Source organism: Micromonospora polyrhachis, assembly GCF_014203835.1.
Classification (GTDB): domain Bacteria; phylum Actinomycetota; class Actinomycetes; order Mycobacteriales; family Micromonosporaceae; genus Micromonospora_H; species Micromonospora_H polyrhachis.
In genome coordinates, this window is the sequence record NZ_JACHJW010000001.1 from 4,173,044 (window position 1) to 4,288,386 (window position 115,343).

The following is a 115,343-nucleotide window of genomic DNA, read 5'->3' on the forward strand; positions in this document are numbered from 1 at the left end:
TGCTGCATCTTGAGGCTTGTGGCTTCCGTGTCGACCGTGATCAAATGGCGGTGCGGACCAAGGGGTGAGAGATGCCTACCTCAAAGACTCAACAGATCATCAACGACTTGACTGGGAAGATCGAGTCAGGAGAGCTGGCGCCTGGTGCCCAGTTGCCGAGTACCGCTGAGCTTCGGGCCCAGTACGGGGTCTCGATCACGGTCGTCCGTGGGGCGATCAACTGGCTGAAAGCCAAGGGAATGGTCGAGGGCATGTCCGGGGTCGGGGTGTTCGTGGCTGAGCGGAACGACTAGCCCCCTTGCTCTCCCCAGCAGGGGCAGGGCGAGGGTGTGGGTGGACCAGGGGGAGGCCCGGGTCAGCGCAACAGTGTGGCCGGGTCGAGGTTGAGCCGGAACGGCTCAGCGATCTGAAGTGTCTCGCCAGACTTGGCGACAGCGTGTTCTACGTAGTGCTCACCATCGAGGCGAAACATCCGCAGCGTGAGTGTCGAAGCATCCTGTTCGACCAGGAGGTACCACGGGATGCGGGCGATCGCGTAGAGCTGCATCTTGACGACGCGATCAGCAGCGGCATTGCCGGGGGAAACGATCTCGCCGACCAGGCGTACCTCGGCTGCCTCTACCACCGCACCTTCGTCGTCTGTCTCGGCGACGACCAGGTCCGGGATGGCGATCCGACCAGAGCGTAGGCGGACGTTGACGGCTTCATAGACCGAGAGTTGCCCAGACAGGGTTGCCATCTCGATGGAGTTGGCCAGCCGCCGCGACAGGTGCTGGTGTCGCTTGCTCAGCGCTGGACTCACGATCAGGCTTCCGTCGAGGAGTTCGATTCGGTTGGGGGTCTCGTCGAAGGCGAAATAGTCCGGCTCAGTCCATGGGCCGAGGTGCGGTTCAAGAGCTGCGGAGGTCATCGCCCACCCCCTACTCCGTTCGCCATGCCCCGAGTCTCGCACGACGAGCGTCATCGTGGTGGTGGGCGAGCTTGCCCGGGTGGGTTAGGCTCGCGGCCCATGTTGTCGTTTGACGGGCTCACCGACCTCTGGGACCGGCTCTTCGGGGCACAGCCGGACCCGCCACCGCTGCTCGTCCTGATCACCGGGCTGCTCGCGCTCGTCGTGGTGCTGACCCGGCTGCCATGGCGGATCGGCCGCAATGCGATCACCATCGCCCACGAGGGCGGCCACGCACTCGCCGCACTGCTGACCGGTCGCCGGCTGCACGGCATCCGGCTGCACTCGGACACCTCCGGGCTGACCCTGTCGGCCGGGCGGCCGACCGGCTTCGGCATGGTGCTGACGCTGCTCGCCGGCTACATCGCGCCTTCGCTCGTCGGCCTGGCCGGTGCCTGGCTGCTCGGCGGCAACCGGATCACCCTGCTGCTCTGGGGCGCGGTCGTACTGCTGCTCGCCATGCTGGTGATGATCCGCAACGTCTTCGGCATCGTGTCGATCGTGGTCACCACCGCGGTTGTACTGGGTGTCTCCTGGTACGCCTCGCCGGACGTGCAGGCCGCGTTCGCGTACGCGGGGGTGTGGTTCCTGCTGATCGGCGGGGTACGACCGGTCGGCGAGTTGCAGTCCCTGCGCAGTCGGGGCCGGATGCCCCAGTCGGACGCGGACCAACTCGCCGGGGTGACCCCGCTACCGGCGCTGTTCTGGGTGGGCCTCTTCGGCGTCATCAACCTGATCGCGTTGCTGGTCGGCGCAACCCTGCTTGCTGGCCCGATACTTACCGAGTTCGGCCTGTTCGCAGAGTAGCGGTAACAGCGAGTCCGGCAACGAGCTGGATCCTGTCGTGGGCACAGCTGATGGGCTCGCCTCAGATCCTTGGCCTTTGAGTTACCCCTTATGGCGTCGGCCCGTTGGGAGTGTCGGCGATCTGAGCGACGAGAAAATCGAGTCGTTCGTCCTGGCCGTCCGGGGGGATGCGGTTGCTGTCCGACAGGACGGCCAGGCCGTGCAACGCGCTCCAGATGATTTCGGCGGACAGCCCCCGTCGCGCGTTGTCCGGGCGGAAGCAGTTGACGAACTCGCCGAAAGCAGCCCGCAGTGGAGGTGGTGTCTCGGCGCTCGCGAACTTCACGTCGGTGGGCAGGACGAACATGGCCTGGTACAGGGCAGGCCGGTCGGTCGCGAATTCCAGGTAGGCGTGGCAGACGGCGCGCAGGGCCTGCCCCGGTTCGAGGGCGGCCAGCCGTGCGCGACGCAGGTGGGCGGCGAGTTCGCTGAAGCCGTCGATGGCGACGGCGCTCACGATGGCGTTCTTGCCGTTGAAGTGGCTGTACAGCACCGGCTGGCTGTATTCGACGCGTTCAGATAGCCGTCGTGTCGTCACCGCCTCCCAGCCTTCGGCTTCCGCGAGTTCGCGCGCGGCCGTGACGATCAGTTGATGGCGGTGGGCGCGTTCACGTTCGCGGCGCTCGTTGATGGCGGACATGACGGCATCCTAGCAATGCTTGACATTCTATCGAGGCTAGATTTATGGTCGCTACCATTGCTAGCGCCGCTAGGAATTCTTGTAGCGCTGCCGTCTAGAGGGGAAGCAACCCATGCTCACCAACGTCGCCACCGTGCTAGCCGGACTGATCGGAGCAGGCATCATCTTCATGGGCGCGCGCGCCTTCTGGGCACCGCAGGCCGCAGTCGGCTTCGGCATTCCCGGCACGCCGGTCAAGGACCCCAACTTCCAGGCCTGGCTATCCGTCAAGGCCGTGCGCGACATAGCCTCGGGGCTCTTCATCCTCATCCTGCTGGCCGGAGCGACACCCCACCTACTGGGCTGGTTCATGCTGGCCGCCACCGGTATACCCGCCGGCGACGCACTGATCGTGTGGCGCAGCAACGGGCCCAAGGCGGCCGTTTACGGCATCCACGGGGCCACCGCCGTGGTGATGCTGGCGATCAGTGTCCTCCTGTTCGTCGGGTAACCGATTGCCACGCCGCTCCGGCTGGATATTGGGGCCACTGACGGATGGAGCTGACGACGACAGGTGCCGTCAAGGGGCGTACCCGGTGAAACACGGCGGCGAAGCAGGGCAGGCATCGAGGTTCTACATTGGCGCGTTATCGTGCGATCCTGGGCGCTGTGCAGACGATGTCGCCTCGATTTCACTTCTCCGTCGGGTTCACGCACGCCCGATCGATGCGGATCGCGACGGAGGTGTTCCTCGGTGTCCTGATCACCGCCTCCGCTGCCTTTGTCGGATACATGATCGGGCAACTGGTGATGTGGGGAACCGCCGACTCCATCGCTGATGAGCAGAAGTGGTTGCCCCCGTTGGTGGCTGTGATCCTGATGGTGCCGGCAGCACTCTGTTCGGTGCTGATGGTTGCCGCCGTCGTCCGAAGGGGAGCTTGGTTGAGCGGCACCCAACTGACCGTACGGGTGCTGCGGCGGCGGACCGTTGATCTGGCGACCGCCCGGTCGGTGGCACTGGACATGGTTCCCAGGCCGAGGAAGCTCGCTCCGCCGCTGCCCCAGTTGTCGGTGGTCGGTGCCGACGGTCGAACGCTGCGGCTGCGGCTGGCCAGCCGAGAAGGGCATCCACTGCCACAGGAGCAGCTACTCGGACTCGCCACCGTATTGTCGACCGCACGTTACCCGGGTGCGGCAGAAACGGTGTCGTGGCTGCGGGATGCCGCCGCACAGGCCATTCCCACGGTTCGTAGGCTGAGTAAATGACTGTGCCGACTCGATGGAACTGACGTCGGAGTTCGAGCAGCACCGGCCGTACCTGATGGCGGTCGCGTACCGGATGCTGGGCAGCCGCACCGAGGCGGAGGACGTCGTACAGGAGGCGTGGCTGCGCTACCAGGCCGCCGACCGAGACGGTATCCAGGAGCTTCGGGGCTGGCTCACCACCGTCACCGGCCGGCTCTGCCTCGACACGTTGCGCTCGGCCCGGGTACGCCGAGAGGCGTACGTCGGGCCGTGGCTGCCCGAGCCGATCGTGTCCCGGCTACCGACCGGCCCGGAGCAGGGCGAAGCCGTCGACCCGGCCGACCGGGCGGTACGCCGGGACGAGGTCAGCTACGCCCTGCTGGTGGTGATGGAACGGCTGACCCCGGAGCAGCGGGTCGCCTTCGTCCTGCACGACGTGTTCGCGGTCCCGTTTCCCGAGATCGCCAGCCTGCTCGGCAGCACCGACGTGGCGGTCCGCCAACTCGCTTCCCGGGCCCGGCGGGTCGTGGCCGCCGAGGACGGTTCAGCGCGTCACCGGCCGGACCCGGCCGAGCAGCGTCGGGTGGTCGACGCCTTCGTCCGGGCTGTGGAGGCCGGTGACCTGGACGCGCTGCTGGGCGTGCTCGCGCCGACCGTCACCGCGACCGGCGACGGCGGCGGTGTGGTCAACGCCGGCCGGCGCTCGATCGTGGGTGCGGAGAAGGTGGCGCGGTTCCTGCTGGGCATATTGCGTCGGGCGGTGGACGAAAGCGGCACGCTGCTGGTCGAGCCGATCCTGGTCAACGGCGACCTGGGTCTGCTGGTGGACCTGACCCGGCCCCAAGGTCCGGCACTGCGGTTCAGCATGGCGTTCGCGTTCGACGAATCGGGTCGGATCGCGCACATCTACGACCAGCTCAACCCGGCCAAGCTCACCGGGCTGCCACCACGGCTGACACCGGGGCTGCCAGCACAGCTCAGCTCTGCGGAGCAGCCTCGCTGATCTGCGTCGCCCAGGGCACCGGGCAGGCGTCCCCGCTGGTGTAGCCCTGGGCGGTTAGGCCGAGCGCGTGGTTGGTCCGGGCCCGCATGTTCTCCAGGCTGATCGCGTACGTCAGCTCGACCAACTGTGCCTCGTCCAGGTGTTCGCGAAGCGCGGTGACCAGTTCGTCGGTGACGTCCATCGGCAGGTCGGTCATCGCGTCGGCGAACCGGAGGGCGAGCTTCTCCAGCTCGGTGAAGGCGTCCGAGGTCTGGTAGCGGCTCAGCTCCCGGTGCCGCTCCACCGAGAAGCCGGCCTTGAGCGTGAGCATGGTGCCGAAGTCGACGCACCAGGAGCAGCCGACTCTCGTGGCCACCCGGTGCACCACCAGGTCCCGTAGCGCTGCGTCGAGGCGGCCTACCGCCTTCCCGTACGTCATCTCGTGCACCGCCGACGTCCACATCAGCGCGGGGTGGTGGGCGGCGGCTCGGAACGGTTCCGGTACCTCGCCGTACATGCGTCGGGCGACCCGGAACGCGAGCCGAGTCAGCCAGCTTGCCTGCTTGTCAGCAACGAGTGCGATACGTGTCATGCGGAGAGGACGGGCCGGGTCGGTGCGGTGTGACCGGCTGAGAGCTGGGTCACGGACCCGACCCGCCCGTCAACGCACTACAGCGGGATGTTGCCGTGCTTCTTCGGCGGCAGGGTCTCCCGCTTGGTACGCAGCACCCGCAGCCCCCGGACGATCTGCCCCCGGGTCTCGTGCGGGGCGATCACCGCGTCGACGTACCCCCGCTCGGCGGCGATGTACGGGTTGGCCAGGGTGTCCTCGTACTCGGCGATCTTCTCGGCCCGGACAGCGGCCGGGTCCTCGGTGGCGGCCAGCTCCGACCGGTAGAGGATGTTGACCGCCCCCTGCGCCCCCATCACCGCGATCTGGGCGGTGGGCCAGGCGAAGTTGAGGTCGGCCCCGAGGTGCTTGGAGCCCATCACGTCGTACGCCCCGCCGTATGCCTTGCGGGTGATCACCGTGATCTTCGGGACGGTGGCCTCGGCGTACGCGTAGATCAGCTTGGCGCCCCGGCGGATGATGCCGTCCCACTCCTGGCCGGTGCCGGGCAGGAAGCCGGGTACGTCCACAAAGGTGAGTACCGGGATGTTGAACGCGTCGCAGGTACGGACGAACCGGGCCGCCTTCTCCGAGGCGGCGATGTCCAGCGTCCCGGCGAAGTGCATCGGCTGGTTGGCGACCACGCCAACCGGGCGGCCCTCGACCCGGCCGAAGCCGACCACGATGTTCTGCGCGTAGAGCGGGTGGACCTCCAGGAACTCCCCGTCGTCCAGGACGTGCTCGATCACCTGGTGGATGTCGTACGGCTGGTTGGCCGAGTCGGGCACCAGGGTGTCCAGCTCCCGGTCGGAGTCGGTGACGTCGAGGACCGCCTCGGCCGGGTACGCCGGCGGGTCGTCCAGGTTGTTGGCCGGCAGGTACGACAGCAGCGCCTTGACGTAGTCGATGGCGTCTTCTTCGTCGGTGGCGAGGTAGTGCGCGTTGCCGCTCTTGGTGTTGTGGGTACGCGCCCCGCCCAGCTCCTCCATGGCCACGTCCTCACCGGTGACCGTCTTGATCACGTCCGGTCCGGTGATGAACATGTGCGAGGTCTGGTCGACCATGACGGTGAAGTCGGTGACCGCGGGGGAGTAGACCGCGCCGCCCGCGCACGGCCCCATCACCAGCGAGATCTGCGGGATCACCCCGGAGGCGCGGACGTTGCGGAAGAAGATCTCGCCGTAGAGGCCGAGGCTGACCACACCCTCCTGGATGCGGGCGCCACCGGAGTCGTTGATGCCGACGACCGGGCAGCCGATCTTCATGGCCAGGTCCATCACCTTGACGATCTTCTGGCCGAAGACCTCGCCGAGCGAGCCGCCGAAGACCGTGAAGTCCTGGGCGAAGACACACACCTGCCGGCCGTCGACGGTGCCGTAGCCGGTCACCACACCGTCCCCGTACGGGCGGGTCCTCTCCAGCCCGAAGTTGATGGACCGGTGCCGGGCCAGCTCGTCCAGTTCGACGAAGGAGCCCTCGTCGAGCAGCATCTCGATTCGTTCCCGAGCGGTCTTCTTGCCCCGCGCGTGCTGCTTCTCCACAGCCCGCGCCGACCCGGCGTGCACCGCCTCGCCGGTACGTCGTTCCAGGTCCGCCAGTTTGCCCGCGGTGGTGTGGATGTCGACCTCGGTCGCACTCTGCTGCCCAGTCACGCCAGCGATCGTAACGATGGTTAAGCCCGTTGGCGCTGTGCACTTCCCCTCAATCGCCGCTGGGCACCTCCATGCGTGGCCCACCGGCGGCGTCGCAGACCGACCGGCGAGCGGCGAGCGGCGGCGTCGCAGACCGACCGGCGAGCGGCGAGCGGCGGCGTCGCAGACCGACCGGTGACCGACGTTGCCGGGCGTAGGCTGACCGGATGCCTGGCTCGCCGTACACGGATCTGGACCGCCCGCCGCTGGACGAACGTCGGCTGCGTCGGGCGCTGGTCACCCCGTACGGGCCGTGGAACCGGTTGGAGCTACGCGCCGAGACCGGCTCGACCAACGAGGACGTGGCCACCGCCGCCCGAACCGGCGAACCGGAAGGGCTGGTGATCGTCGCCGAGCGGCAGACCGCCGGTCGGGGGCGGCGCGGTCGGGTCTGGCAGTCGCCGGCCCGCGCGGGCCTCGCGACCAGCGTGCTGCTCCGGCCCGGCGAGGCGGACGCGCATCACGGTTGGGAACCCGCACCCCCCTCCCGGTACGGCTGGCTGCCGTTGTTGGCCGGCGTCGCGCTGGTCGAGGCGGTGTCCCAGCTGACCGAGCTGGAGGCGGCCCTGAAATGGCCGAACGACCTGCTGATCGGCGGGGCGAAGTGCGGCGGGATCCTGGCCGAGGCGTTGCCGGCGGCCGACCCCGGTCAGCCGCCCGCCATTGTGCTCGGTATCGGGCTCAACGTGACGCTGCGCGCCGACGAGCTGCCGTCGAACCCCACCGGGTTGCCCGCCACTTCCCTGCGGCTGGCCGGTGCCCCGGTCACCGACCGCGATCCGCTGTTGCGTGCCCTGCTCCGCGCGCTGGCCGCCTGGTACGGCCGTTGGCGGGCGGTGGACGGGGACGCGGAGGCGTGCGGCCTACGTGACGTCTATCTCGACTCCTGCGACACCATCAGCCGTCAGGTGCGGGTGCTGTTGCCGACGGGCGTCGATCTGATCGGCGAGGCGACGAGTGTCGACCCGGACGGTCAGCTGGTGGTCCGGTCTGCCGACGGCGAGCACCGGGTGGCCGCCGGGGACATTCTTCACCTCCGCTGAGGAGCGGGCCAGAGCAGTCTGGGCGGGCGGCGCAAAAAGTCCCGACCGTCAGGTACGCCATCTCGTGGACCGGAGCCGCTACGGTCAGCGCGGACATTCGCGTACACGAGGAGGTTGGCGTGGCATTCCCCGAAGACGTGCTCACTGAGGACGAGCATGTCGTACTGCACCTGCATCCGCACTGGAAGGCACTGATCCGGCCGGTGCTGGTGCTGGTGCTCGCCATCGCCGCAGTGGTGGTCGGCTCCGTGTTCCTGCCCGAGGGCGGCGCCGGCACGATCGGGCTCTACGTCATCGCCGGGCTCGGCCTGGCGCTGGTGGGGTGGCTCAGCCTGTGGCCGTTCCTGGTCTGGCGTACTACCCACTATCTGTTCACGAACGAGCGGGTGCTGCTCCAGCACGGTGTGCTCGCCCGGGAGCGTCGGGACATCCCGCTGGGCCGGATAAACGACCATTCGATGAGCCAGCGGTTCATCGAGCGGCTGCTTGGTTGCGGCACGTTGACCATTGAGTCGGCCGGTGAGCGGGGCCAGTCGGTGCTGGTCGACATCCCGGGAGTGGAGCAGGTGCAGACCAAGCTCTACGAGTTGGTGGAGGACCATCACGACAAGCATTCGCTCGGTGACGGCGAGATGCGGAACATCCTCGCCGACATGAACGAGGGCAAGCCGCTGCGCGAGCAGCCGCAGTAGTTCAACGAGGCCGGGTACCGGTCAGCGAGGTGGGGCAGTAGTCAACGAGGCCGGGGAGGCTGCGGGCCGGCTCCTGGTGGAGCCGGTTGGTCGGCCCCGGCCTGCGTGGCGAGGTCTAAGCCCCGGCCTGCCTGGCTTGGTCGCCCCCGGTCCGCATGACGAACCAACCTCGGAAGCGGGTCCGCAGTACCTCGCGTTCGGGCTGGCCGTCGGCGTCCAGCCGGATCATCGTGCCGATCAGGGTGACGGTGCCGAGCCCGGGGCGGGCGGTCGACGGCTTGCTCCCCACCACGTCGAGTCGTACGGCGAGCCGATCGTCGGCGCGTACCGGGGCCAGCCAGCGGAGCTCCTCCAGACCGGGGGACGCGTCGGCGGCGGCCCGGGACAGCAGGCTGTCCACATAGGCGCGCATGAAGAGGCTCACCGTGTAGAAGCCGCTTGCGATCAACCCGCCGTGGTGGCTCTGTCCGGCCATCGCCGCGTCGATGTGGTACCACTGCGGGTCGAATCGACGCGCGAAGGCCAACATCTCGGTCTCGTCGATGTCGACGACTCCGAGGTCGAAGCTCTGCCCGGGGGTCAGATCCTCGAAGAAGAGTTCAGCGGGGGCACCCGTGCCGGACCACACGGCGGAGGTGGTCAGCGGCCCGAGGGCCGCTGGCTGGCGGCGTGCAGCTCGGCGGCGAGCTCGGCCTCCAGTTCGGCGTCGATCGAGTCGGCGAGTTTGCGGTCGGCTGCCGTGAGGTCCCGGTCGGCCGCCGTGAGGTCCTGGTCGACTGCGGTGAGGTCCCGCTCGGCCCTGGCGGGGTCCCGGTCCACCGGGACGAGCCGGCCGAGGGCGGCGTCGAGGTCCGAGTTGGTGGTCGGTGCCGACCGGGCCTGGGGCACCGTAACGGCACCGGCGGGGGCCTCGTCCGGAGTCGTCTCCTCCAGTTCGGCCACCGCCTCGGCGAACTCCGCGACCGGGTCCAGCTCGGCCAGGATCTCGCCGGGGTGCTCGTCGCGGGCGGCGGCGTCGACGTCGGGGGTGCCATCGGTGACCGGTGGTGCGGTGTCGACGTGGGTGGGGCCGAAGACGAACGTGCGGTAGGACCAGAACCGGAAGGCGGTTCCCAGGACCAGGCCGGCGGTCTTGGCAACGTTGATCGCCAGCAGGCTGGTCATGCCCAGCCCGTACTTCGCCAGCGCCAGGACGCCCAACTCGATGACCAGCCCGGTGGCGTTGAACAGGAAGAACAGGGCGTATTCCCGGCGCATGGCCGACTTTGGTCGGTCCCGGTAGGTCCAGTGCCGATTCATCAGGTAGGACGTGATGGTGGCCACGACGGTCGCGATGACCGTTGCCTTCAGCTGACCATCGGCAAACACCGTCAGTGCGAGCGCATTGAACACTGCGTAGTTGATGATCGTGTTCGCGCCACCTACGATGCCGAACTTCAGCGCCTCGTGGACGAACTTCTGCCAGCGGTCGGGCAGTAGGCGGACAAGACGCATGTAGACACCTTAAAGCAGCGAGAGGGACGGACCGGAGAGCCCGGTGGGAGATGGGGGGAGAAACACTGATTAGTCACTCTTCGTAATCACATCGGGCGCATCCTGTGCTGCGGGTCCAACGAAGACGAAGCGTCGATAGGACCAGAAGCGGAACAGGGTGCCGAGGGCGGCGCCGACCAGGTTGGCGGAGATGTTGTCGGCCAGGAGTGACTTGAACACGGAGGGCCAGATGGCGCCCAGTCCGTAGTGGCTGATGCCGAGGCAGGCCACGGCGATGCCGAGCCCGACGGCGTTGAAGAAGAAGTAGAGGGAGTATTCGCGGGCCATGCCGGACCGTTCTCGGTGTCGCCAGGTCCAGAACCGGTTGCCGACGAAGGCGATCGTCGCCGCGACCACCGTGGAGAAGGTCTTGGCGGTCAGTCGTTCCATGCCGAGTCGGGTGACCGCATAGTTGAACAGCGCAAGGTCTACGAAGAAGGCAAAACCGCCCACAACGCCAAATTTGCCCAACTCGCGGACGAGATGGCCAAACCGGTCGAGGAGTAGGTAGCGGAGGCCTCGACGGGTGCCCGATGGGCTCGGCTGGCCGCCGGTAACGGTCGATGGCACGGGTTCGAGCCTACCGGCTGCGGCCCCCGCTCACCGGTAGCAACGTCGATCCGGGATGTCGGTGGAGCAGGCGGAAAAGCGGAAGTGTTGTCTGTGAGACAGAGGTTACCCTCTGTCAATTGTGGGGAAGTGGGATGGAATGAACGGCCAACCACCCGGACACCGCCCCGAGAACGAACCGTCAGCCGTCTCGCCTCTCGCGAACCGCCAACTGTCCTAGAGGGAACTGGCGAAGATCAGAGATGGAGTTCGAAGGATTTGCGCGAAACTGCGCGTAGCAGCGACGAATAGTTCGCGTTGCGGCAGCTTGCCCAAAGCTTGTGCAGTTCTTCACAACCAGTCCCGCTGCCCCGGGCCTTCCCCCGGTTTACGCTGATTGGAATCCCAGGTATCACGAAGGCGAAGCGGTTCCCGCCCGTCAGAGTCGTGCATCCCAATACCGGTCAATGTCGACCACAAGGAGATGTGTCATGGTTGCTCCGGCCACTGTTCGGGGTATCGATCAGGCCCCGACCTCCCACCCCAAACTGCTTGCCTGGGTCCGTGAAGTCGCCGAATTGACCACCCCTGAGCGGGTCGTTTGGGTCGACGGCTCGGACGAGGAGTGGCAACAGCTCACCGACGAACTGGTAGAGGCCGGCACGCTGGTCCGATTGAACCCAGAGCGCAAGCCGAACTCGTTCTGGGCACGTACCGACCCATCAGACGTGGCGCGGGTGGAGGAGCGCACCTTCATCTGCTCGGTCGACGAGGCCGATGCCGGGCCCACCAACAACTGGATGGCGCCGGCCGAGATGAAGCGGACGATGACGGAGCTCTACCGCGGTTGCATGCGCGGTCGCACGATGTACGTCATCCCGTTCTGCATGGGCCCGCTGGAGGCCGAACAGCCCATGTTCGGCGTCGAGATCACCGACAGCCCGTACGTGGTCGCCTCCATGCGCATCATGACCCGGATGGGTAGCAAGGTGCTGGCCGGAATGGGCGACAACGCGGACTTCGTGCAAGCGCTGCACTCGGTCGGTGCCCCGCTGGCCGCCGGCGAGCAGGACGAGATCTGGCCGTGCAACCAGACCAAGTACATCTCCCACTTCCCGGAGAGCCGGGAGATCTGGTCCTACGGCTCGGGCTACGGTGGGAACTCGCTGCTGGGCAAGAAGTGCTACTCGCTGCGGATCGCCAGCGTGATGGGTCGGGACGAGGGCTGGCTCGCCGAGCACATGCTGATCCTCAAGATGACCTCGCCAGAGGGCAAGGTCTACCACATCGCCGGTGCGTTCCCGTCCGCCTGCGGCAAGACCAACCTGGCCATGGTCGAGCCGACCATCCCGGGCTGGAAGGTCGAGACCATCGGTGACGACATCGCCTGGATGCGGTTCGGCGAGGATGGCCGCCTCTACGCGCTCAACCCCGAGTACGGACTCTTCGGCGTGGCACCGGGCACCGACTGGAAGACCAACGCCAACGCCATGCGGACGCTGGACCGGGGTAACTCGATCTTCACCAACGTCGCCCTCACCGACGACGGGGACATCTGGTGGGAGGGGATGGGCGAGCCGCCGGCCCACCTCGTCGACTGGAAGGGCAAGGATTGGACGCCGGAAAGCGGGGAACTCTCCTCCCACGCGAACAGCCGGTTCTGCACCCCGATCAAGCAGTGCCCGATCCTGGCCGACGAGTACGAGGACCCGCGCGGCGTACCGATCGACGCGATCCTCTTCGGTGGCCGGCGTAGGGACACCGTCCCGTTGGTGACCGAGGCCCGCGACTGGGTGCACGGTGTCTACATGGGAGCGACCCTCTCCTCGGAGACCACCGCTGCCGCCTCCGGGCAGGTCGGCGTCGTACGCCGCGACCCGATGGCGATGCTGCCGTTCATCGGCTACCACGCGGGTGACTACTTCCGGCACTGGATCGAGATGGGCAAGGGCGTCGACGGTGACGCCGAGAAGCTGCCGAAGGTCTACTACGTCAACTGGTTCCGCAAGGACGCCGACGGCAAGTTCCTGTGGCCCGGCTTCGGCGAGAACTCCCGGGTGCTCAAGTGGATCGTCGAGCGGATCGAGGGCAAGGCAGAGGCGGTCGAGACGCCGATCGGTATGGTGCCGACCATTGACGCGCTCGACGTCGACGGCCTCGGCCTCACCCGCGAGGACATTCGGATCGCCCTCAAGGTCGACGTCGACGAGTGGCGCGACGAACTGCCGCTGATCACCGAGTGGTTCGAGAAGTTCGGCGACAAGCTGCCCGGCGTGCTCTGGGCGGAGTTGGACGCGCTGCGCGCCCGCCTCGACGCCGAGCAGGCGGTCGAGGAGCGTCGGGCGTAGGACTGGCCCGCACCGGGCATCATCATCAACATGACGACGACGGCCGCCGCGACGAAGGTCCGGCGGCCGTCGGCTGTCCGCGTTCTGACCGCACTGCTGGTCGTCACCGCGTTGACCACCGTCGTGGTCGAGCTTCTCAACTGGCGGTACGCCCCGGAGTCCGGCTTCGGACTGGCGGTCCGTACCGGTTGGGCGCTGCTGCGTTCACTGGGCTTCCTCGTCCTGATCCGTCAGGTGCGCCGGGGTCGCAGCGCGGCCCGCCCGTTCGGGCTCATCCTGGCCGTGACCACCGTCTTCGCGGTGGGTCGGCTGGTCGTGCCCCGCGCCGGCGTTCCGCCCCTACCCGGGGTGCTCGGCTTCGCCACGCTGACCCTTCTCTGCGGGGCGGTGGTGTGGCTGCTCTACCGCTCGCCTGCGGTGCGGGAGTTCATGGTCCGGCATCCGGGTCGACTCGTCATCGATCGGCAGGGCATCTCCTGGCGGGAGGTGCCACCCCGGCGTCCGCCGATCGCCGGCTGGTTGCTTACCGTACGGGCAGCGGTGTTCACGTACAGCCCGTTGATGCTGGTGCCCTGCCTGGTGGCGGTCGGCGAGGTCGTCACCGGGCGGATCCTCGCCGGGCCGATCGTGGTGTTGTGGCTGGTCGCCGCCTTCGGCGTCAGCTACGTGGTGCTCTTCGGCACATTCTTCCTCCTGCGAGGGCGACGGTGGGCAGCCGGGCTGCTGGTCGTGGTCACGCTGGTCGTACTCCTGGTGGACCTGCCGTTGTGCTGGTTCCTGCTCGGTGTCGACGGGCTGGTCCGCGACGGTGGCCCGCTGGTGGTGGCGGCCGGGATCGCGCTGTACGGCCTGTGGCGGGCAGCGATCACGGAGCGTCCGGTGGGCACCGAACCCGCGGCGGCCGACGTCGTGATGTGACCAGCGATACCCTGGTGGGGGCCGGTGCGGGTCGGTAGTCGACACACCGCCGGACGCAGTCGCTACTCTCAAGGTGATGACTCTGCGGGACCTTATCTACTCCGTGTACGAGCGGCGACTGACGGCGAAGCTCGCCGGACGGCCGGTGCCCCGGCATGTCGGGGTGATGTGTGACGGAAACCGGAGATGGGCCAAGGAGATGGGGTACGTCGACCCCAACGATGGGCACCGGGTCGGCGCGGCCAAGATCAAACATGTCCTCAACTGGTGTGACCAGGCTGGTATCGGGCACGTCACCCTCTACCTGCTCGCCACCGACAACCTGCGCCGCCCGGCCAAGGAACTCGACCCCCTCGTGAAGATCATCGAGGACCTGGTCGTCGAGTTGGCTGAGGAGGGCAACCCCTGGCGGCTGCGCATGGTCGGGGCGCTCGACCTGCTGCCGACCCAGACGAGCGGGACGTTGAAGGCCGCCGAGGAGCACACCCGGGACCGGGACGCCGGGGCGCAGGTCAACATCGCCGTCGGGTACGGCGGCCGGCAGGAGATCGCCGACGCCGTACGGTCCCTGCTCCAGGAGCACGCGGCGGCCGGCGGCACCATCGAGGAACTGGCCGAGGTGCTCGACGTGGAGCACATCGCGGAACACCTCTACACCCGGGGACAGCCCGATCCCGACCTGGTCATCCGGACCAGCGGTGAGCAGCGCCTCTCCGGGTTCCTGCTCTGGCAGTCGGCCCATTCGGAGTTCTACTTCTGCGACGTGAACTGGCCGGACTTCCGGCATGTCGACTTCCTCCGGGCGCTGCGCTCGTATGCCAGCCGGCAACGCCGCTACGGTGCCTGACGCCGCGATCCACGATGCGCTCACCGGTCCTCGTGCCGGCCTCTCGTTCCGTCAGCTGAGCCGGTGTACGGCCTCGGTGAGGAAGTCGCCGAGTGCCTCGGGGGACTCGATGGTCAGGTCGGCCGCCGTGGAGACCTCCTGACCGGTCTCCGGGTTGGCCACGGCCACGCAGATCCCGAAGAAGGAGGGGTCTGCGGCTTCCCTGGCCCGTAGGGCGGCGAATGCCTTGATGTCGGAGACGTCGTCACCGAAGTACCAGGCGCAGCCGGCCGATGGGACGGCTTCTCCGATCACCATGCCCTTGTCCCGATCGACCGGCGGCTTCAGCTCGATGACCATACGCCCACACTGCACCCGCAGGCCGAGTCGTCCAGCCTGCGCCTGGCCCCACGATTCGACGGCTGCGGCCAGTTCGGGGGCGGTGCGATAGTGCAGGGCCACGGAGAGCCGCTTGTATTCCACCAGCGTCCCCTCGGGCAGCTCGGCCCGGGCGCGCTCAGCCAGCTCGACCATGGTCGGCACCCAGGGCAGGGCAGCCGGCTCGGTCACCGTCTCGGCGGACCCGTGGCTGTGCTCCAGGCCGTAGAGGCCGTAGAGGTCGACGTCGGTGAGCGAGGCGAACCGGTCGCGCAGGAACTCGACCGGACGGGCCGAGACGATGGCCACCCGCTGCACCACCTCGGTGAGGGCTTCGATCGCCGCGAGGACCTTGGGTGCCGGCTGCACGGCGGTGGGATCGTCCTCGACCGGGGCGAGTGTGCCGTCGAAGTCGAAGAACAACACACATTGCCCGGCTCGGTCGACGGTGGCGTTCCACGCCTGGTCGACGGAGAAGGGGCGGGTCAGCTGATGGTTTCCAGAGTTGTACGGCCGCACGGGCGTCAGCGTACCCCGGCAGCTGTCCGTTCGGACGACCTGTTACTGAACGTTCAGTCGTCGCCTCCGATCATTGCGCGTCGTCCGTGCAGTCGCGGACCGATGGGCACCACGGCCGCGTCCGGGTTGTGGCTGAGCAGATAGCCCTCGACGAAGCCGGCGTTGTGGTCGCCCGCGCGGCTCTCGATCTCGTTCAGCCGGGCGACGAGGAACTCGGTGAGGGCGGTGATCCGCCCGATGAGCCGGTCGTGCAGGTCGGCGACCACGGCCAGCACGGTGGCGCTGGCGGCGGCGGTGATGGCGAGCACGTTCAGGACCACCGGAACCTGCTGACCGTTGACCGTGCCGATTACGACGTTGGCGGTCACACACAATGTCACTGACACTGCGGCCACCACTACTGCCATCCATTTCAGGGTCATGGGCTTGACCCCTCCTTCTGTCCCGCAGGGCTGGGTTCGGCCTTGTCCCGTCCCCCCGCCGACGACGAGCCCAAGCAGTACGAAGAGGCACGCTAGCGCGCCCGTTCAGCCCGGAACAGGGTGCAGATGGCGCAGAGTATGCAGTTTTTCGCCATCTGAGGAACTAGCCTGCTTGTTTGCCCCGTTTTCCGGCATTAGGCGGCATTATTGGGCGATAAGCGAGGTAGCGGATGGTTTCCCGAATATGAAACTTCTCTGCGTCGGAGACGTTCGGGTCCACGAGTCGCCGGAGCAGTGCCTCCACGTCCGGGTCCATCGGTGGCGCGTTGGGCGTTGGGCGTGCGGGGGTGCCCCGGTCCCAACCGAGCACCCCGAAGGCGATGGTCGGGCTGATGCCGAGCCCTTCGCAGAACGCGACGACCCGCTCGGCTTCCGGGTCGCTGGCCCACTCGCCGCGTACCCAACGGTTGAGGGTCTGACGGGAGACCCCGGTGCGGCGGGACACCTCGGAGCCGGTCCATGCGCGGGTGGCACGGGCATCGGCCAGCGCCTTGCGAATGAAGGCGGCGAAGGCGATTTTTCGCCCATGGGCACGGTCCGACACCTGGTGACGGTACGGCCAGCTTGCCGGCCGCGCAGCTGCCCCCGCAGCAATGTATTGCATGCGTGACAGATTCTCACGCTTTCCAGTTTCGGGCGTACTGCCGTTGTCGAGGGGCGTCACGTCGGCAGGGTAGGTGTATTAAGGGGTGACGGTAATCATACGAAAAGCTGATACTGTCACGCGCATGGGACGCCCTACCGTGTGTCACGTGCTTGAGACGATCTGCGTTCAGGCGGGTCACGTACTCGTGACAGGAGTGGTTCGGTGATCGAACTCGCGACCCGCGCCCAGGCATTTGGTCTGATCGCTGAGGGTGTGGCCGCCGGACTCAGTGCTCCCTGGCGTCTCTACCTTGCTCGCGGTTCCCGCTATCTCGCGCTCAACGTGGGTGATCGTGCCGAGTGGGACTCCTGGCGTACCCACCTCGGCTGCCCGGAACTCAGCGTGCGGGTCTACGACGCCGGTGGCGAGATCAGACGGGCCTCGGTCGCCGAGGTGATTCTCGATGGCTGCCGGATCAGTGTCGAACTGGTCGAGGAGGTCGGCACCGACGACCTCGACCGCCTGCCCGTCACCGGCGGACACCCGTCCAGCGCTGGCGATCAGCCGTCCGGCACCGACCGGACCATGCGGGACGGGGAGGAATGATGAGCCCCTTCTTCCTGGTCTTCCTCGTGCTGCTGCTCTGCTCGTCGAGTTACGCGGCCGGGCGCCTACACGGGCAGCTCAGCTACCGGATCGGCTATCGGTTCGGGTACCGGCAGGGTTACTTCGACGGCGACCGGGGGGCATGGAACCGCCGACGCCGGGAGGCGCAGGCCGCCATCGCCTCGGTGCTGGCGGTGCCATCACCCACGACAACTGACAGCGCCCGCACCGTCGTACGTCAGGGAACGACGTACACGGGCGCCTCCTTCGCGGGGACCGCGACCAACGGCGGACGGCACTCCACCGACATCTTCGCCGGCCGCAACGCGTGACCGGCGGCGACGGTGGGGTGAGCGGTCGCCCGCGAACACGGTGCGCCGTCCGTGGCGGACGCGCACCGTCCGGGGTCACCTCAGACCGGTGACGGTGATCCCACCGGCCGGGATGCGCGCAGGGGGCATGCATCCCGGCCGGTCCCAGCTCCGGGCGGTTCCAAGGTCGCACGCTCAGAAGATCAGCGGGATGTGGCTAGCCCAAGCGGTTCTGCCCGGCTAGCGTCTAGGCATGGCGCGGGGTCGTCCCGAGCCAACCGGACGGCCCGGACTCTGCAAGATGCTGTGTGCACGGGGCCACACCCGACCTCGTGCTCCGGGCACCGGACGAGGCGGACTGCGGGTGGACGGGTGCACACCCGCCGGAGCAGGCCTGTGACGACTCGTCGTACCAACCACCGGGCTGAGCAGAGCCCGGCCGCCACTACCACCGGTCGCCGGACCGGTGCCGCCATCGCCGACCGGATCAGCGGCCGTCGCCGTAGCTCAGGCAAGTCGGCTGCCGAGCCAGCGGAGCCCGAACCGGCTCGCCACGTATACGTCCTGGACACCTCGGTCCTGCTCTCCGACCCGGCGGCCTTCCACCGGTTCGCCGCACACGAGGTGGTCCTACCGCTCGTGGTCATCACCGAGTTGGAGGGCAAGCGTCACCACCCCGAACTCGGCTGGTTCGCCCGGCAGGCCCTGCGGGCGCTCGACGAGATCCGGGTCCGGCATGGGCGACTCGACCAGCCAGTACCGGCCAACGAGGCCGGCGGCACCCTACGGGTGGAGTTGAACCACGCCGACAGCGGATCGCTGCCGGTGGGCTTCCGTACCGAGTCCAACGACACCCGGATCCTCTCCGTCGCCCTCAACCTCGCCGCCGAGGGGCGCGACGTCACCCTGGTGAGCAAGGACATGCCGCTGCGGGTCAAGGCGGCGGCGGTCGGGCTCGCCGCCGACGAGTACCGGCACGGCCAGGCCAGCGATCCGACCTGGACCGGGATGTCCGAGCTGGGACTGGGGACGGAGCAGGTCGGCCAGTTGTACGCCGGTGAGGCGGTGGACCTGGACGAGGCGGCCGGACTGCCCTGTCACACCGGACTGGTGTTGCAGTCTCCGCGCGGCTCTGCCCTGGGGCGGGTACTGCCCGACAAGACGGTACGGCTGGTCCGCGGGGACCGGGAGGCGTTCGGGTTGCGGGGCCGGTCGGCGGAGCAGCGGATCGCGCTGGACCTGCTGCTCGACGAGTCGATCGGAATCGTCTCCCTGGGGGGCCGGGCGGGCACCGGGAAGTCCGCGCTGGCGCTCTGCGCCGGCCTGGAGGCGGTGATGGAACGGGGTCGGCACAAGAAGGTCATCGTCTTCCGTCCGCTGTACGCCGTCGGCGGGCAGGAGTTGGGCTATCTGCCCGGCTCGGAGTCCGAGAAGATGTCGCCCTGGGCCCAGGCCGTCTTCGACACCCTCGGAGCGGTGGTGCACGAGAACGTCATGGACGAGGTGCTGGCTCGCGGGATGCTCGAAGTACTTCCGTTGACCCACATCCGGGGTCGCAGCCTGCATGACGCCTTCGTCATCGTCGACGAGGCCCAGTCACTGGAGCGAGGCGTACTGCTCACCGTGCTGTCCCGGGTCGGGCAGGGGTCCCGGGTGGTGCTCACCCATGACGTGGCCCAGCGGGACAACCTGCGGGTCGGGCGGCACGACGGTGTGACCGCCGTGATCGAGGCGCTCAAGGGCCACCCGATTTTCGCCCATGTGACCCTGACCCGTTCGGAGCGCTCACCCATCGCCGAGGTGGTGACCGATCTACTGGAGGACATCCCCGGTTGAGCCGCTGATACGTCCGACTTTGACGCTAATTAGCGGGGAAATTTGGCGTGACCCAAGTCACATTTGAGACGCTTGGTTTCCCATCCGCCTCACCGTGCGCAATCGTGTCCGGTGAGCGCCGCCGGCCGGGGAAGATCGTCGAGGATGATTCACCCCGGCGGTGGACGGGCTCGACGATCATCAGTCGGGTCGGCCACGACTCCCCGGGGTCAGGCGCTTGCGGCACCGGCGTACCGGCCTCACAGGTTCGGCCACCACGATGTGCCGCGTCCTTGCCCCCGACGAAGGGACCACTTCGTGAGTCGGCTGTGGAGCCGGTACGGTGTCCGGACGCTCGCCGTCGCCCTGCTCGCTGTGGGCGTTGCTGGCGGGTACTACCTGGGCGAAGACCGGGAGACCCAGCAACAAGGGATCGAGGCCCAACTCGCCGCGAACGTCGACGAGGCCGAGCTGGCGTTCCAGCGGGAACGGCAGGCGGTCCACCAGTCGGCCACCGCCCGGAAGCGGGCCGCCGAGTACCAGGCCGGCGTCAAGGCGGCCGAGGAGGCCAAGGCGGCGGCCGAGCGGGCCCGTAAGGCCCAGGCAGCGGCAGCGAGCCGCAAGAAGGCGCGCGAAGAGGCGGAGGCCGCCACCAAGCCCTTCACCGGGCCGATCCCCGCCTCGTGCAACGAGTACAGCGGCAACCGGCAGATCGGCTGCGCGCTCCTGTTGCAGAGCGGGTTCGGGCTCGACCAGATGCCGTGCCTGGACAAGCTCTGGACCAAGGAGAGCGGCTGGAACCACAAGGCCAGCAACCCGTCCAGCGGGGCGTACGGCATCCCGCAGGCGTACCCGGGCAGCAAGATGGGCTCGGTGGCCTCGGACTGGAAGACCAACCCCGCGACGCAGATCAAGTGGGGACTGGGCTACATCAAGGGTCGCTACGACACCCCGTGCGGCGCCTGGTCGTACTTCCAGGCCAACGGTAGCTACTGACCGGCGGCACACCCTCTGCGTCAACTGAAGAAACCGCAAAAGGGGTACGGATCTGGGGTCCGTACCCCTTTGGGGTTTTTCCAGGGGGCCCTTGTGGGGCCGCTGGCTTCGCCGATCGGTCGAGTACGGGTGGCCTGGTTCGCCAGCACTGCGCACCCGACTGAGTGAACTTCACGAAGGGTCCAGTGGCGGTAGCTCACGATAGCTGATAGCTACTTGTTGGTGATATCCGAGATGCGTGGTCAGGGCGGCGACCCGTCCCAGTTCGGCAGCGAGGCGTTCTACGCCGCGCTCGGCCGAGCCTTCGTGGCCATGTGCGCGGTCGTACCGGTGCTGTTCGTGATCGAGGCGCTGGACATCTGGCTCGGTGCCGGCTTCGACACCCTCGGCGGCATCATCCCCCAGCGGATCGAGGGGCTCGACGGCATCTTCTTCGGTCCGTTCCTGCACCACGGCTTCGACCACCTCTACAGCAACAGCGTGCCACTGATCCTGCTCGGCACCTTCGTGCTCGCCGCCGGAGTCCGCCGTTTCCTCTACTCCACGCTGGTGATCGTCCTCATCAGCGGGCTGGGCGTGTGGATCACCGGCTCACCGAACTCGATCGTGGTCGGTGCCAGCGGAGTCGTCTTCGGCTACCTGGGTCTGCTGTTGGCCCGGGGCATCGTGGAACGCAGCTGGTGGAACCTGGCCGTGGTGCTGCTGGTGGGCATGCTCTACGGCGGGCAGTTGATCGGGGTGTTCCCCACCAACGAACAGATCTCCTGGCAGGGGCACCTGTTCGGGCTGCTGGGCGGAATCGTCGCGGCGGTGCTCTTCCGCCGCCGGCGGCCGCGCAACGACGACGACCCGTATCGGACCGAGTCGACCCTGACCCTGCCCTGACCGGCCTGACCCTGCCCTGACCGGCCCTGCCCTGCCCTGCCCTGCCCGGTCCCGGCCTGGCAATTGGTGCCAGATCGGCGTCTTGCCGGGCCACACCACCGCCCCCTACCGTCGAACCAGCAGACGACGCTCCCCGGGAAGTGACGCCCGGTAGCCGGAAGCGACGGTGAGCACATGCGCGAGGTCGATGTCGCCATCATCGGAGCCGGGCCGGCCGGCCTCTTCGCGGCGTACTACGCCGGCTTCCGGGGACTCTCCGTCACGGTCGTGGACGCGTTACCCGAGGCCGGTGGTCAGGTCACCGCGATGTATCCCGAGAAGGTCATCTTCGACGTCGCCGGATTTCCCTCGATCAAGGGGCGGGACCTGGTCGCCAACCTGGTCGCCCAGGCCGCGCCGTTCGCGCCGGAATACCTGCTCGGCATCCGGGCGGAGCACCTGTCGTACCTGGCCGACCGGCCGGTGGTCACCCTTTCCGACGGTGCACGACTGCACTGCGGCTCGGTGCTGATCACAGGTGGGCTGGGCAGCTTCACCCCCCGACCGCTCCCGGCGGCCAGCCACTTCACCGGCGACGGTCTGGTCTTCTTCGTACCGCACCTGGCCGATCTCGCCGGTCAGGACGTGCTGATCGTGGGCGGCGGCGACTCGGCCTTCGACTGGGCGTTGGCCCTGCAACCACTGGCCCGTTCCGTCACCCTGGTCCACCGGCGCGACCGGTTCCGGGCACACGCCGCGACGGTGGCGCGGGTACGTCAACTCCCGGTCCGGATCGTCGTCAACGCCGAGGTGACGAAGGTCCACGGGGACGGCGCGATCGTCGGCGTCGACCTGCGGGTCAAGGGTGGCGACGCCCAGACCGTACCGGTGGACACCCTGGTCGCGGCGCTGGGCTTCACCGCCGACCTCGGGCCGTTGGCCGACTGGGGACTGACCCTGGACAGGCGGCACATCCTGGTCGACAGCACGATGGCGACCAACCTGCCCCGGATCTTCGCCGCCGGGGACATCACCGAATACCCCGGCAAGGTTCGGCTGATCGCCACCGGCTTCGGTGAGGCGGCGACGGCGGTCAACAACGCCGCCGTGGTCATCGACCCGGCCGCCCACCTCTTCCCAGGGCATTCCTCCGACGTCGGGTGAGTGTCAGGAGGTGCCGACTCCTACCGCCTTCTGTCGTGGAAGGGACCCTTCCCAACCGCAAAGCGGGGGAGTGAGGACGCGACGGCCACCGCCGCCAGGGTCAGCAGTGCGCCCAGCACGGTGTCGATCCCCGGCCGGAGTTCGGCGGTCGTGGGAGCCACCAGATCGATCAGGACCGCCCCGACGACCTGCCCGGCGATGGTCGACAGGCCGAGCAACAGCACACCGGTGAACCGGACCACCGCGGCGGCGATCGCGATGAAGACGATGCCGATCGGCCCGCCCAGATAGAGCCACGGCTCGGTGGGCCACTGGCCGGCCGGCCAGCCCCGTAGCGCGACGTCCACGGCGAGGGCGACGAGTAGCGCGGCCGTACCGACGAGGAAGTTGACCCCGGTGGCGGTCAGGGCACTGCCGGCGGCGACCCGTACCCGGCCGTTGACCGCCTGCTGCCAGGCGATGCCCATCCCGGCGAGCGCCGGCAAGACCGCGAACCCCAACGCCGTCGAATCGTCCAGCCGGTCGCCCACCGAGAGCAACACCGCGAGTACGGTGAGCACGGCGCCGGCGAGTCGGGCCGCCGTGACCGGTTGCCGCCCGAGCGGGCCGATCCCGGCCCGGTCCACGGCCAGGCTGCTGGCCGACTGACCGGCGACCACGGCCACGGTGAACACCGCCACCCCCAGCGTCCCGACGGTCAGCCCCTGGGTGACCACCAGGAACGCACCACAGATGCCACCCAGACACTGCCACGGCCGCAGCGTGCCGCCCCGCAGCGCAGTACGCAAGACCGCCAGCCCGCGCCGTCCGGCCGGGACGGCGGGCACCAGCACGAGCAGCACCAGCAGCCCGACGCCGAACGAGACGGTGGCTGCGGCGATGCCGTCGTCGAGACGTACGCCCAGCTCACCATTGATGCGCGACTGTACGGCCACGGCGGCCCCGGAGGCCACGGCGAGTGCGACGCCGATCGCTCGGCGCGGCGCCGGTGGTTCCGGGGCCGTCGAGGGGTTGATCAAGTTAGTCCTGTTCTGCCAGGGGTCGGCCGTCGAAGTCGACGGCCGAGTAGAGCGCCAGCTTCTCCAGGCGGTGGTAGGAGTCGATGACGCGGATGGTGCCGCTCTTGGAGCGCATGACGATCGACTGCGTGTACGCCCCACCGGCGCGGTAGCTGACCCCGCGCAGCAGGTCACCGGAGGTGACACCCGTGGCGACGAAGAAGCAGTTGTCACCGGTCACCAGGTCGTCGGTGCCCAGCACCCGGTCGAGGTCGTGTCCGGCGGCCAGCGCCTTGTCCCGCTCCTCGTCGTCCTTGGGCCAGAGCTTCGCCTGCAACGAGCCGCCCATGCACTTGAGCGCGCAGGCGGCGGTGATCCCCTCGGGCGTACCACCGATGCCCATGAGCACATCCACCCCGGATTCGCCCCGGGCGGCGGCGATCGCACCGGCGATGTCCCCGTCGGAGATGAACCGGATCGCCGCGCCGGCCCGGCGGATGTCGCGTACCAGGTCCTTGTGTCGGGGCCGGTCCAGTACACAGACGGTGACGTCGGATACGTCGGTGCCCTTCACCTTGGCGATTCGCCGCAGGTTCTCGGCCACCCCGGCGTTGATGTCGACGACGTCGGCGTAGGCGGGCCCGACCGCCAGCTTCTCCATGTAGAAGACGGCGCTCGGGTCGAACATGGCACCCCGCTCGGCGACCGCCAGTACGGCGAGAGCGTTCGGCATGCCCTTGCTCATCAGCGTCGTCCCGTCGATCGGGTCCACCGCCACGTCAACCTCGGGACCGGTGCCGTCCCCGACCTCCTCGCCGTTGAACAGCATCGGGGCGTTGTCCTTCTCACCCTCACCGATCACCACGACCCCGCGCATCGGGATCGAGTTGATCAGCTTGCGCATCGCGTCGACTGCGGCGCCGTCGCCGCCCTCCTTGTCGCCCCGGCCGACCCACCGTCCGGCGGCCATGGCTGCCGCCTCGGTGACCCGAACCAGATCGAGGGCCAGGTTGCGGTCCAGATTCTGCGGGATCCGGTTGCTGCTGCTACTCACGACGGCTCCTCCTCGCGGCGTTGCGGGGTGGACCGGCAAACTGCGGCGTCCGTCGATGCCGCCGCCGGCATTGGAAGGAATCCTGGCATGTTGGTCAACTTAACGCCGGTTCGGGGCACCGGTGGCCCGGATCGCAGCAGTCGGCCAAGCTGCGAAGATGGGTACGTGGACCTCGCCCAGCCTGCCAGCCCGAGTCAGGACGACCAGCCTGCCAGCCGTAGCCAGGACGACCGTACCCAGGATGAACCCACCCGTAACGTGGAGCCGCCGAGCTCCCAGCGGTCGGTCAAGGACATGGCCATCTCGCTGCTCGTGCTGCTCGTACCGATAGCCCTGCTGTTCGGCTTCTACCGGGCCTTCCTCGGTGGCGACCAGCCCGTGGTGGTCGATACGGCACCGGTCATCGCCCAGGCCAAGTCGGCCAACGCGTTCCCGGTCGGTGAGCCGGTCGGGTTGGCCGGGGAGTGGCGCCCGGTCACCGCCACCTTCCGCCGGTCCGACGACGGGGCGACGTTGCGCCTCGGCTACCTCAGTCCATCCGGCGGCGGCGTGCAGGTGGTGCAGAGCAGCGTGCCGGCCGAGAAACTGCTGCCCACGGAGTTGGCGGCCAGCGGCCCGGCGCAGGGCGCGACCGAACTGGCCGGCCGGAGCTGGCAGCGGTATCCGGCCCGGTCCGGCGAGCGGGCCCTGGTGCTGCTGGAACCGACCCGTACGGTGATCGTGGTCGGTGCCGCCCCCGAGTCGGAACTGCACGACCTGGCGCGTTCGCTGAGTTGACCGGCTCCGCTCCGACGCCGAGTTGACCGGCTCGGCCACGACCGAGACAGGTGTGACACTTCTGACCCGGTGCCGGGTCCGGGATCGATCGCAGATAGGCCGGCCGCCGATCGAGAAGTGACGGTCGTCTCCTTCGAGACCGGGCGAACCGGACGGCACGGCAATCAGGTGAGCGCTAGGCTCTTCGGTCTTGACCTCCGGCGGTGGATCACTGTCGGACGATTTCTGGAGTGACTTTTCGTGAAGATTCGACGGTGGACGATTGCCGGAGTTGTTGCAGCGACGCTGCTTACCCCCGGCCTGACCGCGTGCAACTCCGCCACCCCCGCCCCGTTCGACGCCCAGTCGGCAGCGCCGGCCATCCCCGCGGACCCGAAGGAGGCGCTGCTCGCCTCCACCAAGGAGATCGCCAAGGGCAACTTCCGGTTCGCGGTGGAGAGCAATGGGATGAACAGCACCGGCTCGGTGCACATGCCCAGCCGGAGCGCCCAGATGTCGATGAAGGCTGCGGACGCCACCCTCGATTTCTCGATGGAAATAGAGCTCATCTACGTCGAGCCGGACAGCTACGTCAAGATGAAACTCGGCGGCGCACTCGCTGATATGCCGGAGATGGCGTCGTTGAACACCGGCAAGTACATGCACCTCGACCAGTCGAAGGTCAAGAGCATCAAGGACCTCCAGTTCGACTTCAACGACGTCGACCCGGCCGGTGCCGCCCTGCTGACCAAGGCCATCGTCGACGTCCAGAAGACCGGCGAGGGCACCTACAGCGGCAAGATCGACCTGTCCAAGGCGACCGAGGCGGGCCTGAGCGACGAGGACGTGCTCAAGGCGCTCGGTGCCCAGGCCAACTCGCTGCCGTTCACGGCGAAGCTCGACGCGCAGGGTCGGCTGACCGAGCTGGCGATCAAGGTACCGGCAGTCGGTGAGATCAAGGAGCAGGAGCTGAAGGTCACCTACTCCGACTACGGTGCGGCCACCGCGACGCAGAAGCCGGAGGCGAGCCAGACGCAGGAGGCTCCCGCCGGGGTCTACGAAATGTGGAAGGACTGATATCTCCACCTCATCGAGGGGGATGGCCCGCCCGGGTCATCCCCCTCGATGCTTTACACGAGGAATTTCTCCAGCCAGTTCCAGGCCGACCCATCGGCCCGGTTCAGGCGGACTCTCTGGCCTGGCGGGCCGCGTCGATCCGCTCGCGGGCCCCGTCCAGCCAGTGCTGGCAGACCTCGGCGAGCCGTTCACCGCGCTCCCAGAGCGCCAGCGACTCCTCCAGCGAGGTCCCCCCGGCCTCCAGCCGTTCGACCACCGACGCCAGTTCGGCACGGGCCTGTTCGTAGCTCAGCCGCTCGTCCGGCCCGGTCACGTTCTTCTTCTGGTCGGCCATGGCGGTCCTTTCCTCGGTACATCCGGTCCGGGTCGGCGCATCCGCGGACCCGGGTCGGGATGAAGTCTCTCGTCCGCCGCAGCGGACACCCCGGCGGTGATCAGGATTGCGGCGGGCACGTTCAGCTGTCGACCGTTGCCGCGACCTCGCCCCGGGCGAGCCGTAGCCGCAGCGGATCGCCGGCGGCGACCTCCGCCGAGTCGCGTACCACCTGGCCATCGGCGCGCTGCACGATGGCGTACCCCCGATCCAGGGTCGCGGCCGGGGAGAGCGCGCGGAGCCGGGCCACGGTGTGTCGCAGGTCGCCGGTGGCGGTGCCCAGGCGGTGGTCGAGACAGCGGGTGGCTCGATCCCGTAACCCGGCCACGTCGGTGGCCCGCTGATCCAGCATCACGCCGGGTCGGGCCAACACCGGCCGGGAGCGCAGCGCGTCGATCCGGTGCGACTCCCGGTCGACCAGGTTGACGACCGCCCGGTCCAGTCGCTGCCGGGCCTGGCGGATCAACCGTGACTCCTCAGCCAGGTCGGGCACCACCCGCTTGGCCGCGTCGGTCGGGGTGGAGGCGCGGACGTCGGCCACGTAGTCGACCAGTGGCGCGTCCGTCTCGTGCCCGATGGCACTGATCACCGGGGTACGGCAGGCGAACACCGCCCGACACAGCGCCTCGTCGGAGAAGGGCAACAGGTCCTCGGTACTGCCGCCGCCCCGGGCCAGGATGATCACGTCGATCCGGTCGTCCGCGTCGAGCACCTTCAGCGCGTCGATGATCTGCGGTACGGCGGTCGGCCCCTGCACCGCCACGTTGACGGTCCGGAACTCCACCGCCGGCCAGCGGCGCTGGGCATTGGTGAGTACGTCCCGTTCGGCGGCCGAGGCCCGACCGGTGATCAGCCCGACCCGGCCGGGCAGGAACGGCGGCCGGCGCTTGCGGGCCCGGTCGAAGAGCCCCTCCGCCGCCAGCAGCTTCTTGAGTTTCTCCAGCCGGGCCAGCAACTCGCCGAGACCGACCTGGCGGATCTCGTCGGCGCGCAGGCTGAGCGTGCCCCGGGCGGCGTAGAACTCCGGTTTGGCATGCAGCACCACCTTTGCGCCGTCAGCCAGCTCGGGTGCCCCGGCGTCCAGTACGTCCCGGTTGGTGGTTACGGTCAGGCTCAGGTCGGCCGAGGAGTCACGCAGGGTGAGGAAGACGGTGGCGGCACCGGGCCGGCGACTGATCTGGGCGACCTGACCCTCCACCCAGACCCAGCCCAGCTTGCTGATCCAGCCACTCACCTTCTGGCTGACCACCCGGACCGGCCACGGCTCGTCGGGGCTGCTGCGCGGGATCTCCGGCTGAGTCACCGGCCCAGCCTACGGCCAGGGGCGGACATGGCCGCTCGGTGCGACTCCGGGCGGTCCCGGTGCCGACACGTAGACTGGACGGGTGACCGAGGCCCAGGCGACCACAGAGACCGGCAAGCGCGTGCTACTGGCCAAGCCCCGTGGCTACTGCGCTGGCGTGGACCGTGCGGTGCAGACCGTGGAGGAAGCGCTCAAGCTCTACGGTGCCCCGATCTACGTACGCAAGCAGATCGTGCACAACAAGCACGTCGTGTCGACCCTGGAGCAGCAGGGGGCGATCTTCGTGGAGGAGAACGAGGAGGTGCCGGAGGGTGCCACCGTGATCTTCTCGGCGCACGGCGTCGCCCCCGAGGTGCACGAGCAGGCCAAAACCCGCTCGCTCAAGGCGATCGACGCGACCTGCCCCCTGGTGACCAAGGTCCACCAGGAGGCCAAGCGGTTCGCCGCCGAGGACTACGACATCCTGCTGATCGGTCACGAGGGGCACGAGGAGGTCATCGGCACCTCCGGCGAAGCTCCCGAGCACATCCAGCTCATCGACGGGCCGCACGACGCGGACAAGGTCACCGTCCGCGACCCGAACAAGGTCGTCTGGCTCTCGCAGACCACGCTGTCGGTCGACGAGACACTGGAGACGGTGGCCCGGCTCAAGAAGCGACTGCCCATGTTGCAGTCGCCGCCCAGCGACGACATCTGCTACGCCACCTCCAATCGGCAGCAGGTGGTCAAGGAGATCGCCCCCGAGTGCGACGTGGTGATCGTGGTGGGCTCGCGCAACTCGTCCAACTCGGTACGCCTGGTCGAGGTCGCCCTGGGTGCCGGTGCCGGTGCCGGCCACCTGGTGGACTATGCCTCGGAGATCGCCGACGAGTGGTTGACCAACGCCCGTACGGTGGGCCTGACCTCGGGAGCCAGCGTCCCCGACGACCTGGTCATGCAGGTCCTGGAGCATCTCGCGGCCCGGGGTTTCACCGACGTGACCGAGGTGACCACCGCCGACGAACGGCTCACCTTCTCCCTGCCGCAGGAACTCAAGCGCGACATGAAGGCCGCCGCGGCCCGCGCCGCCTCCTGAGGCTGACACCGTTCGACTGCGTCGAACAGGGAACGGTTGATCGGCGCGGGGCATCATATTCGGTATGAGAACGATCAGGATCGTCGCATCCGCCATGCTCGCTTGCCTGGTCCTGAGCGCGTGCGCCCAGGACGGCCCGACCGGCACGTCCCCGACCCCGACCGCATCGGAGGGAACACCGGTGACCACTCCGCCCGTCGACCCCGGCAGCACCGATTCCGGCAACCCGTCGCCGCCGCCCGGCAAGTCCCCCGTGCCTCGGCCACCCGGTAGGACGACCCCACCGTCCGACACGATCACCATCAGCGGCACGATCATCGCCGGGGTCGAGGCCGGCTGTGTGCTGCTCGACCGCTACCTGCTCCTGGGTGGCCCGCGTGAGCTGCTGCGCGCTGGGGCGACGGTGACGGTGACCGGCCGGGTGCAGCCGGGCCTGATGACCACCTGCCAGCAGGGCACCCCGTTCGTGGTGGAGAGCGCCAAGGCCGCCTGAGTGTCGCCGAGGTTCACGAGTCAGTGCCCGCAACTGCCTAGACCCGTGAGTCAGTGACCGCAGCGCAGCCTAGGGCCGCGAGGTAGCGGCCGCAAACGGCACGGAGCCCGTCCCTCCGAGGAGGAACGGGCTCCGTGGCTATCCGAAGCGGTACGTCAGGAGATGGTGCCGATCGACACCGAACCCCGACCGATGATCGCGCCCTCGTCGGTCTGCACGGCCAGCTCGCCGTAGAGCGTCCGACCGGCGGCCGGAGCAGCCGAGGCGGTGACCGAGCCGGTGACCGTGGCGGTGGCACCGTTGGCCAGGGTCAGCGACCCGCTGGCGGTCGACAGCGAACCGAGCGACGACGCGGTGAACGAGTCCCGGTAGTCGTACGCGGTGCTGCCCCCCGCCCCGTCCACGGCGTAGCCGTCGACGACCACCCGGTAGGTGCCCGGGACGGGGTTGGCGATCGTGACCGCCTCCTCCGAGTCGCCGTCGGCGGCCTGGCCCACCAGGGTGGTGCCCCGGAAGACCCGCAGGTCCAGGTCGGCGGCCAGGTTGGCGGTGTTTCCGATCCGGGCGGTGAAGCTGGTCGCCCCGGCCGGCACCTCGACGGTGTATTCCTGGACGGTACCCTCGGTGATCGTCGGCCGGCTGCTGGCGACGCTGGAGAGCGCGCCACCGACGCCGGTGACGGTCACCGGACCGAAGCCGTTCTTCAGCGACCAGCTGACCGGGGTCGCCACGTTGGTCGGCACACTGGGCAGCTCGATCGTTGCCGGCTCCACCGTCACGCCCTGCACCCGGGCCAGCAGCTGGTACGGGTTGTTCAGCGCCGGTGAGGTGCGCCGGGCCTCCACCTCGATCTCCCAGACACCCGGGATCGGGTTGTCGTACGACCGCTCCTGCGGCTTGCAGACGGCTGGGTCGGAGTAGTTGGTGTAGCACTGCGTGGTAGCGGTCGGGTCGGCCGGCACGCCGTACGGGTTGATGGCGATGAACCGGGTCTGCGATCCGGTGGCGATGCCCGACAGGTTGACCTGCAACGACCCGGCACCGGCGGGCACCGTGACGAAGTAGGACGTGGTGCTGTTGCGCTCGACCGAGCCGCTGGCCGTGATGGCGTGGCTCGGCTTCTTGGTGTCCGCACCGATCACGACCGTGGCGGACATCTCGAAGTCGACCACCGAGGTCTTCGGGTCGTCGATCCGCAGGATGGCGGCGTGCACGCCGACCTCGCCCCGGGCCTCCACATAGAACGTGACGGTCTTGTTCAGCGGCAGGTCCAGCGTCTTCGGCGCGTTACGGAACGTACCGTCGTTGCCAACCCAGTTGAGCTTGTGCTTGACCGTCTTGTTCGGACCGCTGGTCCGGGTGACCTTGACGGCGTACTTCTTGGTGACACCCGGCCGCTGGCCACCGTCGGTGGCGGCGCACCGGTTGTAGAGGCCGGTGCCCTGGTGCGGGGTGGTGAGCAGGTGGGAGATCGGCGTGCAGACCGGGGCGGTCAGCTCGTAGTCCCGGGTCTCGACGCCCCGGGCGAGCAGCTTCCAGGCCCCGTTGACGTCGAACAGACCGTTGCCCTGGCCGTGCACCGAGACGTTCTTGATCGGCTTGGCCGAGGTGTAGATCGCCCGGCGCAGTGCGGCCGGGGTGACCCCGTTGTGCGTGGCCTTGGCAGCCGAGAGCAGCAGCGCGGCGGCACCGGTGGCCTGCGGGGAGGCCATCGAGGTGCCCTGGAGCATCTGGTAGCCCGGCGGCAGCGCGTAGCCCGCCTCGGCGACCGGGACACCCGGCATCCAGGTCGGCGTGGTGGAGATGGCCGAGCCCGGCGCGGTGATGTTCGGCTTGAAACCACCGTCCTCACGCGGACCGCGGGAGGAGAACGGCTGCAGGTTGTACGGCGTACGCACCGCCGAGCCGTAGTTGGCCAGCCAGCTCTCCCGGCTGGCACTGGCGGCGACGGAGACCACGTTGCTGGTCACCGACGGGTCGCCGATGGTGTTCACGCCCGGCCCGCTGTTACCGGCCGAGATGAAGATCTGCACGCCGTAGTCGTTGATCAGCCGGTTGTAGAGCACCGACCGGGCGCTGTTGCCGTCGTTGAGCGCCGGCAGGCCACCGATCGAGATGTTCACGACGTCGACCCGCCGGTTGACGACCAGGTCGACCATGCCGGTGGTCAGCGCCGCGTAGGTGCAGCCGCCGCCCCAGGAGCAGGCGCGGGCGGAGACCAGCTTGGCGCCGGGCGCGGCACCGTCGAAGGCGGTGTTACCGAACATGTCGTTGGCGGCGGTGATGCCGGCGACGTGCGAGCCGTGGGCGCTCTCCGACAGGCCGATGCTGACGTAGTCGACCAGGCCCGGACCGCCGGCCGGCGTGGTGTCCACGTCCTCGCGGTACTCGACCACGAACGGGATCCGCTCGCGGATCTCGGTGGCCGGGTTGTCGGTGCCGAAGTAGGCGACGTCGAACTTCTCCTTGTACGGCCGCATCACAGCGTCGTCGGTGAAGTCGAAGTTCTGGTTGGTGTCCACCCGGATGTCGTGGCTCACCGCGTCGTACAGGATGCCGAAGGTGTCGGTGGTGTCACCGTCGCGGTTGATGTCCCCGGCCGGGGCGCTGGCCGCGGTGATCGACTCGGCGAACCGGTTGAACCGGTAGGTGCCGGCCGGGGCCTTCCAGGTCTGGGTGCCGATGGTGAAGGTCGGTCCGGTCACCTCGGTGAGCATCGGCCGCCAGCTCGCGTCCTCCAGCGGGTCGGTCGCGGTGACCCAGTCGACGATCTTGCGCTCGCCGGTGGTGGTGGTCTGCAACGCCGGGTGAGCCACGTCGACACCGGAGTCCATGATGCCGATGGTCACGCCCCGCCCGTCCCACTGCGGGTGCCGCTGCTTGAACGACACCGCACCGGTCTCGTGCGTCGGCATGAAGGGGTTCACGGCCGGCGTGCCCGCGCCGGGAGCGGTCGCCCCGGCCGTGGGGGTCGGCGCCTTGCGGGCGGCACTGACGTCGGTCCGGTCGCCCGGTGCCGGGTCGGGCAGCGGTACGGCCTCGTCGAGGTCGATCGCGGTCACACCGGGCAGCGTGGCGGCCTGGGTCACCATCCCGGTGGGCACCTTGGCCAGCAGGTAGCCGACCGAGTCGAACTGGCGGCTGACGGTGCCGCCGAGTCGGGCCAGCCCGGCGGCGACGTCGTTCGCCTCACCCTTGTCGGTGGCGACGATGACCGTCACCGACCGGTCGCCCTTGGCCTCTGCCTCGGCCAGGAGCTTCGCGTCGCGGGAACCCAGGGCATTGGCCGGGTTGGCCTTCGGCACGTCGGTCTCGCTCGGTGGGCTGGCGCTCGCGGCGGTGGCACCACCCGTCAGGGTCATGGCCCCGGCTGCCACGACCGACGCGAGGAGCCCGGCGGAGGTACGCCGACTCCAGGTGCGGGGTCTACTCACGTTCTCTTCCTCCAGAGAACAGGGCCCTCAGATGCAGGGCACGTGTGAGCCGCATCTTCCGTCTTGTCCGGAGAGCTGTCACTACTGGCAGCGCGCTTTGTGACTGCCCCGTGATAGGAATCTGTGCGACCAGCCGGGAGTCGTGACAGGATGATCACAATTAGTGGCCATCGATCTGATGTTGTCGACCGATCGGACCGGCTATAGGGCCTGCGGCGGCTGGTCGACCAACTCCCTCGGCGGCTGGTCGACCAACTCTGGAGCCTGCGGCTGGTCGACCAACTCCGGAGCCTGCGGCTGGCGCGGTGTCACCTCGACCTGGGCCGGAGTGGACAGATGGTCCCCCGAGACCCCAAGATCCGCAAGTTTACGGGCACTGACCAGCACCCGGGCCTCCAGGGAACCGACCGCCTTGTTGTACGCGGTCACCGCCCCGCCCAACGCCCCGCCCAACTTGGACACATGCTCGCCGAGGGTGGACAGCCGGCCGTACAGCTCCCGGGCCAGGGTGTGTACGGCGACCGCGTTACGGGCCAGTGCCTCCTGCCGCCAGGTGTACGCCACGGTACGCAGCAGCGCGACCAGGGTGGCCGGAGTGGCCAGCACCACGTTGCGGGCGAAGGCGTACTCCAGCAGTGTCGGGTCACGTTGCAGCGCGACGTCGAGGAACGGGTCGGCTGGCACGAACAGGACCACGAACTCGGGGGTCTGCTCGAACGCCGCCCAGTAGGACTTGCCCGCCAACGAGTCGACGTGGGCCCGCAGGTGCCGGGCGTGCGCGTCGAGCTGGCTGTCCCGGCCGCGTTCGTCCCGGGCCTCCATCGCGGTCAGGTACGCGTCGAAGGGTGCCTTGGCGTCCACCACCACCGATCGGCCGCCGTGCAGCCGGACCACCAGATCGGGGCGTACCCCCTGATGGTCGGTGGCGGCGGTGACCTGCTCGTCGAAGTCGCAGTGTTCCAGCAGGCCGGCCGCCTCGACGATGCGGCGTAGCTGGTGCTCGCCCCAGCGGCCTCGCACCTGCGGTGCGCGCAGCGCCGCCACCAGTTGTTTGGTCTCGGTGCGCAGTTCGCCGGAGACGGCGCCCATGGCGCGTACCTGCTCGCGCAGTTCGGCGTAGGCGTCCACCCGATCGTGTTCCAGCTCGGCCACCCGCTGCTCGTAACGGCGCAGCGACTCGTGCAGCGGCGCGACCGCCCGGGCCACCGCCTCCTGGGACTGCGCCGTCGCCTCGTAGGAGAGCGCACGCATCGACTGCTCCAGCCGGCCCTCGCCGTCCCGGGTCGCCCGCAGGGTCGCATCGAGTCGGGCGATCTCGGTCGCCGACCGGGTGCGGGCGGCCAGCCAACCGGCGGCCCCGCCCACCCCGAGGCAGCAGATCACCACGGCCACCGTCGAAGCATCCACCCGTCGAGCATGCCAAACAGCTACGGCGACACTGTGACCTGGCTCGCTGGCCCGCCGACGGGATGGTGGGACGGAGCTACCGTCGTACTCATGAAATGGGCCCTGTTTCTCCTGTTCCTGGTGCTGGTCGTTGGCCTCCTGGTGTGGCTGCGGCGGGAGACCGCGGCCCGGCAGGCGCGGGCACTGGCCGACGCCCGGGCCGAGGCGCAGCGCTGGTACGAGCGGCTGGGCGGCCAGGTGATGGGCCTGCATGGCGACGAGCCGGCGGTCCGGCAGGCGCTGGCCGACGCGGGGGAGCGGTACACCGCGGCCGGCGGGCAGTTGGAGCAGGCCCGGACGGCTCGGCAGTACGAACTGGCCCGGGAGACCGCGCTGGAGGGCTTGGCCTACATCCGGGCGGCCCGGACCGCGCTCGGCATCGATCCCGGTCCGGAGCTGCCGCAGTTGGCCGCCGCCCGGGGTGCCGGGGCGGTCACCGTGCCTCGTGAGGTGAACGTGCAGGGGCAGGTCTTCAAGGCCGGTCCGCAGCCGGGCGCGGCGACGCCGTACTACTACCCGGGTGGCCGGATGCAGGGTCGTCCGGTGCCGGCGGGCTGGTATTCGACGCCCTGGTGGAAGACCGGCCTGGCCGCCGGTGCGGGTGTGCTCGGCGGCATGTTGATCGCCGACGCGCTCTTCTCGCCCGCGTTCGCCGACCCGGGCTACGGCTACGACGCCGGCTACCAGGACGGGTTTGCCGACGGTGGGGACTTCGGTGCCGAGGGTGGCGATTTCGGCGGCGGTGGGGACTTTGGTGGCGGAGACTTCGGTGGTGGCGGCGACTTCGGGGGTGGCGATTTCGGGGGTGGCGGCGACTTCGGGGGCGACTTCTGATCAGGCGGCGACTTCTGATCAGGCGGCGACTTCTGATCAGGCGGTGATTTCCGACGAGGTACGTCCAGCGCAGTTGATCTTGTCCGCTCTCGGGATGCTGGCCGCCCCCCGGATGGTAGGGCTGGCCGGATGGTCTCGGGTCGGCTCGCGAGGCAGAGTCACAGGGTGACCTCAGAAATGCGGACCATGTCACCGGCCACCTCGCGGACCTCGGTGGGATGGCTGGTCAGTGTGGGCGTGGCGGCGCTGGCCGTGGCAGCGGTAACGATCGTCGCCCAGTCGACCGGGCGGTTCCACTGGTGGGCGGGCTTCATCCTGCTGCCCGGTGCCCTGATTGCGGCGACCGGCGGGCCGCTGTTGACCCGGGGTGGCGGCGGCCGGAGCTTCACCGGCTATCTCGTGGTGTGGGTCGGGGGCCACGTCTTCGCCGTCGGGGCGATCCTCATGTTCGGTGCGATGGGCCGGTGCTGGCCGCTCATGATTGTGCTGCCGACACTGGCTGTTGCCGGCACCTACCTGTGGCGACCGGTGCATCCCCTGGCACGGGCCCTGCACCGCACCATCGCCTGTTTGGCGCTCGCCGGAGCCGCCGTCGGTGGGACGTTGCAGTTGCTGGTGGCGGACGTCGTCGACTTCGGTCAGACCGCCTGGTGGGGCGGGTTCATGATGCTTGCCGGCGTGATCATGCTGCTCAACGGCCTGGAACTACTTCGGCACCGGATCGACTACCGGGTGTCGGCGTTGACGCTGATCGCCGGCCCGGCTGTGATCAGCTTCCTGCTCGGGTTGCAGTTCCTACGCGGCTGGCCGTACTGACCCGACGTCGATTCCTGACGGGGCGGTAAGGACGGGCGATGGAACTGGGGCGATGAGGACGTGGGATCGGCGAGCCCCGTGGCGATCTTCGACGCCGACTGTTGACCCTGCTGGAAACCGTGAACGATCCTCGCCGGGAGTTGTATCTTCAACTACTCTCGGTGATCAACGGTTGGCCGGCTACGGAGAGTTCGGTGCCGGCGTTGGGTTGGTTCATCCGGGCGCTGCGGGCGTGGATGTCGGGATAGCGGGCCGAAGTGGTCCAAGTTGACTGGGGGCCGCCGATGGCCCCGCAGTCCTTGCTCAAGAAACGCTCAAGATTTCCATCCATCGATTGAGTGCGAACTTCGTAACCCTGAAACTTGTCGCCAGGTTTCGCCGGGGTGCTGAAGAAAGGCTCCATCATGGGTGGTTACCAGCAGTACGGCCGGCGACCTGGGAAACAGGCTGCTGGGGGCCGCACGCGTCGGATCGCGATCGTCACGGCGGCCGTGATGCTGCTCAGCTTCGTCACACCGACCAAGGCCGAGCCCGGCCCCGACCCGTTCCCGCTGGGCTGGTTGTGGTCGGCGCTGCGGACGGCACGGGCGGCGGCCGCTCCGCTGATCACCGGGCTGCCGGTGCAGCCGTGGGGAGCGAAGCGGGGGCCGGAGACCGCCTCGTACGCCGACACCAGGGCGGGTCGGGGAAACGGACTCCTACCGGGCCGAGGCATCGGTGCGGTCGAGGCGTACGAACCACCGACGCGGCAACGGGGGCACGCGTCGGTGACACCCAGTCTCGGCGACGACGCCAGTTTCAGCCCGACGAAGAGCCGGCGGGTCGCCGACGCCGCCTCGGCAACCTCCGACCTGTACGCCAACCCGGATGGCTCCTACACCCGCAAGGTCCACGAACTGCCGGTCAACTACAAGCGCACCGACGGCAAGTGGACCCCGATCGATCCGAACCTCAGTCGGAGTGCGGACGGCCGGTACCGGCAGCGCGCCAACTCGGTCGGCTTGGACTTCGCCCCCCGGGCCGACGACACCAACCTGGCGACGGTCGAGGTGGACGCCGGCCACGCGGTCTCCTACGCGCTCGCGGGCGCGGCGAAGGTGGCACCGGTGGTGACCGGGGACACCGTCACCTACGCCAACGCGATGCCGGGCGTGGACCTGCGGTTCGAGTCACGGGCGACGGAGGTGAAGGAGTTCATCGTCCTGCGCTCCGCCGACGCGCCCACCTCGTACGTCTTCCCGATGCGACTACGGGGCCTGACCCCGAAGCTGGCCGCCGACGGCTCGGTCACCCTGCACGACCGCAAGGGGGCGGTGCGAGCCACCATCCCGGCCGGCTACATGGAGGACTCCCGGTTCGACCCGCAGACAGGTGCCTTCACCCGCTCCTACGGGGTGCGCTACGAACTGGTGAACGCGGGCGGTCCGGCCCTGAAGGTGACCATCGACGCGGGCTGGCTGCGGGACCCGGCCCGGGTGTTCCCGGTGACCGTCGACCCAACCACCAACTTCGGTAACACCGGGGACACCTACGCCTACTCCAGTCAGCCGGGTAACCACGGCAGCGAGGACGAACTGCTGGCCGGCACCTGGAACGGCAGCGCCAAGGCGCACTCCTTCATGCACTTCAACAACTTCGCCCTGGCGTACGGCGGATCGAAGCTGTCCGCCGTCTCCCTGAAGATCTTCAACTCCTGGGCGGGCACCTGCACGGCGAAGCCGTTCACCGTGCACCCGATCACCCAGTCCTGGACCGAGTCGGGGGTGACCAGCTACCCCGGCCCGTCGTTCGGCGCCTCGATCGGCTCGGTCACCGCCAACCCCGGTCCGGCCTGCACCAATACCGGCGGCAACCGGAGCATCGGCACCTGGATGACCGTGCCGCTGACCGTCGACACGTTCCAGAGCTGGGCGCTGGGCGGCACCAACAACGGGCTGGCGGTGTCGGCGTCACAGACCGACATCACCCAGTGGAAGCGGTTCACCTCGCGCAACGGTCCGGCCGGCTACGGCCCGTACCTCCAGGTGACCTACACCGCCACACCCCCGCAGGTGGATGCGCAGTACCCGCCGGACGGGCACGCGGTGTCCAGCCTGACCCCGGAACTGCTGGTCGCGGCGCATGACCCGGACAACTCCGCGACCCCGCTGACCTACAACTTCGCCCTGTACAACAAGGCCGGCAACAAGATCAAGGAGTCCGGCGCTACCTCGTCGCGTAGCTGGGTGGTGCCCTCGGGCACCCTGGCCTGGGGGCAGACGTACCACTGGACGGTGCTGGCCAGCGACGGCTCCCTCACCAGTTCCTCGCAGACCATCAACACGTTGACCACCCCGGTGCCGCAGCCGCTGATCACCTCCGGGCTCGGGCAGAACGGCGGGCAGGGCTTCGAGCCGAGCGTGGCCAACTACACCACCTCGGCGACCGACGCCACCATCGCCACGGTCGGCCCGGCGCTGTCGATCGTCCGGTCGTACAACAGTCAGGACCCCCGGGTCGAGCTGGCCTTCGGCGCGGGCTGGTCCAGCCTCGCCGACACCCGGGCCACCGAGCAGCGGGACGCGGCCGGGGTGTTGCAGACCGTCGTGGTCACCTACCCCGGCGGGCAGGACGTCGCCTTCGGCCGCAACACCGACGGTTCGTTCGCCCCGCCGCTGGGCCGGTTCGCCACCTTCACCGCCGTGACCGGCGGCTACCGGCTGGTCGACAAGGACGGCACCACCTACACCTTCACCGCCGCCACCGGGGTCACCGGACGGTACGGGGTCACCTCGATCGCCGACGCGCAGGGACGTACCGAGACGTTCGTCTACGACTCGGCGAACCGGCTGGCCACCATCCGTTCGGCCGCCGGGCGGGCGTTGCACCTGACCTGGAGCACCCCGACCGGGGCCAGCACCGCGCACGTCGCCACCGTCGTCACCGACCCGGCCACCCCCGGTGCCCCGGAGACCGCCGCCACCTGGCGGTACGGCTACACCGGTGACCAGTTGACGAAGGTCTGCCCGCCGACGTCGACCACGGCGTGCACCACCTACACCTACGGGACCGGATCGCTCTATCCGACCACCCTGATGAACGCCGCGCCCAAGTCGTACTGGCGGCTCGACGAGCGCTCCGGCACCACCGCGACCAGCGAGATGCTCGACAACCAGGGCACAGACGCCAGCACGTACACCGACGTGACGCTCGGCCAGGCCGGCCCGCTGCCGGGCTCCACGGCCAAGGCCGCAGGCTTCAACGGCACCTCCTCCCTGGTGCGGCTGCCCGCCCAACTCTCCGGTGCCGCCACCAACCTGGCGGTCAGCATGTGGTTCAAGGCGAACGCCGGTGACCAGGGGCCGCTCTTCAGCTACCAGGCCGATCCGGTCACCGGCGGCGCGACCACGGCCGGCAACTACACCCCGGCGCTCTACCTCGGCACCAGCGGCAAGCTGCGCGGGCAGTTCTGGGACAACAGCATCAACCCGATCACCACCAGCGGCTCGGTGGCCGACGGGCAGTGGCACCACGTGGTGCTCACCGCGGCCGGCAACAAGCAGTGGATGTACCTGGACGGCGCGCTTGTCGGCACCAAGACCGGCGCGATCCAGACCATCAACGCCTACAGCACGGCGAACATGTACCTCGGGGCCGGGTTCCTCGGCGGTGCCTGGCCCGACCAGCCGCACTACACCGGTGGCACGGAGAACACCGGCCACGCCGCGTACCTCAAGGGAACGGTCAGCGACGCGGCGCTCTTCGACCGGTCGCTGACCGCCGACGAGGTGGCCACCATCCACGCCACCGCGACGAAGGTGGCCCGCCCGCTGACCTCGGTGGTGCGGCCCTCGGGCAACCCGTCAGCCACCATCGCGTACGACAGCGCCACCGGCACGGTCACCCAGGTCACCGACGCCAACGGCGGGGTCTGGAAGCTGAACCGGGCGACGGTCTCCGGCTCCAGCCAGGTGTACGCCGGCACGGTGCTCTCCGGTGGCCCGGCCGACTACTGGCGGCTCGGCGAGACCGGCACCACCGATGCCATCAACGAGGTCAACGGCAGCACGGCCACCCACAACGCGGTGACCCTCGGTACGACCGGCGGCCCGTTCGGCGACGCCTCGGTGGCCACCTTCGACGGCACCTCGTCGTATCTCAAGCTGGCCGACGGGTATGTGCCGACGAGCGGTCCGCACTCGATCAGCCTCTGGTTCCGTACGACGAGCGGCAACCGGACGTTGTTCAGCTACCAGGCCGACCCGATCAGCAAGACGTCCACCCCGCTGGGCTACACCCCGGCGCTCTACATCGGTGCCAGCGGCAAGCTGCACGGCCAGTTCTACCGCTCCAGCAGCGGCATGTTCAGCAGTGAGGCCAGCGTCGCCGACGGACAGTGGCACCACGTGGTGCTGGCCGCCGGTACGACCAGTCAGTCGCTGTACCTCGACGGGGAACTGGTCGACACCAAGGCGTCCACGGTCGGGCACACCGGCCAGAACCAGGTCTACGTGGGTGCCGGCTTCCTCGGTGGCGTCTGGCCCGACCAGACGCTGAACAACACCGGCACCAACACCGGCTACCCCACCTACTTCCAGGGCGACATCGCCGAGGTGGCGTTCTACCGCACCCAGTTGTCGGAGGCCCAGGCGGCGGCGCAGTTCGAGGCGCGGGGCGAGACGGCGGGCGTACCGGCGAAGACGGTGACGGTGACCGATCCGGGCGGCCGGACACTGGCCAACGTCTACGACGTGGCCACCGGTCGACAGGTCGCCGAGACCGACGCGCTGGGCAACCAGACGCAGTACGGCTACGACGTGCGGGGCTTCCTGCGTACGGTGATCGACCCGAATGGCAACGTCACCACCACCGAGCACGACGTGCGGGGCAACATCGTCTCCCACACCACCTGCCAGGACCGGACGGCCAGCCGGTGCTCGACGGTGTACTTCACGTACTACCCGGACGCGACCAGCACCGCGCTCACGCCCGACCCGCGTAACGACGTCCTGCTCACCGTCCGGGATGGCCGGTCGGCGTCGGCCACCGACAACACCTACCTGACCACGTACGCCTACGACGCGAAGGGCAACCGGATCTCGACCACCGACCCGTTGGGGCGGGTGACCCGGACCGCGTACACCGACGGCACCACCGTGCCGGCCCTCGACGGCGGGTACGCCCCGGCCGGACTGCCGATGACGGTGACCACGCCCGGCGGGGCGGTGCAGTCGGTCGGCTACTACGCCAGTGGTGACGTGGCGAAGGTGACCGACCCGGTCGGGAAGGTCACCACCTACCGCTACGACGGGCTCGGCCGGGCGGTGACCGAGACCGAGACGACCGACACCTTCCCGGCCGGTCTGGTGACCACCTACGAGTACGACAAGCTGGACCGGTTGGTGAAACGGACCGACCCGGCGACCACCAACCGGGTCACCGGGGCGGTGCACACCCCGGTCACCACGACGGTGTACGACGCCGACGGGCTGGTCGTGACGCAGACGATCGCCGACCTGACCGGCGGCGACGCGTCCCGGACGGAGAAGACGACCTACAACGCGTACGGGCAGCAGACCAGCACGACCGACGCCACCGGCAAGACCACCCGGTTCGAGTACGACGCGTACGGCAACCCGATCAAGGAACTCGACGCCGACGGCGGTGAGATCCGGTCCAGCTACGACGCGACGGGCAACCTGCTCACCTCGACGCTGGTCGGCTACGTCGGTGACCCCAACGATCCCGGCCCCGCGACCGACCTGATCGTGGAGTCCCGCAGTTACGACCCGGCCGGTCGGCTGGCCGCTCAGACCGACGCCATGGGCTGGGTGACCGCCTTCACCTACACCGACAACGGTCTGACCGCGAAGGTGGTCCGGAAGGACCCGGCGACCGGGGCGTCGTTCGTGGTCCAGGAGGACAGCTACGACGGGGCCGGCAACCTGGTCTCGCGGAAGACCCAGAACGGCACCTCCACCACCACGTACGCCGTCGATGCCGCCGGTCGACCGACCTCCTCCACGCTGGACCCGACCGGCCTGAAGCGGACTCTCAGCTACAACTACTCGCGCGACGACAACCTGGTGGCCGAGACGCTCTCGGACCCGACGGGTGAGCTTGCCAGGTCCGAGACGATGTACGACCCGATGGGCCGGGTCGTCACCGAGACGACGCACAACTCGCTGATGACCCCGGTCGGCCGCTGGCGGCTCAACCAGACCACCGGCGCCACGGCGAAGGACACGGCGGGCAACAACCCGGCCGCCGCCACGGACGTCACCTGGAGCACCGAGCGGGGCGGCGCGGCGACCTTCAACGGCACCAGCTCCTACCTGGCCACGGACAGTCCGGCGGTGGACAGCGCGCGGAGCTTCACCGTCGCGGCCTGGGTGAAGCTCACCGACAACACCGCCCGACGCAAGGTGCTCGCCACCGTCGGGGAGCAGCAGAGTTCGTTCGAGCTGCGCTACGACAACTCGAACAACCGTTGGCGGTTCGTCATGAAGTACGCCGACGTGCCGGACGCCGGTGGTACGGCGGCGAACTCGACCAGCGTGCCGGCGCTGAACACCTGGACCCACCTGGCCGGCGTCTACGACGCGACGACCGGTGCGTTGAGCCTCTATGTCAACGGGGTGAAGGAGGGCAGCTCGGCGCACGTCACGCCGTTCACCACCCAGGGGCCGCTGCTCATCGGTGCCGGCATCTACAACGCCGAGCGGGGTGACTACTGGAAGGGTGGCATCAGCGATGTTCAGGCGTACTCCCGGGTGCTGACCGCAGCCGAGATCGGCAAGGTGCATGCCGGCACCGCGCCGGCGGCCGACGCGGGCGTGATCCGGACCAGCTACAAGCTGGACGCCGACGGCCTGACCCGGGCGATGACCGACCCGAATGGCAACGTCACCAACTACGACTACGACGAGGCCGGTCGGCCGACCGTCGTCGTCGGCCCGGCGGTGCAGAGTGAGCCCAACGGTGGCGCGGCGGCGCTGGTGCGGCCGATTTCGTACACCGGTTACGACACCTTCGGCATGGAGGTGGAGTCCCGGGACCCGAACGGCAACGTGGTCGTCAGCGAGTACGACGCGGAGGGGCGTGAGGTAGCCACCCGGATGCCCAGCTACACGCCGCCGGGCTCGACCACTCCGATCACGCCGGTGACCACCAACGCCTACGACGCGCTGGGGCAGTTGACCAGCAGCACCGACGCGCTGGGTCGGATCACCCGGTACGCCTACGACCAGTTCGGTCGGGTCAGCAAGGTCACCGACCCGAACCAGGGGGTGACCAGCTACACCTACGACCCGCTGGGCGACCAGTTGTCGATGACCGACCCGACCGGGGCGAAGTCCACCGCCACCTACGACTACCTGGGCAACCAGCTCACCACCACGGACGTGGTGCGGCAGACCGGGGCGGCGTACACCACGCGGTACACGTATGGCACCAACGGCTTGCTGGCGTCGGTGAAGACGCCGGCGGGTGCGACGACCTCGATGACCTACAACGCGGCCGGTGAGACGCTGTCGGTCACCGACGCGGCGAACAACCGGACCACCTACACCTACAACGGGTCCGGTGAGCAGACCCGGATCACCCAGCCGGACGGCACCTACCACACCACCGAGTACGACATGGCCGGCCGGGAGACCGCCGAGAAGACGTATTCCGCCACGGGCACGCTGTTGCAGAGCGAGTCGGACCGGTACGACCCGGCCGGCAACATCATCGCCAGCACCGACGCCCGGGGCAGCACCACCACGTTCACCTACGACCCCACCGGCCTGGTCACCTCTGCGGTGCAGCCGATCAGCGGCTCGGATTCGATCACCACCTCGTTCGGCTACGACGCGGGCGGTAACCAGACCCGGTTCACCGACGGTCGGGGGCACTCGTACCTGACCACGTACAACACGTGGAACCTGCCGGAGTCCCAGATCGATCCGGCCACCACCACGTACCGGAACCTGGCTGACCGGTCGTTCACCGTGGCGTACAACGCGGCCGGTGACCAGACCCGGGCGTTCCTGCCCGGCGGGGTCACCCTCGACTACGAGTACGACGTCAACGGCAACCTGATCCGGCAGAGCGGCGCGGGTGCGGAGGTGACGACCGGCGACCGGAGCTTCGGCTACGACATCGGCGGCCGGGTCACCTCGGCGACGACGCCGGCCGGAACGAACACGTTCACCTACGACGACCGGGACATGCTGCTGTCGACCAGTGGCCCGTCCGGCTCGTCGTCGTTCACCTACACCGCCGACGGGTTGCTCGCCTCGCGGACCGACGCGGCCGGGACGACGTCGTACGACTACGACCCGGCCGGTCGCCTCGCCCTGCTCGTCAACGCCACGGCGGGGGTGCGGGCCGTCTACGCCTACGACAACATGTCGCAGGTCAAGACCATCACGTACGGATCGGGCGGCGGCACCCGCACCTTCGGCTACGACCCGCTGCACCGGCTCGTCACCGACGAGGTGAAGTCCGCTGCCGGTGCCACCGTCGGAAAGATCACCTACGGGTACGACGCGAACGGGAACGAGACGTCGAAGACCACCAGTGGTTTCGCCGGCTCGGCCAGCAACACCTACACCTACGACCTCGCCGACCGGCTGACCTCGTGGAGCACCGGCAGCACCACGACCGTCTACGCGTACGACAAGTCGGGCAACCGGGTGCAGGTCGGCGACCGGCTGTTCAGCTACGACGAGCGCAACCAGTTGGTCGGTGACAACAAGGGCACCACCTATCGGTACACCGCCCGGGGCACCCTCGCGGCGACGGTCGGTGGTGGCGAGACACTGGCCACGAAGACCGATGCGTTCGGGCAGATCCGCAGCCAGGGGGTCGGCGGATCCGGCGCGGAGACGTACGACTACGACGCGCTGGGGCGGGTGCTCCGGGCGGGCTTCTCCTACAGCGGGGCCGGTAACGACCTGGCCGGTGACGGTACCGCCGTCTACACCCGCGACCCGGAGGCCGACCTGGTCGGCGAGATGGCCGGCGGGACGAAGCGGATCGCCTGGACCGACCAGCACGACGATGTGGTCGGCCAACTCGACCCGACGGCGGCCACCATGGCCGGCTCGACGACCTACGACCCGCTCGGCCGGGTGCTGGCCACCAGCGGCATGATCGGGAATCTCGGCTACCAGTCGGAGTGGACCGACCGGCTGACCGGGCGGGTCAACATGCTGACCCGCTGGTACAACACCGACACCGGCCAGTTCGACACCCGGGACAACGCCGAGGTCGACCCGGTGCCGGACGCGGTCGCCGCGAACCGGTTCGCCTATGCCGACGACAACCCGATGACGGTGACCGACCCGGACGGCGAGTGGGGAATCAAGAGCCTCGTCAAGAAGGTCAAGAAGGCCGCCAAGCGGGTCGTCAAGACCGTCAAGAAGACCGTGAAGAAGGTCGCCAAGAAGGTCAAGAAGGCGGTCAAGAAGGTCGTCCACAAGGTCCGCAAGGCGGTGAAAAAGGTCAAGAAGGCGGTGTCCCGCGCGTACCACAAGGTCAAGAAGGCGGTGGTGAAGAAGTACAAACAGGTACGCAAGTGGGTGTCCCACAAGGTCGCCAAGGTCAAGCAAAAGGTCAAACGGATCTACAACAAGGTCAAACAGGCCGGTAAGGCGGTGGTGGCCAAGGCCAGCCGGGCGATCAAGAAGACCGTCAACAAGGTCAAGGACGCCTACCACGCCTCCGCGAAGTGGGTGAAGGACCACAAGAACGCGATCCTGGAGGTCGCGGCGATCGGAGCCGGAATCGTCGCCGGCCTGGCCTGTACGGCGGCGACCGCCGGAGTGGGCGCGGTTGCCTGCATGGTCGGCGCGGCAGCGGTGATCAACGTGGCCAAGGACGCCGCGCAGGGTGACATCGACGACCTCGGGGACGTACTGGGCTCCGCCGGCACCGGTGCCCTCCAGGGCCTGATGGGCGGGGTCGGCGGTGCGATCGGTGGCCGGTTGGCGGCCGGGGTCACCAGCAAGCTGGGCGGACTCGCCGGTTCCTTCGTCGGACGTTCCGCAGGCGGTGCCATCAGCGGCGGGGTGGGCGACGCGGTGAGCCAGTTCATGCTCACCGGACACGTCGACGCCAGCGGTGTGGTGGTGAGTGCCGGGATCGGCGCGGTCTTCGGTGGCTTTGCCAAGGGCGGTGCCTCGCGCCGGGGCCCACCGGACTCGGACGGGGCACCACGGGGCAACGGCAGTGGCTGTACGCACAGCTTCGACCCGAACACCCGGGTCCTGATGGCCGACGGCTCGACCCGACCGATCAAGGATGTCAACGTCGGTGACCGGGTCAAGGCGACCGACCCGACGACCGGGGTGACGAGCGCTCGCAAGGTCGAGGCACTGCACCTCAACCGCGATGCGGACCTCACCGATGTCACGGTGACCGGTAACGGGCGCACCACGACCCTGCACACCACTCAGCACCACCCGTTCTGGGACCAGTCGGTCAAGCAGTGGCGCAACGCCGCCGACCTGAAGGCCAACTCGTCGATCCTGGTGGACCCGTCCGGCACGACCCAGCGGGTCACCAAGGTCCGCAACTTCGTCGGCGACCGCTACATGCGGGACCTCACCGTCGCCAACGACCACACCTACTACGTTCTCGCCGCCAGCGCGCCGGTCCTGGTGCACAACTGCCCGGCCGGCGGCGACGGCGGTGGCAGTGGCGGCGGTGGCGGTGGCCGAGGCAACGGTGGTGGCGGCCGGGCCGACGACGACAACCCGTACAGCAACTGGGACGACATCCACGGCGGGCCGGACCTCAACCGCCGCCCAGGTGGGGTGGAGGAAGGCGAGGCCGGTGAGCGGCTGCGCCGCCGGCAGGCCCAGGACCGTACGTCGGAGGAGAGCGAGGCGCGGGCCAAGACCGCAAACGCCACGTCGGCCGTAGCCAAGGACGTCGGAAAGATCGTCAACAACGGCTCCTCGCACGCCAACGATCCGATCTCGTCGGTCGCCGTGACCGCGGTCTTCGTCGGCACCGCGATCCGTAGAGGCTGGAAGAACTGGCGCAACAACCGGCGCGGCGGCGGATAGCCATCGGGGCCGGCGGCTGACGGGCTCCGGCCCGTCAGCCGCCGACCAGGACGGATCAGACCAGCGAGTCGCGCCACTGTTGGTGCAGGGCCGCGTACCGGCCGCCCTCGGAGACGAGGGCGGCCGGCGGACCGTCCTCGACGATTCGACCCGCATCGAGCACCAGCACCCGATCGGCGATCTCCACGGTGGACAACCGATGGGCGATCACGATCGCGGTCCGGTCGGCGAGGATGGAGCGCAGCGCCCGCTGGACCATTCGCTCGCTCGGTACGTCCAGCGATGAGGTGGCCTCGTCCAGGATCAGCACCGCCGGGTCGGCGAGGAACGCCCGGGCGAAGGCGACCAACTGCCGTTGGCCGGCGGAGAGCCGGCCACCCCGTCGGTGCACGTCGGTCGCGTAGCCCTCGGGCAGGTCGGCGATGAACTCGTGCGCACCGATGGCCCGAGCCGCCGTCATCACCTCGTCGTCGGTCGCGTCCGGCCGCCCGAACCGGATGTTGTCGGCGATGGAGCCGGCGAAGAGATGGTTCTCCTGGGTGACCATCACCACCGTGCGGCGTAGCTCGGCGTCGGCGACATCCCGCAGGTCGACATCGTCGAGGGTGACCGTCCCCGTGGTCGGGTCGTAGAAGCGGGCGACCAGCTTGGCCAGGGTCGACTTGCCGGCCCCGGTGGCCCCGACCAGCGCCACGGTCTGCCCGGCCGGCACCCGTAGGGCCAGTTCCGGCAGGATCAGCGCGTCCCGTCGGTAACCGAAGGAGACGTCGCGGAACTCGACCGCGCCCCGCCGTTGCTCGGCGCTGGCGGCGGGCAGCGGTATCGGTCGATCCGGTTCTGGCACCGCCGGTTTTTCGTCCAGTACGCCGGCCAGCTTCTCCAGCGCCGCGGTGGCCGACTGGAGGGAGTTGTAGAACTGGCTCAACTCCTGCATCGGCTCGAAGAACCGGCGCAGGTAGAGCAGGAAGGCGGCCAGTACGCCGATCTCGGCATGGCCGTTGAGTACCCGGTATCCGCCGTAGGTCAGCACCACCGCGATGGTCACGTTGCCGATCAGTTTGATCGCGGGGGAGTAGGTGGCGATCAGACGGAAGGCCCGCAGGTTGGCCCGCCGGTAGTCGTCGTTGACCGTGGCGAAGATGCGCTGGTTACGCGGCTCGCGGCGGAACGCCTGGACCGCCCGGATACCGCCCAGCGACTCCACGAAGTGGACGATCACCAGGGCGACCGCTTCCCGGGTACGGCGGTAGGCGTGCCCGGAGGCGCGGGCGAACCAGCGGGACAACCAGAGCAGGAACGGGAACGCCATCAGGGTGACCGCCGCCAGCGGCAGATCCAGCCAGAGCAGGATGCCGGCGACCGAGACGATCGACAGCCCGGCCAGGACCAGGTCGTCTATGCCGCCGTCGACCAGTTCGGCGATGGAGTCCATGTCGCTGGTCAGTCGGGCGATGACCCGACCCGAGGTGTAGCGCTCGTGGAAGTCGACGGAGAGACGCAGGAAGTAGTCGTACACCCGTTTCCGGAGGTCGAACAGGATGGCCTGACCCACCCGGGCGGAGAGGATGAGGAAACCACGCTTACTGGCGTACTCGATGACCGAGGCGGCGAGGAACACGGTGGCGATCGCCACCAGCGGTCCCGCATCGCCGTCCCGCAACGGCGGGATGGCCCGGTCGATGCCGAGCATCACCAGGTACGGGCCGGCCATGCCGGCTGCGTTCTGCAACAGCAGCAACACCACGGTCACCGCGATCAGCCGGCGGTGCGGCCGTAGCACCGAGCCGAGCAACTGCCGGCTTCGGCCCCGTAACCGGGCGAGCGCCGGTGCGGTGTCCACCTCGGCGGTGCTGCGTTCGGCGTCCGGATCCGTGGCGATCCCGCGCCATCGCCGGTCCTCCGACGCGTCGCCGCCGCGCGGGCGGCCGGCTGCCGGTCCAGAGATCACGATCGGACCAGCCCGCGATTGCCGGTTCCCTTTTCGGCGGTGGTGCTCGGGGTAGCAGTCGCGACGGTGCGGGACGTGCCGTCGGCGATGGTCGGCCCGGTGGGTGATGGGGCGGTGGCCGGTGAGGGTGCCGTTGCGATGGCTGTGGTCGGGAGGGCCGGTGGTGGGCCCGCATCGGCCGGCGATGCGGTGGTGGCGGAGAGTAGGGCGCGGTAGGCCGGTACCGTGGCGAGCAGTTCGGAATGGGTGCCGACCGCCGTGATCCGACCATCGGTGAGTAGGGCCACCCGATCGGCGAGAGCGACCGTCGACGGACGGTGCACCACCAGCAACGCCGTGGTGTCCCGGAGCACCCGGGCCAGTGCCGCCTCGACCAGGGCCTCGGTGTGCACGTCGAGGGCGGAGAGCGGATCGTCCAACACCAGCACCCGGGGCTGGCCGAGGACAGCCCGAGCCAGGGCCAACCGCTGTCGTTGGCCACCGGAGAGCGACAGCCCCTGTTCACCGATGCGTGTCTCCAGGCCCCACGGGAGGTCGTACACGAAGTCGGCCTGGGCGACCGCGAGCGCGGTGCGTACGTCATCCTCGCTCGCCTCGGGCCGTCCGAGAGTGAGGTTCTCCCACACCGACATCGAGAAGAGCGTGGGTTCCTCGAAGGCCATGCCCACGACGCGGCGCAGCGAACCGAGTTGGATGTCCCGGATGTCCTGCCCGTCCAGGGTGATCCGACCGCCGGTGACGTCATGGAGCCGGGGCACCAGGGACAGCAGGCTGGTCTTTCCGCACCCGGTCGCGCCGACGACGGCCAGGGTCTCGCCGGGGCGTACGGTCAGGTCGAGGTCATGCAGCAGTGGCCTGGTGGCAGCCGGATAGCTGAACGAGACCCCCTCGAAGCGGAGCCAGCCGGTGACGTCGGTGGGGACGATCTCCGCCGCCCCGGGCCGGTCGGTGATCGCGGGTTGCGTGTCGAGCACCTCGTGCACCCGGTCGGCGGCGGTCGTCGCCTCCTGGGCATTGGCGATGATCCAGCCCAGCGATTCGATCGGCCAGATGAGCATCAGCTGCAACGTCACGAACGCGACCAACTCGCCGATGGTCAACGCACCATGTGCGGCCGCCACCGTGCCGGCGACCAGCACCACGGCCAGGGTCAGGTTGGGGACCAGGTCGAACAGGGCCGAGGTGTTGGCCAGCAGTCGGCTCTTACGGATCGCGGTGTCGTGCAGTTGTCCCGCGCTGGCGGCGAAACGATCGGTCATCTGCCGGCGGCGGCCGAACGCCTTGATGGTGCGTACCCCCTGCGCGGACTCCTCGACCAGGGTGGCGACGTCGCCCTGCTCGTCCTGCACACGCCGGGACGCGACAAGATAGGCACGGGTGAATCGGCGACTGACCACGAAAAGCGGGACGGCGCTCGTGGCGACGAGCAACCCCAGTGGCGGGTGCATCGCGACGAGCAGCGCCACCACCATGAGGTAGGTGGTCGAATTGACCACCAGGAAGATTAGTCCGAAGGACAGGAACCGCCGGATCACGGACAGGTCGATGGTGATCCGGGCCAGCAGTTGGCCGGACTGCCACCGGTCGTGGAACCCGACGTGTAGTCGTTGGAGATGGGCGTAGACGTCGTCGCGGATCGTGGCCTCCATGCCGACCGCCAGGGACGACTGCGCCCACCTCCGGATGAAGATCAGCCCGGCCTCGGCGAGACCGAGCAGCAGCGCCAGCGCGCCGAGGCGGAGCAGACCGGCCGGGTCCCGGTGGGCGATCGGGCCGTCGACCACCTGTTGGATCACCAACGGCACCGCGATCCCCGCCCCGGTCGCGGCGAACGCGGCGATCAGCAGGCCGACGAGCTGGCCAGTGTACGGACGGACGTAGCGGCGCAGGCGCCAGAGGCTGTGCAGGGCGGGAGACCGCTTGTCGGATGGCGTCGCAGGCGTGTGGTCAGGGGCCGCTGGCACCCTCTGACGGTATCGGCAAACGCCGATACTGTGCGGGTCAGCTTGCCGTCAACCGTACTTCGTGCCCGAGAAGCCACTTCTTCACGTCAAGCCCCCAGCGGTAGCCGCCGAGGCCGCCGTCGGTACGTAGCACCCGGTGGCACGGTACGAAGAGAGCGGCGGCGTTGCGCGCGCAGGCCGCTGCGGCTGCCCGTACCGCCCTGGGCCGTCCGGACAGTTCGGCGAAACCGGTGTAGGTGATGGGCTCGCCGGCCTTGACGGCCCGTAGCGTGTGCCAGGCATGCGCCATGAACGGCCCGTCGGTGTGCTGCTCGACCGGCACCTCGTCGATCGCGTCGAGGTCACCGTCTAGATAGGACAGCACGGCGGTGGTCACCGGTCCGAGGTCCGGTCGCGCCAGCACCGGGCCCCGCAACCTCGGATGTACGACCGTCAGCAGTGTCTCGACATCCGTGGAGAAGCCGGCGGCGCGCACCGCGCCATCGTTGTTGACCAGTACGCACAGCGGCCCGGCCGGCGTCTCGATACTGGTGCTGTACAAGCTGGTCATGCCACTAGTTCCAATCTCTTGTTCGGTGGTCTAGGCGCTGGCGGTGCTTGTTTGCTCGCGGCTGCGGGGCTCGCTTCGCTCACTCCTCGCGCTCGCGGTGCTTGTTTGCTCGCGGCTGCGGGGCTCGCTTCGCTCACTCCTCGCGCTCGCGGTGCTTGTTTGCTCGCGGCTGCGGGGCTCGCTTCGCTCACTCCTCGCGCTGGCGGTGCTTGTTTGCTCGCGGCTGCGGGGCTCGCTTCGCTCACTCCTCGCGCTCGCGGTGCTTGTTTGCTCGCGGCTGCGGGGCTCGCTTCGCTCACTCCTCGCGCTCGCGGTCCACAGGCGGATGACGGCGTACGAGCGCCACGGCCGCCAGTTGCTTGCGTACTCCGCCAGGACGGTTGGGTCGTCGGGCAGGCCGAGCGCCGCCGCGCCCCGGCGTACCGCCAGGTCGGTGGAGAGGAAGACGTCTGGATCACCGAGGCCCCGCATCGCCACGTAGCCGGCGGTCCACGGTCCGATTCCCGGCAGGGCGGTCAGTTGCCGGGTCATCTCCGCCCGATCCACGCCCGGATTGAGATCGAGGGTCCCGTCGGTGACCGCCCGCGCCACGGTACGGATCGTCTCCCGCCGAGCGGCCGGCATGCCGAACACCTCGTCCGGCAGACTCAGCACCTCCTCCGGCGTCGGAAACGCCCGTAACTGTCCACCCCTTCCCCCCAGCCCTCCCGGTTGATCAAGAGATTTACGTCGCCGATCGGGGTCGTCGGCGACGTAAATCTCTTGATCAACGGAGCGGGGGAGGGCGGCGACGAGGCGGGCGAGCACGGTACGGGCACCGGCGACCGAGACCTGCTGCCCGACGATCGCCCGTACCGCCATCTCGAAACCGTCGACCGAACGGGGCACCCGTACCCCGGGATCCTTGGCCACCGCCTCGGCGAACGCCGGGTCAGCGGCGAGCGTGGCGTCCACCGCCTCCGGGTCGGCGTCCAGGTCCAGCAGGCGGCGACACCGGGCCACCGCCGGGGCCAGATCGCGTACGTCGACCAGTCGCAGCGTCGCCGCGACGTACTCCGGCAGCGGGGTGAGGGTGACCTCCGCCGTGCCGTGCGGCAGGCGCAGGCCACGCCGGTAGGATCCGTCTCCCGCCTCCTCCACTCCGGCGATGGTGCGCAGGGCGAGGAAGTCGAGCAGCGCGTCGGTGTGCAGTGGCGGCCGGTACGCGAGCCGGAGGTTGATCGTTCCGGCGCTGGTCGTACCGTCGATCGGGGTGACGGACCGGCGGGCCGACTCGCGCAACTGCGACGGTGCCGCCGCGTAGACCTCGCGGATCGTGTCGTTGAACTGTCGCACGCTGCCGAACCCGGCGGCGAACGCGATCTCCGCGAGGCTGAGGTCGGTGGTCTCCACCAGGATTCGGGCGGTCTGGGCCCGCTGCGCCCGGGCCAGCGCGAGCGGCCCGGCGCCCACCTGCACGGTGAGCATCCGGTGCAGGTGCCGCTCGGTGTAGCCGAGCCGGGACGCCAGGCCGGGCACCCCCTCCCGGTCCACCACGCCGTCGCCGATCAACCGCATCGCCCGGCCGACGACGTCGGCGCGTACGTCCCAGTGAGGCGAGCCGGGTGCGGCGTCCGGGCGGCACCGACGGCAGGCCCGCAGCCCGGACCGCTGGGCGGCGGCCGCCGACGGGAAGAAGCGGACATTCTTCCGCTTCGGCGTCATCGCCGGACAGGACGGTCGGCAGTAGATGCCAGTCGACGTGACACCGGTGTAAAACCAGCCGTCGAACCGCTGGTCACGGCTGTCTACTGCCCGGTAGCAGCGTTCGAAGTCCAACTCCATGCCATCGATCCTGCCTCGCCGTCCCGGTCGTCGGCTCGCGGAAATCGGACCTGGCTGTCAGGAAGGCTCTCTGCTATCGCTTTTTGCGCGGGAGGACCTGCTGGGGCTCATCGAGCGAGTGAAAGCCTCCCTCGACATGATCGAATGCGCGTTCGACTGCGCACACGAGGACTTCACGCGGGTGTACCACCTTCCAGGCGAGGATCGCGGCGGTGGTGGCCGGCCGCCCGGCAAGTGCGGGCACCGCCGTACCGCCTGCGGGCCGTCCGGCGGCGGCAGGGTAGCGTTGAACCGCCTTGTCGACCCGGTCCGTTGCTCGGTGTATCCGGCTCGACGGGCGGATCCCGCCGAGGTCGCGGTACGTCACGGAAGAGAGAGTTGACGCGTTCCCATGTCTTCACTGTCCATCGGCATCGTCGGCCTGCCCAACGTCGGCAAGAGCACCCTGTTCAACGCCCTGACCAAGAACGACGTGCTCGCCGCGAACTACCCGTTCGCCACGATCGAGCCGAACGTCGGGGTGGTCGGGCTACCGGACGAGCGGCTGGACAAGCTTGCCGAGATCTTCGGCTCGCAGAAGATCATCCCGGCGCCGGTATCCTTCGTCGACATCGCCGGCCTGGTTCGGGGCGCGTCCAAGGGGCAGGGTCGGGGTAACGCGTTCCTGGCCAACATCCGCGACGCCGCCGCGATCTGCCAGGTGGTGCGGGCCTTCTCCGACCCGAACGTGGTGCACGTCGACGGCAAGGTCTCGCCCGCCGACGACATCGAGACGATCAACACCGAGCTGATCCTGGCCGACCTGCAGACCCTGGAGAAGGCGCTGCCCCGGCTGGAGAAGGAAGCCAAGCTCCGCAAGGACCGGGCCGCCGCCGTCGACGCCGCGAAGAAGGCAACCGAGCTGCTCAACACCGGGGTCACCCTCTACGCCGGGGCGGCGAAGGCGGGCATCGACGTGGCCGAGCTGCGCGAGCTGCACCTGCTCACCACCAAACCCTTCCTGTACGTCTTCAACGTCGACGAGGCCGAGCTGGCCAACCCGGACTTCCTGGACGAGCTGCGGCTGCTGGTCGCGCCGGCCGAGGCGGTCTTCATGGACGCCAAGGTCGAGTCCGAGCTGATCGACCTGCCCGAGGAGGAGGCTCGTGAGCTGCTGGAGTCGATCGGGCAGCCGGAGCCGGGGCTGAACCAGCTCATCCGGGTCGGCTTCCGTACGCTCGGGCTGCAGACGTACCTCACGGCGGGGCCCAAGGAGGCGCGGGCCTGGACCGTGCCGGTCGGGGCGACCGCCCCGGAGGCCGCCGGGGTGATCCACTCCGACTTCCAGCGCGGCTTCATCAAGGCCGAGATCGTCTCGTACGACGACCTGGTCGCCGCCGGTTCGATGGCCGCCGCCAAGGCCGCTGGCCGGGTACGGATGGAAGGCAAGGACTACGTCATGCAGGACGGCGACGTGGTCGAGTTCCGCTTCAACGTGTAGCGCTGTCAACGCAACGCGTCATATGTTGGCTCGATGGAAGGTCGGTTCTCGCGGGTCCAGGCAGGCGTGATCCGCTGTTCGCGGAATCGCCAGCCCGCAGACGTCCGTACCGCGGTGTCGGCCAGTCGCAGGCCGCCCGTGTAGTGGGGTGCTTGACCGGCGCGGTAGTAGTACACCAGAGAGTTCGCCGAGACGGCCGCCTGGTCGCCGTCGATGTCCACCAGTAGGTCGGTGATCGCGATGCGGTCGGCGATCGGCGTGTCTGTGGACATGGCATCCTCTTTCGTTTTTGAGGGCAGCGACGTCTGTGTCGTCGTGCAAGGTGACGAGTTTCGAGGGGGAAGCCTCAGGGGTCGGCCAGCTCCGCGTTGGCCCGGTTCAGGACGATGCCCAGGACGCGGCCTGCGGTGGCCAGGTCCTCGGCTGGAAGGTCGCCCCACAGTCGCTGGGTGATCGGGCCGATCGCGGTGCGGACCTGCGTCCAGCGTGCCTGCCCTTCGTCGGTGACCCGGACGCAGCCGTTGCCGTGGTCGTGCAGGAACCCGGCGGTGGTCAGCTCGGTGATGCGTTCGGCCACCGCCGCCGGGCTGAACTGTGCGACGCCGCTGACCCGGTGGATGAGCTCGGCCCGGTCGACGTCCCCGCCACTGACCATGGTCAGCGTGAGGGCCACCCACTGAGGTTCGGTGATGCCGGTCCCGGCGAGCTGCCGGTCCAGGATCGCGTTGAGCGCCTTCTCGGTCTGGCCGATGAGCGCGGTACCGAAAGCCTGGGCTGTAGTCGCCACGATGACCTCCAAGTCGTTCACGTGATTAACGTTAGTGACGCTAACGTTTGTTGTGGGAACGAAGCTATATCGTTAGTCCCACTAACGCAACCGGTTATGATCAGCGTCATGACCAGTCGAGCCGGAGCTGCGGACATGCCCGACGACGGCGGTATCAGGACGCCGGACAGATTGCGCCGACGGGCCAGTCGTCTGCTGTCGCATCTGTCCGCACAGTCGGACCGGCTGATGACCGAGGGGCTGACCAAGGCCGACGCGCGCAGGTGGCACTACGCCGTGCTCGCCTCGTTGCAGGAGTACGGCCCGGGTAGCCAGGCGACGCTGAGCCGACGCACCGGCATCTACCGCAGCGACATGGTGGGCGTCCTCAACGAACTGGCGGAGCGCGGCCTCGTCGAGCGGGCACCGGATCCCGGCGACCGCCGCCGCAACGTCATCACGATCACCGCCCAGGGGCGCCGGCACCTGCGCCGCCTGGACAAGGTCCTGGACGACCTCCACGAGGAGCTGCTCGCCCCGCTGCTCCCCGCCGAACGCGACCAACTCGTGCAACTACTCACCCGCCTGGTGGACCACCACACCCAGCAGGCGCCACCGCCACCGGTCCCCTGACCCCACGGATTGCCCGGTAGTGCGGCGTGAACGGAGCGACAGACCCGACGATTAGGGTTTGTCCTATGCTGCGGATCTCCCAGCCCATCGCTACGGCACGGCTGATCCTGCGTCCATTCGCCTCAGCCGATCTGGACGATGTGTGGGCGTATCAGAAGCTGCCGGAAGTGGCCCATCACATGTTGTGGCCGGCACGGACCCGAGACCAGTCCGAGCGGGCCGTGGACCAGATGGTTACGGAGGACGCTCTCGCCGGGGAGGGTGACTGTCTGAGTCTGGCCGTGGTCTGGCCGGATGTCGGACGGGTGGTTGGTCAGGTGGAACTTGTCTGGCTCAGCCAGGAACATCGTCAGGGCGAGTTGGGGTACGTCTTCAATCCGCGGTACCGGGGTAGGGGACTGGCCACCGAGGCTGCTGCCGAAATGCTCCGACTGGGCTTCGGAGAGCTCGACCTCCATCGAATCGTCGGTCGGTGCTCCGCTCAGAACAGTGCCTCGGCGCGGCTCCTGGAACGGCTCGGTATGCGGCGGGAGGCGCACTTCATCCACAACGTACGACTCAAGGGCGAGTGGAAGGAGGAACTGGTCTACGCGATGCTTCAGCAGGAGTGGCGATCGACCTGATACGAGCACGCTCGACCTGATACGAGCACGCTCGACCTGATACGAGCACGCTCGATCAGATGCGTGTGAGCTGCAACTTCGTCGGCGTGTCGTACTGCTCAACCGTCAACGATCACGACTCACCGGCGCTGGTGGACGCGTGTCGCGACCGACTGGTGACCTTCTGGTCTCCAGACCCGTCGGCGAACGAGCGCGACCGTAGCGGCGAGTTCGTGACGATCCGGGGCAGATCGAGCAGCCGGTGAGCTGACACCGCCCTACGAGATGTAGTGCAGGATCACGTTGTGGACGTGGTGGGCCTTGTCGGAGCCACGGAACTCCACCTCGTAGGTGTGCGTGCCGACGTGGATGGCGATGGCACCGGTGGAGAAGAACTGGCCGCCCCAGGACTTGTTGCTCACCACGCTGACACTCGTGATCTTCCCGTACGGGATGCTGGTGATCGCGAACTTCTTGCCCACGAACGACTTGTCCTGGATGATCACCCGTCGGCTGGTAAGGCCGATGAACCCGGTCCCGGCGCCGATCGCGTCGTAGACCGCGATGACCTGTTCCCCTTCGAGCAGGCCACTCTGGATCTGCTGCAACTGTTCGCGTCGGTCGTAGGTGACGTTAGCCATGGCTCCGAGCCTAGATTCGCCCTGCCACCCGGAACCGAGGCGGCCCGCCGGTCAGCGATCACCGCTGTCGTTGACCCGGGGCAGCGGCATGGTCCCGTCCGGTGGCCGGGTGGTGAAGCGCTCCCGCTGCTCGATCGCCTGCTCGGACAGCGGAGTCAACCGTGCCGGCTCGTCGACCCCTTGCCTCGGCAGCGGCTGGGCCGCGAGGTGCTGGGCCGCGAGGTGCCGGTCCAGCACGATCCTCGGGAACTCGCTGGTGATGTCCCCGGCATGAGCGGGCTTGCTACCCAACGGCACGCTGTTGCCGACCTGGCGGGACGCGTGCCACACCTCCCGTCGCCAGAGCACCAGCGGAGACACGGCGACCCCGAGCGCCACGAGAGGCCAGAGCAGCGCGGCGGGAGTGGCCTGGCCGAAGGCGAACGCCAGCGCGATGGCGACGGTGAGAATCAGGCACCAGCCCAGATGGTTACGGAAGGTACGGAGCCCGTCCCGGCTCGACGAGCTGCCCTTCGGCGTCACCACGAACCGGGCCGGCCGACGCAGCAGAGTGCTGATCAGCATCGCCGCGTAGACCGGCGCGGAGATCATGGACATGAGCATGCCCTTGAGGCCGGCGGAGCCCTCCGCCTCGTACGGACTGACGTTGTAGCGCCGGTTGCTGAGGTAGAGCCAGAGCGAGAACGCGGTCGCGTCGACGTACAGGGCGAGCCAGATGGTCGGGGCGACGCTGATGCCGCTGACCCCGAGGGCGAGGAACAACACCGCGTTGACCGCGCCGAGCAGCCAACCGATGGCCATCGAGGGGTAGAACGTCACGATCAGGCAGTAGTGCAGCAACCGACCGGGGGAGAGCCGGAAGAGCCTACGCCAGAACATCTTGAGCAGGATCTCGAACGTCCCCCGCGACCACCTGCGTTGCTGGCTGAAGTAGTCGTTCCAACTCGACGGCCCCTCGCCGGCGGCGAGTACGTCCGGCGTGTACACCGACTTCCACGGCCGACCGGTCGCCGGGTTGCGGGTGGTGTGCACGGAAAGGCCGGTGGCCATGTCCTCGGTGATCGAGTCGGTGAGGCCGACGATGCTGACCAGTGCCGAGATCCGGATCGCGTTGTTGGTGCCGACCAGCATCGCCGCGTGGTAGCGGTTGGCCGCCCGCTGGATCACGCTGTGGAACGGGAACTGCTGCGACTCGGCGGCCCGGGTCACGAAAGTCTCGCTGTTCCGGTAGCACTGTGGGCCGACGACGTAGGCGACGTCCGGGTCGCGGAAGTAGCCCAGGATGCGTTCGGCGAAGTTCGCCAGCGGAACATGATCCGGGTCGACGGAGAGGAACAGGTCGTACGCCCGGCCGTGCCGATGCACCCAGGCGTTGTAGTTTCCGTGCTTGGTCCTGGCGCGAAACGGCCCGCTGGGCTGGTTGTACTGCTCGATGTCCTTACGTGTGAAGTGCCGGACGCCGAGTTGCTCGCACATCGCCCGTACCGCCGGATCGTCGCCCTCGTCCAGCAGCCAGATGTCGAAGACGCCTCGATGCCGGATGCGTAACGCGCCGAGCAGGGTCTCCCGGACGACTGCGACCGGTTCCTTACTCGGCACGATGGTGGTCAGGAAGGCCACCCGTAGCTGGGGGTCGGGGGTGACCGGGACCGGGTCGCGGGCGGCCAGCGACGCCAGCGAGAGCGATACGACGTTGACCAGCCGCAGCAGTTCCACCAGGGCGATGGAGCCGATGACGAAGATGTTGGCCGCGCTGGCCCACATCCCCGGGTTGGGCGGGGAGTAGTGGCTGGGGTGCAGGAGCCAGAGGACGAAGACGCCTTCGAAGGCCAGGTTGAGCAGGGCGATGAAGACGGTCTTGGCGGCCTGGCCGCTGCCACCGGTCTTTCGCAGGTTGCGGTAGGCGACCCGATAGGGGTGCCCATCCGGTACGTCCTGGACCGGTCCGGCCAACCGGCTGTATTTCTCCAGCCGGGCCCATGACCGCGCCTGCGCCGCGAGGTCGGAGTCGTTCACAAGGTCCTTTTCCGGTCGAGGCTGCTGTCATTGGCCGGACGAGGTTCATCAACTCCAATATGGACGATGTTGGGTGGTGTGGCCAGACCGGGCGACAGGTTGCCTGCCGGATTCTGCACTACGCTTCGCCGCGTAGCCGATGAATGGATGTCACTATGATCGCCAGAGTCCTTGCCGGTCACCGGCGGGTGACCGCGACTGCCATGACCGGATCGGTGCTGGTCGCGTTGGCGGGCGGATGCTCGGGGACCCAGGACGGGGAGCCGCGACCAGGCGGCCCGGCGGCGCAGCAGTCCGGCGGGGTCACCGTCCGCCCCGACGGCGACGGGAATCCGTTGTCCGGTGCGACCCTCTACACCGACCCCGGCAGCCAGGCCGCGCAGCAGGCCGCCCGATGGCGCACCGTGGGTCGGGCTGCGGACGCCACCGAACTCGACAAGATCGGTGCGCGGCCGGTCGCGCACTGGTTGACCACCAGGGACCCGGCAGGAATCCGTACGGAGACCGAAGCTCTCGTCCGACGGGCCGCCGACGCCGGACAGGTGCCGGTCCTGGTGGCGTACAACATCCCGCACCGGGACTGCGGTAACTATTCGGCCGGCGGGGCGGCGGACGCGGAGCAGTACCGGACGTGGATCCGTGCCGTCGCGGCGGGCCTCGGCTCCCGGCCCGCCGTGGTCGTCCTCGAACCGGATGCCGTCGCGCATACCCTGGACGGCTGCCGCACCGATCCGGCCGAGCGCCACGAGCTGCTCAACGACGCGGTCGCGGTGCTCAAGGGTACGGGGGCGACCCGGGTCTACCTCGATGCCGGCAACCCGGGGTGGCTGCCGGACACCGAGGCGCTGGCCGGGGCGCTACGCCGGTCAGGGGTCCAGCAGGCCGACGGCTTCGCCCTCAACGTCGCCAACTTCATCGACACGCAGACCAACGTGGAATACGGCAACCGGTTGTCGACGGCGTTGGACGGTGCCCACTTCGTGATCGACACCAGCCGGAACGGCCGGGGACAGTGGACCGGCGGTACGACGGTGGACGGCGGCCCGAGCTGGTGCAATCCACCGGATCGGGGACTGGGTACATCGCCGACCACCGAGACCGGCCTGCCCCGGGTCGACGCCCTGCTCTGGGTCAAACGGCCGGGTGAGTCGGACGGGGCGTGCCGCCCTGGTGAGCCCGCTGCCGGCACCTGGTGGCTGGACTACGCGCTGGGTCTGGCCCGTCGTGCGGTCTGACCCCGGCGTGCGGCCTGAATCCCGCTGCGCCGCCTGACCCCGGCGTGCGGTCTGATCCCGGCGTACGGCCTGATCCCGCCGCGCGGTCTGAATCCCGCCTTACCGGATGTGCACCCACTTCGCCACCGAGGGCACGCCCAGTTTGTTGGTGACGAAGAGCATGTAGTAACCCGGCGGCAGCACCGCCGGCTGCGTCGGTATGGTCACCTCCAACCGGTCGCCGACCTGCGTGAACTCCAGTGCCACCGAGCGCTGTTCCACGTTGGTGGAGTGGGTCACCGCACTGGGCCGGATCAGTCGGACCTTGCCGATGCCGACGGTGTCGTTCATCAGCTCGTATCGCGCCTTCTTCCCGTAGCCGACGATGGTCGGCCCGTCGCCGATCAACGGCCGGTCGTCCTGGAAGAGGTACGGCGGGGTGTAGAGCTCAAGTCGCTGATCGAACTCTCCCTCGACGGTGTTCTCCCGGTCCCGGAAGAGCGGGTCGGAGCCCATCGTCATGACCCGCCCGTCGGGCAGCAGCAACGCCGATCCGTGGTAGTTGCGTCCCACGTTCGGGTCGGCCGCGTACGCCAATGTGTTGGTGTCCGGGTGGTAGATCCGCGCGTTGTGGTTGTCGGTGTTGCCCTTGCCCCGGTAGTCCCGGGAGCCGCCGGTGATCAGGCTGGTGTCGTCGGGCAGTTGCACCACGTTGGGATAGCGGGTGCCCTCGGGCAGGCTGGGGCCGGGAGTGAAGCGAGGGTTCGGTTCGTCGAGCTTGACCAGGTCGATCCGGCCGGTCGACCTCGGTGACTCGCCGACCCCACCGCCACCGACCACCATCACGGTCTGGTCCTGCACGGGGCCGACCCAACTGGACGCGCTGGTCTCCATCAGGTCGGGGTCGCGTAGGCCCGGCACCACCTGGAAGGTGTTGTCCGTCAAGTTCCAGAGACCCGGCTTCCGGCCCTGGTCAGCCGGGCCGTAACCGGTGCTGGAGCCACTGTAGAAAAGCCGGTCGGCGGTGGCGGTCTGGAAGATCGCCGGGTACGTCGGGAAGTAGCGGTTCAGGTCGGGTCGGACGGTCCACTTCCGGGTCTTCGGGTCGTAGACCTCGTTCTGCGTACCGTCCACCACCTCGCCCTTGCCGTTCAGGCCGGAGGTGGCCAGGACCCTGCCGTCGGCCAGTCCGGTCAGTGTGGGATACCACCGCTTCTCGGACATGTCGGCGACCGGCTCGTACTCCTCGGTGCGGGGGTTGAACTCGTAGGTCTCCTTGAGCCCCTGGTAGTCCTGCTTGTCCAGGGTCATCTTGTCGGACAGTCCGTAGATGTTCTGTGCGGCGACGCCGGTCAGCCCGGTCACCGCGTACTGGGTGGGTGCGGAGCTGATCGAGCCGCTGCCCTTCTCTGCCGCGTCCACCCAGACCGTGGTCTCACTCGCGGTCACCGCCACGTGGGTCCCGGTGCCACCGACTGCCGGCCGCTCGATCTTGGTGGCCGGCTTGACGACGAAGTCGGCCGCTGCCCGGTACCGCTTGCCGTTCGGCGCGACGAACTCGGTGCCCTTGGGGAACGTGCGGGAGTTGTCGTCGGGTGACTCGTTCTTGACCGTCATGGTGCCGCCCGCGTGCGTGACGTCCGGCTTGAGCACCTCGTAGCGGAGCGTCCCGCCAGCCACCAGTAGCTTTCCGCTCGGCAGGAAGGCGTGTCCGGCACAGAACAGGTCGACCGGCGTGCGTACGTCCTTGGTCCGGCCGGTCGCCGGGTCGTAGACGAGGGTGCGGAAGGTGCCGGCCGCGAACTGCTGCCGGTCGTTACCGGAGCCTGCGATGAGCAGGAGCTTGCCGGTGTCGAGCAGCGCGGCGTGGATGGCGTTGAGTCGTACGTCCTTGGGTAACTCGATGATCTGCCAGTGCCCGTACCTCGCCTTGTAGCCGGGACTGTTGATCTCTCGATCGTGGGTGTAGTCGGCGGCGAAGGAGTAGATCGGGTGCGCGTTTGCGGCGATCAGGATGGCTGCGGCGACCGTCTGCCACACGAAGCGCCGACGTGGGCGGCGACGTTCAGGGTTCTTCATCCGACCTCCATCCGACGCAAGCACCCTAGTGTCTACGTCGATGGATGTGTGCCCCGGTCATCGATGGGCCCGAGTGGCCACCGGGTACCGCCGGACCGGTTCCGCCGGCCGACGATCCCCGATGGCAAGGGCTCAGGTGCCCGGTGGTGACCGGTCAGCGGATGAACGTGACGTCCGGGTGCCTCGTCGATGGACCGTCGAGCAGGCGCTGCGGACAGCCGCGCAGATGTTCGTCGAGGAACGCGGTGAGGTAGGCGCGTAGCGAGACGGTGACCCGGCTCGGATCGACCGTGCCTATGGTGCCGGCGAGGAAGCCGGCCGGCAGGGCGAAGCCCGCGTCGACCTGGGGTAGCAGCACCTGGTAGTCGGTGAAGGTGAAGTGCTCACCCTCGGCCACGTAGAGGTCGAGTTTCCAGCCGGTCGAGTTCTGCCAGAAGGATTGCCACTCCGGCGCTTCCCGGTGGGTGTGCGGCCTGCCGCCACTGAGACCCGCACCCAGTAGCAGGAAGGGGCGGTCCAGGCCGGCGGCGACCACGTCGCCGAAGTCGTTGTCGGCGAAGCTGTAGGCCAGGCTGCCGTCCAGGTTGACTCCCGCGTCGATGCGAGAGTCGAGCAGCATCGTCTCGGCGGTGGTGAAGCCACCGGCGGAATGGCCGAACATGCCCACCCGGGACAGGTCGAGCCCGGCACCGAGACCCCGGGGGAGAGGCCGCTGCCCCGCGTCCGGATTACCACCGGCAGCGATCACGGCAAGCTGGTCGAGCAGGTAACGGACGTCCTGGGTACGGGTCCGGATGACGGCGTGGTTACGTTCGGTCGGGTCCATGGCGGGCAGGTTCTGTGGCTCGACCCGGCCCCCGGGGAACTCGACCTCGTGCGTCTCGTACGTGTGGTCGACGGTGACCACCACGTACCCCCGGCTGGCCAGCTCTTCGACGAGCACCGTGCCGTTGGCGCGGGGGAACTCGGCACCGGGTGAGTAGAGGACGACCGGGTGGCCGCCGTGTCGACCGAGGACCGGGGCACCGACGCGGGCGTGTGTGCTGATTCCGGTCCAGTCGACCTGACCGGCGGCGAGACCGAGGGTCGCGTTGGTCCGTTCCCCGAATCGCTGCGCCGCCCCTGACGGCAGGTACGGCGCGAGTGGTTCGTGGCCGGTGGGGCGCGCCGGGTACCAGATGCTGGCCATCAGTTCCCGTGACCGGCCGGCCACCCACGGATCCGGACGAGCACTGTCGACCAGGTGCAGTTCGATGTTGCCGACGCGATGCTGACCGGTCGGCGCGGGTAGCTCCAGCCGCAGTGGCGCGGAGTTCGGCGTGGCTGGCCGATCGGGCGTCGACCGTGGGGCGGTGCCCGCGACGGCGGTAGTGGCAGTGGCGAGCGTCGACATCGACAGCAGCGCCGCGAGGCTGCCCAGCAGCGCTCGACGAGAGAGTCTCAACATGACAGGAAGGCTCTCTTCGGGTGCGGGGCGCGCGTATCTGTCGAATGGGGTCTCCTTCCCCGGAGAAGCCTCGGGGTGCCCGGTCGCGTCGGCCTGGGCACGCCCGTCGCCGGGTACCGTGAGCCGAATGGATCATCTCCGGCGGCCCGAGCCAGGCCAGCCCGAGCCAGGCCAGGTCGAGCTGGTCCGCCGGGCCGAGTTGGTCCGAGCCGAGTTGGTCCGCCGGGCCGAGTTGGTCCGGGCCGAGTTGGTCGGGGCCGGTCTGGTCTGGCTGGCGCTGGCGGTGGCGCTCGGTACGGAGCTGTGGGGACAGTGGCCGGAGCTGGCGGTGGGGCTGGCGCTGGGCGCAGTGGTGCTGGCCACTGGCCGCCGTTGGCCGGTGCGGTCGATGTTGCTGGGGGCGGCGGCGAACCTCGTACAGCTGGTGGAACTCCCCGAATTCCGGTTCTGGCCGATGGCGGTGTCGGCAGTCGCCTGCCTTGCGGCCGGCCGCCGAATGGCCAACGGACTGGTGGCTCTGCCCGGCTTCTCCCTCGTGGTGCTGATCGGGTTGCTGCTCGCCGCAGTGACAGGTGATGTCTGGGGCTGGATCAACGTGGTGCTGCCGTTGCTCGGCTCCGGTGTACTGCCCTGGCTGATCGGGCGATACCTCCGACTGCGGGCCGACCTCGCCGAGGCCGGCTGGCGGCATGCCGAGCAACTCGAACGGGAGCGGCAGCTGGTCGTCCGTGAGGTACGGCTACGCGAACGCACCCGGATCGCCCGGGACATGCATGACTCGCTCGGCCACGAGTTGAGCCTGGCCGCGATGCGTACCGGGGCGTTGGAGCTGGATCGGGGCCTCGACGAGCGGTACCGGACGGCCGTCGGCGAGCTGCGGGCGGCCCTGGTCGGGGCAACCGAGCAACTGCGGGACATCATCGGTGTACTGCGGGACGAGAGCGGGTCCGTGCCGCCCGATGCGGCGTGGGAGAGCATCACCGCACTGGTGGATCGCGTACGGGCATCCGGCATGGCGGTGGAGTTCGTCTCCGACGGATCCGAGGAGTCGACTTCGACGCTGGCGGGGCGAACCGTCTACCGCATCGTCCAGGAGGCGTTGACCAACGCCGCCAAGCACGCACCGGGAGCACCGGTTACGGTGCGGCTCGATGGCGGCGAGGCGGCGGCAGCGGTCACCGTCGTCAACGGTCGCCCGGCCGCCGGGTCGACGGCAGCGCGTGCCGGTGGTGGGCACGGACTCGTGGGCCTGCGGGAACGGGTCCGGCTGGTGGGCGGCTCACTGCACACCGGCGAGCACGGGGACGGGTACATCGTCGTGGCGAGGATTCCGCGGGTCGGCGGGCCGCAGCCCGGGACACCGGCGGTAGGTGACGAGCCCGAGTCGGAGCGGCGGCTCGCGCAGGCCCGGCGGGCGGCCCGGCGCGGCCTGGCCTCGACTGTCGCCGTACCGGTCACGATCGTTGTGGCCGTGCTGCTGGTGCTGATCGGCCTGCGGGCGTACGAGGTGACACATTCGTGGCTCGACCCCGCCATCTATCAGGCCCTGGCCATCGGGCAGCAGCGGGTGGAGTTGGTCGAGGGACTGCCACCGCAGCAGGTCGACGGGCGGCCCGACGTGCCGGAACCGCCCAGCGACCCGGGTGCTGTCTGCGAGTACTACCGGGTCAGCGACGACCTGTTCGCCGGCCCGATCGACGTCTACCGGCTGTGCTTCGTCGACGGGCGGCTGGTCGGCAAGGACTTCATTCCGAGGACGGCATCGTGATCCGAGTACTCGTGGCCGACGACGAGCCGATGATCCGTTCCGGGGCACGCGCGATTCTCGCGTCCGACCCGGAGATCGTGGTGGTGGCGGAGGCGGCCAATGGTGGGGAGGCGATCCAACTGACCCGGCGGTACCGCCCTGACGTTGCTCTGCTGGACATCCGCATGCCCGGCCTGGACGGACTGGCCGCAGCCGAGGAGATCCGTCGGGAGGTACCGGAGACCTCGGTGGTCATGTTGACCACCTTCGGTGAGGAGGAGTACGTGGTGCGGGCACTGGCCGCCGGGACCAGCGGCTTCCTGCTCAAGGCCAGTGACCCGCGCGAGCTGCTGACCGGGGTACGGGCGGTCGCCGCCGGTGCGGCGTACCTGGCACCGCGAGTGGCGCGACGCGTTCTGGCCGAGGTGGGGGCCGGGCAGCTGGCGCGGGGGATTACTGCCCGGGAGCGGATCGCCATGCTGACCGAACGCGAACGGGAGGTGTTGGCGTTGCTTGGCGCGGGCTTGTCGAACGGGGAGATCGGGCAGCGGCTTTTTCTGGCGGAGGGCACCGTGAAGAGCCACGTCAGCGCGATCCTGACTCGACTGGGGGTACGGAACCGGGTGCGGGCGGCGATCCTGGCGTACGAATCCGGGCTGGTTGCCCCCGGTGCCTAGTCCTCGCTGGTCACCGTCCGATAGGCGTCCTCGATGCGGGCGGCGAGGGTTACCTCGCCAGCCGTGATGTCGTCGCCGTCGTTGGCACCGACTCGGATCTGCGTACGGCCGTCCAGCCGGCGGATCTCCGGCCGCAGGTGTAGTGCGTCCGCGACCACCTTGATCCGTTCGGTCAGCTCGGCGTGCTGGCTGTCGCTCAGTTGCAGGGTGCGCTCGATCTCCCGGCCCTCGCGGGTCCAGCCCTCGAGGAGCGCGAGCGCATCGCTGAGATAGTCGTTCTTTGCCCGGCTGCTCCAGAGCGCGCGCATTACCGCACCTCCCAGGCGTCGTTGCCGGCTTGTGGCCAAATTGTCGCTATCCCGTGTCTTGGCCGATGCTCCTTAGTCTGCTGGTGGTTAGCCGGCCTGTCCACGCCCACACTTCCGGGTCTTTCTGCCCGAGGGGCCGACCCCGACCTGCCTGAACGGTCAACGCTCTGGCACTGTTGACGACTGTGCGGACCGAACGGGCGGATGGAGATGGGCTGGAACCCAGGGTGATCGTGGGCGCGGCCATCATCGAGGGTCGACGAGTGCTGGCGGCGGCGCGGGCGAGACCACCCGAAACAGCCGGAAAGTGGGAGTTTCCTGGCGGCAAGGTGGAGCCGGGAGAGTCCGAGGGGGCGGCGCTGGTTCGGGAGTGCAGCGAGGAGCTGGGAGTTCTGGTCGAGGTCGGTGACCGGGTCGGGCCGGCCGTGCCGGTCGGCCAGGGGCGGGCGGTGCTCAAGGTCTATGCCGCCCAGCTGGTGCACGGGGAACCTCGGGCGCTGGAGCACGCCGAACTGCGCTGGCTGACCGTCGACGAACTGGCGGACGTGCCCTGGTTGCCGGCGGATGTCCCGATCGTGGCGGCGCTCCGGCCACTGATCGGCTAGCCGTACGGTCTGCTCGGCTAGCTCCACGGTCCTGCTGGTGCACGCAGTTTTCATAAGTGGTGGCGAGGCGAGATCCAGGAACGGGGACGGGCCGCCGGCTGATGCCTGCGGCCCGTGCACCCGAAACGGTCAGTCCTGTCGTGCGGGAGGTTGCTGCTGGTCCGGGTGGGCGTAGTTCAGGGTGTCGGCCGGCAGTGGGAACTTCACGTCGTCGCCGAAGGGCGACGGCGCGGCTGCCCGGTCGAAGGTGAACTCGCTGATCGCCAGCCGGCCGCGGGCGTCGGTCGCCGGGGCCTGCGGCTGGGGCACCTGCCGGTGCCAGTTGACTCCACGCTCCGCCTCCGCCTCCGCATGCGCGTCGTGCGAGGCACCCGCGTGCGAGTGCACCGTGCTCAGGGTCTCGTCCTGGCGCTTGCCGGAGCCGCTGGCGTCGTTTTGTCCGCGTCGGAAAATCTTGCTACCTAGCCTCACAATTGGATCGTACCTGCGATCGACCACGCGTTCCTTCATCGGGATGATCGCGTTGTCTGTGATTTTGATGTGCTCGGGACAGACCTCGGTGCAACATTTGGTGATGTTGCAGTAACCCAACCCCTGAGCTGCCTGTGCGTACTCCTTACGGTCGCTCTTGGTGTCCAGGGGATGCATGTCCAGTTCGGTGGCGCGAATGAAGTAGCGCGGGCCGGAGAATGCGCCCTTGTTGTCCTCGTGGTCCCGTACCACGTGACAGGTGTTCTGGCACAGGAAGCATTCGATGCATTTCCGGAACTCTTGTGACCGTTCGACGTCGACCTGTTGCATGCGGTAGTCGCCGGGGGGCACGTCGGTCGGCGGCGCGAATGCCGGAGTCTCCCGGGCCTTCTCGTAGTTGAACGAGACGTCGGTGACCAGGTCCCGGATGATCGGAAAGGTCCGCAACGGGGTGATCGTTACCGTCTCGGTCTCTTCGAAGGTCGACATCCGGGTCATGCACCCCAGCCGGGGCATGCCGTTGATCTCCATCGAGCAGGACCCGCACTTGCCGGCCTTGCAGTTCCATCGGCAGGCCAGGTCGGGTGCCTCGGTGGCCTGCAACCGGTGGATGACGTCCAGGACCACCTCGCCCTCGTTGACCTCGACCTGGTAGTCCTCCAGCTGGCCACCCTGCTCGTCGCCCCGCCAGACCCGGAATTGGCGCTTGCCGCCCATTACTTGCCCGCCTCCTTCGCATCAGCGTCCGTAGCGAGGGCGTCGAAGTCGGTGAGCTCCTCGTCGGTCAGGTACTTGGCCAGCTCGGTACGGTCGAACAGGGAGATCAACTCGGCGTGCATCTTCGGCAGCGGCTGGTGCTCCAGCCGTACCTTGTCGCCGTCGAGCGAGCACACCAGGTTGACCATGCGCCACTTCGGCGCCATCTTCGGGAAGTCCTCACGGGTGTGGCCGCCGCGCGACTCCTCCCGCTCCAGCGCCGCCCGCGCGGTGCACTCGGAGACCACCAGCATGTTGCGCAGGTCCAGCGCGAGGTGCCAGCCGGGGTTGTAGCGTCGCCCGCCGGACGCGCTCACCCGGGCCACCCGCTGCCGCAGGGCCGCCAACCGGGTCAACGCGTCCTCCAGCTCGCCCTTGCGGCGGATGATGCCGACCAGGTCGCCCATCACCGCCTGGAGGTCCTGCTGCAAGGTGTACGGGTTGTCACCGGTCTCCCGGTTCAGCGGGGCCAACGCCTGGTCCACCGCCGCCTCGACATCGGAGACGTGAACCTTCGGCCGGGTGGCTGTCTCGTCCACGTACGTGGCGGCGTACTGCCCCGCCCGCTTGCCGAAGACCAGCAGGTCGGACAGGGAGTTGCCGCCCAGCCGGTTGGAGCCGTGCATCCCGCCCGACACCTCGCCCGCGGCGAAGAGGCCGCGTACGTGCCCGGCCGCCGCAGCCGTGTCCGGGTCGACCTCGATGCCGCCCATGACGTAGTGGCAGGTCGGCCCGACCTCCATCGGTTGCTTGGTGATGTCGACGTCGGCCAGCTCCTTGAACTGGTGGTACATCGACGGCAGGCGGCGGCGTACCTCCTCGGCCGGTAGTCGGCTGGCGATGTCCAGGTAGACGCCGCCGGCGGGCGTACCCCGACCGGCCTTGACCTCGCTGTTGATCGCCCGCGCGACCTCGTCACGGGGCAGCAGCTCCGGCGGACGCCGGTTGTTGTCCGGGTCGGTGTACCAGCGGTCCGCCTCCTCCTCGGTCTCCGCGTACTGCTTGCGGAAGACGTCGGGGACGTAGTCGAACATGAACCGCTTGCCCTCGGAGTTCTTGAGGACGCCACCGTCACCCCGGACCGACTCGGTGACCAGGATGCCCTTGACCGACGGCGGCCAGACCATCCCGGTGGGGTGGAACTGGAGGAACTCCATGTTGATCAGCGTTGCGCCGGCCCGCAGGGCCAGGGCGTGCCCGTCCCCGGTGTACTCCCAGGAGTTGGAGGTGACCTTGTAGGACTTGCCGACGCCGCCGGTGGCCAGCACCACGGCCGGGGCCTCGAAGAGGACGAACTCGCCGGACTCCCGGTAGTAGCCGAACGCCCCGGCGATCTTGTCGCCGTCGAGCAGCAGCTCGGTGATGGTGGTCTCGGCGAAGACCTTGATCCGCGCCTCGTAGTCGCCGTGCTCCCGCTTGTCCTCCTGCTGGAGCGAGACGATCTTCTGCTGGAGGGTACGGATCAGCTCCAGGCCGGTACGGTCACCGACGTGCGCCAGGCGCGGGTACTCGTGGCCACCGAAGTTGCGCTGCGAGATCTTCCCGTCCTTCGTACGGTCGAAGAGCGCACCGTACGTCTCCAGCTCCCAGATCCGCTGCGGCGACTCCTTGGCGTGCAGCTCGGCCATCCGGAAGTTGTTGAGGAACTTCCCGCCCCGCATCGTGTCCCGGAAGTGGACCTGCCAGTTGTCCCGACTGTTGACGTTGCCCATGGCGGCGGCGGCCCCGCCCTCGGCCATGACCGTGTGCGCCTTCCCGAAGAGCGACTTCGAGATGATCGCGGTCTTCTTGCCGGCCAGCCGGGCCTCGATCGCCGCCCGCAGGCCGGCGCCGCCGGCTCCGATCACGACGACGTCGTAGTGGTGTCGTTCGATTCGCGTAGTCATGTCAGGGCCCTCAGTTGATGAACCGCAGGTCGCTGATCCACTCAGCGTCCAGCGCCATGATGTAGAAGTCGGTGAGCGCCAGGGTGCCCAGCGTGATCCAGGCGAGTTCCATGTGCCGGGCGTTGAGCCTGGAGACGAACGTCCAGAAGCGGTAGCGCAGTGGGTGCTTGGAGAAGTGTTTGAGCCGGCCGCCGACGATGTGCCGGCAGGAGTGGCAGGAGATCGTGTACGCCCAGAGCATGACCACGTTGCCCAGCAGGATGACGTTGCCGAGCCCGAAACCGAAGCCGTCCGGGGTGTTGAAGGCGAGGATGGCGTCCCAGGTGTTGATTACCGAGATGACGACGGCCGCGAAGAACGCGTAGCGGTGGGCGTTCTGGAAGACCAGCGGGAAGCGGGTCTCACCCGAGTAGGTCTTGTGCCCGTCCGGGACGGCGCAGGCCGGCGGGGAGAGCCAGAACGACCGATAGTAGGCCTTGCGGTAGTAGTAGCAGGTCATCCGGAACAGCAGAAGGAACGGCAGGGTCAGGGCGGCGTCGGGGATGATCCACCAGTCGGGCAGGATGCGGCCGAAGTGCGCCGCCTCCGGGGCGCAGCGTTCGGTCACGCAGGGGGAATAGAACGGGGTCAGGTAGCTGTGCTCCTCGACCCAGTACCACTTGTGCATGAAGACCCGGACCGTCGCGTACGTGACCCAGGCGCCGAGTCCCACCACTGTGATCAGTGACGGGAACCACCAGCGGTCCGTACGCAACGTCTTCGCCGCGATGGCGGCGCGCCGGCGCCCGCCCCCCGGCCTCGTTGCCGTCGATGTCATTCCCTTGTCGTCTTCCTGACGGGGCCCGATCGCCTGACGGGCACGGGTGATGTTCCGGCCGAGCGCGCGGGGGCAGGAAGTGGTGGCCCGCAGCCGCACCACCTGCGTCCGCGTCGATGCACACGTTACGCCGCGCACCGATGACCCTGCGCGCAACGCAGTCTCGCGTGTGTCATCGGGTTCCGAAAGACCCGTTACCAGTTCGATGAGTAGATGTGTATAACTTCACTGATGTATCGCGCCGCTGACCAGCGGGAAGATCGTTTCGTCCGAGAATGACCCGGCAAGAACGAAAGGATCTTGTCGATCAACCGGAGGCGCCGCCGGTGAAGTTCCAGGCGGCAAGCCGCACCGCTGGTGCGACCCACCAGGTGCGGTCCCAACTGTCCGGCTGCCGTACCGCGTGTCGGCCGACGCCGAGCACGGCACCCGGGGCGAGTGCCTTCGGATAGGACTGAGTGAAGCGGAAGTCCCGTACCGCGGCGACGATCTCGCCATCCTCGACCAGCCACACCCCGTTGCGGGTCAGTCCGGTCACCACCAAGCTCTTCGGATCGAGTACCCGGGTGTACCAGAGGTCGGTGACCAGCAGCCCACGCCGTACGTCGGCCACCAGCGCGGCGGCGTCGGCGTCCACCACCGGGCCGGGCACCTGGTGCGGCGGGCTCGGCACGTCCGCCGTCGGTTCGGCAACGTCCTCGGTGACGGGTGCCAGCATCAGGTTGGCTGGCATCGGGCCCCAACTGTGCCCGGCCATGGCGTGCCCGGTCGATTCGGTTCCGGCCTCGGCCGCGGTACGCCGGTCGTGGGCGACGGCCCGGGTGACACCGCGGTCGACCAGGGTGAGTCGTCGGCTCGGGGTGCCCTCGGCGTCGTACGGCAGGTCCGGTCCGCCCAGCACGTCGTCGACCAGCGTGATCGCGGGATCGAACTGCGTAGCGCCTACCTCGGCAAAGGACTGTCGCTCGTTGTGCAGCTTCCCGTTGAACCCATGCCAGGCGAGGTTGTAGAGCAGGTCCGCGACGGCGGTGGGCTCCAGCACGACCTCGTACCGGCCGGGAGGCAGCTCGACCGGATCGGCGGCGGCTCGCGCCTTGGCCGCCGCCCGTCGACCGAGCAGCCCGCCGTCCAGATCGGCCAGCCGAGACGCGGCGAGCCGCGACGCGCCGTCGACACCGTCGGCGCGGGCGATCCCATCCATCGCCGCGTCGGCGGCCCGGCCAGCAACAGACTGCCCGGCGCTGTTGACGAACGCGCCGCTGCGCTCGACGGTACGGCAGTAGCCAGCGGTGACCAGACCATTGGCCGCGTCGACGAAGGCCCGGACCCGTTCGGCCCGCTCGTCCGGTGACGCGTGCGCGGTGGCCTCGTCCCAGTCGCCCTCCCCGGCCAGCGGCGCGGGCGGGGCCAGCCCCGGCCAGGTCGGGTCCGGTGGGGCGAGCCGGGTGGCGGCGAGCGTCCGCTCGACCAGACCCCGAAGCCCGTCGTCACTGGTCAGGGTGGTCGAGCCAGCCGCCGTACGACCGTCCAGGTGCAGCCGGAGCCGCACCCGGGTCGTCGCGTCGGTGACGTTCTGGTGGATGTAGGAGTTGGCGAACCGGGTCAGGGCCAGTTCCCGACGGATGGCGGCAGCCTCCGCCTGCGGGTCCGGGCCGCCGAGCCGACGGACCAACTCGACCACCTGCGCGGCGATGTCCAGTTCGGTGCTCACCCCGTCACCCCCACTCGCACTGCCTGGAACCGGGCCGGCGCGGCCGGGTGTCCGGTGTGGCCGATCTGGCCGGGCTGTCCCTTGCCACAGTTGGGCGTACCCCAGGCGACGATCTCCGAGGAGAGCATGTCCATCGAGCGCCAGAAGAGCGGCCCGATCCCGGTGTAGGTCGGGTTGCGCAGCATCCGCCCCCGCCTACCGTTCTTGATCTCCCAACCGATCTCGCAGCCGAACTGGAAGTTGAGCCGCTTGTCGTCGATCGACCAGGACCGGTTGAAGTCCATCATGACCCCGTCGTCGGTGGCCGAGATCATCTCGTCCAGCGTGTGCGGTCCCGGCTCCAGGCCGACGTTGGTCATCCGTACCATCGGCAGCCGTGCCCAACCGTCGGCGCGTACGCTGCCGGCGTAGTCCAGACCGGCGACGGCGGCCGAGTCCCGACCGGCGAGTACGCCCACCCAGCGGCCCGCGCGCACCGCGTCCCGCTTCGCGGCCGGGGTGCCCTCGTCGTCGAAGCCGAAACTGCCCAACGCGCCCGGGATCGTCGGGTCGATGGTGACGTTCATCAGCTCGGAGCCGTAGCGGAGACTGCCGAGCTGGGCCAGGTCCAGCCAGGAGGTGCCGGCGTAGGCCGCCTCCCAACCCAGGATGCGGTCCAGTTCGATCGCGTGCCCCACCGACTCGTGGATCTGCAACGCCATCTGTTCGCTGCCGAGGATCAGTGTGGTCTCGCCGGCCGGGCAGGGTGGTGCGGTGAGCAGCGCCCGCGCCTCCTCGGCGATCCGGGCGGCGTGCGCCGACAGGTCGAGGGAGTCGACCAGTTCCCAGCCTCTGGTGCCGTACTGGCCGCGGTAGCTCGGATAGGACCGGCGCTGGGTCTCGCCATCGCCGATCACAGTGGCCGAGATGCCCGCCCCGCACTCCCGGATGTGTTGGTCGATCTGGTGTCCCTCGCTGGAGACGAACCACTTGCGGGTGTCCCAGATCTGGTAGAGCCCCTCGGCCAGGTCGGCACCGTGCTCGACCATGGTGCGGGTGGCCCCGACCAGCAGGTCACCCTTGTCGGAGAGGGGCACCGCCAGCGGGTCGATCACATACGGGGACGCCCAACTGCCGCTGACCGCCGGGACCGGGAACAGGCCGGTGTCCGGCCCGGCTACCCGGGCGCTCGCGGCGGCGATCTTCGCGGCGTGGCTACCGGCCGCGTGGGCGGCCCGCTCCGAGATGTCGGGTACGGCGTAGAAGCCCCAACTCGACCCGACCAGTGCCCGTACGCCGATGCCGGCGTCCTCGTCCTGGGAGAGTCCCTCGATCTCGCCGTTGCGGGCGGTCATCGACTCGTACCGGCGGTGCATCACCCGGGCGTCCGCGTATCGGGCTCCCGCGTCGAGCGCGGCGCGCACGGCAGCGGTGGCCACATCGAAGTGGGTCATGCCCTGACCCTATGCAAGAACTCCGGTCAGTGGCGAGCCGGTAACTCACTGAGTGTCAGTGGGGCAGTAACTCGCTCGGGGCGATCTCGGCGGTCACCGGGTCGGTGAGGTGTAGCGTCTGGCCGGGCTTGGTGACCGACTCCTCGACGTAGTGCTGACCGTCGAGGCGGTAGAGGTGCAGCGTGCCGGTGTCCTGCTCGACCAGGAGATACCACGGGATGCCGGCGACCGCGTAGTAGTGCATCTTCAGCACCTTGTCCGCCGCCGCGTTGCTCGGCGAGAGAATCTCGCAGACCAGCCTGACGTCGCTCGCGTCGATGACGAGTTCGTCGAAGTCGATGTCGTCGGTGACGACCAGGTCCGGGATCGGCATCCGCCCGGCCCGCAGCCGTACGTTGACCGCCTCCAGCACGTACAGCTCCGCAGCTCGGACAGCCGAGCGGAGCATCACACGTAGCTCTCCGGAGATGTGTTGATGGCGAGGAGCGGGGACAGGGGTCACGTACAGGCTGCCGTCGAAGAGTTCGACCCGTTCCTGGGTGCCGTCGAGCGCGAGGTACTCCTCCTCGGTCCACGGCCCACCGTGCCCGAACACCGCTGCCGTCATCGTCACCTCCGAAGTCGCCCGGACAACCAGTCTTCCGCGGACGGAGAACGAGTTGACGGATGTCTGGTTACGGGTGATCCGACGAAGCCTTCGGCTAGTGGAGTGGACAGGCCGGGACGCACGGTCTTGAATATGGGGTGAGCTGCGAAGTTCCTTGATGCCGAGTCGTTACGCACGGCCCCGCTGACACGGTCGGTGTTTGTAGCTTAGTTTCACCCTCTAGCCACTGCTGTAAGTTCTCTTCATCACATGCCCGGGTGTGACATGTCCGGGTTCGTCCGGGGACGTAGTCAGTGGGGACCCGTTGACGGGCAGGGAGAGGGAGGCGGTCGTGGGGATGCCAGCATCGGCCGATTCCGGGGAACCGGACGTCCAACCGCCGAACAAGGGGACGACCCCGAGGCAACGTACGGCCGAAGACCCGTACCTGCGGGTCAACGACCTGAAGGTGCACTTCGACACCGAGGACGGTGTGGTCCGAGCGGTCGACGGGGTGTCGTTCAGTGTCGAACGGGGACAGACCCTGGGCATCGTCGGCGAGTCGGGCTCGGGCAAGAGCGTGACCAGCCTGGCGATCCTCGGCCTGCACAACGCCCGGCGTACGACCATCACCGGGCAGATCCAGGTCGGCGGGCAGGAACTCGTCGGAATGCCAGAGCACGAGATCCGCAAACTGCGTGGCCGGGACCTGTCGATGATCTTCCAGGATCCGCTCTCCGCGCTGCACCCCTACTACACGGTGGGCCGGCAGATCGCCGAGGCGTACCGGATCCACCACCCGGAGGCGAACAAGCGGGGGGCCCGGCAGCGGGCCATCGACATGCTCGGCCGGGTCGGCATCCCGCAGCCGGCCAAGCGGGTCGACCAGTACCCGCACGAGTTCTCCGGCGGCATGCGGCAGCGGGCGATGATCGCGATGTCCCTGGTCAACGACCCGGCCCTGGTCATCGCCGACGAGCCGACCACCGCCCTGGACGTCACCGTGCAGGCGCAGATCCTCGACCTGCTGGAGGACCTTCAAGCGGAGTTCAACTCCGCGATCATCATGATCACCCACGACCTCGGTGTGGTCAGCCAGGTCGCCGACGAGGTACTGGTGATGTACGGCGGACGGGCCGTCGAGCGCGGCAGCGTCGAGCAGGTGCTCCGCCGGCCGCAGCACCCGTACACCTGGGGGTTGCTCTCCAGTGTGCCGTCGTTGCACGGTGACGCCGACGCGGACCTCGTCCCGATCAAGGGCAACCCGCCGAGCCTGATCAACCTGCCGCCGGGCTGCGCCTTCCACCCCCGCTGCCGGTACGCCGAACGGACCGACGGCCGGTCCAGCACCGATGTGCCCGAGCTACTGCCGGTACGGGAGGCGGGGCACCTGGTCGCCTGCCACCTGCCGGAGGAGGAACGGGCGCGGATCCACGCCGACGAGATCGTCCAGTTGGGGGTGGCCCGATGACCGTGACGGCGATGCCGGACACGAAGCCGGCGACGGGGCAGGATGCGCTGCTGCGGGTGGAAGGGCTGACCAAGCACTTCCCGGTACGCGGCGGTGGGCACAGCGGAATGGTCCGGGCGGTCGACGGCCTCGACTTCGAGGTCCGCCCCGGGGAGACCCTGGGGCTGGTCGGCGAGTCCGGTTGCGGCAAGACCACCACCGGTCGGATGCTGGTGCGGCTGTTGGAGCCCAGCGACGGGCGGATCGTCTTCGAGGGGCAGGACATCACGCACGCCGGTCGCCGGGCGCTACGCCCGCTCCGGCAGGACCTACAGATCATCTTCCAGGACCCGTACGCGTCGTTGAATCCCCGGCACACCGTCGGCGAGATCGTGGCGATGCCGCTGCGAGTCAACGGGATCAAGCCGCCCGGCGGGGTGAAACAGCGGGTACGCGAGCTGCTGGAACTGGTCGGGTTGAACCCGGAGCACTACAACCGCTATCCGCACGAGTTCTCCGGCGGCCAGCGGCAGCGAATCGGTATCGCCCGTGCCTTGGCCCTGCGGCCCAAACTGATCGTGGCCGACGAGCCGGTCTCCGCGCTGGACGTCTCGATCCAGGCCCAGGTCATCAACCTGCTGCGCGACCTGCAACGTGAACTCGGTCTGGCCTTCGTCTTCATCGCCCACGACCTGGCCGTGGTGCGGCACTTCTGCCAGCGGGTCGCGGTCATGTACCTGGGCAAGATCGTGGAGATGGGCGACCGGGCCGACATCTACGAGCGGCCGCAGCATCCGTACACCCGGGCGCTGCTCTCGGCGATCCCGGACGTCACGCAACTCGGTCCGGCGGGGCGGATCCGGCTGACCGGGGACGTGCCGACTCCGCTCGACCCGCCGTCGGGCTGCCGGTTCCGTACCCGGTGTTGGAAGGCCGAGGAGCGGTGCGCGACCGAGGAACCGGCGTTGGTGTCCCGCGACGGCGGCCGGCAGGTCACGGCGTGCCACTTCCCAGAGAGCGGGCCGGTCCAGTGAGCGCGAGGAGCGAGCCGGGTTTGCGAGCCCCGCAGTCGCGATCGAGGACGGCCCCAGTGAGCGCGAGGAGCGAGCGTTCCGGGGCGGCTCGCGTGGGACGCGGCCGAGCCGGAATGCGAGTTGAGCTGGGTTTGCGAGCCCCGCAGTCGCGATCGAGGACGGCCCCAGTGAGCGCGAGGAGCGAGCTGGGTTTGCGAGCCCCGCAGTCGCGATCGAAGGCGGCCCCAGTGAGCGTTTTTCCCAATCGCGTGGAGGTGACGCGATGAGCCTGTCCCCGGTGGAGGGTGTCGCACTGGCCGAGGCCGAGTCCGGCAAAATGGTCGAGTCCGGCGGTGGGGCGGACGTCCCCAAGGCCAAGGGCATCGTCGGCCGTTCGCCCGGGCAACTTGCCTGGGCCCGGCTCCGGCGCGACCGGACCGCGATGATCAGCGGCGCGGTCCTGGTCCTGTTCCTGGTCGTCGCGCTCGCCGCGCCGTTGATCGAGATGCTGTACGGCATCGATCCGAACGAGCGGGCGATGGACCGGCTGGACAATCACGGAATGCCGCTGGGATACCTCGGTGGCATCACCGGCGAGCACTGGTTCGGCCTGGAGCCGAACACCGGCCGGGACATCTTCATCCGCCTGGTCTACGGCCTGCGGACCTCGTTGTTCATCGCCTTCACCGCCGCGATCGTGACCGCGGCGATCGGTATCGTCACCGGCATCCTCGCCGGCTACCTCGGTGGCTGGTGGGACTCGGTGATCACCTGGATCACCGACCTTGTCCTGGCCATGCCGTTCCTGATCATCGCGTTGGCGGTGATGCCGACCATGGCGCTGCGCTTCTACGGGATGCGCGAAGAGGTGACGGTGACCTTCCAGGTGACGGTCCTGATCACGATCTTCGCGGTGTTCGGCTGGACCAGCACCGCCCGGTTGGTCCGCGGCCAGGTGATCGCCCTGCGAGAACGGGAGTTCGTCGAGGCGGCCCGGGCCAGCGGAGCCGGGCTGGGACACATGCTGTTCCGGCAGATCCTGCCGAACATCTGGGCCCCGATCCTGGTCTCCTTCTCGCTGGCGGTGCCGGCGTACATCACCAATGAGGCGGCGCTGTCGTTCATCGGGATCGGGCTCAGTGACGAATCGGCCAGCTTCGGTCGGATGATCTTTCGTAGCCTGAGCTACCTACAGACCGATCCGGCGTACGTCTTCTTCCCCGGTTTCGCGATCTTCGCGCTGGTGTTCGCTTTCAACCTCTTCGGTGACTCGCTGCGCGACGCGCTCGACCCGAAGTCCTCCCGGTAGGGGTGCGTGATGACGCGGTTCTTTGTCAAACGGCTGCTCTCCGCGGTGCTGACCCTGTTCGCGGTGAGCGTGCTCAGCTTCCTGATGTTCTTCGCCCTGCCCAAGGACCCGGTCAACGGGATGTGCCCGAAGAACTGCAACGCCGAGCGGTTGGAGCGGGTACGTCAGGAGTTGGGGCTGCGCGATCCGCTGCACACCCAGTACCTCGGGTACATGAAGGGGATCTTCGTCGGCCGGGACCTGGGCAGCGCCCAGGGCGGTCGGTGTGACGCCCCCTGCCTGGGCTACTCCTACGTCAACAGCGAGGCGGTCACCGACACCATGGCCCGGGTGCTGCCGGTGACACTGAGCATCGTGCTCCCGGCGGCCATCCTCTGGCTGGTGCTGGGGGTCGGCCTCGGCATGATCTCGGCCCTGCGCCGGGGCACCCTGCTGGACAAGGTGGCGATCGGGGTCTCGCTCACCGGGGCCTCGCTCCAGCTCTACTTCGTCGGTGCCGTACTGCTGCTGGTCTTCGTCTACAACCTGAAGTTCCTGCCGGTGCCGAGTTACACGTCGATTCTCGATAATCCGGCCAAGTGGGCCAGTGGGCTGGTGTTGGCCTGGCTCGCCCTGGCCTTCCTCTTCTCCGCCATCTATGCCCGACTGTCCCGAGCGCAGATGTTGGAGACGCTCTCCGAGGACTTCATCCGGACCGCGCGCGCCAAGGGCCTGCCAAAATCCAAGGTGTACGGCCGGCACGCGCTCCGCGCCGCCATCACCCCGGTGGTCACGATCGCCGGGTTGGACGTGGGCGGGGCGCTGGGCGGCACGGTCATCACCGAGACCACCTTCGGCATCCAGGGGTTGGGTCGTACGGCGGTGGAGGCGGTGCGCGGCGGTGACCTGCCCACCATCATGGCAACGGTGCTGATCGCGGCGTTCTTCGTGGTCGTGGCCAACCTGGTGGTCGACCTGCTCTACGCCGTCATCGACCCCCGCGTCCGCCTCGGGTAACCAGACCTTCCGCCGTAGGCCAACCGCTATCGAGGTCTTTGGGTGCATTGATTGTCGCGGGAGCGACAATCAATGCACCCAAACCAGTGCGTGCGTCGCCTTCCGCAGGCACGCCCGATGTTTCGCCGATTCTGGGCGCGCTGAATAGGAGCATCGTCCAGTCTCTCCCGTGTAGACGTCGGCCGGCGGCGTGCCATTGCCACCTGCACTTATGCGCCCTAAAGTGCTGCGCGTAGTGGAGAAATCACACCGTGCAGCAATGCGTCTTGTGGACGTCCGAGGACGTTCCGGGCGTCCACCGGGAGAATGGCTATGAACAATCTGCTGCGTACTGCCATGGCCGAGGCGGGCGAGACGGCCGAGTCGTTGGCGGGCCACGTCGGGGTTGACCCGAAGACAGTCGGGCGGTGGCTCTCACCAGGTCGGGTGCCCCACCCTCGGCACCGGATGGCAGCGGCCAAGGCCCTCGGTCGGGAGATCGGTGAGCTCTGGCCGGATGCGGTGCGGCCCCGCGTACCGGCATGGTTCCGGCCGTGGGCGGACCTCGAACGGGAGGCGACGGCGCTGCGGTCGTTTCAGGTCGCGGTGCTACCCGGCCTGTTGCAGACCGAGGCCTACGCCCGCGCGGTGCTGAGCAGCGGTCCGCTTGCCGCCGACGAGGTGGAGGGATACGTCGCGACCCGGTTGGAGCGACAGGCGGCCGTCCTCGACCGACCCCGCCCGCCGCTGACCATCTTCGTGATCGACGAGGCGGCGCTGTGGCGGGGCGATCCGGAGATCATGCGACCTCAGCTCGACCACCTGGTCGCCATCTCCGAGCGGCCGAACGTGCTGGTGCACGTGCTGCCCCTGCGGGCCGGCTTCCACCCCGGCCAGGCCGGCGCGTTCGTCATCGCCAGTGTCGACGGTGACGGCGACGTCGGATACATCGACGACCAGGCCGAGGGGCGGATCGTCAAGGACATTGCCCCGCTCTGGCACACCTGGGACACTCTGAGGTCGGTGGCGCTCCCGCGTGACCTGTCCAGAGAGCATCTAGAGGCGCGAACATGGCTGAGATGACCGGCGCCCGCTGGCGCACGAGCACCCGCAGCAGCTCCAACGGTGGCGACTGTGTCGAGGTCGCCGACAACCTGCCTGGTGTGGTGCTGGTCAGGGACAGCAAGGATCGGGACGGCGGCACGCTTGCCTTCGGGGCCGACGTCTGGCGCGCCTTCGTCGGTTTCGCCGGAGGGCGCTAGCGACACGTCAACGTCTGGCGCTAGCGACACCTCGGGCTCAGTGCCCGGTGCATCGAGTCGACCGGTTCTCTTGGTGACGCTGCGGGTACGGGGTGCTGGGATGTCCCGCATCGGTCGGGAACGGTGCTGACCTGGCCACGATCGTGGCAAAACTTATCGTTAACTGTTACACAATTCGTAGATTTCCTTCACTACGATCCGTGGGGCGTCGGCGGTCTTCGCCCGGCGGCTACGCAGCACATTCGGTGGAGGAGGAACATCATGCGACCACGGGTGGCGGCCGCCGCAGGCGGCGCTATCGCACTGGTGGTGACATTGGGTGCGTGCACGGAGAACACCGGCGAGGGCACCAATGTAGACATCAACCGTACCCAGACCGGGGTCATCGCGACCGACCCGAAGGACTCCCTCGGGCCCGCGCCGGAGGTGCCGGGTGCCAAGAAGGGCGGCACCTTCACGATCCTTCGGGAAACCAAGATCGTGCACCTGGACCCGCAGCGGACGTACTCGTTCGTGGGTCTGATGAACGCCCCGCTCTACAGCCGTTACCTGACCACCTGGAAGGACGACGGCAAGGGCAAGCTGACGCTGGTCGGCGACCTGGCCGAGACCCCGGGCAAGAACGTCAACAACGACTGCAAGGTCTGGGAATTCAAGATCAAGGACGGGGTCAAGTTCGAGGACGGCCGGCCGATCACCTCGAAGGAGATCGCGTACGGCATCGCCCGCTCGTTCGACCTCGACCTCACCGGCGGCCCGACCTACATCCAGGAATGGCTGGTCGACAGCCCGCAGTTCGACACCAAGTGGAACTTCAAGGCCAACAAGGACTCGCTGCCGCCGGGGTTGACCACGCCGGACCCGAAGACGCTGCGCTTCGAGTTCAACAAGCCCCGCTGTGACCTGCCGTTCGCCGTGTCCCTGCCGACCACCGCGCCGCTGCCGGCCGACAAGGACACCGGTGTCAACCTGGACAACGCGCCGTTCTCGTCCGGCCCGTACAAGGTCACCAAGCACACCGTCGGCACCGAGCTGGTGCTGGAGCGCAACGAGCACTGGGACCCGGCCACTGACGCGGTACGCCACCAGTATCCGGACAAGTTCGTCTGGACCTTCGGCCCGGACCAGTCCGCCGCAGCCAACCGGGTCATCGCCGACGGCGGGGCCGACCAGGCCGCGCTGTCCTGGAACAGCATCCCCTCCTCGCTGGTCGCCCGGGTCGCCGGGGACGCGGCGCTGAAGAGCCGCACCCTGCTTGCGCCCACGCCGCAGACCAACAACCTGGTGATCAACACTCAGCGGGTCACCGACCTGTCGATCCGGCAGGCGCTCAACTACGCGATCGACCGGGACGGTCTGATCAAGACCCTCGGCGGTGAGACGGTTGCCCAGCCGCTGACCACGCTGCTGCCGCCGGCCACGATCGGCTTCAAGCAGTACGAGGCGTACCCGGCCGGCAAGAGCGGCAACATCGAGAAGGCCAAGGAACTGCTCGCCGGCAAGACCCCGGAACTGGTGTTCGGCGCTGCCGACGACGCCGAGGGTCAGGAGGTCGCGACCCAGATCAAGGCCAACCTGGAGAAGGCCGGCTTCAAGATCACGATCCGGAGCATCCCCACCGATGCCCGCCTGGACGAGGTCAAGAAGAAGAACAACCCGTGGGACCTCTACCTCGGTCAGTGGGCGGCGGACTGGCCCAGCGGTGCCTCCATCCTGCCGGTGCTCTACGACGGTCGCACGATCAAGCCCGAGGGCAACAGCAACTCGTCGTTCATCAACAGTGACGCGATCAACGCCGAGTTCGACCGGGTGCTCGCCCTGGACCCGACGGCCCAGGCCGATGAGTGGGCGAAGCTGGACCAGCGGATCATGACCGAACTGGCCCCGGTGGTGCCGCTCTATGTGAACGTGGCCTACTTCGCACACGGCTCGAAGGCCGGCGGGCTCTTCGTCTCCAGCGTCTTCGGGTGGACGTCGTTCGTGGACGCGCACGTCAAGCAGTAGCCGCGCCGCGCGGAGCAGTAGCTGCGTCGCACATGAAGCAGTAGCCGCGTCGCGTGGATTGTGGTGTTAGGAAGGGCCCCTTCTTATGCAGAAGACGATAAGAAGGGGCCCTTCCGCGCATCCCTCCTGCCGCCAGGCCTGTGCTCAGGCGAGGTGTTGGCGCAGGAAGTCGAGCTCCAGGCGGAGCAGGCGCTCGGCCGTACCCCCGGCGGCCATATGGGTGGCCCCGGTCAGCGGCAGCACCGAGTGCGGACGGCCGGCGGCCAACAACGCGGCCGACAGGCGCAGGGTGTGTGCGACCACCACGTTGTCGTCGGCCATGCCGTGCACCAGCAGCATCGGCCGGGCCTCCGCCGGATCGCGTACCGGATCGGCGGCCAACTCCACCAGCGAGTGGTGGGCGTAGATCTCCCCACCGTCGACGGGTAGACCGAGGTAGCGCTCGGTGTAGGCGGTGTCGTAGAGCATCCAGTCGGTGACCGGGGCGCCGACGATGGCGCAGCGGAACAGGTCGGGCCGGCGCAGGGTGGCCAGGGCGGCCAGCCAACCGCCGAACGACCAGCCCCGGATCGCCACCCGGCGCAGATCCAGGTCCGGGTGCTTGTCGGCCAACGCGGCCAGCGCGTCGACCTGGTCCAGCAGGATCACGTCGGCGAGCCGCCGGTGCACCACCTTCTCGAACGACGGGGCCACACCAGGCGTACCCCGGTTGTCGACGGTGACCACGGCGAACCCGGCGTCGGCCCACCACTGCCGTTCCAACCACCGTGACCGTAGCGCCAGCACCTCCTGGTGCCCCGGTCCGCCGTAGATGTCGAGCAGCACCGGCAGCCGTCGACCGGTGACGTGGCTGCTGGGATAGAGCACCGCCGAGGGCAGCCGCCGGTCGGTGACCCGGACCAGCATCGGACGCGGGGCGTACGGCGGGGTGGCGGCCAGCGACCGGATCGCGGCCACCTCACGGTCCCGCTGCCAGACCGTCCATCGGGTGCCGGGGTGGTCGAGCGAGGCGAAGCCCACCACGACCACGTCCCCACCCACCGCGGCGGTGTGCCAGCCGGGATCGGCGGTCAGCCGCTGGGAGTCGGCCCCGGCCACCCCGATCGCGGTCCGGACCCGGAACAGGTGCTGCTGGCTCGGCTCCCCGTTGCTCGCCTCGACCAGCAGGTCGGGGGCACCGTTGCCGCCGGGCAGCCGGCCGACCACCCGGCGTACGTAGAGCGACGGCGGGGTGAGCAGGGTGCCATCGGCGAAGAGACAGCGGGCGTCGTAGCCGTCGTGGGCGAGTTCCCCGCCGACCAGCACCCGCCCGTCGGAGAGGTGGCACGGGGTGCCGGCGACCGGCTCGACCCAGCGCGGGTCGGCGAGTTCGGCGTGCACCTGCGTCTCGCCGGTACGCGGATCGACGGCGAGGACGAGGCCGTGCTGCTGCAACCGGCGCAGTACGGTGATCAGCGGGCCGCCCTCGCTCCAGTGCACCGACACCAGGTAGGGATAGGTCTCCCGATCCCAGTGCACGTCCACCCAGCCGCCGTCCAGGTCCAGCAGGTGCAGGCTCACCTCGGCGTTGGGGCCACCCGAACGGGGGTAGGCGACCGTGGTCGGAGCGGTGGTCGGATCGCTGGGATCGGCCAGGTGCCAGCGGGGCAGCCGGGACTCGTCGACCCGGGCGGCCAGGATCGACCGCCCGTCCGGGGCCCACCAGTAGCCCCGGAACCGGTCGAACTCCTCGGCCGCGACGTACTCGGCCAGCCCCCAGGTGACCCCGGAGTCCTCGCCGGCGAGCAGTGAATCGGTACCGTCCGGGTCGATCACCCGGAGTTGTCCCCGGGGGCTGCCGCCGCCGGCTTCGGTGACGTAGGCGAGCCGCTGGCCGGTGGGATCCGGTCGGGGGTCGACCACCGGCCCGGCGGTGGCCACCTCGACCACGTCCCCGTGCGCCAGGTCGGCCCGGAACAGTCGGCCGCCGAGGGTGAAGACCGCAACCCGGGCTGCCGGGTCGGTGGCGTACCCGCCGATGCCGGCGGCGCTGACCCGCTGCCGTTCCCGCAGTGCCCGTTCGGCCGCCGGAAGCGGGGCGGCCGGCTCGGCACCGAGCAGCAGCGCCGGGTCGGCCACCAGGCGTTCGGTCGCGGTCGCGACGTCGAGTGACCAGAGCGCGTCCACCGGATCCTCGGGACCGGCGGAACGGAGGAACAACACCCGTGAGCCGTCGTTGGCCACCGTCAGCATCCGGGGCGCGCCGTAGCTGAATCGACGGGTACGAGCGGCCAGCTCCGGGTAGTCCACGACGGAATCGTAAGACGGTGGGATCGCCTGTGGGGCCGAGCTGGCGATCGGTACCCGTCCGGTTACATAGGGACTTCCGGACGTGGAACCTCGCTGAGGGTGGCCGTTCGAGGACTCCGTGGCGTGCCCGTCCGATAACTCCTGGAACAAGGTGATCCGCGTTGGCCGCGTACAGTGTCGAGGCGTGACGACTCTCGCTGCCCGCCGGCTTCTGCTGGTCCACGCACATCCCGATGACGAGTCCATCGGGACCGGGGCGACGATGGCCCACTACGTGGCCGCCGGCGCTCAGGTCACCCTGGTGACCTGCACCCTCGGTGAAGAGGGGGAGATCCACGTGCCGGCGCTGGCCGGACTGCTCGCCACCGAGGCCGACCAGCTCGGTGGCTACCGGATCGCGGAGTTGGCCGCCGCCTGTGCGGCGCTGGGCGTCGCCGACCACCGGTTCCTCGGCGGTGCCGGGCGCTACCGCGACTCCGGCATGATGGGCCTGCCCACCAACGACCACCCCCGGGCCTTCTGGGGGGCGGACCTGGACACCGCCGCCGGGCACCTGGTGGAGATCATGCGGGAGGTACGCCCGCAGGTGCTGGTCACCTACGACCCGAACGGCTTCTACGGGCACCCGGACCACATCCAGGCGCACCGGGTGGCGATGCGCGCCGCCGAACTGGCCGCCGCCGAGGGGGTCGGCCCGGCGAAGATCTACTGGACGGCGATGCCGAAGAGTGTGTTGGAAGCCGGCATGACCACGTTCGCCGAGTCGGCGGACAACCCGTTCGCCGGCATCGAGCACGCCGACGACCTGCCGTTCGGCACTCCGGACGAGCAGATCGCGGCCCAGATCGACGGCACCGACCAGCACACTGCCAAGGAGGCGGCGATGCGGGCGCACGCCACCCAGATCCCGGACAACTCGTGGCTCTACTCGATCGCCGGCAACTTCGGCAACGAGTTCATGGGAGTGGAGTACTACACGCTCGCCGTGGGGGAGAAAGGACCGGGCGTGGGCCCGTACGGCTGGGAGGAGGACCTGTTCGCGGGCCTGGCGCTCGACGTCGACCCGGTGGCGGCACCAGCCGGCGCGGTCCGTGCCCCCGTGCAGCCCGGCGAGCCGACCCCGGTGGTCGGTACGTCGGCAGAGGCCGGCGTCCGGTGAGCCTGACCAGTCCGTCCATGTCCGCCTCGCCGCAACTCGAACCCGACCCGCCATCGGGCCGGTGGTCCGCCCTGGAGCCCGCGCTCGACATGGCGTTGCGGGTGATCGGGGGAGCGCTGGCGGTGGCCGGCGCGATACTGACCGCGATACTGGAGTTGGTCTTCGTGACGGCCCGGGTGGGCGGTTATCTGATCGGGGTGTCGGTGGTCATCGCCGTGGTTGCCAACGTCGGGTTGAGCTGGTTCGCTCACCGCGCCGTCGGCAGCAAGGCGGCGGTCGCGCTGCCCGCACTGACCTGGTTCGCGCTGATGGTGGTGGTGGCCGGTGGTACCTCGGAGGGCGACATCCTGCTCGCGGGGAACAACTGGGTGGGACTCGCGATGATCGTCGCTGGCGCGATGGCCTTTGCCGTCATGGCCTTCCGGCTGATTCTGGCACCGCGTCGTTGACCTTGCGGCTTATAGCTCCGCAGCGTCCGAAGTGGTAGACATCTGGGCAGTGAGGCCGAGGTGACGGCGGGGCATGATCCGGGAGGATGCGTGATGAAGGACCGTTGGCTGCCGCTCGGAGTGCTCGCAGGGGTGCTGTTCGCGGTCAACGTCGTTGCCCGATTGATCATCCGGTTCGGGTTCGCGGACGACGTCGATGCGGCCGACCGGATGTCACTGGGGATGTTCGCCCTGATCGGGGTGATCCTCGGGACGGTCGCCTTCCTCTGGGGGCGGCGTCGCCCGGTCAGTCAGTGGAGTCCGGAGGTCGCCGGTGCCGTACTGGTCGCACTGACCCTGACCATCTTCGTCGGCCCGTTCATCAGCGGCACCCAACCGTTCGCGAACGGCGCGGGACAGTTCTTCTCCCAGATCTGGCTCTACGCCGGCTTCACCCTCGGCGGTGCCCTGATCGGGTTCCTGGTGCTGACCGCACTGGGCCTGGACTACCGCTCCCAGTCGTTGAAGCGGTACGCCGAGAGCCGGCAGGCCAAGCCGCGCAAGATCGTCCGTCGCTGACCGACGTCAGGAAGTCGCTGACCGGGCTGGGCACCCGGGCGCTGACCGTTCGGCCGGCGACCTGCATCCACCGGTCAGCGGCCGATCTCCGGTGCCACCCGGGAGACGTACGTGTGGTGGGTGGTGAAACCGAGCCGCCGATAGAGCGCCACCGCGCCGCTGTTGTGCTCCTCCACTTGGAGGAAGGCGTGGCTCGCGCCTCGCTCGACGGCCCAGTCGGCGAGCGCCCGGACCAACTGCCGCGCCAGTCCCTGCCGCCGCGCGGCGGGCACCACCTCGATCAGGGTCAGGCCGAGCCACCGCCCTTCGCCGGTGACCGTGCCCCGGGCGACGCCCAGCAGTTGCGGATCGGCGTCGTCGAGGTCGGCGTACAGGTGGGCGAAGCGGACCTGGTCCACGGCGGTGAGCACGTGCCACGCGGCGGCCGGCAGTTCTGCGGCCGGTAGCGCGGTAGCCGACAGTTCGGCGGCCTGGGCGGCCGGTAGCGCGGCTGCCGGCAGTTCGGCGGCCTGGGCGGCCTTACGGGCGGCGGCGAGCGCGACCCAGGCGGCCGACGGTTCGGTGTCCAGCCGCACCGGGGGGAGGTCGGTCCGGGGCGGTACGGCTGCCAGGAGCGCCGTCAGCGGGATGGTCTGCACCAGGACTGGCGGACGGGCGGTCCAGCCCCGCCGGTCGAGCGCGATGCCGATCGGCGCGGCCAGCGGCAGCGGTACGTTGATCGTGGCGGGCTGGTGTCGGGCGGCGTACCAGTCGACGACCGCGTCGATGGCGGCCTCCAGGGGGCGGTCCGGGTCGCCGATCGGCAGGGCGGAGTTGGCTCGCCCGGTCCAACCGCCAGCCGCCCGTAGCCGCCAGTCGCCCAGCCGATCCTGCACCGGGGCTGGCCAGGCCTCGTTGGCGGCCAACTCCAGGCCGACCACTGCGGTAGCGGTCGGTCGGCGCGCGGGGGGCACCCGCTTGGCGCGGTGCACCTCGGTCAGCGGCACGCGAAGCTCGCCCTTGGCGGTTGCCATGGTGAGATGGGTCTCGGTCAGCTCGACGAGCTCGCCCAACGCGTCGGAAAAGACCGTACGGCCGTCCCGAATTCCCACAATTCGCCGGACTACCATCCGGTGTCCTACATCCTGCCGTCGGAGCACGATCGACCCCCTCCCCGGCGAGATACTAGGCTCTAACTGTCGCGGTTCATCGCGGCGTGGCTGGCGAGGGTTCCGGGTCGGCTCGCGTGAGACGATGCGGTCGCGCCGGAATCCGAGTTCGGAGGAGAAGATCGGTGACCTACATCATCGCCGAGCCGTGCGTGGATGTGCTCGACAAGGCATGCATCGAGGAGTGCCCGGTCGACTGCATCTACGAGGGCAACCGGATGCTCTACATCCACCCCGACGAGTGCGTCGACTGCGGGGCCTGTGAGCCGGTCTGCCCGGTCGAAGCGATCTTCTACGAGGACGACGTCCCGGAGCAGTGGAAGGACTACACCTCGGCGAACTACGAGTTCTTCGAGGACCTCGGCTCGCCGGGCGGTGCCTCCAAGATCGGCAAGGTGGAGAAGGACGCCACCTTCGTCGCGGCCCAGCCGCCGCGTGGAGAAGGGCACTGAGCCGGACTGTGGGCGGGCAGCCACCGGTTTCGGCCCGGCTGCCCGATTTCACCTGGGACGTGCTGGACCAGGCCGGCAAGCTCGCCGCCAGCCATCCGGACGGGCCGATCAACCTCTCGATGGGCACGCCGGTCGACCCCGTACCGCCAGTGGTGCGGCAGGCACTGGCTGACGGCTCCGACACGCCCGGCTACCCGCTGACCGCCGGATCTCCGTCGCTGCGGGCCGCCGTCACGTCCTGGGTCGCCCGCTCCTGCGACGCCACCCCGGACGGTCTCGGGGTACTGCCGACCATCGGCTCCAAGGAACTGGTGGCCTGGCTGCCGACCCTGCTGGGCATCGGCCCCGGTGACGTCGTGGTCATCCCCCGGATCTGCTACCCGACCTACGAGGACGGGGTACGCCTGGCCGGCGCCACCGCCGTACGCGCCGACTCGCTGACCGCCGTCGGCCCGTCGAGTCGGGTCCGGTTGGTCTGGGTCAACTCACCCGGTAACCCGACCGGGCAGGTCCTGCCCGCCGCGCACCTGCGGAAGGTGGTCGACTGGGCCCGGGAGCGGGGGGCCGTGGTCGCCAGCGACGAGTGCTACCTGCCGCTGGGCTGGGACGCCGAGCCGGTGTCGATCCTCTCCGAGCAGGTCCGGGGCGGGTCGTACGACGGGCTGCTGGCGGTGCACTCGCTCTCCAAGCGCTCCAACCTGGCCGGTTACCGGGCCGGATTCGTCGCCGGTGACCCGACCCTGGTCGGCGAGCTGCTGAAGGTACGCAAGCACGCCGGCATGATCGTGCCGGCCCCGGTGCAGGCGGCCATGGCCACCGCACTCTCCGACGAGGCACACGCCGACGAGCAGCGGGAACGCTACCGCGCCCGGCGGGAGACGCTGCGGGCGGCGTTCACCGGAGCCGGGTTCGAGATCGAGCACTCGGCGGCCGGGCTCTACCTGTGGGCGACCCGGGGCGAGGACTGCTGGGAGACGGTCGACTGGCTGGCCCGGCGGGGCGTACTGGTCGCACCGGGTGCCTTCTACGGGCCGGGCGGGCAGCAGCACGTCCGGATCGCCTTCACCGAAACCGACGAGCGGGTCGCCGCCGTCGCGGACCGGCTCGCCACCTGAGGCGAGCACTGCGGCTGACGAGCCGGGGTGGACGGCCGCTGCGGCTGACAAGCCGGGATCCACGGCATCGAGGGTGGACGGCATCGAGGGTGGACGGCATCGAGGGTGACGAGCCGGGGTGGACGGCATCGAGGGTGACGACGAATAATGACGGCCTCGTCGAACCCACCGGGTTCCGGTCCCGCTTGAGGTGACCGTTCGAGCCGGCGAGAAGAGCGGGTCCAATGGCGCACGGAGTGGTTGGCGGGCGGGTGTCGGCCGGCAGCGGCTCGCCGCCGTTGGTCACCTTCCTCGGACCGGTCGGCACCTTCACCGAACGGGCGGCGCGGGCGATCTGGCCCGCTGATGCCGTCCTGCGACCGGCCGAGGACATTCCCGCCACGGTTGCCGCCGTGCTGGACCGTCGGGCCGACTATGCCGTGATACCGATCGAGAACACCGTCGAGGGAGTCGTCACCGCCAGCCTCGACCAGTTCGTCTTCCACGCCCCCGACCTGGTGATCCTCCGGGAGGTGTCGGTGCCGATCACCTTCACGTCGTACCGGTCTCCGCTGGCGGAGGGAGCGGCGGCAGTGGTGGGCAGCCACCCGCACGCCCTGGCGCAGTGCACTCGCTACGTGGCGGGGCTCGGTCTGCGTACCGAGCCGTTCAGCTCCACCGCCGAGGCGGTCCGTGCCGCCGCCGACCGTCCCGAGTTGATCGCGATCGGTGCGGCCGGGTTGGCTGACGACTACCCGGTCGCGGTGCAGCACAGCGGAGTCGAGGACCGGCCCGGGGCGTACACCCGGTTCGTCTGCCTGGGCCGGGCCGACGGTGCGGGGACGGCGGCAGCGGCATCCGACGCCGGCCCGGTCGGCCCGGGGACGAGCTGGAAGACCATGATGGCGCTGACCCCGATCTGGTCGCGTCCGGGTGTCCTCGCCGAGTTGTGCACGCACTTCGCCGACCGGGAGATCAACATCATCTCGCTGTCGTCCCGACCGCTGCCCGGCTTCCCCGGGCGGTACGTCTTCGTCGTGACGGTGGATCACCACCGGGACTCGCCGGACCTGGCCAGAGCGGTGACCAGCCTGCTCTACGACGGTGTGCGGGTGAAATACCTGGGCAGTTACCCGTCCGATCATCTGTTCGCAGGCTCGCCGCCCGACCGGCCGCTCACCCCACCGGCGGGTAGTCTCGGTCTCGCCGAGATCGATCAGCTCACCCGGATCTTCCGGGGATCAGCGAACCGCCGGCGGGCGGTGAGGTGACCGGTGCGTTTCCTCCATCCGCTGCTGCGGGACCGCAACATCGACGGTGTCCGGCAGTCGTCGTTCGCCGTCGCGGCCATCATCTTCAGCACCCTGAACGTCGTGGTGCTCAAACAGGCCCAGTTGCGTGGCCTCTGGTCCATCATCGTGGCCGTAGTGATCTCGGTGTTGAGCCTGGCGCTGGTCGCCAGCGTGGTGCAGCGGCTGTTCCTGACCATCTGGGCCCATCCGGTCCTCGGTATCTGGGTCTACGAGTCCTCGTCCGGCAACTGGGGGCTGGCCAGCATCGATCTCCGGGGTGGTGAGCTCAACTACTCGGTGCAGCTCTACCGCACCGAGGCGGACGCGATGGCCGCAGCCCGCAACGAGCCCGGCTTCGCGTCGAAGTGCTTCGCGACCGTCACCTCCGTCGGGGTGACCTACGACCGGGGTCAGGTCGAACTGATCTACAAGGTCGGCCTGTCCCAGGGGGACTACGAACCACGCAGTGGCATGCTGACGCTCTCCCCGCTCTCGCCGGGTGAGATGAAGGGCTACTGGAAGAGCGATATCCTCGGCGACGAGCCGACCCGGGGGACGCTTGACCTGTACCGACCGAACCGCCGAGGGAACTGATGCTGGATACGGGCGTACGCGGAACGCGGGTGGCCGTGGTGGGCACCGGCCTGATCGGCGGCTCGATCCTGCTGCGCCTGCGCGAGGCGGGCTTGGACGTCTGCGGGTGGGATCCCGACCCGGACACCCAGCGGTACGCCGACCAGCAGGGCCTGACCTTCGCCGAGAACCTCACCGACGCGGTACGGGACCGGGATGTCGTCTTCCTCGGCGGTCCACTGTCCAGCCTGCCCGACACCCTGGTCAAGGTGGCGAAGGCCACCGGTGACCAGTGCGTGATCACCGATGTGGGCAGTACGAAGTCGACGGTGGCGGCATTCGCGTTGGAGAACGGACTGGCCCACCGGTTCGTACCGGGGCATCCGATGGCCGGCACCGAGCGGGCCGGGCTGACGGCCGCGATCCCCGCCATGTTCGACGGCGCGGCCTGGGTGCTCTGCCCCTCCCCGGAGGGGCTGATCAGCCAGTTCCGGGCACTGTCCCGCCTGATCATCGAGGTCTTCGAGGCGCGGATCGTGCCGATGGACCCGGCGGTGCACGACTCGGTGGTGGCGCTGTCGTCGCACATCCCGCATCTGCTGGCCGGCAGTCTGGCCGGGGCGGCGGCCCGGTCCCCGGTGAGTGAGGCGATCCTCGGGCTGGCCGCCGGGAGTTTCCGCGACGGCACCCGGGTCGCCGGTACGCCGAGCCGACGGACCGTCGACATGCTGGTCAACAACCGGGACTTCGTGTTGCGACAGATGGAGTTGGTGGACACCTTCCTCGCCGACCTGTCGGCCGCGCTACGCGCCAACGACGTCGAGGCACTGACCGCTCATCTGAACCAGAGCCGTGGCCTGCGGGAATCCCTGCTGAGCCGGCCGATGACCCGATCCGCCCAGCGGTTTCCGGTGGCCGGACCGGACGAGCTGGAACTCGACTTCCTGCTGCGGCTGGGCGAGGCCGGTGGCTATCTGACCGGCTGCGCCACCGATTCCGCAACGGTCAGCTACACCGCTTTCCAGCCGGCCTAGCGGCCTCCACGCGACCGGCGACCCCACGCCGATCCGGCTAGGGTGGGGAAATGGTAGATGGCCCGGTCGTGTCAGTACGGGGCGAGGTCCACCGCGAGGTGCCGCCCGAACTCGCCCGTTTCTCGGTCACCGTGACGGCGCGCGACAAGGATCGCCAGGCGACGCTGGCGCGGCTCGCCGAGCGGTCCGAAGCGGTCCGCCGGCTGATCGAGGAGTACGGCCCGGCGATCGAGCGGCGGGAGACCGGGCAACTGTGGGTCCGGCCGGAGACCAAGCGTTCCGGTGAGCGGGTGGTGGCCTACCACGGCACCGTCTCCACCACCGTGACGGTCGTCGATTTCACGGTGCTCGGTGAGTTGATGATGCGATTGGCCGACCAGGACCAGACCGGCGTCTCCGGGCCCTGGTGGGAACTGCGGCCGGACAGCCCCGTACATCGCCAGGCGCGGCGGGCCGCGATCGGCGACGCGGTGGTCCGCGCCCGGGAGTACGCCGAGGCGCTCGGCGCCCGGGTCACCGCGCTGCTGGAAATCGCCGACACCGGACTGTCTGCGCAACCGATGATGATGGCCCGGGCGGCGTACGGCGGCGGTGGAGCGGAACAGTTCGGTGGGCCGCCGCAACTCGACCTCGATCCGCAGGTGCAGACGGTGCAGGCCGGTGTCGAGGCGCGGTTCAGCATCAGCGAGCCGGACCTCGACCGGCCGGTCGAGCGGTGACCGGGACCGTTCCACCGGAGGGGACCGTTCCACCGGAGGGGACCGTTCCACCGGCGGAGGAGACTATTCCGCTTGCGGAGGAGACCATCCCTCTGGCCGAGGTGACCTCGCACGACGAGCTGCGGGCGATCCTCGGTGCGCCGACCCGGGCGGTGATGGCCAAGGAACGGACCTTCCTCAGTGACCTCGACAAGCAGTGGCTGGCCGCGTCGCCGTTCTGTCTCGTGGCCACCTCGGGCGCGGACGGCACCTGCGACGTCTCGCCCAAGGGGGATCCATCCGGGTTCACCCTGGTCCTCGACGACACCACGATCGTCGTACCGGAACGGCCGGGCAACCGGCGAGCCGATGGGTTCACCAACATCCTGGACAATCCGCACATCGGGCTGATCTATCTGGTTCCCGGCCGGAGTGACACGTTGCGGATCAACGGTCGGGCCCGGATCGTACGGGACGCCCCGTTCTTCGAGCAGATGACGGTCAAGGGACACCGCCCGCAGTTAGCTCTCGTCGTCGACGTCGAACAGGTCTTCTACCACTGCTCGAAGGCGCTCCTGCGGTCCGCGTTGTGGTCCTCGGAAACCTGGGACCCGACGGCCGTGCCGTCCCAGGCTGCCATCGCCAAGCAGACCACCCGCCGGGACCAGAGCCTCGAAGAACTCGAGCGCTACTACGGCGCGGAGTACGCGACACGCCTCTACACCGGTTAGGAAGGGCCCCTTCCAAGGCGGGAAGCGATACAGGGCACCCTTCCTCACACCTCAGTCGGGGTGGCCACGCGGGGCCGGTACCGTCCCGGTGAACATCGCGACGATGGTGTCCTTCTCCCGGTGGAACTCGACCGAGTCTGGATAGCCGCTGTGGTTGCGGATCGGCGGGTCGTTGACCTCCCCGTCGGTGGGATGTAGCCCCTCGGGGTCCCGTACCCGCAGCTCACGTTCGGCCGCCGCGACCGGCCAGCCCAACGGATCGGTCTCCCGCCAGAAGTTCGTCCAGTAGGTCCGGCCAGGCGCGGTGGTCAGTGCCGTGGCCACCGTCGGCAGTCGATGCGGGCCGAAGAACGCGGGGAACGCCCGACCGTAGAGACGGGTCAGCTGGGACCCGTACGAGAAGAACCAGATTCGTCGCCGCCACCGGGCATGCAGTTGCAGGATGACCGCCGCACAGATGACCGAGCCCTGGCTGTGCCCGGAGAGGATGATGGCGTCCGCCCGGCGCGGATCGTCCTCGGGTAGCGCCATCAGCCCGGCGATCCGGGTCTGCAACTGCGGCACCGCCCGGCTGGCGTAACTGGGTGGGGCCAGCGGATGCGCCGAGCGGGGCCAGAACGTACCGATGTCCCAGATCACCCCGACGCTACGGCGTACCGTGTCGTTGCGGTAGACCAGCAGGCCGAGACCGGCCACCAGCACCGGCAGCAGCCCCAGCAGGGAGTTGCCGATGTCGACGGCGGCCTTGACGGCCAGCAACCACCCGGTCGCGTCCTGGGGGACCGGCCGGTTCAGCGAAAGGGCGGCGGCGGCGCTCGCGCCCGCCAGCACCACGGCGACCAGCACCAACCGGCCGACCAGCCCCAACGCGTGCTCGCCGACGAGTTGGTGCAGACCGTGGTAGGTGGCCACGTCGTAGGCCCGGCGTCGTTCGTGGGGGGAGAGGGCGCTGCCTGGTGGGACGAGCTGGGCCAGGCTGCGACGACGTAACCGGGCGAGGATCAGCCAGGCGTGTCCGGCGGCACCGGCGGTGGCGGCCAGGGTGACCAGGTAGGCGATGCCGGCCCACATGACCGGTATCGGTGGGGTGATCGTGGAGAGTCCACTGGGGGTGGCCCCGTTGTTGAGCCGGTCGGTGGTCCAGTAGAGCAGTCCGGCACTGTACGAGATGGCGAGCAGCCAGGCGATTCCGGCCAGCACCGCCGGTCCCCGGCCGCCCCAGGCCGCCGCAACGCACCGGTCGACGGGTGGCGGGGTCGGTTCCGTCCGGGCCCGGGGAAACAGGAGGGTGATCGCCGCGGTCACCGCCAGGGCGGGGGCGGCGACCATCCAGCTACGCATCTGGTCGGGGGCGGATGGAAGGCCCGGCAGCCACCCGTTCACCCATCCGCAGGCCACTGGTACGAGCACGGCCGTGACCACCGGTACGACGAGCGCCCGACGGCCCGACCGGGACACGCCCGCGATCGCGATGAGTAGTAGCACCTGGATGACGGCCAGCCAGGTGAGGATCGTGTCGTAGCCGGGAAGGGAGCGGTCCTCGACGCAGCCGTTACGACTGCTGTCCACGGTGCAGCCGGGCGAGGGGCGTAGCTCGTGCAGGGGCACCCCGGCCGGTCCGTCGGGCAGCAGTAGCACCACCAGCGTGCCGAGTACGCCCAGCGCCGCCAAGGCGCTGAGGAGGAGGCCGTACGGCCGGATCGAGGAGCGACCGCCCTTGCGGGTGGTGTACGGATGGCCGAGGGTCCCGATGCCGAGCAGTACGACCGTGCCGAGTAGCCCCAGGACGCCCCAGGTCAGCATCGCGCGTGTCCCCTGGGGTGGGTCCATCGCGAGTACCGCGCCCAGCGGGACCATGGCGGCGATGGTCGCCCCCGCGGTCAGGTGCACCATGGCGAGCCGTCGCACCTGGCCCTCGCCGCACCAGAAGTCGGCATCCTGGAGCGGGTGGTCGAGCTGGGGTCGGTCGTCCGGCTCGGCTGGGCCACTGGGCATCTCGGCCTCGTACTGGTAGGTCCGCCAGCTGAGCAGCCCCACGACGGCCAGCACCGCCAGTGGGACGAGCAGTCCGACGGCGAGTGGGCGGGCTCCCGCTCCCCACCAGCCGGAGGCAAGGAACTCCCAGGGGCCGGGAACCTGGCTCAGGCAGTCCTCGTCCACGCACTGCCAGGCGATCAGGTCCACCGCGACCCCGGTCACCGAGAGGACCAGGGTGCCGGTCAGGCTCAGGCAGAAGATCCGGACCAGCCAGGCGTTGAGCCCGGTGCGGCTGATGAGGCGTTCTCGCCTCGGGTCTGCGGGAATCTCCGGGCGGGCGTACAACGCGACGTTGGCGAGGGTGAACGGCAACAGGAAGGTCCACAGCGCGCGCCTGATGTCCTTGGCGGTCCGGGCCCCGGAGGTGAGCTGCCCCCAGCTGTACGCCTCGACGGTCGGTGGTTCGGCCGGGTCGGTCCGGGGCCGGTAGAAGCCGGTGGTGGCGTCACCGGCGACGAGCCGAGGCTGTGCGGGCGACCCGCCGGGACGGGTTCGGAGACCGAGGATCTCCGCCGGGGGCGTGTTGGAAACTCCGTGTACGCGCAGCTCAAGCACTCGTCCAGCCATCAGGACCTCCCGAAGGGTGACGGCTCAAGTGCCCAGCGTGCGCGCAAAGGGTGATCGGTCGATTCCACCGATCGGCTTGTCGGTTATAGCCGGATGAATGTCATTTTGGTGGGGCAGAGTGTGGGGCAGTTGGTGGGGTAGCCCGCAGTGGGAGCGGTGCTATGGCCGGCACAGCGGGAGCGGTGCTACGGCCGGCACAGCGGGAGCGGGGCTATGGTCGGCCTCGCTCGGGGGCGGCGACCCGGGCGGCGACGTCGAAGGCCCGTTCGATGTCGTTCCACAGCAGCGGGCTGGCGGTCCGGGTCCGGCCGGTGGGCGGTGCCACGGCGAGCCACGGGACCAGCCGGGCATCCTCGCGGAACAGGTAGAGCGAGAACGCCTGTCGGGCCACCTCGCCCATCGTCACCACCAGCTTGAGCTGGGGCAGCAGGTCGATGAGCCGAGCCAGCCAGGGCAGCGCCGACTCGACGGTAGCGCGTTCGATCCTGCGCCGACTGTCGGCCGGTAACCAGGGCAGGGCCGTCCAGTGCACGCAGCGCTCCCGGGCCAACCCGGCGGCCCGATAGAACTCCCACACGTGCGCCGAGGTCGCCTCGTCGTTGTCGAGGGAGAGCAGGGTGCTCTTCGTCGCCGCCGTCCGGGACGGGGTGTCGGACAGGAACAGCACCTCCGCCGCCACCCCGCCGAAGGTCGGGTCGACGTACGGCAACTCCCGGTGGCCCACGAGCACGCGGATCTCCTCGACGAGCCGACTGATCGGGGCGATGTGCGGCTCGTCCAGGCGGGCGAGCTTCGCCTTCACGGTCTCGGTGTCGCGGTTGGCCCTCGCTGCGCTCGTCAGGTCCATGAAGGCATCATGCCGGTCGCGTACCGCCGCAGGATACCGGCCAGGTGGCAGAAGTGGACGTTGGCCAGGTGACAGTGGTCCGGCCGCCCGCACATGTCGATGCATTTTACGTTTCCGTGGTCAAGTCTTGACTTTCCGTGTTTGTGGCGAGGAGTGTCTTCCCATCGATAGATCCGTTGCTTCTTCGGACTCAGCGTCGATCCAGGAGGTACACGTTGCACTTGTCGAGAAAGTTCGCCGCCGTCATGCTCACCGCCGGCCTGGTGCTCGGCACCGGCCCGGCCGGTTGGGCGAAACCAGCCGCTCCGACCGCCGTACCACCGGATGCGGGCGTCCCGGCCGGACCGTTCGCGGGGACGGCCCGGACCGGGGCCGGCACCGTCACCCTGCTCACCGGGGACCGGGTGACCCTGACCCCGTCCGGTTCCTCCACCGTCCAGCCCGCCAAGGGCCGGGAACACGTCAAGTTCCTCGTCGACCAGGACCGGGACTCGCTATACGTGGTCCCACAGGACGCGCAGCGTCTGGTCCGGGACGGCAGGTTGGATCGCCGGCTGTTCGACGTACGCAGGTTGCTCCGCGACGGCTACCACGATGCCGCTCGGGACAGCCTTCCGCTGATCGTCACCTACCGCGTCGGGGCCGCTCGACAGGCCGGCGCGACCTTCGGTGCCGCCGGGGCGAAACTGGGTCGGGACCTGCCGGCGGTCGGCGGCGCAGCCGTGACCGTCGGAAAGGACACGGCCACCAGGTTCTGGGGAGCGGCCACCACCGGATCAGCGGCCATGCGCACCGACACCACCGGTGGCATCGACCGGATCTGGCTGGACGGCAAGCGGCAGGTCCTGCTGGAACACAGCGTGCCGCAGATCGGTGCGCCCGCCGCCCACGAGGCCGGACTCACCGGTCGCGGGGTGACCGTGGCGGTGCTGGACACCGGAATCGACGGCGGGCATCCGGATCTGGTTGGGCGGGTGGCCGAGTCCCGCAACTTCAGTGAGGCACCAGAGGACGGCGACACCGTGGGACACGGCACGCACGTTGCCTCGATCATCGCCGGCAGTGGTGCCGCATCGGGCGGCAGGTATCGCGGAGTGGCCCCGGACGCCACGCTGCTCGCCGGGAAGGTCTGCGAGTCGACCTACTGCACCGACTCGGCGATCCTGGCCGGGATGCAGTGGGCGGCGGCGGAGAAGCGGGCCACGCTCGTCAACCTCAGCCTCGGCGGGATGGACACGCCGGAGATCGATCCGTTGGAGCAGGCGGTCGAGACGCTGACCGCGCAGACCGGCACGCTCTTCGTGATCGCCGCGGGCAACGACGGTGGCGAGGGCACGGTCGGCTCGCCGGGTAGCGCCGACGCGGCGTTGACCGTGGGAGCGGTGGACCGGGACGACAACCTTGCCAACTTCTCCAGCCGTGGTCCCCGGGTCGGCGACGACGCGATCAAACCGGACGTCACCGCGCCCGGGGTGGAGATCGTCGCTGCGCGAGCCACCGGCACCGAGATGGGGGAGCCGGTCGGGGACGGATACGTGGCGGCATCGGGTACGTCGATGGCGACGCCCCATGTGGTCGGTGCGGCGGCCCTCCTGGCCCAGCAGCACCCGGCCTGGCGGGCCGAGCAGTTGAAGGCGACCCTGGTCGCGTCGGCGAAGCCGAACCCGGCGCTGACCGCGTACGAGCAGGGGGCCGGTCGGGTCGACGTGGCCCGCGCCATCACCCAGACGGTGACCAGCAGCCCGGTGGGGCTCTCCTACGGTCGTACGGCGTGGCCACACGCCGACGACGAGCCGGTCACCCGGACCGTGACCTATCGCAACACCGGGTCGACGGCGGTGACCCTGGAGTTGGGCGTCCAGGTCACCGGCCCGGGTGGGGCCGCCGTGCCGGCCGGGATGTTCCGGGTGAGCGCGACGCAGGTGACCGTCCCGGCCGGTGGCCAGGCCGAGGTGACCGTCACCGCCGACACCAGCGTGGCGAGTCCGGACGGGCACTACACCGGTCGGCTGCGCGCCACCGCCGGGTCGACCGTGGTCAACACCCCGCTGGCCGTGCACAAGGAACCGGAGAGCTACAACCTGACCCTGCGGCACGTCGACGCGACCGGCAACGCCGGTACGGGTTATCGGACGTACGTGGTCGGGCTCGACGCGTACCGCCACGAGATGCCGTACGCGGCGAGCGGCACGACGACCATCCGTCTGCCCAAGGGGCGGTATGGCCTGAGCAGTTGGCTGGAGACCCAGCGGGGCGACGAGGTCGACCTCGCGGTGCTCGTACAGCCGGAGTTGGTGTTGACCCGGGACACCACGGTCACCCTGGACGCGCGTCGGACCAAGCCAGTCGAGGTCAGCGTGCCGGAGCCGACCGCCGCCCTGGCACTGGGGACGGTGGGCTACGCCTTCAGCACGCCGTTCTGGGTCGGGAATTTCTCGGTGCTGACCGACGACTTCGCCACCGTCACCGTCGGGCAACTGGGCCGGGCCGTACCGGGCAGCCAGTTCGCCTCGACGGTCGCCAGCCAGTGGGCCCGCCCGGACGGCTCCGGATTCTTCCAGGACAGCCCATACCTGTACGCGGTCTCCGAGGCGATTCCGGGCCGGATGCCCACCGGCTTCGTCCGGCACTATCGACAGCGGGACCTGGCCACCGTACGGAACGAGTTCCGGGGCACGTTGCTACCGGGGCAGTGGGCCGACCGGCTCGTGCTGCCGGTACACGACGGTAACCTCGGTACGTGGACCGCCGTACTGCGTGTTCCGGTGCCCGGTCAGCGCGTCGAATACCACAACACCAAGGACGTACGCTGGACCGCCGAGTTGCAGATCTCCCGGCAGGGCGACGACGTGTGGCCGGTGACGGAGACGGTCCTGCAAGCCATCCCGGCCACCTATCGGGCCGGCCGGCACTACCAGCAGCGCTGGAACGGTGCACCGTACGGTCTGTCCTTCCCCGGGTACTGGTCTACGGACGGGATCGTCCGGCAGGGCGACAACATGCTGGTGAACCTGCCGATGTTCGGGGACAGCGGCGGGCACCCCGGCGGGTCGCTGACCACCGCCGCGCGTACCGCGTTGTATCGCAACGGTGCGCTGGTCGGAGAGAACAGCGAGCCCGGGTACGGATGGTTCGAGGTGCCGTCGGACCGGGCGAACTATCGGCTGGAGACGTTCGCCACCCGGAATGTCAGCGAGTTGGGTACCCGGGTGGAGGCGTCGTGGACGTTCAAGTCGGGGCACGTTCCCGGGGACGACTTCAGCGCGGTCCCGGCGATGGTGGTGCGGTACGCGCCGAGGTTGGACGTTGCGAACTCGGCTCCGGCCGGTCGGGCGTTCGACATTCCGGTGACCGTGGCGCACCAGGCCGGTGCGCCCACGTCGGCGGTGCGGTCGTTGACGGTCGAGGTCTCCTACGACGACGGAAAGACCTGGCAGAAGGCGAAGCTTCGCTCGGCTGACAGGGGCTGGGTGGCGACCGTCCGACACCCGGGTCAGCCCGGCTACGTGTCACTTCGCGCCAAGGCGGTCGACTCGACCGGTAACACGGTCACGCAGAGCGTGATCAGGGCGTACAAGTTGATTTGATCTCCTTCGGGAAGGGGCCCGGACCATCGGCGCAAGCCGGCGGCCCGGGCCAACCTTTTTGGAAAACTCCCAACGGCGCGCAATGTTTTCGAGGGTTGCCACCGTCCTACCTTCGATAGATCAATTTCTCCTTCGGCTTACGCCGATCCTGGAGGTACGCGTTGCAGTTACCGAGGAAGTTCGCGGCTGTCATGCTCACGGCGGGGGTGGTGCTCGGCACCGCGCCGGCCGGTTGGGCGAAGCCAGCCAGCCCAGTCACCGGCCCGCTGGGCGTGCCGACTCAGGCCGGATCACCACCCGGGACGGCCCGGGCCGGGGCCGGTACGGTCACCCTGCTCACCGGTGACCGGGTCACCCTGACCCCATCCGGTGCCACCAGCATCCGGCCCGCGAAGGGCCGCCAGCACATCCAGTTCCTCACGGAGCAGCATCGGGATGCGGTGTACGTGATTCCGCAGGATGCGCAGCTCCTGGTCCGGGACGGGAAGCTGGATCGCCGGCTGTTCGACGTGCGGGGGCTGATCCGGGACGGCTACCACGATGCCGCTCGGAACAGTCTGCCGTTGCTCGTCAGCTATCGCCCGGGGGTTGCCAGCCGGGCTGCCGCCACGTTCACTACCGCCGAGGCCGAGGTGACCCGGGAGCTACCGGCCATCGGTGGTGCGGCGGTAAGCGTCGGAAAGAGCCAGGCGAACAAGTTCTGGGCAACGATCGCCACCGGCCCGCAGATGGCGCGGACCGACACCTCGGGTGGTGTCGACCGGATCTGGCTCGATGGTAAGCGTCGGGTGTCGTTGGACCGCAGTGTGGCGCAGATCGGTGCGCCGGCTGCGTATCAGGTGGGGTTCACGGGTCGCGGGGTCACCGTCGCGGTGTTGGACACCGGTGTCGATGTCGAGCATCCGGATCTGGTTGGCAAGGTGGCCGAGTCCCGTAACTTCAGTGAGGCACCGGAGGACAGCGACATCATCGGGCACGGCACGCACGTCGCCGCCACCGTCGCCGGTAGTGGTGCGGCCTCCGGCGGGAAGTATCGGGGAGTGGCACCGGACGCCACCCTGCTCTCCGGCAAGGTTTGTGTGTCGACCTCCTGTACGGATTCGGCGGTCCTGGCCGGAATGCAGTGGGCGGCGGCGGAGAAGCGGGCCACGCTGGTCAACCTCAGCCTCGGTTTTACGGACACCCCGGAGATCGATCCGCTGGAGCAGGCGGTCAACACGTTGACCGCGCAGACCGGCACGCTGTTCGTGATCTCGGCGGGCAACGATGGTGGCGAGGGTACGGTCAGCTCGCCGGGTAGCGCCGACGCGGCGTTGACCGTGGGTGCGGTCGATCGGGACGAGCAACTCGCGGACTTCTCCAGTCAGGGTCCGCGGGTTGGTGATGAGGCGATCAAGCCGGACATCACGGCGCCCGGGGTGGATATCGTCGCCGCTCGGGCCAGTGGTACCGATACGGGTACCCCGGCCGGGGATGGCTATGCGGCGATGTCGGGTACGTCGATGGCGGCGCCGCATGTCGCCGGGGCTGCCGCATTGTTGGCGCAGCAGCATCCAACCTGGAAGGCGGATCAGCTCAAGGCGGCGTTGGTCGCCTCGGCCAAGCCGAATCCGGCGCTGACCGCGTACCAGCAGGGTGCGGGTCGGGTCGATGTGGCCCGGGCGATCACCCAGACCGTGACCGGCAACCCGGTGAGCATCTCCTATGGTCGGCCCGCCTGGCCGCATGATGACGACGAGCCGGTCACCCGTACGGTGACCTACCGCAACCCGGGTGCTGAGGCGATCACCCTGCAACTGGGCACGCAGGTCACCGGCCCGGGTGGGGCCAGCGCTCCGGCCGGGATGTTCCAGGTCAGTGCCACGCAGGTCACCGTGCCGGCCGGCGGTCAGGCGGAGGTCACCGTGACCGCCGACACCAGCGTGACCAGCCCGGACGGTCAGTACACCGGCCGGCTGCTGGCCACCGCCGGTTCGACCGTGGTCAACACCCCGCTGGCGGTCGACAAGGAACTGGAAAGCTACAACCTCACCGTCGCCCACGTCGACGCGGACGGTGCGGTAACCGGTAACTATCAGTCCGTCCTTCTCGGACTTGACGAATATCGACATGACTACTTGTACGACGCGGACGGCACGGTGACCGTTCGCCTGCCCAAGGGACGCTACGGACTGCACACCTGGCTGGACACCCCGCGTGAATCTGGGCAGGAGCGGGCCATGCTCGCCCTGCCCGAGCTGACGCTGAGCCAGGACACCACGGTCACTTTCGACGCGCGTCAGGCCAAGCCGGTCCAGCTGACCGTGCCGGAGCCGGGCGCAGTCCTGGCCGCGGCCTACGTGGCATTCACCTTCCCGACGCCGTCCGGGCCGTGGAGCGTGACAAGCGGAGTACGCGGTGGCCTGACGAACCTCAGCGTCGGAAACGCTGGTCCGACGGCCCCGGCCAGTCGGTTCTACGCGACTTTCGCCGGCCAGTGGGGAAAGCCGGACGACCAGGGGACGATCAACAACAGTCCCTACCTGTACTCGGTCTCCGAGGTGGTAACCGGGCAGGTGCCTACCGGGTTCGTCCGGCACTATCGGCAGCAGGACCTGGCCACCGTACAGCAGGATCTGCGGGGCGCGATGCGACCCAACGGGGAGGTCTTCCGTGAGGTCATCCCGGTGCACCCGCAACAAACCGGTAGCGTGACGGCGTACGTCCAGACCGACCTGCCAGGCCAGCGCGTCGAGTACTACAACACCAACAACGTGCGGTGGCGGGCCCAGGTGTACTTCGAACGGCGGGACGATCCGGACTCCTGGGCGGTGACGGAGACGGTTCTCGCCTCGGCGCCGACGCTCTACCAGGCCGGTCAGCACTATCAGGAACGTTGGAATGCCGCGCCGTACGGCCCGACGTTTCCCGACTACCGGCCCACCGACGGACTCACTCGGCAAGGCGACAAGATCGGGGCCAACCCGTCGCTGTTCAGTGACAACGCCGGACACCTTGGCGAGTCGTTGCCGGACACCGCGCGTACGGCGTTGTATCGCAACGGGGTGTTGGTCGGGGAAAACACCGAACCCGGGTTCGGCGAGTTCGAGGTGCCGTCGGGGCAGGCCAACTATCGGCTGGAGGCGTCGGCGACCCGTAGCGTGAGCGAGTTGGGCACCCGGGTGGAGGCGGCCTGGACGTTCCGGTCCGGTCATGTTGACGGGGATGGCCCGGTTCGGCTGCCGGCGATGGTGGTGCGGTACGCGCTGACGCTGGATGTTGCCAATGCGGCTCCGGCCGGTCGGGTGTTCGACATTCCGGTGACTGTCGTACGTCAGCCGGGCGCCCCGGCTGCGTTGGTGCGGTCGTTGACAGTCGAGGTCTCCTACGACGACGGGAGGACCTGGCAGAACGCGAAGGTCTGCTCGGCCGACAAGGGTTGGGTGGCCAGCGTCCAACACCCGGGCCAGCCCGGTTATGTGTCGCTGCGCGCCAAGGCGGTCGATTCGGCCGGTAACACCGTCACGCAGAGCGTGATCAGGGCATACAGGTTGATCTGATGTTTTGGGTGTTAGGAGAAGGGCCCCCTCCAAGGCAGAAAGCGATAAGAAGGGGTCCTTCCTAACACCTCAGTCGTTGGCGTGCAGGGCGGCGTTCAGCGCGATGCCCTGGCCGGTACGAGGCTTGGCCTCCAGCGCCCCGGTGACCGAGTTACGCCAGAACAGCAGCCCATCGACGCCGGAGAGTTCGCGGGCCTTGACCACCCGCCCGTCCGGCAGTGCGATCTTGGAGGCGGCGGTGATGTAGCAGCCCGCCTCGACCACGCAGTCGTCACCGATGGAGATGCCCACCCCGGAGTTTGCCCCGAGCAGGCTGCGCTCGCCGATGCGGACCTTGTCGGTGCCGCCACCCGAGAGCGTGCCCATGATCGACGCGCCGCCGCCGATGTCCGACCCGTCGCCGACGACCACACCCTGCACGATCCGCCCCTCGACCATCGAGGTGCCGAGGGTGCCCGCGTTGAAGTTGACGAAGCCCTCGTGCATGACCGTGGTCCCGGCGGCCAGATGCGCACCGAGCCGAACCCGGTCCGCGTCGGCGATCCGTACCCCCGAGGGCACCACGTAGTCGGTCATCCGGGGGAACTTGTCCACCCCGTAGACCGCCAGGTATCGGCCGGCAGCCCGTTCGACGACCCGCAGCTCGTCCACCCGGTCCGGCGGGCACGGTCCGGCCGAGGTCCACGCCACGTTGGCCAGCGCCCCGAAGACGCCGTCGAGGTTCAGCTCGTTGGGTCGGACCAGGCGGTGGGAGAGCAGATGCAACCGCAGGTACGCGTCGGACGCGCCGGAGATCGGATCGTCCAGCGACTTGATCTCGGTGACCACCTGCACCGTACGCAGACCCGGCAGTGCCCGATCCCCGATCGCTCCCGGTGGCAGGTCCAGTACGTCACCGGAATCCTCGCCGGGCACCAGGGGCAGCGGGCCGAGCCCCAGCTTGCCGGTCGGGTACCAGGTGTCGAGCACCTGGTCATCCGCGGTGATGGTGGCCAGGCCGATGCCCCAGGCGGACTGCGGGTTCGTCACGGTGCTTGCCTTTCGTTCGTGAACTGCGGGGCTCGCAAGCTCGCTCCTCGCCCTCACGGTGCTTGCCTTTCGTTCGTGAACTGCGGGGCTCGCAAGCTCGCTCCTCGCCCTCACGGTGCTTGCCTTTCGTTCGTGAACTGCGGGGCTCGCAAGCTCGCTCCTCGCCCTCACGGTGACGACGGTACCGTTGTGCAGCATGGATAACCCGCTGACCCCCGAGGTGCTGGCCGACCCGGTGGCGTTGACCCGTGCTCTGGTCGACATCGAGTCCGTGTCGCTCAACGAGAAGGCTATCGCCGACTGCGTGGAGCAGGTGCTCCGGTCGGCCCCGCACCTGACCGTCCAGCGGCACGGCAACACGGTGATGGCCCGTACGGAGCTGGGCCGGGCGCAGCGGATCGTGCTGGCGGGACACCTGGACACCGTGCCGCACAACGACAACTTCCCGTCGACGCTACGCGACGACCTGCTCTATGGCTGTGGTACGTCGGACATGAAGTCGGGGGTCGCGTACGCGCTGCACCTGGCGATGACGGTGCCAGACCCCCGGTACGACGTGACGTACTTCTTCTACGAGGCCGAGGAGATCGAGTCTCGGTACAACGGTCTGTTCCTGGTGTCCCAGGCGCATCCGCAGTGGCTGGCCGCCGACTTCGCGTTGCTCCTCGAACCGACGTACGGCGTGGTCGAGGCGGGCTGCCAGGGGACCATGCGGGCGATGGTGAGCACCACCGGGCGACGGGCGCACTCGGCCCGATCGTGGCGGGGGGTGAACGCGATTCACGCAGCGGGTGAGGTGCTGAACCGGCTGGCGGCGTACCAGGCGCGGACCGTGGAGATCGACGGCTGTACCTATCGGGAGGGGTTGAACGCGGTCCGTATCCAGGGTGGGGTGGCCGGCAACGTGGTCCCGGACCGGTGTGAGGTCGAGGTCAACTATCGCTTCGCGCCGGACCGCAGCGAGGAGCAGGCGCAGGCACACGTACGCGAGGTGTTCACCGGTTTCGACGTGGCGGTGACCGATTCGGCGGGGGGTGCGTTGCCGGGGCTGACCGCCCAGCCGGCGCGTGAGTTCCTCGCTGCGGTCGGTGCGGCACCGGTGGCGAAGCTGGGCTGGACGGACGTGGCACGGTTCGCCGCGCTGGGCATCCCGGCACTCAACTTCGGACCGGGCGACCCTAACCTGGCGCATGCCCCGGACGAACACGTCGAGATTGGCAAGATCCGTGATGGTGCCGCGACCCTGCACCGCTGGCTGGCGCAATCCTGAGTTGGGTGGGATCGGGATCGGGATCGGGGTCGGGGTCGGCTGCCCGACCCCGACCCCGGAGGTTGATCGTCCTGCCTAACCGCCGATCAGGGATCCTTCGTCGATCGGCGAGTCCGCCGCCAGCTGCGCCGTCTGGTTGGTGGCCTCAACCAGGTTGGCGTCGTTCTCGCGGGCCAGTCGGCGCTCGGCCACCACATCCCGGATCCGCTGCCGCATCTGCCGGCGGATGCGGCTCATCTCGCTGTTGTTCATCATGGTTGCCCTCCCCCGAAGGCGCTCCCGACAGTGCACCCGGCACCGTACATACCCAGTATGTAAATCGTTAGACGCGTGAACCACCGATTTAGTTGCCACTGATAACCGATAATCCAGCGGTTTTCTTCCGGCAGAAGGGAATGTTCTCCCGAAGAGAGTGGATGGCCGAGTTACCGGGTCTGGCCAGCACCACTACCGTTGAGCCCATGAGCCACAGCAAGAGTCGGAACACCGACCGTCAACCCGGCCCCGAGCGGCATCGAGGGGCGGTCACGCTGCGGCGGCAGGTCATTCCGAAGAGTACCGCCGACCAGCGGTTGCTCGACTCCCGAAGCCGGGAGGAATGGAAGACCAAGGACGCCTGGCGGGCCCTGCGGATCCTCTCCGAGTTCGTCGAGGGCTTCGACACCCTGGCCGATCTGCCACCCGCGGTCAGCGTCTTCGGCTCCGCCCGGAGCAAGCCGGACAGCCCGGAGTGCCGGTTGGCCGAAGAGCTGGGGGGCGCGCTCGCCCGCGCTGGTTACGCCGTCATCACCGGCGGTGGACCCGGGGTGATGGAGGCAGCCAACCGGGGAGCCAGCGAGGCGGGTGGACTCTCGGTCGGGCTCGGCATCGAGCTGCCGTTCGAGCAGGGCATCAACGACTGGGTCGATCTGGCCATCGACTTCCGGTACTTCTTCGCCCGCAAGACCATGTTCGTCAAGTACGCCCAGGCGTTCGTCGTACTCCCCGGTGGTTTCGGCACCATGGACGAACTCTTCGAGGCACTGACCCTGGTGCAGACCGGCAAGGTCACCCGGTTCCCGGTCGTGTTGATGGGGGAGACCTACTGGCGTGGGCTGCTCGACTGGCTGCGCGACACGATGATGGTCGATGGCAAGATCGGTCCGGTGGACCTCGACCTGATCTGCGTCACCGACGACGTGACGGCGGCGGTACGGCACATCGTCGACGCGGACGCGGCACTCGGCGCGGAGCGGGAGGCCGTCCGGGAGACGGCCGTCGCCCAGACCGAGGCCAGCCAGGAGGCGCCTTCCGCCACGTCCAGGGAGCGTTGAGGATGGCTGCGGTCTGTGTCTTCTGCGCCTCCTCCGTCTCCCTCGACCAGCGTTGGCTCGACCTCGCCACGCAGACCGGTTCGGAGATCGCCCGGCGGGGCCACACCCTGGTTTCCGGCGGTGGCTGCGTCGGCATGATGGGTGCGGTGGCCGATGGGGCGCGAACCGGTGGCGGGCACACCCTGGGGGTCATCCCACAGTCGCTGGTCGACCTGGAGGTCGCCGACCTGAGTGCCGACGAGCTGATGGTCACCGACGGGATGGCCACCCGTAAGACAGTCATGATCGACAAGTCGGACGCCTTTCTCACCCTGCCCGGTGGGCTCGGCACCCTGGACGAACTCTTCGAGGTGTGGACCACGGCGACCCTGGCGATGCACCGTAAGCCGATGGTGCTGGTCGACGCGGACGGCTTCTACCGGGGGCTGCTCGACTGGCTGCGAGGCCTGCCCGATCAGGCGTTCGCCAAGCCGGGAGCGATGGACCTGTTGATTGTGGTCGACTCGGTGCCGGCCGCGTTGGACGCGATCGAGGCGCGGCTCGACTGAATTCGGCTCGGCTGAATTCGACGACCACGCATCGTGGGTCGAGTTCGACGACCACGCATCGTTGGGGTCGAGTTCGGCGACCACGCATGGACGGCTGCGGGCCCGGGAAGGGGCGACCTGCCCCGGGCCCGTCACACGCACGTGATGAGATGAGCGACATGCAGGCGTACCGGCTGGTCCGCCGGCCGGCTGACGCCGCGCCGGCGCACCTCGACGACGCCCGACAACAGGAGGTCGTCGCACACACCGACGGCCCACTGCTGGTGCTCGGTGGTCCGGGCACCGGCAAGACCAGCACCCTGGTCGCATCGGTGGCAGCCCGGGTGGCCGAGGGGACCGACCCGGAACGGATCCTGGTGCTGACCTTCGGCCGTCGGGGAGCCACCGCCTTGCGCCACCGGATCGAGGGGCGGGTGGCGCAGGGCGAGCACCGGGTGGTGCACGAGCCCCTGGTCCGCACCTTTCCGGCGTACGCCTTCGGGTTGCTGCGCCGGGCGGCAGCCGAACGCGGCGAGCCGTCCCCCCGGCTGCTTACCGGCCCGGAGCAGGATCTGATCATCCGCGAGCTGTTGGACGTGGTCGGCGAGGAGGGTGCGGACGACCCGTTCGGCTGGCCGACCGACCTGCGGCCGGCGCTGCGGACCCGGGCGTTCGCCGCCCAGTTGCGGGACCTGCTGCTCCGGGCCGCCGAGCGGGGGGTCGGGCCGGTGGAGCTGGCCCGGTTGGGCGAGAAACTCGGTCGGGCCGACTGGCCGGCCGCCGCCCGGTTCCTCCGGGAGTACGTCGCCGTACTGGCCCTGCGGGACGTGACCACCCGGGGCTCGGTCGCCTACGACAACGCCGAGCTGGTCCGGGCTGCCGCCGGACTGCTCGCCGACGACCCCGAACTGCTGGCGGCAGAGCGCCGCCGGTTGGCGTACGTCTACGTCGACGAACTCGCCGACACCGACCCGGCCCAGCTCGACCTGCTCGCCCTGGTGGCCGGTGGCGGCAAGCCCCTGGTCGCCTTCGCCGACCCGGACTCCTCGACGTACGCCTTCCGGGGTGCCGACCCGGCCGGGGTGAGCGCGTTTCCGCACCGGTTCCGGACGGTCTCGGGAGCGATCGCGCGCACGGTCGTGTTGACCACCTCGTACCGGGCGGGGAGCGAGCTGCTCGCCGCGGTCGGGCGGGTCGCCCGGCGGCTCCGCGGTCCGGTGGCCCACCGCCAGCTGACCCCGCTGCCCGACACCGAGCCCGGAACCGTCGAGGTGAGCACCTTCCGGTCCAGCACCAGCGAGGCCGCCTACCTGGCGTACGCCCTGCGCGCAGCGCACCTGCTCGACGGGGTGCCCTGGTCTCGGATGGCGGTGGTGGTCCGCTCCACCGCCCTGCAACTGCCGCCGATACAACGGGCGTTGAATGCGGCCGGGGTCCCGACCGTGGTGCACGCCGAGGACCTGCCGCTGCACTCGCAACCCGGCGTCGCCCCGCTGCTGCTGCTCCTGCGCTGCGCCCTGGAACCGGACCGGCTGGACGAAGAGGCGGCGGTCGCATTGCTGCACTCGCCGCTGGGTGGCGCCGATCCGCTGGGGGAGCGGCGACTGCGCCAGGGGCTGCGGGCGTTGGCATTGGCTGGTGGGGATCGCCGCCCCTCCGGCGAGCTGCTGGTCGAAGCATTGTGCGATCCGGCGGAGCTGGCCGCCATCGAACGGCGGTGGGCGGCCCCGGCCCAGGCGGTTGCCGGACTCCTGGCCACCACGCGGGAGGCCGCCGCGAAGCCGGGGGCCACCGCCGAGGATGTGCTCTGGGCGGTGTGGCGGGCCAGCGGGCTGGCCGAACGCTGGGCCGGCGCGATCTCCCGGGCCAGCGGGTCCACCCGAGCCGGTGAGTTCTCCCCGGACGGGGTCGGTGCCTGGGTGGGCCCGATGCCCGGTGAGGGTGGCGGCGGGCCGGACTGGCGGGCGTCGGCGGCCGACCGGGACCTGGACGCGGTGGTGGTGCTCTTCGACGCCGCCGCCCGGTTCGTCGATCGGTTGCCCGGTGCCCGTACCGAGGTCTTCCTCGACCATGTGCTGGGCCAGCAGCTCCCCGCCGACACGCTCGCCCCGAGCGCCGACCGGGGCGAGGCGGTACGACTGCTCACCGCGCACGCGGCGAAGGGGTTGGAGTGGGATCTCGTCGCCGTTGCCGGAGTGCAGGAGGGGATCTGGCCGGACCTGCGCCTGCGGGGCAGCCTGCTCGGCTCGGAGCGACTGGTCGACGTACTGGCCGGTCGGGGCGAGGGGGCCGGTATGGCGGCGACCCTGGTCGGGCAGACCTCGGCGCTGCTGGACGAGGAGCGGCGGCTTTTCTACGTGGCGACGACCCGTGCCCGGCGACGGCTCCTGGTCAGCGCGGTGGCTTCGGCGGCGGTCGGCGGCGCGGACCACGAGGAGCAGCCGAGTCGGTTCCTCCACGAACTGCACCCGGTCTGGTCTCCCGGCACCACGCCGGCCCACGCCACGCCGGCCCACGCCACGCCGGCCCACGCCACGCCGGCCCACGCCACGCCGGCCCACGCCACGCCAGCCCACGCCACGCCAGCCCACGCCGGTCCGGACAGTCCCGGCTCGGACAGTCCCGGCTCGGACGGTCCCGGCTCGGACGGTCCCGGCTCGGACGGTCCCGGCTCGGACGGTGCACGGCCGGTCGAACCCGGGCCGGGCGAGCAGTCGACCACGTTGCCCGTCGGGCGGCCACCTCGGGCGCTTACCCTGCCGGCGCTCGTCGCTGAACTGCGTACCGCTGTGGTGGACCCGGTGACCCCGCCGGCCCGGCGGCGTGCGGCCGCCGCCGAGCTGGCCCGGCTCGCCGCCGCCGGGGTGCCCGGTGCGCACCCGGACGAGTGGTGGGGGCTGCGGACGCTCTCCGACGATCGACCCCTTATCGACGAGGGGGAGGCGGTCAAGGTCACCCCGTCGAGCATGGAGAGCGCGCTGCGGTGCAGCCTGCGCTGGCTGCTGGAGAAGCACGGCGGCAGCCCGCCGGCCAGCGCCGCCCAGGGCGTCGGCAACCTGGTGCACGCCGCTGCCATGCTCGCCGAGGACGCCAGTGCTGATCGGGAGCGACTGCTCGAATACGTGGCTGCCCGATTCGACGCGATCGAGCTGGCCGCCCGGTGGATGGCCGGCCCGGAACACAGCCGGGCCGAGGCGATGGTCGACAAGTTGCTGCGTTGGCTGGCCGGCAATCCGCGCCGGCTGCTCGCCATCGAGCACGAGTTCGCGGTACGCCTCGACGACCCCAGCCGGCCGATCGACCTGACCGGTCGGGTGGACCGGCTGGAGATCGACGCCGACGGCCGCCTCGTCGTGATCGACCTCAAGACCGGCAAGTCGACGGCGGTGACGGCGACCGAACTCGCCGAGCATCCCCAGCTCGGGGCCTATCAGGCGGCGGTGGAGGCGGGGGCCTTCACCGAGTTCGGCGACGAGTCCGGTGGGGCGGCCCTGGTGCAGCTCGGTACGGGTACGAAGGACGCCCGCGAACAGTCCCAGGTGGCGACCAGCCAAACGGCGGAGGCCGGGTGGGCGCAGGCGATGGTGCGCCGTACCGCCGACACGATGGCCGCCGCGACCTTCTCGGCGGTGTCCAACTCGAAGTGCCGGGTCTGCCCGGTACGGAGCAGTTGCCCGGTCTCCGGCCAGGGCCGGCAGGTGGTCGAACCGCCCGCCAGGCTGGAGCAGGCAGGCGAACCGCCCACCCGGTTGGAGCCGCCCGGACAGCGACAGCCGGGGCAGCGTCAGCCGGGGCCCCATCAGACAGGGCAGCGAAAGCCGGGGGAGAAACCTTGACTCAGCCGTCCCTGTTCGCCCCGGCCCCGCCGCAGCGAACGGCCGACGCCGGCCCACGCTTCACCCCGGTGGAGCTGGCCCGGTTGCTCGGTCAGCCCGCCCCCACCCGGGAACAGGCGGCGATCATCGCCGCCCCGGTCGAACCACTGCTGGTCGTGGCCGGTGCCGGCTCCGGCAAGACGGAGACGATGGCCGCCCGGGTGGTCTGGCTGGTGGCCAACGAGCACGTCCGCCCCGAGCACATCCTCGGCCTTACCTTCACCCGCAAGGCGGCCGGCGAACTCGCCCACCGGGTCCGTACCCGGCTCGACCAGCTGATTCGGCGGCTGGGCCGGGAGGGCCGGGTTCCCGGTGGCGACCAGCTCGATGGCGAGCCGACGGTGGCCACCTATCACTCGTACGCGGCTCGCATCGTCACCGAGCACGGGCTACGTGCCGGATACGAACCCGCCACCCGGCTGCTCACCGAGGCGTCCCGCTGGCAACTGGTCGACCTGCTGGTGCGCAACTACGACGGGGACATGTCCGAGGTGGACCGGGCCCCCGGCACGATCACCGACGCCGTGCTGGCGCTCGCCGGCGAGCTGGCCGAGCACCTGGTCACCCCGGCCGAACTGGCCGCCTGGACCGGCCGGTTCTTCGCCGACGTGCAGTCCCGACCGGGCAAGGTCTACGCCGACGTGCGCAAGGCGTTGACCATCCAGCAGATCCGGCTGCGGCTGTTGCCCCTGGTTCGCGCGTACGACCAGCGGAAGCTGGACTTCGAGGCGATGGACTTCGGCGACCAGATGGCCCGGGCGGCCCGGGTCGCCCGGGATCATCCCGAGGTCGGGGTGATCGAGCGGGACCGCTACCGGGTGGTGTTGCTGGACGAATACCAGGACACCAGCCACGCGCAGGTGGTGCTGCTGCGCTCGCTCTACGGTGATGGTCACCCGGTCACCGCGGTCGGCGACCCGTGCCAGTCCATCTACGGCTGGCGGGGAGCCAGCGCCGGCACGCTGGACCGATTTCCGGGCGAGTTCACCCCGCGCGACGGCCGGCCGGCCGAGGTGCTGACGTTGACGACGAGCTGGCGCAACCGCCCGGAGATCCTGGGCGTGGCCAACGGGCTCTCCACCCCGCTGCGGGCGGCCGGGGCCCGGGTCGCCGAGTTGGCCGCCGCGTTCCGGGTGGCCGAGCCGATTCCGGCTCGTACCCCGGGCGGGGCAGCCGGCGGCACGGTCCGCTGTGCGCTGCTGGAGACGTACCAGGACGAGGCGGCGTGGATCGCGGAGAGCCTGCTCACCGCGTGGCGGGGTGCGGCCCGGATGCCTGACGCGCTGCCCGAGCACATTCCGGTGGAGCAGCGACCGAGCAGCGCGGTGCTGGTTCGGGTACGCAGTCAGATTCCCGCCATCGAGGATGCGCTGCGGGCCCGGGGTCTGCCGGTGGAGGTGGTCGGGCTCGGTGGGCTGCTCGACACCCCGGAGGTACGCGACGTCGTCTGCACCCTGCGGGTGCTGTCCGACCCGACCGATGGGGCGTCGCTGCTGCGGCTGCTGACCGGTGCCCGGTGGCGGATCGGCCCTCGGGACCTGGTGGCGTTGCACCGTCGGGCGAAGGAGATCGCCACCGCCCGGCTGGAGATGCCCGGTCGCTCCCCGGACGAGCCGGAGATCGTGGTCGACCGGCTGGACGAGGCCACGCTCGTCGAGGCACTGGCCGATCTGGGGGCGGCGCAGAACTATTCGGCAGAGGGTTACGCCCGGCTGCGCGCGTACGGGCGGGAACTCGCGCTGCTGCGCTACCGCCTCGACCAGCCCTTGCCCGACCTGCTCGCCGACGTGGAGCGCACCATCGGTCTGGACGTGGAGGTGGCGGTCCGGGC

The 115,343-nt window shown here is 69.2% G+C and carries 91 protein-coding genes and 4 pseudogenes (1 of these 95 cut by a window edge); 56 read left to right on the forward strand and 39 right to left on the reverse strand.

Annotated features, from left to right (window positions below):
* Positions 1-71: 71 nt before the first annotated feature.
* Positions 72-293: a winged helix-turn-helix domain-containing protein gene (locus FHR38_RS18350; protein WP_184535815.1), complete on the forward strand. Its 222-nt coding sequence runs from the start codon at positions 72-74 to the stop codon at positions 291-293.
* Between the two features lie 62 nt (positions 294-355).
* Here the strand turns inward: FHR38_RS18350 and FHR38_RS18355 are convergent, their stop codons facing one another.
* The gene (locus FHR38_RS18355) at positions 356-910 is read right to left on the reverse strand and encodes a Uma2 family endonuclease (protein ID WP_184535816.1); all 555 of its coding nucleotides are present in this window, start codon (positions 908-910) and stop codon (positions 356-358) included.
* Between the two features lie 99 nt (positions 911-1,009).
* Here FHR38_RS18355 and FHR38_RS18360 point away from each other — a divergent pair, with 99 nt between their 5' ends.
* Positions 1,010-1,756 (forward strand): M50 family metallopeptidase, encoded by a 747-nt coding sequence (locus FHR38_RS18360; RefSeq protein ID WP_184535817.1) that lies wholly within the window; start codon positions 1,010-1,012, stop codon positions 1,754-1,756.
* 88 nt (positions 1,757-1,844) lie between these two features.
* Here the strand turns inward: FHR38_RS18360 and FHR38_RS18365 are convergent, their stop codons facing one another.
* A complete protein-coding gene (locus FHR38_RS18365) occupies positions 1,845-2,435 on the reverse strand; it encodes a TetR/AcrR family transcriptional regulator (RefSeq protein WP_184535818.1) in 591 nt (196 codons plus the stop codon).
* Between the two features lie 112 nt (positions 2,436-2,547).
* Here FHR38_RS18365 and FHR38_RS18370 point away from each other — a divergent pair, with 112 nt between their 5' ends.
* The 3 genes from FHR38_RS18370 (at position 2,548) to sigJ (ending at position 4,662) form a co-directional block, all read left to right on the forward strand.
* Complete coding sequence (locus tag FHR38_RS18370; RefSeq protein WP_184535819.1) at positions 2,548-2,925, forward strand: DUF4267 domain-containing protein; 378 nt, start codon at positions 2,548-2,550, stop codon at positions 2,923-2,925.
* 215 nt (positions 2,926-3,140) lie between these two features.
* Complete coding sequence (locus FHR38_RS18375; RefSeq protein ID WP_184535820.1) at positions 3,141-3,680, forward strand: hypothetical protein; 540 nt, start codon at positions 3,141-3,143, stop codon at positions 3,678-3,680.
* Between the two features lie 13 nt (positions 3,681-3,693).
* Complete coding sequence (gene sigJ / locus FHR38_RS18380; RefSeq protein WP_184535821.1) at positions 3,694-4,662, forward strand: RNA polymerase sigma factor SigJ; 969 nt, start codon at positions 3,694-3,696, stop codon at positions 4,660-4,662.
* On the opposite strand, the gene FHR38_RS18385 is transcribed toward sigJ, so the two are convergent.
* Entirely contained in the window at positions 4,637-5,233 is a 597-nt protein-coding gene (locus FHR38_RS18385) for a carboxymuconolactone decarboxylase family protein (protein WP_184535822.1), read from the reverse strand. The genes sigJ and FHR38_RS18385 overlap by 26 nt on opposite strands.
* Before the next feature lie 77 nt (positions 5,234-5,310).
* Positions 5,311-6,903, reverse strand: coding sequence for an acyl-CoA carboxylase subunit beta (locus FHR38_RS18390; RefSeq protein ID WP_184535823.1), 1,593 nt, complete (start codon positions 6,901-6,903; stop codon positions 5,311-5,313).
* 206 nt (positions 6,904-7,109) lie between these two features.
* Between FHR38_RS18390 and FHR38_RS18395 the strand changes: the two genes are divergently transcribed.
* Together FHR38_RS18395 and FHR38_RS18400 are read left to right on the forward strand one after the other, a co-directional pair.
* The gene (locus FHR38_RS18395) at positions 7,110-7,985 is read left to right on the forward strand and encodes a biotin--[acetyl-CoA-carboxylase] ligase (protein WP_184535824.1); all 876 of its coding nucleotides are present in this window, start codon (positions 7,110-7,112) and stop codon (positions 7,983-7,985) included.
* Positions 7,986-8,104: 119 nt separating this feature from the next.
* On the forward strand, positions 8,105-8,677 hold the full coding sequence (locus FHR38_RS18400; protein ID WP_184535825.1) for a PH domain-containing protein: 573 nt from the start codon (positions 8,105-8,107) through the stop codon (positions 8,675-8,677).
* Between the two features lie 115 nt (positions 8,678-8,792).
* Here FHR38_RS18400 and FHR38_RS18405 read toward each other — a convergent pair whose 3' ends face one another.
* The 3 genes and pseudogenes from FHR38_RS18405 to FHR38_RS18415 form a co-directional block, all read right to left on the reverse strand.
* Entirely contained in the window at positions 8,793-9,305 is a 513-nt protein-coding gene (locus tag FHR38_RS18405) for a MaoC/PaaZ C-terminal domain-containing protein (protein WP_184535826.1), read from the reverse strand.
* A gap of 254 nt (positions 9,306-9,559) precedes the next feature.
* Positions 9,560-10,171, reverse strand: a pseudogene (locus FHR38_RS18410) (GtrA family protein); the annotation flags it as partial.
* 69 nt (positions 10,172-10,240) lie between these two features.
* On the reverse strand, positions 10,241-10,780 hold the full coding sequence (locus tag FHR38_RS18415) for a GtrA family protein (protein WP_184535828.1): 540 nt from the start codon (positions 10,778-10,780) through the stop codon (positions 10,241-10,243).
* Positions 10,781-11,250: 470 nt separating this feature from the next.
* Between FHR38_RS18415 and FHR38_RS18420 the strand changes: the two genes are divergently transcribed.
* The 3 genes from FHR38_RS18420 (at position 11,251) to FHR38_RS18430 (ending at position 14,872) form a co-directional block, all read left to right on the forward strand.
* Positions 11,251-13,107 (forward strand): phosphoenolpyruvate carboxykinase (GTP), encoded by a 1,857-nt coding sequence (locus tag FHR38_RS18420; RefSeq protein ID WP_184535829.1) that lies wholly within the window; start codon positions 11,251-11,253, stop codon positions 13,105-13,107.
* A gap of 30 nt (positions 13,108-13,137) precedes the next feature.
* Positions 13,138-14,025, forward strand: coding sequence for a hypothetical protein (locus FHR38_RS18425; RefSeq protein ID WP_184535830.1), 888 nt, complete (start codon positions 13,138-13,140; stop codon positions 14,023-14,025).
* Between the two features lie 76 nt (positions 14,026-14,101).
* Positions 14,102-14,872 (forward strand): isoprenyl transferase, encoded by a 771-nt coding sequence (locus FHR38_RS18430; RefSeq protein WP_184535831.1) that lies wholly within the window; start codon positions 14,102-14,104, stop codon positions 14,870-14,872.
* Between the two features lie 51 nt (positions 14,873-14,923).
* On the opposite strand, the gene otsB is transcribed toward FHR38_RS18430, so the two are convergent.
* From otsB to FHR38_RS18445, 3 genes are all read right to left on the reverse strand, one after another.
* A complete protein-coding gene (gene otsB, locus FHR38_RS18435) occupies positions 14,924-15,748 on the reverse strand; it encodes a trehalose-phosphatase (protein WP_184535832.1) in 825 nt (274 codons plus the stop codon).
* A gap of 53 nt (positions 15,749-15,801) precedes the next feature.
* Positions 15,802-16,170, reverse strand: coding sequence for a hypothetical protein (locus FHR38_RS18440; RefSeq protein ID WP_184535833.1), 369 nt, complete (start codon positions 16,168-16,170; stop codon positions 15,802-15,804).
* A gap of 163 nt (positions 16,171-16,333) precedes the next feature.
* Complete coding sequence (locus tag FHR38_RS18445) at positions 16,334-16,834, reverse strand: helix-turn-helix domain-containing protein (protein WP_221449818.1); 501 nt, start codon at positions 16,832-16,834, stop codon at positions 16,334-16,336.
* Positions 16,835-17,038: 204 nt separating this feature from the next.
* Between FHR38_RS18445 and FHR38_RS18450 the strand changes: the two genes are divergently transcribed.
* From FHR38_RS18450 to FHR38_RS18475, 6 genes are all read left to right on the forward strand, one after another.
* Positions 17,039-17,422, forward strand: a complete 384-nt coding sequence (locus FHR38_RS18450; protein WP_312882251.1) for a hypothetical protein — start codon at positions 17,039-17,041, stop codon at positions 17,420-17,422.
* Positions 17,422-17,754, forward strand: a complete 333-nt coding sequence (locus FHR38_RS18455; protein ID WP_184535835.1) for a hypothetical protein — start codon at positions 17,422-17,424, stop codon at positions 17,752-17,754. The genes FHR38_RS18450 and FHR38_RS18455 overlap by 1 nt, the downstream gene beginning before the upstream one ends.
* Positions 17,755-18,129: 375 nt before the next feature.
* Entirely contained in the window at positions 18,130-19,569 is a 1,440-nt protein-coding gene (gene phoH2, locus FHR38_RS18460; RefSeq protein ID WP_184535836.1) for an RNA 5'-3' helicase PhoH2, read from the forward strand.
* A 297-nt stretch (positions 19,570-19,866) separates the two neighbouring features.
* On the forward strand, positions 19,867-20,544 hold the full coding sequence (locus FHR38_RS18465) for an aggregation-promoting factor C-terminal-like domain-containing protein (protein WP_184535837.1): 678 nt from the start codon (positions 19,867-19,869) through the stop codon (positions 20,542-20,544).
* Between the two features lie 234 nt (positions 20,545-20,778).
* The gene (locus FHR38_RS18470) at positions 20,779-21,429 is read left to right on the forward strand and encodes a rhomboid family intramembrane serine protease (protein WP_184539864.1); all 651 of its coding nucleotides are present in this window, start codon (positions 20,779-20,781) and stop codon (positions 21,427-21,429) included.
* 174 nt (positions 21,430-21,603) lie between these two features.
* Positions 21,604-22,572 carry an NAD(P)/FAD-dependent oxidoreductase gene (locus FHR38_RS18475; RefSeq protein ID WP_184535838.1) on the forward strand — a complete coding sequence of 323 codons (969 nt, stop codon included), beginning with the start codon at positions 21,604-21,606 and terminating at the stop codon, positions 22,570-22,572.
* Between the two features lie 20 nt (positions 22,573-22,592).
* Here FHR38_RS18475 and FHR38_RS18480 read toward each other — a convergent pair whose 3' ends face one another.
* Complete coding sequence (locus FHR38_RS18480; RefSeq protein ID WP_312882572.1) at positions 22,593-23,588, reverse strand: DMT family transporter; 996 nt, start codon at positions 23,586-23,588, stop codon at positions 22,593-22,595.
* A 4-nt stretch (positions 23,589-23,592) separates the two neighbouring features.
* Positions 23,593-24,624, reverse strand: coding sequence for a class II fructose-bisphosphatase (gene glpX / locus FHR38_RS18485; protein WP_184535839.1), 1,032 nt, complete (start codon positions 24,622-24,624; stop codon positions 23,593-23,595).
* An 87-nt stretch (positions 24,625-24,711) separates the two neighbouring features.
* Between glpX and FHR38_RS18490 the strand changes: the two genes are divergently transcribed.
* A complete protein-coding gene (locus FHR38_RS18490; protein WP_184535840.1) occupies positions 24,712-25,401 on the forward strand; it encodes a DUF4245 domain-containing protein in 690 nt (229 codons plus the stop codon).
* 240 nt (positions 25,402-25,641) lie between these two features.
* On the forward strand, positions 25,642-26,457 hold the full coding sequence (locus FHR38_RS18495; RefSeq protein ID WP_184535841.1) for a hypothetical protein: 816 nt from the start codon (positions 25,642-25,644) through the stop codon (positions 26,455-26,457).
* A 103-nt stretch (positions 26,458-26,560) separates the two neighbouring features.
* Here the strand turns inward: FHR38_RS18495 and FHR38_RS18500 are convergent, their stop codons facing one another.
* The gene (locus tag FHR38_RS18500; RefSeq protein WP_184535842.1) at positions 26,561-26,791 is read right to left on the reverse strand and encodes an exodeoxyribonuclease VII small subunit; all 231 of its coding nucleotides are present in this window, start codon (positions 26,789-26,791) and stop codon (positions 26,561-26,563) included.
* 121 nt (positions 26,792-26,912) lie between these two features.
* On the reverse strand, positions 26,913-28,133 hold the full coding sequence (xseA, locus tag FHR38_RS18505; RefSeq protein ID WP_184535843.1) for an exodeoxyribonuclease VII large subunit: 1,221 nt from the start codon (positions 28,131-28,133) through the stop codon (positions 26,913-26,915).
* Between the two features lie 82 nt (positions 28,134-28,215).
* On the opposite strand from xseA, the gene FHR38_RS18510 reads away from it, so the two are divergent.
* Together FHR38_RS18510 and FHR38_RS18515 are read left to right on the forward strand one after the other, a co-directional pair.
* The gene (locus FHR38_RS18510) at positions 28,216-29,208 is read left to right on the forward strand and encodes a 4-hydroxy-3-methylbut-2-enyl diphosphate reductase (RefSeq protein WP_184535844.1); all 993 of its coding nucleotides are present in this window, start codon (positions 28,216-28,218) and stop codon (positions 29,206-29,208) included.
* A gap of 64 nt (positions 29,209-29,272) precedes the next feature.
* On the forward strand, positions 29,273-29,701 hold the full coding sequence (locus FHR38_RS18515) for a hypothetical protein (protein WP_184535845.1): 429 nt from the start codon (positions 29,273-29,275) through the stop codon (positions 29,699-29,701).
* Positions 29,702-29,856: 155 nt separating this feature from the next.
* Here the strand turns inward: FHR38_RS18515 and FHR38_RS18520 are convergent, their stop codons facing one another.
* On the reverse strand, positions 29,857-33,135 hold the full coding sequence (locus tag FHR38_RS18520; RefSeq protein WP_184535846.1) for a S8 family serine peptidase: 3,279 nt from the start codon (positions 33,133-33,135) through the stop codon (positions 29,857-29,859).
* A gap of 201 nt (positions 33,136-33,336) precedes the next feature.
* Positions 33,337-34,542, reverse strand: a complete 1,206-nt coding sequence (locus FHR38_RS18525; protein WP_184535847.1) for a DNA recombination protein RmuC — start codon at positions 34,540-34,542, stop codon at positions 33,337-33,339.
* Positions 34,543-34,632: 90 nt separating this feature from the next.
* Here FHR38_RS18525 and FHR38_RS18530 point away from each other — a divergent pair, with 90 nt between their 5' ends.
* From FHR38_RS18530 to FHR38_RS18545, 4 genes are all read left to right on the forward strand, one after another.
* The gene (locus FHR38_RS18530) at positions 34,633-35,415 is read left to right on the forward strand and encodes a hypothetical protein (protein ID WP_184535848.1); all 783 of its coding nucleotides are present in this window, start codon (positions 34,633-34,635) and stop codon (positions 35,413-35,415) included.
* Between the two features lie 165 nt (positions 35,416-35,580).
* Complete coding sequence (locus FHR38_RS18535) at positions 35,581-36,231, forward strand: hypothetical protein (protein WP_312882255.1); 651 nt, start codon at positions 35,581-35,583, stop codon at positions 36,229-36,231.
* A gap of 119 nt (positions 36,232-36,350) precedes the next feature.
* Positions 36,351-36,479 carry a hypothetical protein gene (locus tag FHR38_RS32895; RefSeq protein ID WP_281384881.1) on the forward strand — a complete coding sequence of 43 codons (129 nt, stop codon included), beginning with the start codon at positions 36,351-36,353 and terminating at the stop codon, positions 36,477-36,479.
* Positions 36,480-36,614: 135 nt separating this feature from the next.
* Entirely contained in the window at positions 36,615-47,270 is a 10,656-nt protein-coding gene (locus FHR38_RS18545; protein WP_221449080.1) for a LamG-like jellyroll fold domain-containing protein, read from the forward strand.
* A gap of 55 nt (positions 47,271-47,325) precedes the next feature.
* On the opposite strand, the gene FHR38_RS18550 is transcribed toward FHR38_RS18545, so the two are convergent.
* From FHR38_RS18550 to FHR38_RS18565, 4 genes and pseudogenes are all read right to left on the reverse strand, one after another.
* The gene (locus FHR38_RS18550; RefSeq protein ID WP_312882256.1) at positions 47,326-49,218 is read right to left on the reverse strand and encodes an ABC transporter ATP-binding protein; all 1,893 of its coding nucleotides are present in this window, start codon (positions 49,216-49,218) and stop codon (positions 47,326-47,328) included.
* A gap of 155 nt (positions 49,219-49,373) precedes the next feature.
* Positions 49,374-51,182: pseudogene (locus FHR38_RS18555) on the reverse strand (ABC transporter ATP-binding protein); the annotation flags it as partial.
* Positions 51,183-51,219: 37 nt separating this feature from the next.
* Positions 51,220-51,732, reverse strand: coding sequence for a methylated-DNA--[protein]-cysteine S-methyltransferase (locus FHR38_RS18560; protein ID WP_184535853.1), 513 nt, complete (start codon positions 51,730-51,732; stop codon positions 51,220-51,222).
* Between the two features lie 306 nt (positions 51,733-52,038).
* Positions 52,039-53,556: pseudogene (locus FHR38_RS18565) on the reverse strand (DNA-3-methyladenine glycosylase 2 family protein); the annotation flags it as partial.
* Between the two features lie 391 nt (positions 53,557-53,947).
* On the opposite strand from FHR38_RS18565, the gene ychF reads away from it, so the two are divergent.
* On the forward strand, positions 53,948-55,036 hold the full coding sequence (ychF, locus tag FHR38_RS18570; protein WP_184535855.1) for a redox-regulated ATPase YchF: 1,089 nt from the start codon (positions 53,948-53,950) through the stop codon (positions 55,034-55,036).
* Positions 55,037-55,041: 5 nt separating this feature from the next.
* On the opposite strand, the gene FHR38_RS18575 is transcribed toward ychF, so the two are convergent.
* Both FHR38_RS18575 and FHR38_RS18580 read right to left on the reverse strand, forming a co-directional pair.
* Positions 55,042-55,308 (reverse strand): nuclear transport factor 2 family protein, encoded by a 267-nt coding sequence (locus FHR38_RS18575; protein ID WP_184535856.1) that lies wholly within the window; start codon positions 55,306-55,308, stop codon positions 55,042-55,044.
* Positions 55,309-55,382: 74 nt separating this feature from the next.
* A complete protein-coding gene (locus FHR38_RS18580) occupies positions 55,383-55,844 on the reverse strand; it encodes a winged helix DNA-binding protein (protein WP_221449081.1) in 462 nt (153 codons plus the stop codon).
* An 87-nt stretch (positions 55,845-55,931) separates the two neighbouring features.
* Here FHR38_RS18580 and FHR38_RS18585 point away from each other — a divergent pair, with 87 nt between their 5' ends.
* The 3 genes from FHR38_RS18585 to FHR38_RS18595 all read left to right on the forward strand — a co-directional run bounded on the left by FHR38_RS18585 (position 55,932) and on the right by FHR38_RS18595 (position 57,303).
* Positions 55,932-56,435: a MarR family winged helix-turn-helix transcriptional regulator gene (locus tag FHR38_RS18585; RefSeq protein ID WP_184535857.1), complete on the forward strand. Its 504-nt coding sequence runs from the start codon at positions 55,932-55,934 to the stop codon at positions 56,433-56,435.
* A 65-nt stretch (positions 56,436-56,500) separates the two neighbouring features.
* Positions 56,501-57,058: a GNAT family N-acetyltransferase gene (locus FHR38_RS18590; protein ID WP_184535858.1), complete on the forward strand. Its 558-nt coding sequence runs from the start codon at positions 56,501-56,503 to the stop codon at positions 57,056-57,058.
* A gap of 59 nt (positions 57,059-57,117) precedes the next feature.
* Positions 57,118-57,303 (forward strand): hypothetical protein, encoded by a 186-nt coding sequence (locus tag FHR38_RS18595; protein WP_184535859.1) that lies wholly within the window; start codon positions 57,118-57,120, stop codon positions 57,301-57,303.
* A gap of 12 nt (positions 57,304-57,315) precedes the next feature.
* Here FHR38_RS18595 and FHR38_RS18600 read toward each other — a convergent pair whose 3' ends face one another.
* Positions 57,316-57,678, reverse strand: coding sequence for a PH domain-containing protein (locus FHR38_RS18600; RefSeq protein ID WP_184535860.1), 363 nt, complete (start codon positions 57,676-57,678; stop codon positions 57,316-57,318).
* Between the two features lie 51 nt (positions 57,679-57,729).
* Positions 57,730-59,694 (reverse strand): glycosyltransferase family 2 protein, encoded by a 1,965-nt coding sequence (locus tag FHR38_RS18605; protein ID WP_184535861.1) that lies wholly within the window; start codon positions 59,692-59,694, stop codon positions 57,730-57,732.
* A gap of 155 nt (positions 59,695-59,849) precedes the next feature.
* Here FHR38_RS18605 and FHR38_RS18610 point away from each other — a divergent pair, with 155 nt between their 5' ends.
* On the forward strand, positions 59,850-60,929 hold the full coding sequence (locus FHR38_RS18610) for a glycoside hydrolase family 6 protein (protein ID WP_184535862.1): 1,080 nt from the start codon (positions 59,850-59,852) through the stop codon (positions 60,927-60,929).
* Positions 60,930-61,028: 99 nt separating this feature from the next.
* Here FHR38_RS18610 and glxA read toward each other — a convergent pair whose 3' ends face one another.
* Together glxA and FHR38_RS18620 are read right to left on the reverse strand one after the other, a co-directional pair.
* Positions 61,029-62,987: a radical copper oxidase GlxA gene (gene glxA / locus FHR38_RS18615; RefSeq protein ID WP_184535863.1), complete on the reverse strand. Its 1,959-nt coding sequence runs from the start codon at positions 62,985-62,987 to the stop codon at positions 61,029-61,031.
* A 154-nt stretch (positions 62,988-63,141) separates the two neighbouring features.
* A complete protein-coding gene (locus tag FHR38_RS18620; RefSeq protein ID WP_184535864.1) occupies positions 63,142-64,434 on the reverse strand; it encodes an alpha/beta hydrolase family protein in 1,293 nt (430 codons plus the stop codon).
* A gap of 127 nt (positions 64,435-64,561) precedes the next feature.
* Between FHR38_RS18620 and FHR38_RS18625 the strand changes: the two genes are divergently transcribed.
* Positions 64,562-66,202 carry a sensor histidine kinase gene (locus tag FHR38_RS18625; RefSeq protein WP_184535865.1) on the forward strand — a complete coding sequence of 547 codons (1,641 nt, stop codon included), beginning with the start codon at positions 64,562-64,564 and terminating at the stop codon, positions 66,200-66,202.
* Positions 66,196-66,858 (forward strand): response regulator, encoded by a 663-nt coding sequence (locus FHR38_RS18630; RefSeq protein ID WP_446685686.1) that lies wholly within the window; start codon positions 66,196-66,198, stop codon positions 66,856-66,858. The genes FHR38_RS18625 and FHR38_RS18630 overlap by 7 nt, the downstream gene beginning before the upstream one ends.
* Here the strand turns inward: FHR38_RS18630 and FHR38_RS18635 are convergent.
* Complete coding sequence (locus tag FHR38_RS18635; protein ID WP_184535867.1) at positions 66,855-67,166, reverse strand: 4a-hydroxytetrahydrobiopterin dehydratase; 312 nt, start codon at positions 67,164-67,166, stop codon at positions 66,855-66,857. The genes FHR38_RS18630 and FHR38_RS18635 overlap by 4 nt on opposite strands.
* A 185-nt stretch (positions 67,167-67,351) precedes the next feature.
* Here FHR38_RS18635 and FHR38_RS18640 point away from each other — a divergent pair, with 185 nt between their 5' ends.
* Positions 67,352-67,771: a (deoxy)nucleoside triphosphate pyrophosphohydrolase gene (locus FHR38_RS18640; RefSeq protein ID WP_376771417.1), complete on the forward strand. Its 420-nt coding sequence runs from the start codon at positions 67,352-67,354 to the stop codon at positions 67,769-67,771.
* A 129-nt stretch (positions 67,772-67,900) separates the two neighbouring features.
* Here FHR38_RS18640 and FHR38_RS18645 read toward each other — a convergent pair whose 3' ends face one another.
* The 6 genes from FHR38_RS18645 to FHR38_RS18670 all read right to left on the reverse strand — a co-directional run bounded on the left by FHR38_RS18645 (position 67,901) and on the right by FHR38_RS18670 (position 75,452).
* A complete protein-coding gene (locus FHR38_RS18645; protein WP_184535869.1) occupies positions 67,901-68,959 on the reverse strand; it encodes a succinate dehydrogenase/fumarate reductase iron-sulfur subunit in 1,059 nt (352 codons plus the stop codon).
* Positions 68,959-70,884, reverse strand: a complete 1,926-nt coding sequence (locus tag FHR38_RS18650; protein ID WP_184535870.1) for a fumarate reductase/succinate dehydrogenase flavoprotein subunit — start codon at positions 70,882-70,884, stop codon at positions 68,959-68,961. Before FHR38_RS18650 ends, FHR38_RS18645 begins: the two co-directional genes overlap by 1 nt.
* A 10-nt stretch (positions 70,885-70,894) precedes the next feature.
* Complete coding sequence (gene sdhC / locus FHR38_RS18655; RefSeq protein WP_184535871.1) at positions 70,895-71,701, reverse strand: succinate dehydrogenase subunit SdhC; 807 nt, start codon at positions 71,699-71,701, stop codon at positions 70,895-70,897.
* A gap of 307 nt (positions 71,702-72,008) precedes the next feature.
* A complete protein-coding gene (locus FHR38_RS18660; protein WP_312882257.1) occupies positions 72,009-73,412 on the reverse strand; it encodes a TldD/PmbA family protein in 1,404 nt (467 codons plus the stop codon).
* The gene (locus tag FHR38_RS18665) at positions 73,409-74,845 is read right to left on the reverse strand and encodes a TldD/PmbA family protein (protein WP_184535872.1); all 1,437 of its coding nucleotides are present in this window, start codon (positions 74,843-74,845) and stop codon (positions 73,409-73,411) included. Before FHR38_RS18665 ends, FHR38_RS18660 begins: the two co-directional genes overlap by 4 nt.
* A gap of 55 nt (positions 74,846-74,900) precedes the next feature.
* A complete protein-coding gene (locus FHR38_RS18670; RefSeq protein ID WP_184535873.1) occupies positions 74,901-75,452 on the reverse strand; it encodes a Uma2 family endonuclease in 552 nt (183 codons plus the stop codon).
* 337 nt (positions 75,453-75,789) lie between these two features.
* Here FHR38_RS18670 and FHR38_RS18675 point away from each other — a divergent pair, with 337 nt between their 5' ends.
* The 7 genes from FHR38_RS18675 (at position 75,790) to FHR38_RS18705 (ending at position 83,444) form a co-directional block, all read left to right on the forward strand.
* Positions 75,790-76,902 (forward strand): ABC transporter ATP-binding protein, encoded by a 1,113-nt coding sequence (locus tag FHR38_RS18675; RefSeq protein ID WP_184539875.1) that lies wholly within the window; start codon positions 75,790-75,792, stop codon positions 76,900-76,902.
* Complete coding sequence (locus tag FHR38_RS18680; protein WP_246446611.1) at positions 76,899-77,915, forward strand: ABC transporter ATP-binding protein; 1,017 nt, start codon at positions 76,899-76,901, stop codon at positions 77,913-77,915. The genes FHR38_RS18675 and FHR38_RS18680 overlap by 4 nt, the downstream gene beginning before the upstream one ends.
* A gap of 262 nt (positions 77,916-78,177) precedes the next feature.
* The gene (locus FHR38_RS18685) at positions 78,178-79,203 is read left to right on the forward strand and encodes an ABC transporter permease (protein WP_184535874.1); all 1,026 of its coding nucleotides are present in this window, start codon (positions 78,178-78,180) and stop codon (positions 79,201-79,203) included.
* Positions 79,204-79,212: 9 nt separating this feature from the next.
* Positions 79,213-80,199, forward strand: coding sequence for an ABC transporter permease (locus FHR38_RS18690; protein ID WP_184535875.1), 987 nt, complete (start codon positions 79,213-79,215; stop codon positions 80,197-80,199).
* A 312-nt stretch (positions 80,200-80,511) separates the two neighbouring features.
* Entirely contained in the window at positions 80,512-81,261 is a 750-nt protein-coding gene (locus tag FHR38_RS18695; RefSeq protein ID WP_184535876.1) for a helix-turn-helix domain-containing protein, read from the forward strand.
* Entirely contained in the window at positions 81,258-81,440 is a 183-nt protein-coding gene (locus FHR38_RS18700) for a DUF397 domain-containing protein (RefSeq protein ID WP_184539879.1), read from the forward strand. Before FHR38_RS18695 ends, FHR38_RS18700 begins: the two co-directional genes overlap by 4 nt.
* A gap of 261 nt (positions 81,441-81,701) precedes the next feature.
* A complete protein-coding gene (locus FHR38_RS18705; RefSeq protein WP_184535877.1) occupies positions 81,702-83,444 on the forward strand; it encodes an ABC transporter substrate-binding protein in 1,743 nt (580 codons plus the stop codon).
* A 144-nt stretch (positions 83,445-83,588) separates the two neighbouring features.
* On the opposite strand, the gene FHR38_RS18710 is transcribed toward FHR38_RS18705, so the two are convergent.
* Entirely contained in the window at positions 83,589-85,733 is a 2,145-nt protein-coding gene (locus FHR38_RS18710) for a S9 family peptidase (RefSeq protein WP_184535878.1), read from the reverse strand.
* A 184-nt stretch (positions 85,734-85,917) separates the two neighbouring features.
* Here FHR38_RS18710 and mshB point away from each other — a divergent pair, with 184 nt between their 5' ends.
* The 3 genes from mshB to FHR38_RS18725 all read left to right on the forward strand — a co-directional run bounded on the left by mshB (position 85,918) and on the right by FHR38_RS18725 (position 87,899).
* A complete protein-coding gene (gene mshB, locus FHR38_RS18715; RefSeq protein ID WP_184535879.1) occupies positions 85,918-86,892 on the forward strand; it encodes an N-acetyl-1-D-myo-inositol-2-amino-2-deoxy-alpha-D-glucopyranoside deacetylase in 975 nt (324 codons plus the stop codon).
* Positions 86,893-86,909: 17 nt separating this feature from the next.
* A complete protein-coding gene (locus FHR38_RS18720) occupies positions 86,910-87,341 on the forward strand; it encodes a hypothetical protein (RefSeq protein WP_376771487.1) in 432 nt (143 codons plus the stop codon).
* Positions 87,342-87,434: 93 nt separating this feature from the next.
* Positions 87,435-87,899, forward strand: a complete 465-nt coding sequence (locus FHR38_RS18725) for a hypothetical protein (RefSeq protein ID WP_184535880.1) — start codon at positions 87,435-87,437, stop codon at positions 87,897-87,899.
* A 74-nt stretch (positions 87,900-87,973) separates the two neighbouring features.
* On the opposite strand, the gene FHR38_RS18730 is transcribed toward FHR38_RS18725, so the two are convergent.
* Positions 87,974-89,038, reverse strand: a complete 1,065-nt coding sequence (locus FHR38_RS18730; RefSeq protein WP_184535881.1) for a GNAT family N-acetyltransferase — start codon at positions 89,036-89,038, stop codon at positions 87,974-87,976.
* Between the two features lie 134 nt (positions 89,039-89,172).
* Between FHR38_RS18730 and fdxA the strand changes: the two genes are divergently transcribed.
* From fdxA to FHR38_RS18760, 7 genes are all read left to right on the forward strand, one after another.
* Complete coding sequence (fdxA, locus tag FHR38_RS31620; protein WP_312882260.1) at positions 89,173-89,499, forward strand: ferredoxin; 327 nt, start codon at positions 89,173-89,175, stop codon at positions 89,497-89,499.
* Positions 89,500-89,507: 8 nt separating this feature from the next.
* Positions 89,508-90,614, forward strand: coding sequence for a succinyldiaminopimelate transaminase (dapC, locus tag FHR38_RS18735; protein ID WP_312882261.1), 1,107 nt, complete (start codon positions 89,508-89,510; stop codon positions 90,612-90,614).
* Positions 90,615-90,838: 224 nt separating this feature from the next.
* Positions 90,839-91,864 carry a prephenate dehydratase gene (locus FHR38_RS18740; protein ID WP_184535883.1) on the forward strand — a complete coding sequence of 342 codons (1,026 nt, stop codon included), beginning with the start codon at positions 90,839-90,841 and terminating at the stop codon, positions 91,862-91,864.
* 3 nt (positions 91,865-91,867) lie between these two features.
* The gene (locus FHR38_RS18745) at positions 91,868-92,479 is read left to right on the forward strand and encodes a hypothetical protein (protein WP_184535884.1); all 612 of its coding nucleotides are present in this window, start codon (positions 91,868-91,870) and stop codon (positions 92,477-92,479) included.
* Entirely contained in the window at positions 92,479-93,492 is a 1,014-nt protein-coding gene (locus FHR38_RS18750; protein WP_184535885.1) for a prephenate dehydrogenase, read from the forward strand. Before FHR38_RS18745 ends, FHR38_RS18750 begins: the two co-directional genes overlap by 1 nt.
* A 50-nt stretch (positions 93,493-93,542) precedes the next feature.
* Positions 93,543-94,211 carry an SIMPL domain-containing protein gene (locus FHR38_RS18755; protein WP_184535886.1) on the forward strand — a complete coding sequence of 223 codons (669 nt, stop codon included), beginning with the start codon at positions 93,543-93,545 and terminating at the stop codon, positions 94,209-94,211.
* A gap of 86 nt (positions 94,212-94,297) precedes the next feature.
* Positions 94,298-94,921, forward strand: coding sequence for a pyridoxamine 5'-phosphate oxidase family protein (locus FHR38_RS18760; protein ID WP_312882573.1), 624 nt, complete (start codon positions 94,298-94,300; stop codon positions 94,919-94,921).
* Positions 94,922-94,972: 51 nt separating this feature from the next.
* On the opposite strand, the gene FHR38_RS18765 is transcribed toward FHR38_RS18760, so the two are convergent.
* Complete coding sequence (locus FHR38_RS18765) at positions 94,973-97,525, reverse strand: hypothetical protein (protein ID WP_184535887.1); 2,553 nt, start codon at positions 97,523-97,525, stop codon at positions 94,973-94,975.
* A gap of 211 nt (positions 97,526-97,736) precedes the next feature.
* Positions 97,737-98,372: a uracil-DNA glycosylase gene (locus FHR38_RS18770; RefSeq protein WP_184535888.1), complete on the reverse strand. Its 636-nt coding sequence runs from the start codon at positions 98,370-98,372 to the stop codon at positions 97,737-97,739.
* Between the two features lie 245 nt (positions 98,373-98,617).
* On the opposite strand from FHR38_RS18770, the gene FHR38_RS18775 reads away from it, so the two are divergent.
* Both FHR38_RS18775 and FHR38_RS18780 read left to right on the forward strand, forming a co-directional pair.
* Entirely contained in the window at positions 98,618-101,959 is a 3,342-nt protein-coding gene (locus FHR38_RS18775; RefSeq protein WP_376771488.1) for a S8 family serine peptidase, read from the forward strand.
* Positions 101,960-102,150: 191 nt separating this feature from the next.
* A complete protein-coding gene (locus FHR38_RS18780; RefSeq protein ID WP_184535890.1) occupies positions 102,151-105,498 on the forward strand; it encodes a S8 family serine peptidase in 3,348 nt (1,115 codons plus the stop codon).
* A gap of 69 nt (positions 105,499-105,567) precedes the next feature.
* Here FHR38_RS18780 and dapD read toward each other — a convergent pair whose 3' ends face one another.
* Positions 105,568-106,527 carry a 2,3,4,5-tetrahydropyridine-2,6-dicarboxylate N-succinyltransferase gene (gene dapD / locus FHR38_RS18785; protein ID WP_184535891.1) on the reverse strand — a complete coding sequence of 320 codons (960 nt, stop codon included), beginning with the start codon at positions 106,525-106,527 and terminating at the stop codon, positions 105,568-105,570.
* A 196-nt stretch (positions 106,528-106,723) separates the two neighbouring features.
* Here dapD and dapE point away from each other — a divergent pair, with 196 nt between their 5' ends.
* Positions 106,724-107,797, forward strand: a complete 1,074-nt coding sequence (dapE, locus tag FHR38_RS18790; RefSeq protein ID WP_184535892.1) for a succinyl-diaminopimelate desuccinylase — start codon at positions 106,724-106,726, stop codon at positions 107,795-107,797.
* Between the two features lie 75 nt (positions 107,798-107,872).
* Here the strand turns inward: dapE and FHR38_RS18795 are convergent, their stop codons facing one another.
* Entirely contained in the window at positions 107,873-108,052 is a 180-nt protein-coding gene (locus FHR38_RS18795) for a hypothetical protein (protein ID WP_184535893.1), read from the reverse strand.
* A 206-nt stretch (positions 108,053-108,258) separates the two neighbouring features.
* Between FHR38_RS18795 and FHR38_RS18800 the strand changes: the two genes are divergently transcribed.
* From FHR38_RS18800 to FHR38_RS18815, 4 genes and pseudogenes are all read left to right on the forward strand, one after another.
* Positions 108,259-109,110, forward strand: coding sequence for an LOG family protein (locus tag FHR38_RS18800; protein WP_184535894.1), 852 nt, complete (start codon positions 108,259-108,261; stop codon positions 109,108-109,110).
* A 2-nt stretch (positions 109,111-109,112) separates the two neighbouring features.
* The gene (locus FHR38_RS18805; RefSeq protein ID WP_184535895.1) at positions 109,113-109,658 is read left to right on the forward strand and encodes an LOG family protein; all 546 of its coding nucleotides are present in this window, start codon (positions 109,113-109,115) and stop codon (positions 109,656-109,658) included.
* Between the two features lie 158 nt (positions 109,659-109,816).
* A pseudogene (locus tag FHR38_RS18810) lies at positions 109,817-113,353 on the forward strand (ATP-dependent helicase); the annotation flags it as partial.
* A gap of 116 nt (positions 113,354-113,469) precedes the next feature.
* Positions 113,470-115,343 carry the 5' portion of an ATP-dependent helicase gene (locus FHR38_RS18815; protein ID WP_184535896.1) on the forward strand. It continues 1,672 nt past the right edge of the window, so the window shows 1,874 of its 3,546 coding nt (coding positions 1-1,874); it begins with the start codon at positions 113,470-113,472; its stop codon lies beyond the right edge, outside the window.

Bases quoted from the DNA above. Each gene is read 5' to 3' on its own strand.
- FHR38_RS18350 (WP_184535815.1), top strand. From the start codon at position 72: ATGCCTACCTCAAAGACTCAACAGATCATCAACGACTTGACTGGGAAG.
- FHR38_RS18355 (WP_184535816.1), bottom strand. From the start codon at position 910: ATGACCTCCGCAGCTCTTGAACCGCACCTCGGCCCATGGACTGAGCCG.
- FHR38_RS18360 (WP_184535817.1), top strand. From the start codon at position 1,010: ATGTTGTCGTTTGACGGGCTCACCGACCTCTGGGACCGGCTCTTCGGG.
- FHR38_RS18365 (WP_184535818.1), bottom strand. From the start codon at position 2,435: ATGTCCGCCATCAACGAGCGCCGCGAACGTGAACGCGCCCACCGCCAT.
- FHR38_RS18370 (WP_184535819.1), top strand. From the start codon at position 2,548: ATGCTCACCAACGTCGCCACCGTGCTAGCCGGACTGATCGGAGCAGGC.
- FHR38_RS18375 (WP_184535820.1), top strand. From the start codon at position 3,141: ATGCGGATCGCGACGGAGGTGTTCCTCGGTGTCCTGATCACCGCCTCC.
- sigJ (WP_184535821.1), top strand. From the start codon at position 3,694: ATGGAACTGACGTCGGAGTTCGAGCAGCACCGGCCGTACCTGATGGCG.
- FHR38_RS18385 (WP_184535822.1), bottom strand. From the start codon at position 5,233: ATGACACGTATCGCACTCGTTGCTGACAAGCAGGCAAGCTGGCTGACT.
- FHR38_RS18395 (WP_184535824.1), top strand. From the start codon at position 7,110: ATGCCTGGCTCGCCGTACACGGATCTGGACCGCCCGCCGCTGGACGAA.
- FHR38_RS18420 (WP_184535829.1), top strand. From the start codon at position 11,251: ATGGTTGCTCCGGCCACTGTTCGGGGTATCGATCAGGCCCCGACCTCC.
- FHR38_RS18425 (WP_184535830.1), top strand. From the start codon at position 13,138: ATGACGACGACGGCCGCCGCGACGAAGGTCCGGCGGCCGTCGGCTGTC.
- FHR38_RS18430 (WP_184535831.1), top strand. From the start codon at position 14,102: ATGACTCTGCGGGACCTTATCTACTCCGTGTACGAGCGGCGACTGACG.
- FHR38_RS18440 (WP_184535833.1), bottom strand. From the start codon at position 16,170: ATGACCCTGAAATGGATGGCAGTAGTGGTGGCCGCAGTGTCAGTGACA.
- FHR38_RS18445 (WP_221449818.1), bottom strand. From the start codon at position 16,834: ATGCAATACATTGCTGCGGGGGCAGCTGCGCGGCCGGCAAGCTGGCCG.
- FHR38_RS18455 (WP_184535835.1), top strand. From the start codon at position 17,422: ATGAGCCCCTTCTTCCTGGTCTTCCTCGTGCTGCTGCTCTGCTCGTCG.
- FHR38_RS18470 (WP_184539864.1), top strand. From the start codon at position 20,779: ATGCGTGGTCAGGGCGGCGACCCGTCCCAGTTCGGCAGCGAGGCGTTC.
- FHR38_RS18475 (WP_184535838.1), top strand. From the start codon at position 21,604: ATGCGCGAGGTCGATGTCGCCATCATCGGAGCCGGGCCGGCCGGCCTC.
- FHR38_RS18490 (WP_184535840.1), top strand. From the start codon at position 24,712: ATGTTGGTCAACTTAACGCCGGTTCGGGGCACCGGTGGCCCGGATCGC.
- FHR38_RS18500 (WP_184535842.1), bottom strand. From the start codon at position 26,791: ATGGCCGACCAGAAGAAGAACGTGACCGGGCCGGACGAGCGGCTGAGC.
- FHR38_RS18515 (WP_184535845.1), top strand. From the start codon at position 29,273: ATGAGAACGATCAGGATCGTCGCATCCGCCATGCTCGCTTGCCTGGTC.
- FHR38_RS18530 (WP_184535848.1), top strand. From the start codon at position 34,633: ATGAAATGGGCCCTGTTTCTCCTGTTCCTGGTGCTGGTCGTTGGCCTC.
- FHR38_RS18560 (WP_184535853.1), bottom strand. From the start codon at position 51,732: ATGACCAGCTTGTACAGCACCAGTATCGAGACGCCGGCCGGGCCGCTG.
- ychF (WP_184535855.1), top strand. From the start codon at position 53,948: ATGTCTTCACTGTCCATCGGCATCGTCGGCCTGCCCAACGTCGGCAAG.
- FHR38_RS18575 (WP_184535856.1), bottom strand. From the start codon at position 55,308: ATGTCCACAGACACGCCGATCGCCGACCGCATCGCGATCACCGACCTA.
- FHR38_RS18585 (WP_184535857.1), top strand. From the start codon at position 55,932: ATGACCAGTCGAGCCGGAGCTGCGGACATGCCCGACGACGGCGGTATC.
- FHR38_RS18590 (WP_184535858.1), top strand. From the start codon at position 56,501: ATGCTGCGGATCTCCCAGCCCATCGCTACGGCACGGCTGATCCTGCGT.
- FHR38_RS18595 (WP_184535859.1), top strand. From the start codon at position 57,118: ATGCGTGTGAGCTGCAACTTCGTCGGCGTGTCGTACTGCTCAACCGTC.
- FHR38_RS18600 (WP_184535860.1), bottom strand. From the start codon at position 57,678: ATGGCTAACGTCACCTACGACCGACGCGAACAGTTGCAGCAGATCCAG.
- FHR38_RS18610 (WP_184535862.1), top strand. From the start codon at position 59,850: ATGATCGCCAGAGTCCTTGCCGGTCACCGGCGGGTGACCGCGACTGCC.
- glxA (WP_184535863.1), bottom strand. From the start codon at position 62,987: ATGAAGAACCCTGAACGTCGCCGCCCACGTCGGCGCTTCGTGTGGCAG.
- FHR38_RS18620 (WP_184535864.1), bottom strand. From the start codon at position 64,434: ATGTTGAGACTCTCTCGTCGAGCGCTGCTGGGCAGCCTCGCGGCGCTG.
- FHR38_RS18625 (WP_184535865.1), top strand. From the start codon at position 64,562: ATGGATCATCTCCGGCGGCCCGAGCCAGGCCAGCCCGAGCCAGGCCAG.
- FHR38_RS18635 (WP_184535867.1), bottom strand. From the start codon at position 67,166: ATGCGCGCGCTCTGGAGCAGCCGGGCAAAGAACGACTATCTCAGCGAT.
- FHR38_RS18645 (WP_184535869.1), bottom strand. From the start codon at position 68,959: ATGGGCGGCAAGCGCCAATTCCGGGTCTGGCGGGGCGACGAGCAGGGT.
- FHR38_RS18650 (WP_184535870.1), bottom strand. From the start codon at position 70,884: ATGACTACGCGAATCGAACGACACCACTACGACGTCGTCGTGATCGGA.
- sdhC (WP_184535871.1), bottom strand. From the start codon at position 71,701: ATGACATCGACGGCAACGAGGCCGGGGGGCGGGCGCCGGCGCGCCGCC.
- FHR38_RS18665 (WP_184535872.1), bottom strand. From the start codon at position 74,845: ATGACCCACTTCGATGTGGCCACCGCTGCCGTGCGCGCCGCGCTCGAC.
- FHR38_RS18670 (WP_184535873.1), bottom strand. From the start codon at position 75,452: ATGACGGCAGCGGTGTTCGGGCACGGTGGGCCGTGGACCGAGGAGGAG.
- FHR38_RS18675 (WP_184539875.1), top strand. From the start codon at position 75,790: ATGCCAGCATCGGCCGATTCCGGGGAACCGGACGTCCAACCGCCGAAC.
- FHR38_RS18680 (WP_246446611.1), top strand. From the start codon at position 76,899: ATGACCGTGACGGCGATGCCGGACACGAAGCCGGCGACGGGGCAGGAT.
- FHR38_RS18685 (WP_184535874.1), top strand. From the start codon at position 78,178: ATGAGCCTGTCCCCGGTGGAGGGTGTCGCACTGGCCGAGGCCGAGTCC.
- FHR38_RS18690 (WP_184535875.1), top strand. From the start codon at position 79,213: ATGACGCGGTTCTTTGTCAAACGGCTGCTCTCCGCGGTGCTGACCCTG.
- FHR38_RS18695 (WP_184535876.1), top strand. From the start codon at position 80,512: ATGAACAATCTGCTGCGTACTGCCATGGCCGAGGCGGGCGAGACGGCC.
- FHR38_RS18700 (WP_184539879.1), top strand. From the start codon at position 81,258: ATGACCGGCGCCCGCTGGCGCACGAGCACCCGCAGCAGCTCCAACGGT.
- FHR38_RS18705 (WP_184535877.1), top strand. From the start codon at position 81,702: ATGCGACCACGGGTGGCGGCCGCCGCAGGCGGCGCTATCGCACTGGTG.
- FHR38_RS18720 (WP_376771487.1), top strand. From the start codon at position 86,910: ATGTCCGCCTCGCCGCAACTCGAACCCGACCCGCCATCGGGCCGGTGG.
- FHR38_RS18725 (WP_184535880.1), top strand. From the start codon at position 87,435: ATGAAGGACCGTTGGCTGCCGCTCGGAGTGCTCGCAGGGGTGCTGTTC.
- FHR38_RS18740 (WP_184535883.1), top strand. From the start codon at position 90,839: ATGGCGCACGGAGTGGTTGGCGGGCGGGTGTCGGCCGGCAGCGGCTCG.
- FHR38_RS18750 (WP_184535885.1), top strand. From the start codon at position 92,479: ATGCTGGATACGGGCGTACGCGGAACGCGGGTGGCCGTGGTGGGCACC.
- FHR38_RS18755 (WP_184535886.1), top strand. From the start codon at position 93,543: ATGGTAGATGGCCCGGTCGTGTCAGTACGGGGCGAGGTCCACCGCGAG.
- FHR38_RS18765 (WP_184535887.1), bottom strand. From the start codon at position 97,525: ATGGCTGGACGAGTGCTTGAGCTGCGCGTACACGGAGTTTCCAACACG.
- FHR38_RS18770 (WP_184535888.1), bottom strand. From the start codon at position 98,372: ATGGACCTGACGAGCGCAGCGAGGGCCAACCGCGACACCGAGACCGTG.
- FHR38_RS18775 (WP_376771488.1), top strand. From the start codon at position 98,618: ATGCTCACCGCCGGCCTGGTGCTCGGCACCGGCCCGGCCGGTTGGGCG.
- FHR38_RS18780 (WP_184535890.1), top strand. From the start codon at position 102,151: ATGCTCACGGCGGGGGTGGTGCTCGGCACCGCGCCGGCCGGTTGGGCG.
- dapE (WP_184535892.1), top strand. From the start codon at position 106,724: ATGGATAACCCGCTGACCCCCGAGGTGCTGGCCGACCCGGTGGCGTTG.
- FHR38_RS18795 (WP_184535893.1), bottom strand. From the start codon at position 108,052: ATGATGAACAACAGCGAGATGAGCCGCATCCGCCGGCAGATGCGGCAG.
- FHR38_RS18800 (WP_184535894.1), top strand. From the start codon at position 108,259: ATGAGCCACAGCAAGAGTCGGAACACCGACCGTCAACCCGGCCCCGAG.
- FHR38_RS18805 (WP_184535895.1), top strand. From the start codon at position 109,113: ATGGCTGCGGTCTGTGTCTTCTGCGCCTCCTCCGTCTCCCTCGACCAG.